Origin of the sequence: Psychroserpens sp. AS72 (genome assembly GCF_038900375.1) — a bacterium.
Classification (GTDB): Bacteria; Bacteroidota; Bacteroidia; order Flavobacteriales; family Flavobacteriaceae; genus Psychroserpens.
Genome location: NZ_JBBMRC010000003.1, coordinates 57672 through 173014, shown reverse-complemented (window position 1 = coordinate 173014; position 115343 = coordinate 57672). Strand labels below are relative to the sequence as shown.

General features: G+C 30.9%; 98 protein-coding genes (2 of these 98 cut by a window edge). 57 read left to right on the top strand and 41 right to left on the bottom strand.

Features of this window, described 5'->3' with window-relative positions; all coding sequences use genetic code 11:
• The 5 genes from WNY78_RS06965 to WNY78_RS06945 all read right to left on the bottom strand — a co-directional run.
• Nucleotides 1–1109, bottom strand: the 5' end (the start) of a protein-coding gene (locus tag WNY78_RS06965) for a polysaccharide biosynthesis tyrosine autokinase (protein WP_342872478.1). The gene continues 1240 nt to the left of window position 1, outside the view; only the first 1109 of its 2349 coding nucleotides appear in the window; the start codon lies at nucleotides 1107–1109; its stop codon lies off the left edge, out of view.
• Nucleotides 1110–1127: 18 nt separating this feature from the next.
• Nucleotides 1128–1934 carry a polysaccharide biosynthesis/export family protein gene (locus tag WNY78_RS06960; protein WP_342872477.1) on the bottom strand — a complete coding sequence of 269 codons (807 nt, stop codon included), beginning with the start codon at nucleotides 1932–1934 and terminating at the stop codon, nucleotides 1128–1130.
• Nucleotides 1935–1956: 22 nt separating this feature from the next.
• Entirely contained in the window at nucleotides 1957–3849 is a 1893-nt protein-coding gene (locus WNY78_RS06955) for a nucleoside-diphosphate sugar epimerase/dehydratase (RefSeq protein WP_342872476.1), read from the bottom strand.
• Nucleotides 3846–4970: a DegT/DnrJ/EryC1/StrS family aminotransferase gene (locus WNY78_RS06950; protein ID WP_342872475.1), complete on the bottom strand. Its 1125-nt coding sequence runs from the start codon at nucleotides 4968–4970 to the stop codon at nucleotides 3846–3848. Before WNY78_RS06950 ends, WNY78_RS06955 begins: the two co-directional genes overlap by 4 nt.
• A 213-nt stretch (nucleotides 4971–5183) precedes the next feature.
• Nucleotides 5184–6191: a polysaccharide deacetylase gene (locus tag WNY78_RS06945; RefSeq protein WP_342872474.1), complete on the bottom strand. Its 1008-nt coding sequence runs from the start codon at nucleotides 6189–6191 to the stop codon at nucleotides 5184–5186.
• A gap of 125 nt (nucleotides 6192–6316) precedes the next feature.
• Between WNY78_RS06945 and WNY78_RS06940 the strand changes: the two genes are divergently transcribed.
• Complete coding sequence (locus tag WNY78_RS06940) at nucleotides 6317–7567, top strand: GNAT family N-acetyltransferase (protein WP_342872473.1); 1251 nt, start codon at nucleotides 6317–6319, stop codon at nucleotides 7565–7567.
• Nucleotides 7568–7569: 2 nt separating this feature from the next.
• On the opposite strand, the gene WNY78_RS06935 is transcribed toward WNY78_RS06940, so the two are convergent.
• Genes WNY78_RS06935 through WNY78_RS06880 form a run of 12 tightly spaced genes read right to left on the bottom strand, consistent with a single transcriptional unit; the run spans nucleotide 7570 to nucleotide 20808 of the window.
• Nucleotides 7570–8586, bottom strand: a complete 1017-nt coding sequence (locus tag WNY78_RS06935; RefSeq protein WP_342872472.1) for an ATP-grasp domain-containing protein — start codon at nucleotides 8584–8586, stop codon at nucleotides 7570–7572.
• Nucleotides 8576–9214, bottom strand: a complete 639-nt coding sequence (locus tag WNY78_RS06930; protein ID WP_342872471.1) for a sugar transferase — start codon at nucleotides 9212–9214, stop codon at nucleotides 8576–8578. Before WNY78_RS06930 ends, WNY78_RS06935 begins: the two co-directional genes overlap by 11 nt.
• Nucleotides 9214–10359 carry a glycosyltransferase family 4 protein gene (locus tag WNY78_RS06925; RefSeq protein WP_342872470.1) on the bottom strand — a complete coding sequence of 382 codons (1146 nt, stop codon included), beginning with the start codon at nucleotides 10357–10359 and terminating at the stop codon, nucleotides 9214–9216. Before WNY78_RS06925 ends, WNY78_RS06930 begins: the two co-directional genes overlap by 1 nt.
• 17 nt (nucleotides 10360–10376) lie before the next feature.
• A complete protein-coding gene (gene asnB, locus WNY78_RS06920; RefSeq protein WP_342872469.1) occupies nucleotides 10377–12272 on the bottom strand; it encodes an asparagine synthase (glutamine-hydrolyzing) in 1896 nt (631 codons plus the stop codon).
• 1 nt (nucleotide 12273) lies between these two features.
• Nucleotides 12274–13434, bottom strand: coding sequence for a glycosyltransferase (locus tag WNY78_RS06915; protein WP_342872468.1), 1161 nt, complete (start codon nucleotides 13432–13434; stop codon nucleotides 12274–12276).
• 37 nt (nucleotides 13435–13471) lie between these two features.
• Nucleotides 13472–14686 carry a glycosyltransferase gene (locus tag WNY78_RS06910; protein ID WP_342872467.1) on the bottom strand — a complete coding sequence of 405 codons (1215 nt, stop codon included), beginning with the start codon at nucleotides 14684–14686 and terminating at the stop codon, nucleotides 13472–13474.
• Nucleotides 14687–14693: 7 nt separating this feature from the next.
• Nucleotides 14694–15827: a UDP-N-acetylglucosamine 2-epimerase (non-hydrolyzing) gene (gene wecB / locus WNY78_RS06905; RefSeq protein WP_342872466.1), complete on the bottom strand. Its 1134-nt coding sequence runs from the start codon at nucleotides 15825–15827 to the stop codon at nucleotides 14694–14696.
• A 3-nt stretch (nucleotides 15828–15830) separates the two neighbouring features.
• Nucleotides 15831–16964, bottom strand: a complete 1134-nt coding sequence (locus WNY78_RS06900) for an NAD-dependent epimerase/dehydratase family protein (protein ID WP_342872832.1) — start codon at nucleotides 16962–16964, stop codon at nucleotides 15831–15833.
• 4 nt (nucleotides 16965–16968) lie between these two features.
• The gene (locus tag WNY78_RS06895; protein WP_342872465.1) at nucleotides 16969–17397 is read right to left on the bottom strand and encodes a dTDP-4-dehydrorhamnose 3,5-epimerase family protein; all 429 of its coding nucleotides are present in this window, start codon (nucleotides 17395–17397) and stop codon (nucleotides 16969–16971) included.
• Nucleotides 17390–18400 carry a polysaccharide biosynthesis protein gene (locus WNY78_RS06890; RefSeq protein ID WP_342872464.1) on the bottom strand — a complete coding sequence of 337 codons (1011 nt, stop codon included), beginning with the start codon at nucleotides 18398–18400 and terminating at the stop codon, nucleotides 17390–17392. Before WNY78_RS06890 ends, WNY78_RS06895 begins: the two co-directional genes overlap by 8 nt.
• Entirely contained in the window at nucleotides 18393–19625 is a 1233-nt protein-coding gene (locus WNY78_RS06885; protein ID WP_342872463.1) for an oligosaccharide flippase family protein, read from the bottom strand. Before WNY78_RS06885 ends, WNY78_RS06890 begins: the two co-directional genes overlap by 8 nt.
• Nucleotides 19612–20808, bottom strand: coding sequence for a hypothetical protein (locus tag WNY78_RS06880; RefSeq protein ID WP_342872462.1), 1197 nt, complete (start codon nucleotides 20806–20808; stop codon nucleotides 19612–19614). The genes WNY78_RS06885 and WNY78_RS06880 overlap by 14 nt, the downstream gene beginning before the upstream one ends.
• 540 nt (nucleotides 20809–21348) lie before the next feature.
• Between WNY78_RS06880 and WNY78_RS06875 the strand changes: the two genes are divergently transcribed.
• On the top strand, nucleotides 21349–27174 hold the full coding sequence (locus WNY78_RS06875) for a T9SS type A sorting domain-containing protein (protein WP_342872461.1): 5826 nt from the start codon (nucleotides 21349–21351) through the stop codon (nucleotides 27172–27174).
• Nucleotides 27175–27311: 137 nt separating this feature from the next.
• On the opposite strand, the gene WNY78_RS06870 is transcribed toward WNY78_RS06875, so the two are convergent.
• Nucleotides 27312–27683, bottom strand: a complete 372-nt coding sequence (locus tag WNY78_RS06870) for a hypothetical protein (RefSeq protein WP_342872460.1) — start codon at nucleotides 27681–27683, stop codon at nucleotides 27312–27314.
• Nucleotides 27684–27786: 103 nt separating this feature from the next.
• Nucleotides 27787–28986, bottom strand: a complete 1200-nt coding sequence (locus WNY78_RS06865; RefSeq protein ID WP_342872459.1) for an alanine dehydrogenase — start codon at nucleotides 28984–28986, stop codon at nucleotides 27787–27789.
• A gap of 86 nt (nucleotides 28987–29072) precedes the next feature.
• Between WNY78_RS06865 and WNY78_RS06860 the strand changes: the two genes are divergently transcribed.
• Both WNY78_RS06860 and WNY78_RS06855 read left to right on the top strand, forming a co-directional pair.
• Entirely contained in the window at nucleotides 29073–29687 is a 615-nt protein-coding gene (locus WNY78_RS06860; RefSeq protein ID WP_342872458.1) for a hypothetical protein, read from the top strand.
• Nucleotide 29688: 1 nt separating this feature from the next.
• The gene (locus WNY78_RS06855) at nucleotides 29689–30309 is read left to right on the top strand and encodes a hypothetical protein (protein WP_342872457.1); all 621 of its coding nucleotides are present in this window, start codon (nucleotides 29689–29691) and stop codon (nucleotides 30307–30309) included.
• Here WNY78_RS06855 and WNY78_RS06850 read toward each other — a convergent pair.
• The 4 genes from WNY78_RS06850 to WNY78_RS06835 form a co-directional block, all read right to left on the bottom strand.
• The gene (locus WNY78_RS06850; protein WP_342872456.1) at nucleotides 30306–30668 is read right to left on the bottom strand and encodes a hypothetical protein; all 363 of its coding nucleotides are present in this window, start codon (nucleotides 30666–30668) and stop codon (nucleotides 30306–30308) included. The genes WNY78_RS06855 and WNY78_RS06850 overlap by 4 nt on opposite strands.
• A gap of 198 nt (nucleotides 30669–30866) precedes the next feature.
• A complete protein-coding gene (locus tag WNY78_RS06845; RefSeq protein WP_342872455.1) occupies nucleotides 30867–31421 on the bottom strand; it encodes a hypothetical protein in 555 nt (184 codons plus the stop codon).
• 246 nt (nucleotides 31422–31667) lie between these two features.
• Nucleotides 31668–32132: a tRNA (adenosine(37)-N6)-threonylcarbamoyltransferase complex ATPase subunit type 1 TsaE gene (tsaE, locus tag WNY78_RS06840; RefSeq protein WP_342872454.1), complete on the bottom strand. Its 465-nt coding sequence runs from the start codon at nucleotides 32130–32132 to the stop codon at nucleotides 31668–31670.
• A 245-nt stretch (nucleotides 32133–32377) separates the two neighbouring features.
• Entirely contained in the window at nucleotides 32378–33934 is a 1557-nt protein-coding gene (locus WNY78_RS06835) for a bifunctional response regulator/alkaline phosphatase family protein (protein ID WP_342872453.1), read from the bottom strand.
• 36 nt (nucleotides 33935–33970) lie between these two features.
• Between WNY78_RS06835 and WNY78_RS06830 the strand changes: the two genes are divergently transcribed.
• The 23 genes from WNY78_RS06830 (at nucleotide 33971) to WNY78_RS06720 (ending at nucleotide 60028) form a co-directional block, all read left to right on the top strand.
• Nucleotides 33971–35212: an HD domain-containing protein gene (locus WNY78_RS06830; protein WP_342872452.1), complete on the top strand. Its 1242-nt coding sequence runs from the start codon at nucleotides 33971–33973 to the stop codon at nucleotides 35210–35212.
• A 254-nt stretch (nucleotides 35213–35466) separates the two neighbouring features.
• Nucleotides 35467–36495, top strand: a complete 1029-nt coding sequence (gene lpxD / locus WNY78_RS06825; protein ID WP_342872451.1) for a UDP-3-O-(3-hydroxymyristoyl)glucosamine N-acyltransferase — start codon at nucleotides 35467–35469, stop codon at nucleotides 36493–36495.
• Complete coding sequence (locus WNY78_RS06820) at nucleotides 36482–37888, top strand: bifunctional UDP-3-O-[3-hydroxymyristoyl] N-acetylglucosamine deacetylase/3-hydroxyacyl-ACP dehydratase (protein ID WP_342872450.1); 1407 nt, start codon at nucleotides 36482–36484, stop codon at nucleotides 37886–37888. Before lpxD (WNY78_RS06825) ends, WNY78_RS06820 begins: the two co-directional genes overlap by 14 nt.
• 83 nt (nucleotides 37889–37971) lie before the next feature.
• Nucleotides 37972–38757 carry an acyl-ACP--UDP-N-acetylglucosamine O-acyltransferase gene (gene lpxA, locus WNY78_RS06815; protein WP_342872449.1) on the top strand — a complete coding sequence of 262 codons (786 nt, stop codon included), beginning with the start codon at nucleotides 37972–37974 and terminating at the stop codon, nucleotides 38755–38757.
• 159 nt (nucleotides 38758–38916) lie between these two features.
• Nucleotides 38917–39483 (top strand): elongation factor P, encoded by a 567-nt coding sequence (efp, locus tag WNY78_RS06810; RefSeq protein ID WP_342872448.1) that lies wholly within the window; start codon nucleotides 38917–38919, stop codon nucleotides 39481–39483.
• An 84-nt stretch (nucleotides 39484–39567) separates the two neighbouring features.
• Entirely contained in the window at nucleotides 39568–40503 is a 936-nt protein-coding gene (locus WNY78_RS06805) for a UDP-3-O-(3-hydroxymyristoyl)glucosamine N-acyltransferase (protein ID WP_342872447.1), read from the top strand.
• Nucleotides 40504–40908 carry a nuclear transport factor 2 family protein gene (locus WNY78_RS06800; protein WP_342872446.1) on the top strand — a complete coding sequence of 135 codons (405 nt, stop codon included), beginning with the start codon at nucleotides 40504–40506 and terminating at the stop codon, nucleotides 40906–40908.
• Between the two features lie 156 nt (nucleotides 40909–41064).
• Nucleotides 41065–41940, top strand: coding sequence for a succinate--CoA ligase subunit alpha (gene sucD / locus WNY78_RS06795; protein WP_342872445.1), 876 nt, complete (start codon nucleotides 41065–41067; stop codon nucleotides 41938–41940).
• Between the two features lie 188 nt (nucleotides 41941–42128).
• Nucleotides 42129–45101 carry an insulinase family protein gene (locus WNY78_RS06790; protein ID WP_342872444.1) on the top strand — a complete coding sequence of 991 codons (2973 nt, stop codon included), beginning with the start codon at nucleotides 42129–42131 and terminating at the stop codon, nucleotides 45099–45101.
• An 818-nt stretch (nucleotides 45102–45919) separates the two neighbouring features.
• On the top strand, nucleotides 45920–46666 hold the full coding sequence (gene fabG / locus WNY78_RS06785) for a 3-oxoacyl-[acyl-carrier-protein] reductase (RefSeq protein ID WP_342872443.1): 747 nt from the start codon (nucleotides 45920–45922) through the stop codon (nucleotides 46664–46666).
• A gap of 13 nt (nucleotides 46667–46679) precedes the next feature.
• The gene (locus WNY78_RS06780; RefSeq protein ID WP_342872442.1) at nucleotides 46680–47033 is read left to right on the top strand and encodes a VOC family protein; all 354 of its coding nucleotides are present in this window, start codon (nucleotides 46680–46682) and stop codon (nucleotides 47031–47033) included.
• Nucleotides 47034–47064: 31 nt separating this feature from the next.
• Nucleotides 47065–49098 (top strand): VWA domain-containing protein, encoded by a 2034-nt coding sequence (locus tag WNY78_RS06775; protein WP_342872441.1) that lies wholly within the window; start codon nucleotides 47065–47067, stop codon nucleotides 49096–49098.
• An 11-nt stretch (nucleotides 49099–49109) separates the two neighbouring features.
• The gene (locus WNY78_RS06770) at nucleotides 49110–49925 is read left to right on the top strand and encodes a prohibitin family protein (RefSeq protein WP_342872440.1); all 816 of its coding nucleotides are present in this window, start codon (nucleotides 49110–49112) and stop codon (nucleotides 49923–49925) included.
• Nucleotides 49926–49932: 7 nt separating this feature from the next.
• The gene (locus tag WNY78_RS06765; RefSeq protein WP_342872439.1) at nucleotides 49933–50475 is read left to right on the top strand and encodes a hypothetical protein; all 543 of its coding nucleotides are present in this window, start codon (nucleotides 49933–49935) and stop codon (nucleotides 50473–50475) included.
• A 286-nt stretch (nucleotides 50476–50761) separates the two neighbouring features.
• Nucleotides 50762–51619, top strand: coding sequence for an ATP phosphoribosyltransferase (gene hisG / locus WNY78_RS06760; RefSeq protein ID WP_342872438.1), 858 nt, complete (start codon nucleotides 50762–50764; stop codon nucleotides 51617–51619).
• The gene (hisD, locus tag WNY78_RS06755; protein ID WP_342872437.1) at nucleotides 51619–52902 is read left to right on the top strand and encodes a histidinol dehydrogenase; all 1284 of its coding nucleotides are present in this window, start codon (nucleotides 51619–51621) and stop codon (nucleotides 52900–52902) included. Before hisG ends, hisD begins: the two co-directional genes overlap by 1 nt.
• Nucleotides 52903–52980: 78 nt before the next feature.
• Nucleotides 52981–54027 (top strand): histidinol-phosphate transaminase, encoded by a 1047-nt coding sequence (gene hisC, locus WNY78_RS06750; RefSeq protein ID WP_342872436.1) that lies wholly within the window; start codon nucleotides 52981–52983, stop codon nucleotides 54025–54027.
• An 88-nt stretch (nucleotides 54028–54115) separates the two neighbouring features.
• Nucleotides 54116–55249, top strand: a complete 1134-nt coding sequence (hisB, locus tag WNY78_RS06745) for a bifunctional histidinol-phosphatase/imidazoleglycerol-phosphate dehydratase HisB (protein ID WP_342872435.1) — start codon at nucleotides 54116–54118, stop codon at nucleotides 55247–55249.
• A gap of 97 nt (nucleotides 55250–55346) precedes the next feature.
• A complete protein-coding gene (hisH, locus tag WNY78_RS06740; RefSeq protein WP_342872434.1) occupies nucleotides 55347–55928 on the top strand; it encodes an imidazole glycerol phosphate synthase subunit HisH in 582 nt (193 codons plus the stop codon).
• Nucleotides 55929–55936: 8 nt separating this feature from the next.
• On the top strand, nucleotides 55937–56653 hold the full coding sequence (hisA, locus tag WNY78_RS06735; RefSeq protein WP_342872433.1) for a 1-(5-phosphoribosyl)-5-[(5-phosphoribosylamino)methylideneamino]imidazole-4-carboxamide isomerase: 717 nt from the start codon (nucleotides 55937–55939) through the stop codon (nucleotides 56651–56653).
• 3 nt (nucleotides 56654–56656) lie between these two features.
• Nucleotides 56657–57412, top strand: a complete 756-nt coding sequence (gene hisF / locus WNY78_RS06730; RefSeq protein ID WP_342872432.1) for an imidazole glycerol phosphate synthase subunit HisF — start codon at nucleotides 56657–56659, stop codon at nucleotides 57410–57412.
• 78 nt (nucleotides 57413–57490) lie between these two features.
• Nucleotides 57491–58090 carry a bifunctional phosphoribosyl-AMP cyclohydrolase/phosphoribosyl-ATP diphosphatase HisIE gene (gene hisIE / locus WNY78_RS06725; protein WP_342872431.1) on the top strand — a complete coding sequence of 200 codons (600 nt, stop codon included), beginning with the start codon at nucleotides 57491–57493 and terminating at the stop codon, nucleotides 58088–58090.
• 150 nt (nucleotides 58091–58240) lie between these two features.
• Nucleotides 58241–60028: a T9SS type A sorting domain-containing protein gene (locus WNY78_RS06720; RefSeq protein ID WP_342872430.1), complete on the top strand. Its 1788-nt coding sequence runs from the start codon at nucleotides 58241–58243 to the stop codon at nucleotides 60026–60028.
• A 139-nt stretch (nucleotides 60029–60167) separates the two neighbouring features.
• On the opposite strand, the gene WNY78_RS06715 is transcribed toward WNY78_RS06720, so the two are convergent.
• Together WNY78_RS06715 and WNY78_RS06710 are read right to left on the bottom strand one after the other, a co-directional pair.
• Nucleotides 60168–61403 carry a hypothetical protein gene (locus WNY78_RS06715; RefSeq protein ID WP_342872429.1) on the bottom strand — a complete coding sequence of 412 codons (1236 nt, stop codon included), beginning with the start codon at nucleotides 61401–61403 and terminating at the stop codon, nucleotides 60168–60170.
• A gap of 96 nt (nucleotides 61404–61499) precedes the next feature.
• Nucleotides 61500–62297: a LytTR family transcriptional regulator DNA-binding domain-containing protein gene (locus WNY78_RS06710; RefSeq protein WP_342872428.1), complete on the bottom strand. Its 798-nt coding sequence runs from the start codon at nucleotides 62295–62297 to the stop codon at nucleotides 61500–61502.
• A gap of 100 nt (nucleotides 62298–62397) precedes the next feature.
• Here WNY78_RS06710 and WNY78_RS06705 point away from each other — a divergent pair, with 100 nt between their 5' ends.
• Complete coding sequence (locus WNY78_RS06705) at nucleotides 62398–63180, top strand: tRNA pseudouridine synthase A (RefSeq protein ID WP_342872427.1); 783 nt, start codon at nucleotides 62398–62400, stop codon at nucleotides 63178–63180.
• Between the two features lies 1 nt (nucleotide 63181).
• On the opposite strand, the gene WNY78_RS06700 is transcribed toward WNY78_RS06705, so the two are convergent.
• The 3 genes from WNY78_RS06700 to tsaD all read right to left on the bottom strand — a co-directional run bounded on the left by WNY78_RS06700 (nucleotide 63182) and on the right by tsaD (nucleotide 65236).
• Nucleotides 63182–63772, bottom strand: a complete 591-nt coding sequence (locus WNY78_RS06700; RefSeq protein WP_342872426.1) for a hypothetical protein — start codon at nucleotides 63770–63772, stop codon at nucleotides 63182–63184.
• Nucleotides 63773–64099 (bottom strand): TfoX/Sxy family protein, encoded by a 327-nt coding sequence (locus WNY78_RS06695; protein ID WP_342872425.1) that lies wholly within the window; start codon nucleotides 64097–64099, stop codon nucleotides 63773–63775. It abuts the gene before it with no gap.
• Between the two features lie 114 nt (nucleotides 64100–64213).
• The gene (gene tsaD, locus WNY78_RS06690) at nucleotides 64214–65236 is read right to left on the bottom strand and encodes a tRNA (adenosine(37)-N6)-threonylcarbamoyltransferase complex transferase subunit TsaD (protein WP_342872424.1); all 1023 of its coding nucleotides are present in this window, start codon (nucleotides 65234–65236) and stop codon (nucleotides 64214–64216) included.
• Nucleotides 65237–65342: 106 nt separating this feature from the next.
• Between tsaD and WNY78_RS06685 the strand changes: the two genes are divergently transcribed.
• The 4 genes from WNY78_RS06685 to WNY78_RS06670 all read left to right on the top strand — a co-directional run bounded on the left by WNY78_RS06685 (nucleotide 65343) and on the right by WNY78_RS06670 (nucleotide 72855).
• Nucleotides 65343–69749, top strand: a complete 4407-nt coding sequence (locus WNY78_RS06685; protein ID WP_342872423.1) for a translocation/assembly module TamB domain-containing protein — start codon at nucleotides 65343–65345, stop codon at nucleotides 69747–69749.
• Between the two features lie 137 nt (nucleotides 69750–69886).
• Nucleotides 69887–70873 carry a 6-phosphofructokinase gene (gene pfkA, locus WNY78_RS06680; protein WP_342872422.1) on the top strand — a complete coding sequence of 329 codons (987 nt, stop codon included), beginning with the start codon at nucleotides 69887–69889 and terminating at the stop codon, nucleotides 70871–70873.
• A 51-nt stretch (nucleotides 70874–70924) separates the two neighbouring features.
• On the top strand, nucleotides 70925–71926 hold the full coding sequence (gap, locus tag WNY78_RS06675) for a type I glyceraldehyde-3-phosphate dehydrogenase (protein WP_342872421.1): 1002 nt from the start codon (nucleotides 70925–70927) through the stop codon (nucleotides 71924–71926).
• A gap of 68 nt (nucleotides 71927–71994) precedes the next feature.
• Nucleotides 71995–72855, top strand: a complete 861-nt coding sequence (locus WNY78_RS06670) for a BadF/BadG/BcrA/BcrD ATPase family protein (protein ID WP_342872420.1) — start codon at nucleotides 71995–71997, stop codon at nucleotides 72853–72855.
• A gap of 86 nt (nucleotides 72856–72941) precedes the next feature.
• Here WNY78_RS06670 and WNY78_RS06665 read toward each other — a convergent pair whose 3' ends face one another.
• Nucleotides 72942–73364, bottom strand: a complete 423-nt coding sequence (locus WNY78_RS06665) for a hypothetical protein (protein WP_342872419.1) — start codon at nucleotides 73362–73364, stop codon at nucleotides 72942–72944.
• Between the two features lie 133 nt (nucleotides 73365–73497).
• Complete coding sequence (locus WNY78_RS06660) at nucleotides 73498–73722, bottom strand: hypothetical protein (RefSeq protein ID WP_342872418.1); 225 nt, start codon at nucleotides 73720–73722, stop codon at nucleotides 73498–73500.
• 196 nt (nucleotides 73723–73918) lie between these two features.
• On the opposite strand from WNY78_RS06660, the gene corA reads away from it, so the two are divergent.
• The 4 genes from corA (at nucleotide 73919) to WNY78_RS06640 (ending at nucleotide 77201) form a co-directional block, all read left to right on the top strand.
• Nucleotides 73919–74989 (top strand): magnesium/cobalt transporter CorA, encoded by a 1071-nt coding sequence (gene corA, locus WNY78_RS06655; RefSeq protein ID WP_342872417.1) that lies wholly within the window; start codon nucleotides 73919–73921, stop codon nucleotides 74987–74989.
• A 192-nt stretch (nucleotides 74990–75181) separates the two neighbouring features.
• Nucleotides 75182–76087 (top strand): mechanosensitive ion channel family protein, encoded by a 906-nt coding sequence (locus WNY78_RS06650; RefSeq protein ID WP_342872416.1) that lies wholly within the window; start codon nucleotides 75182–75184, stop codon nucleotides 76085–76087.
• Between the two features lie 124 nt (nucleotides 76088–76211).
• Nucleotides 76212–76427: a hypothetical protein gene (locus tag WNY78_RS06645; protein WP_342872415.1), complete on the top strand. Its 216-nt coding sequence runs from the start codon at nucleotides 76212–76214 to the stop codon at nucleotides 76425–76427.
• A 93-nt stretch (nucleotides 76428–76520) separates the two neighbouring features.
• Nucleotides 76521–77201 carry a DUF2461 domain-containing protein gene (locus WNY78_RS06640; RefSeq protein ID WP_342872414.1) on the top strand — a complete coding sequence of 227 codons (681 nt, stop codon included), beginning with the start codon at nucleotides 76521–76523 and terminating at the stop codon, nucleotides 77199–77201.
• Here the strand turns inward: WNY78_RS06640 and WNY78_RS06635 are convergent.
• Both WNY78_RS06635 and WNY78_RS06630 read right to left on the bottom strand, forming a co-directional pair.
• A complete protein-coding gene (locus WNY78_RS06635; protein ID WP_342872413.1) occupies nucleotides 77194–77640 on the bottom strand; it encodes a hypothetical protein in 447 nt (148 codons plus the stop codon). The two genes, WNY78_RS06640 and WNY78_RS06635, sit on opposite strands and share 8 nt — an antisense overlap.
• Nucleotides 77637–78050, bottom strand: a complete 414-nt coding sequence (locus WNY78_RS06630) for a glyoxalase (RefSeq protein ID WP_342872412.1) — start codon at nucleotides 78048–78050, stop codon at nucleotides 77637–77639. Before WNY78_RS06630 ends, WNY78_RS06635 begins: the two co-directional genes overlap by 4 nt.
• 296 nt (nucleotides 78051–78346) lie before the next feature.
• On the opposite strand from WNY78_RS06630, the gene WNY78_RS06625 reads away from it, so the two are divergent.
• Complete coding sequence (locus WNY78_RS06625) at nucleotides 78347–78739, top strand: hotdog domain-containing protein (RefSeq protein WP_342872411.1); 393 nt, start codon at nucleotides 78347–78349, stop codon at nucleotides 78737–78739.
• Here the strand turns inward: WNY78_RS06625 and WNY78_RS06620 are convergent, their stop codons facing one another.
• The 5 genes from WNY78_RS06620 to raiA all read right to left on the bottom strand — a co-directional run bounded on the left by WNY78_RS06620 (nucleotide 78740) and on the right by raiA (nucleotide 83891).
• Complete coding sequence (locus tag WNY78_RS06620) at nucleotides 78740–79978, bottom strand: mechanosensitive ion channel domain-containing protein (protein WP_342872410.1); 1239 nt, start codon at nucleotides 79976–79978, stop codon at nucleotides 78740–78742.
• On the bottom strand, nucleotides 79978–80268 hold the full coding sequence (locus WNY78_RS06615) for a DUF3817 domain-containing protein (protein WP_342872409.1): 291 nt from the start codon (nucleotides 80266–80268) through the stop codon (nucleotides 79978–79980). Before WNY78_RS06615 ends, WNY78_RS06620 begins: the two co-directional genes overlap by 1 nt.
• A gap of 46 nt (nucleotides 80269–80314) precedes the next feature.
• A complete protein-coding gene (locus tag WNY78_RS06610; RefSeq protein WP_342872408.1) occupies nucleotides 80315–82483 on the bottom strand; it encodes a T9SS type A sorting domain-containing protein in 2169 nt (722 codons plus the stop codon).
• A gap of 132 nt (nucleotides 82484–82615) precedes the next feature.
• Nucleotides 82616–83440 carry an OmpA family protein gene (locus tag WNY78_RS06605; RefSeq protein WP_342872407.1) on the bottom strand — a complete coding sequence of 275 codons (825 nt, stop codon included), beginning with the start codon at nucleotides 83438–83440 and terminating at the stop codon, nucleotides 82616–82618.
• 148 nt (nucleotides 83441–83588) lie between these two features.
• Nucleotides 83589–83891, bottom strand: a complete 303-nt coding sequence (raiA, locus tag WNY78_RS06600; protein WP_342872406.1) for a ribosome-associated translation inhibitor RaiA — start codon at nucleotides 83889–83891, stop codon at nucleotides 83589–83591.
• A gap of 181 nt (nucleotides 83892–84072) precedes the next feature.
• Between raiA and WNY78_RS06595 the strand changes: the two genes are divergently transcribed.
• The 14 genes from WNY78_RS06595 to WNY78_RS06530 all read left to right on the top strand — a co-directional run bounded on the left by WNY78_RS06595 (nucleotide 84073) and on the right by WNY78_RS06530 (nucleotide 98458).
• On the top strand, nucleotides 84073–86550 hold the full coding sequence (locus WNY78_RS06595) for a zinc-dependent metalloprotease (protein WP_342872405.1): 2478 nt from the start codon (nucleotides 84073–84075) through the stop codon (nucleotides 86548–86550).
• Between the two features lie 154 nt (nucleotides 86551–86704).
• The gene (locus WNY78_RS06590; protein ID WP_342872404.1) at nucleotides 86705–87424 is read left to right on the top strand and encodes a hypothetical protein; all 720 of its coding nucleotides are present in this window, start codon (nucleotides 86705–86707) and stop codon (nucleotides 87422–87424) included.
• A 235-nt stretch (nucleotides 87425–87659) separates the two neighbouring features.
• Nucleotides 87660–89129, top strand: coding sequence for a hypothetical protein (locus WNY78_RS06585; RefSeq protein WP_342872403.1), 1470 nt, complete (start codon nucleotides 87660–87662; stop codon nucleotides 89127–89129).
• Nucleotides 89130–89199: 70 nt separating this feature from the next.
• Nucleotides 89200–90306: a VCBS repeat-containing protein gene (locus tag WNY78_RS06580; RefSeq protein ID WP_342872402.1), complete on the top strand. Its 1107-nt coding sequence runs from the start codon at nucleotides 89200–89202 to the stop codon at nucleotides 90304–90306.
• 183 nt (nucleotides 90307–90489) lie between these two features.
• A complete protein-coding gene (locus tag WNY78_RS06575; RefSeq protein ID WP_342872401.1) occupies nucleotides 90490–91239 on the top strand; it encodes a DUF6090 family protein in 750 nt (249 codons plus the stop codon).
• A 41-nt stretch (nucleotides 91240–91280) separates the two neighbouring features.
• A complete protein-coding gene (locus tag WNY78_RS06570) occupies nucleotides 91281–91856 on the top strand; it encodes a hypothetical protein (RefSeq protein ID WP_342872400.1) in 576 nt (191 codons plus the stop codon).
• Nucleotides 91857–92102: 246 nt separating this feature from the next.
• Nucleotides 92103–92609: a hypothetical protein gene (locus WNY78_RS06565; protein WP_342872399.1), complete on the top strand. Its 507-nt coding sequence runs from the start codon at nucleotides 92103–92105 to the stop codon at nucleotides 92607–92609.
• A 118-nt stretch (nucleotides 92610–92727) separates the two neighbouring features.
• Complete coding sequence (locus WNY78_RS06560) at nucleotides 92728–93525, top strand: hypothetical protein (protein WP_342872398.1); 798 nt, start codon at nucleotides 92728–92730, stop codon at nucleotides 93523–93525.
• A 204-nt stretch (nucleotides 93526–93729) separates the two neighbouring features.
• Complete coding sequence (locus WNY78_RS06555; protein ID WP_342872397.1) at nucleotides 93730–94122, top strand: ACT domain-containing protein; 393 nt, start codon at nucleotides 93730–93732, stop codon at nucleotides 94120–94122.
• A gap of 32 nt (nucleotides 94123–94154) precedes the next feature.
• Complete coding sequence (locus tag WNY78_RS06550; protein ID WP_342872396.1) at nucleotides 94155–94490, top strand: multidrug efflux SMR transporter; 336 nt, start codon at nucleotides 94155–94157, stop codon at nucleotides 94488–94490.
• Between the two features lie 153 nt (nucleotides 94491–94643).
• Complete coding sequence (locus tag WNY78_RS06545; protein WP_342872395.1) at nucleotides 94644–95354, top strand: hypothetical protein; 711 nt, start codon at nucleotides 94644–94646, stop codon at nucleotides 95352–95354.
• Between the two features lie 192 nt (nucleotides 95355–95546).
• The gene (gene lpxD, locus WNY78_RS06540) at nucleotides 95547–96536 is read left to right on the top strand and encodes a UDP-3-O-(3-hydroxymyristoyl)glucosamine N-acyltransferase (protein WP_342872394.1); all 990 of its coding nucleotides are present in this window, start codon (nucleotides 95547–95549) and stop codon (nucleotides 96534–96536) included.
• 60 nt (nucleotides 96537–96596) lie between these two features.
• Nucleotides 96597–96788, top strand: coding sequence for a cold shock domain-containing protein (locus WNY78_RS06535; RefSeq protein ID WP_342872393.1), 192 nt, complete (start codon nucleotides 96597–96599; stop codon nucleotides 96786–96788).
• 146 nt (nucleotides 96789–96934) lie between these two features.
• Nucleotides 96935–98458 (top strand): phage tail sheath C-terminal domain-containing protein, encoded by a 1524-nt coding sequence (locus WNY78_RS06530; protein WP_342872392.1) that lies wholly within the window; start codon nucleotides 96935–96937, stop codon nucleotides 98456–98458.
• Between the two features lie 238 nt (nucleotides 98459–98696).
• Here WNY78_RS06530 and WNY78_RS06525 read toward each other — a convergent pair whose 3' ends face one another.
• From WNY78_RS06525 to pta, 3 genes are all read right to left on the bottom strand, one after another.
• Nucleotides 98697–99665 carry a TIM barrel protein gene (locus tag WNY78_RS06525; protein WP_342872391.1) on the bottom strand — a complete coding sequence of 323 codons (969 nt, stop codon included), beginning with the start codon at nucleotides 99663–99665 and terminating at the stop codon, nucleotides 98697–98699.
• Nucleotides 99666–100077: 412 nt separating this feature from the next.
• Nucleotides 100078–101262, bottom strand: coding sequence for an acetate kinase (locus tag WNY78_RS06520; RefSeq protein WP_342872390.1), 1185 nt, complete (start codon nucleotides 101260–101262; stop codon nucleotides 100078–100080).
• A gap of 10 nt (nucleotides 101263–101272) precedes the next feature.
• On the bottom strand, nucleotides 101273–103381 hold the full coding sequence (gene pta, locus WNY78_RS06515; RefSeq protein ID WP_342872389.1) for a phosphate acetyltransferase: 2109 nt from the start codon (nucleotides 103379–103381) through the stop codon (nucleotides 101273–101275).
• 246 nt (nucleotides 103382–103627) lie between these two features.
• On the opposite strand from pta, the gene WNY78_RS06510 reads away from it, so the two are divergent.
• The 6 genes from WNY78_RS06510 (at nucleotide 103628) to WNY78_RS06485 (ending at nucleotide 111723) form a co-directional block, all read left to right on the top strand.
• Nucleotides 103628–104683, top strand: coding sequence for a serine hydrolase domain-containing protein (locus WNY78_RS06510; protein ID WP_342872388.1), 1056 nt, complete (start codon nucleotides 103628–103630; stop codon nucleotides 104681–104683).
• 63 nt (nucleotides 104684–104746) lie between these two features.
• Nucleotides 104747–105601 carry a type II CAAX endopeptidase family protein gene (locus WNY78_RS06505; protein WP_342872387.1) on the top strand — a complete coding sequence of 285 codons (855 nt, stop codon included), beginning with the start codon at nucleotides 104747–104749 and terminating at the stop codon, nucleotides 105599–105601.
• A gap of 47 nt (nucleotides 105602–105648) precedes the next feature.
• Nucleotides 105649–106380 carry an NAD(P)-binding oxidoreductase gene (locus WNY78_RS06500; protein ID WP_342872386.1) on the top strand — a complete coding sequence of 244 codons (732 nt, stop codon included), beginning with the start codon at nucleotides 105649–105651 and terminating at the stop codon, nucleotides 106378–106380.
• Nucleotides 106381–106644: 264 nt separating this feature from the next.
• The gene (locus tag WNY78_RS06495; protein ID WP_342872385.1) at nucleotides 106645–107508 is read left to right on the top strand and encodes an alpha/beta hydrolase; all 864 of its coding nucleotides are present in this window, start codon (nucleotides 106645–106647) and stop codon (nucleotides 107506–107508) included.
• Nucleotides 107509–107613: 105 nt separating this feature from the next.
• Complete coding sequence (locus tag WNY78_RS06490; protein WP_342872384.1) at nucleotides 107614–110352, top strand: prolyl oligopeptidase family serine peptidase; 2739 nt, start codon at nucleotides 107614–107616, stop codon at nucleotides 110350–110352.
• A gap of 372 nt (nucleotides 110353–110724) precedes the next feature.
• On the top strand, nucleotides 110725–111723 hold the full coding sequence (locus WNY78_RS06485; protein WP_342872383.1) for a hypothetical protein: 999 nt from the start codon (nucleotides 110725–110727) through the stop codon (nucleotides 111721–111723).
• A gap of 9 nt (nucleotides 111724–111732) precedes the next feature.
• Here the strand turns inward: WNY78_RS06485 and WNY78_RS06480 are convergent, their stop codons facing one another.
• On the bottom strand, nucleotides 111733–115343 hold the 3' portion of the coding sequence (locus WNY78_RS06480; protein WP_342872382.1) for a hypothetical protein. 556 nt of this gene lie beyond the right edge of the window; 3611 of the gene's 4167 nt are visible here — the last part of the coding sequence; the start codon falls outside the window, past its right edge; it ends in the stop codon at nucleotides 111733–111735.

Here is a 115343-nt window from a genome sequence, read left to right as displayed (position 1 = left end):
TCGTTGTATTTATTTGTTATCTGTGCAACATTGTTATCTGTAATACCAATATCTGCAGGTAAAAAATCTGAGCCACTATTTTTGATTTCTTCACTCATAAATTCTGCCATCTGTAATTGATTACTAGTTTGGTTAATTCTAGATCCAATTTCACGCTCACTTTCTAAAAAGATATTTGATTGCGATCCTAAAGCAGTAAGTCTGTTATCTTGTTGAAGATTTTGTGCAGTAAAATCTACTTGTTCTAATTCATTAGATACGACGTTTAATCGGTTGGTGATGAAATCTGAAGTCACTTGAACAATCTTCTCTTTATCTTTAATAACGTCTTCGTTATATTTTTCAATGACTTTATTGAGAATAAGACGTGCTTTTTCTTTTATCGCTTGGTCAATTGATAACTTTATAACGTTTGATTTTTCTGTAGTATTTATTTTAATTTGTAAAAGATATGCTTCAACAACACTATGTACAGGACGAAGTTTGATTTCAATAAATGAGCCAGGACTTGAACCGTAAGCACCTATATTTGGAGTAATAACAAATTCGCCAATTGATGATTTTACTTTTTCACCAAAGTTGTATGTTTTTGTTTCTCCATCATTAAACTCAAACAAATCATTAGTATTCACATTTGAAAACTCATATTTTTGAGCTGATATAATTTTAATATATAAGGACTTATTGATGTTTTCAACAATAGAGTCTGACATAAAAAAGTCAATATTCACAGGTGGATTTAAATAGATTTCCTCCTTTTTTACTTTTCCAGTTAAATAAAAAGTTGTGTTTAGATTTAGATCTTTTACGACTTGTGTAATAATGGATCGAGATTTAATAACTTCTATTTCATCTATAACACTAGGTAATGTACTTCCTCCTAATCCACCACTTTGAAGCGCAGAGATTTCAGATAAACTTCTAGAATTCTCATCCTCCTTTAATTTAATAGTCGCGTTGGCTTGATACATAAACGTACTATATCTAATTTTAATGAATGCAATAGCTATGGCTATTAACATACAAACTAGAACAAGCTTCCACTTTGATAGGTATAACTCAATTAAATTAATAATAGATTCTTTATTTGTAACTTGATTTTGAGACATAATATGCTTTGAGCTTAATTAGTTTCTAAATATGAAGATAGCTGCAATTGTTGCTAAAGTTGATACTGCAGAAATTAATACACCTGTATTTGGGTTGTATGTAGACGTTCTAACCCTTGAGTTGTTTGGTTCAACATATATTATATCATTTTGTGAAAGATAATATACTGGTGAATTAACGACGTTTATAGACGTTAAATCATATTTAGCATATTTCTTTTTTCCATCGACTTCACGAATTAAGAATATATTATTTCGTCTTCCGTAGATTGTTAAATCTCCAGCTAATCCTAAGGCTTGGATAAGTGAAATACGTTCTCCTTGAACCGTAAAGTTCCCAGGATTATTAACTTCACCACTAACTGTAATTGTGAAATTAATAAGTCTTATATTAACGATGAATTCATTAGCATACTCACCAATTTTCTCTTTAAGCATAGCTGTTGCTTCTGTTCTTGTGAGTCCACCCATTTTGATGGTTCCAAGTGTAGGGAATTCAATATTGCCTTGAGGGTCTAATAAATAGGTTTGTCTTAAAACAGTAGTTTGTTCAGTAGCTCCTGCATTAGAATTGTTATAAGCTACAGCTGGTAAGTTGAAAGCTGAAACAGATTCTACGTTTTGTGAGGATACATCAATAGTTAAAATATCATTTGGTTTATAACGAATCTCATAATTATTATCTAATTCACTTAAGCTTTGATCTGTAATAGGTTCATCTTGAAAATAAATGATATCTTTTCTACTTCCACATGATGTCAATAATGCAATAAAGGATAGGATAAGAAGTGATTTTGATATAAGTTTTAAATGTTGACGCATCATATTTAATTTGATTTGGTTTTGCTTATTTTTTTGAGTCTAATACTTCATATTTTGAGTTATTAGAAATATATTCTGGAATGATTTCTTTGATTAATGCGACAATTTCTAAGTTTTGTGATTTTAAATTAACAGTACACAAATTTGAAATTTTATCATTAATACTAAGCGCATCAATTTCTTTTGTTCTAGCGATCATAATTTTTTCATGATATGTAGGTCTGGTATTTTCACCATCAGCTAGTAACTCTTCGTAAATTTTTTCTCCAGGTCTTAATCCCGTAATTTTAATATCAATATCTTCTGGATATCTAAGTCCAGAGAGTATAATCATGTTTTTTGCTAAGTCGTGTATTTTTACAGATTCTCCCATATCAAATACAAATATTTCTCCACCATTACCCATTGTAGCAGCTTCTAATACTAGTTGACATGCTTCGGAAATGGTCATAAAATAACGAGTAATGTCTTTATGAGTTACAGTTAAAGGGCCTCCTTGATCTATTTGCTTTTTAAATAATGGAATGACAGAACCATTTGAACCTAGCACATTTCCGAAGCGCGTAGTAATAAATTTCGTTTTGCCTTTTCCTTGTAAGCAATTTACATAAAGCTCTGCAATACGTTTTGTTGCACCCATCACATTGGTTGGATTCACCGCTTTATCTGTAGAAATAAGTACAAATTTGTTTACACCATGCTTAACCGATAAGCTTGCCATGTGACGTGTGCCTCCAATATTTACACTAACTGCTTCGTAAGGATTGTTCTCCATTAAAGGAACATGTTTATAAGCAGCTGCATGAAAAACCATATTTGGTTTGTACTGTTGAAAGAGTTTTTCCATACGTCTAAAATCTCTTACATCTGAGACTATAGCTATGAAATTTTTAATTCCATTTTGAACAAATTCTTGTTGTAATTCGTAAAGAGGAGACTCTGCAGTATCAATGAGAATTAATTTTTTATAATTATAATTTGTGGTTTTTCTTGCAATTTCACTACCAATAGAACCTGCAGCACCTGTAATTAGAATAATTTGATTATCATATTCATCTAATAGCGCAGGATTGGTAATAGAAATAGGATCTCTACCTAAAAGATCTTCAATATTTACTTCTTTAATTTGACCTACACTTAAATCACCATCAATCCAATGTTGAATAGGAGGAACAATCTTCACTTTTAAACCTAGCTCAAATAGTTGACCTGATATTTGTAAAAGTCTTGAAGACTCAATATTTTGAACAGAAATAATAACTTCTTCAATACCGTGTTTTTCAATAAAGGCAGACGTCATGTTTTCTAAACTATACACTTTTAGTGTATTTATCTTCTTACCAATTTTACGTTCGTTATCATCTATAAAACCGATAATCTCATGACTATTATTTGGATCATTAGAAATAGCATCGTACGTGATCATCCCAGCATTTCCCGCTCCAAATATTAAAACTCGTTTTTGAGTTTTAAAATCTTGCATCAATTTATTGTAAACAGATTTTATAAAAAGTTTTGAGCCAACAAGAAAAAGGATGTTAAGTAATAGATGAATATATATGATAGAACCCGAAATATTAAAAATACTCTCATAGTTCAATCTTCTGCTGAAAAAAGTAGATATAATTAAAATGGTCGCTAAAATATTAACACCAATAATAATGTTGATAACATCTTTGAAGCCTGTGAATCTAACCACACCTTTATAGGAACCAACAACAACAAAACTGATCAGTCCAGCCAAAAACACAAACGGAATTTGCTTTAACATCACCACCCAGTCAAAGTCAAAAATAAAATTAAAACGTATGACGTAAGCAACAATAAATGTAAACGCTACGATAACTAAATCGAAAAGCATTACCAGCCATTTTGAGGCATATTTATTTGATATGTCTTGTAGTAATTTTTTAATCATGCTCTAAAATACGTTTTTATTGCAGATGTTACTCTATTTAATTCATCCTCAGTTAAGTTAGAACCACTAGGCAAACATAAGCCTTTTTCAAATAAGTCATCAGAAATACCATTAAGATATTTAGGAGCATCTTTAAAAACAGGTTGCTGGTGCATTGGTTTCCAAAGAGGTCTAGTTTCAATATTTAATGCCTCTAAACTTGTTCTAATACCTTCTCTAATATCTGCGGAAGGCGTAAGCATACATGATAACCAACGGTTAGAGTGGTACCCTTCTGGTTCATCAATAAATTTTAATTCTTCTATGTTTTTAAAACTTTCTTTATAGTGTTCAAAGTTAGCTCTTCTAGCCGCTACACGATCATCAATAACTTCCATTTGGCCTCTGCCAATTCCAGCTAATACGTTTGACAGTCTGTAATTATAGCCTATAGAAGAATGTAAGTATTCTACAGCTTTGTCTCTTGATTGAGTGGCAAGAAAAACAGCTTTTTCTTTTAGTTTAATGTCTTTAGTAACTAAAGCACCACCTCCAGAAGTAGTAATAATTTTGTTGCCATTAAATGATAATACTGAGATGTCACCAAATGTACCACATTTAATAGATTTATAGGAACTTCCTAGAGCTTCAGCACTATCTTCTAAAACCGGAATATCATAAGCTTTAGCTATTTTATGAATCTCATCTACTTTATAAGGCATACCGTAGAGGTGAACAGAAATAATTGCTTTAGGTTTTTTACCTTTACTAATACGGTCTTTGATTGCTATTTCTAATTGTTCTGGACACATGTTCCAAGTTTCCTTTTCACTATCAATAAAAATAGGGGTAGCACCTTGATATACTATTGGGTTAGCAGATGCCGAAAATGTTTTACTTTGACAAATGACTTCGTCTCCCAATCCAACGTCCATCAATATAAGACCTAAATGAATTACAGCTGTACCAGAACTCAATGCAGCTACATGAATACCTTGTTTTAAGTAGTTTTGTATATCGCTTTCAAAACCATTAACATGAGGACCTAAAGGCGCAATCCAGTTTGTCTCAAAAGCATTATTTACATAAGATTGTTCTTTTCCACTCATATGCGGAGATGACAACCAAATTTTTGATTCCATAATCAATATGTTAAGTAAGTTATTAACTATTTAATAGTTATTGTCTAGCGAGGGATTTGGGTTTGAAAATTTCAAGATAAAACAGTAATTATAAGTTTTGACTTTCCAAATTCGGTTTAAAGATGCGTCATTACACTCTCATATACCAAATAAACACGATAAAAAACGCTTTTTTACGTTGATTTAATAAGGGGTTTTTACTTTAAAGTATAATTAAGCCTTGGTTGAGTCTATAATATGAGATAAACCAGTCATTGTTTCACTTTTAAATCCATACGTTTTATTCAATTCTTGGTAGGTTTTAAAAATTGCTTCAAGATTATTAAAGTTCTCATCAGTTTGAGCACCAAAATTATGAGGATGCCACCATAAATGGAACATTTCATTATGCTTAGCAGCATAAGTCATAGCTTTTTTAATTCGTCGTACTTTTAAAGGCTCTAAAAATTTTAATTTTGGTGTGTAAGTTCTCAATATTCTACTGGAAGGTAAGTTATTAACTGCTTTATTTTTATTAATCTGTTCCACTTTATAGGTGTTAGGTCCTGTTACACTAATGTAAGAGTCCAACAATCTTAACAGTTTGAAAAAATACCAGCTATGATAAAACTTGGTTGTGTGAATATTATAAATATAGGCTTTTTCTTTTCCTCTAAATGATGTTATACCATGTTTTTGACAAACTTCAAGATATGGTTGGTCTACTGCTTTATCAGCATCTATCATGTTTCTAGGAAATATAATACTTTTAAGGTCTATACCTAAAGGTGCTGCAATTTGCTTAGCTGCATTTATGTCTGCATCAAACTGCTCAACTGTTTGACCATCTTCATGGCAATAATAATGACAAAATGTATGAGTTCCTATTTCGTGATTTCTATTATCTCTTATCTCTTTTATTTTTGAAAGCGCATAATGATAAGGATCATCATGTTCATTATTACCAATATGCTCTAGAAGAGGGTATGGGTTAAATTCTTTGAGTTTATAGGTTGGTTGGTTTTTTGGGATGTGTTTAAGTAAATCTTCTTTATCTTTAGCAAATAAAAATCCAACAGTAGAAAAAGTAAGTTTTACATTATACTTATCACTCATTTCAATGAGTCTATCAACAACTTTACTTACATTAGTAAGGTTCTCTTTATAATCATCAACAGTTTTTTTATCAAAAACTCCCCAATGAATTTCATAATCTAAAGATATAACAAAGTGACCGTTCATAAGTATTATTGAAAATAGGGTCAAATGTAAATAAAAATGCAAGATTATTTAATAATTTAATTGATTAAAACGTATCAAAAATGTTACTTTTGTATTCCATTTTCAGAAGTAACTGACTATAATTAATGAAAACCAATCCTTTTACATCTTCAACATTTGAGACTATATGGTCTACCCATTTTAATCATGGAAAAAAACCATTGTCATTAGATTTTATTTGTGGAGTAAGATTTATAAAAAGATCAAGCCTAGGTGTTTATGAAAATGTTGGTGAGAATTTGACTAAAGGGATTTACTACGAGATAGATTATACCAAGGAAGATTACAAAGGAAAAACGTTTTTGATCTATGATGTTCCTTCTTATTATGAGATGGAAGCTTTTAAACCACCTTCTAACTCTTCATTACAATTAAAAACCATATTTCAGTACAACGGTTTTTTAATGGATATTTCATCTTATTCTAATCATGAAGATTATATCAATTCGCAATTTAGTTCTAAAAATAGACGAGAGTTTAGATCCAATCAAAGGCGACTTGAGCAGTGTTTTAATATTTCATACGATTTTATACATGGTGATGTAGAACAGGATGATTTTGATCTTCTTTTTCAACAATTTCATGATCTTTTAAGTAAACGCTTTGAAGATAAACAAACCAATTACCATCATCTTAGTCCAGATAAATGGAACTATTATAATGAATTGGTTATTGAAATGATCAAAGAAAAGAAAGCTTCACTGTTGGTGATTTATAATGATAAAACACCTATAGCGATTACATTGAATTTTCATGCAGATGATATTTTATATGAAGCCATCACTGTTTTTGATCCAGACTATTATAAATTTAGTATTGGTAAGACTTCAATTATTAAGTTACTCGAGTGGTGTTTTGAAAATGATTATCGTATTTCCGATTTTTCAAAAGGTGATTTTGATTATAAACATAAATGGGGAAATCTAAAATATGATTTCCATTATCATATTCTTTATGATTCTAAATCAATTAAATCTAGATTTAAAGCCTCTTATCTCGCTTTGTTTTATAAAACTAAGTTGTATTTACGAGAAAAAAATTATAATGAAGTGTACCGTAAATTAATGTTTAAAATTAAAGGCGGTAGTCAGGAACATATTGATTTATTTAAGAACATTAAATTTGAAAAATTAGACCATTTTGAGGTCAATGATTCTTATAAAGCTATAGGTTATACTGATAAAGAGTATAGTGATTATTTACCACAATGTGTTTACACATTTTTATTTGCAAATCCAGAACCTAATCAAAATATTAAGGTATATCAACATCAAGCAAATAAAAAAGAATTTGTAATTGTTGGAAGTAAAAAAGCGCAGAAAATTATTTTTGGTTAGACCTATTTTATTTCTAACATCCTATCGCATTTAGAAAACTTCTTTCCAGGCTTGTAGTTATTAAATTGATCTATCTTTGTATGACCTTTAAGCCATTCAATGTAGATGGCTGCAGTGTTAATTCCTGCTTCATGTGAGAAAGGGTAACCTCCTCCAAATCTTGGATTTAACTCAAGTAAATATAGTTCTCCATCTACATTAAACACATCGCAATCCATAGTGCCAATGTGCTTTAAATGTTCTGATATTATTTTTCCAATTTTATCAAAACGCTCATCAATTACAGAAACCGCTATATCCGTTTCTCCAGATCTCATTTTTAGTTTTTCTCGTACAAATGTTCCGTAATAATTACCTTCAAAATCATTGACGATATCCATACCATATTCTTTACCATCTAAACTTTCTTGAATAAGAATTGCATTATCAATATCATTTTCACTGGCAGTAGTTAGTATAGATTTTTTTAATTTAATATGTTGGAGTTGAAAAGTAAGTTTTAATTCTTCGGCCGATTCTGGAAAATCTATACCAATAGAAGCACTTCCCCAACGAGGTTTAACCACTAACGGATACTTCAAATTTCCGAGGTCAATAGCATTAAAAGCCGCTTCTAACGTTGTATAAGTCTTTGGCGTATTTAAGCCAATATTTTTCAGGAAATTAAATGTTTCCAATTTATCAAAAGCTATATTTATAACATGTTCACTAGATACAATTATTTTTGCTCCAGCAGCTTCTAATTCCTTTTTATGCTTTGCTAGTATAGGTAATTCTAGATCATTTAAAGACACAACAGCAGTTATATCTTGTTCTATAATCACTTTTTTTAGAGCTTCAATATAGTTGTCATCATAGATACTAGGAACCATTATAGCACGATCTGCATCAATCATAGCAGGAGCACTGAGGTTCATATCTACGGTTACTACGCAACCTTGACCTTTTAAAGCGTCTTTAAAATAATTAATCAAATAGTTGCGTCGTCCTGCACAAGTGAATAAAATATTAATTGCCATTCGTTGATTTTTGATTTGTTTCTGTTCCCATAAAATCTGGAGTTATATCATTTTCTACAGTATATATTCCTTCTTTTTTAAAAACCTTATAGACCGTTAGAAATAAAATTTTAATATCTAAAATAAATGACATGTTGTTGACATACCACACATCATATTCAAATTTTTGTTCCCAACTTATAGCATTTCTACCATTAACTTGAGCCCAACCTGTGATACCAGGTTTAATATTATGTCGTTGCTTTTGCACAGCATTATATCTTGGTAGATACTTAATAAGTAAAGGTCTAGGACCAATAATACTCATATCACCTTTAATAACGTTTAATAGTTGCGGAATTTCATCCAAAGAATATTTTCTAACAAATATTCCTGTTTTTGTTAAACGTTCTGATGGAGGAAGCAACTCACCATTGGCATCTTTTTTATCTGTCATCGTTTTAAATTTGATGATTTTAAAGATACGTTCGTTTTTTCCAGGACGTTCTTGATAAAAAAAGGCTGATCCACTATTTTTAAACATCAAAACCATCCAAGTGATGACAAAGAGTGGAAATAATAATAGAAATCCAATGCAGGCAGCAAAGGTATCAAAAAATGGTTTTATTATAGCTTTATAAACAGTCATTATTTTAAACTTTTATAATAGTTTAAAAGTTCGTTCCATACAAATTCTTGTTCGTAACGTTCTGTTATTCTTGATCTTGTATGTTTAACCATCGCTTTTCTTTTATCAGGATTATCAATCATAAACTGCATCGCTTTTTCTAAAGCGGTTTCATCTTTTACAGGTATTATGAGTCCGTTAACTTCATCCTCAACAACCTCATTACAACCATTAATATTAGAAACAATACATGGTAAACCCATACAACTACATTGTAAAACTACATTTGGAAAACCCTCTCTATAACTAGGGAAAGTTAACACCTGAGATACAGCAACATAGGGTCTAATATCTTTTTGTAAACCTACAGCTAAAATTTGTTTATTCTCTTTGATTATCGATTCAGTTTCAGGTAATAATGGATCCAAGTGATTTTCACTAGGACCAACTAATATTAGTTTACAATGAAGTGTTTTCTTTGAGAGTTTATGAAATGCATTAACTAATTCATTAACGCCTTTGTCTTTCACAATTCTACCAATAAAGATAAAGACAAGATCTTTTTCTTTTATACCTAGTTCTTGTTTGAGATCTTCTTTTTTTTCTTCGGAAACTAGACTCGTATCATAATGAGTCGTATCAATACCATTTGAGCTACCATTACCAATAACTAATAGTTTTTCTTGCTTCGTGTATTTATTATCGATGATGATTTGTTCTAAGCCAAATGAATTAGGCAAGATTTTAGTGGCACAAGCATAGGTGAATTTTTCAACTACATCAAGAAGTAAGCGTTTTTTACCTGTAGCTTCTAATAGAGGCAAACCTGCAATAGTGTGTAAACGATGAGGCACGCGAGCTAAACGAGCTGCTAACATGCCTAAAGTTCCTGCTTTTGGTGTATGCGTATGTACAATGAATGGTTTTTCGGATTTAAAAAACTTATAAAGTTTAAATGTTGCTTTTAAATCCTTGATAGGTGTTATAGTTCTTGTCATTTCAATGACATGAGTTTTAATACCTTCATTTTGCCTAACTTCTGTTAAAGGATCTCCATCACCAGAAACACCAATAACCTCGTAATGCGCACTCATAAAGCGCGATTGTCCTTTTAAGAGTGTTCTTAAAGAGGAAGGAACTGTCGTTATACGAATAAGTTTTTGCACGTAAATTATTTAGATACTTATTTTAAATAGATGTTTTTATACCATTTCTGAAAACAGAAAAACGCCCAAACCTTAAAAGTTTGATCTTGTTTACCTGTTAAATGATCATTAACGAGTTGCGTAATGTTTTTAACTTCAAAAATAGCTTGTTGTTGTAAAAACGACGTTTCAGCATAAGATAATAACTCAGCTTTTAAATTATTACGAAGCCAATCACCAACAGGAACTCCAAAACCTTGTTTTGATTTTTCAAGAAAACCTTCAGGAAATACATCTTTAAAAGCTTCTTTAAGAATATGCTTTTTACTCCATTTATGTAATAAATAATCCTCAGGTAAGGTCATTGTATATTCGTACAACTCACGATTTAAAAAAGGTGCTCTACATTCTAAAGAGTTTAACATGCTTGTTCTATCTACCTTTACAAGCATATCACCTTCTAAACTTACATGTTTGTCTATACGTCTAAAATCGTTAAGTGATTTAGGGTTGTCTATTCCTGATACATTTTTAAAATGATCAAACATTGATAGATCTTGATAATCACTATTTAATAATGTGTTGATGTCATCTGTACTAAATGCTAATGAAATAATATCCCAATAATAACCGTCTGAATAATCTATAGCTTTAATAAGTTTATTGAGTTTGTACTTAAAACCGCGACTATCATCTTTTCTACTTAATAATTTAGTACTTAAATTATTGATTGCTCCATGAATCCCTTTCGGAATTATATTTGTGTATTTGGAATTAATTTTTCCAATATAATACTTGTTATAACCACCAAATATTTCGTCTCCACCATCACCAGTTAATGCTACTTTTACACTAGATTTTGTGCGATTTGCAACTAAATAGGTTGGGAGTGAAGAGGAATCTGCAAAGGGTTCATCAAAATTATGAAGGATATCATCAATGTGATGTTTTAAATCATTTTCACTAATAATATACTCATGATGATTACTGTTTATGAGTTTTGCTACGACTTGAGATTTATCAGTCTCGTCATAAGATTTCTTTTCAAAACCAATTGAGAATGTATCAATTTTAGAATCTGTCATATCTGCTAAGCAGTAAGAAACGACAGAAGAATCTACACCTCCAGATAAAAATGTTCCTAAAGGTACATCAGATATTGATCTACTTTCTACACTTTTATAAACGCGCTCATTAACTTCCTTTTTTGCATCATCAAATGAGACATCAGTTTTTTTAGGGATTGGTAACTCATGCATGCTTTGTATCTCAAAACTGTTAGATTTTAAGTCAAAAGTCATGATGCTATTAGGTTCTAATTTATGAATCCCATCATAAATTGTATAAGGAGCAGGAATGTAGGTCAACCTAAAATAGAGATTTAATCCTTTAGTATTAATTTTTGGTTTATGATCAATACAATTAATTATAGATTTTAACTCAGAAGCCCAATAAAACGAGTCTCCTTGTTTTGTATAATATAATGGTTTTTCTCCAAAATAATCTCTTGCAATAAAGACCTTATCAATATTTTGATCATGAATACTGAGCGCAAACATACCATCAAGACGTTTAAAAGCAGCGACACCAATTTTTTCATAAAGTTTTAAAATAACTTCAGTATCACTAGTCGTTTTAAATTGTATGCCTTCGGAAATGAGCTCGTCCTTAAGTGTTTTAAAGTTGTAAATCTCACCGTTAAAAACGATGGTGATTTTTTTGTCTTCAGAAAACATTGGCTGATGTCCAGAACTTAAATCAATAATTGATAGTCGACGCATTCCCAAAGCAACAATAGATTCTTGTGAATTACTCACAGAAATACCATGGTCGTCTGGTCCACGATGAATAATCAAGTCATTCATTTTGGTTAGCGTTTCACTTATTTGCTGAACACCATTGTTTTTTGATATAATTCCGTTAATTCCGCACATACTAATTGTTCAATAATATATCTTTAACTTGATTATAGATTTTTGGCATACTATACATTTTTGCTCTTTCAAACGCCAACTCGCCATATTTTTGACGTTCTTCAGGATGGTCTAAATAATATTGAATGGCTTTAGACATTCCTAAAGCATCATTTACATTCACTAGAATCCCGTATTTAGCTTTAATAAATTCACCTTCACCGATATTGACAGGTACATTGTCATTTAGCATTTCTAAAGGACCCGAAAGGCAATTTGTTGAAATCACAGGTAAACCTACAGATAATGCTTCTAGTAATACGTTAGGAAAACCTTCAGTATCTGAAGACAAAATAAAGCAATCGTGCTCAATTAAATGCGCTTTTACATCAGTAACTTTTCCTAATTGATAAAAATTATCACTAAGACTCAATTCGTTGGCTTGGGTTCTTAACGTTTCGGTAAGTTGACCATTTCCTAAAATTGTAAAATCAAAATCTCCAATCTTAAGTAAACTCATAGCTTCTAAAATGAGTTTTTGATTTTTGGCACTATACATTGTACCAGCATTAATTAATTTAAGATGATTTGTTTCTTTAAAAGAACTCTCATCTAATCTTATAGAATCATTAGTTCCAATTGGATTATAAATGACTTCCATTGGGATTTTTACTCCAAAATTTTCTTTTAAATCTTCGTTGATATGTTCTGAGTTTGAAAACAGAGCATTGTTTCTATTATAAAATATTGGAAAAAATAACTTTGCCAATTTAAGTTGCATTTTCTGGTCTTTATACATTATTGAAGGGTAGCAACGCTCACTAATAACGGTTCTCACAGACTTGTTTGTCATGTGAATAAAACTATTTATGATATTAGGTATTGGTAGCAATGAGAATGAAATATCAATGCCTTCACTTTTAATAAATTTTTTATATTTTAAATATAAACTTGTGAAATTTCTAATTTTAAAAAGGTAAGATCGAGACTTCTTAGTATCAGGTTTTAAAATAATAAGATTGACCTCTTCAGGAATTTCATAATGAATATACTTGTAGAAAATCACTAAAGTCACTTCAAAATGGTTGATAAGTTCTGGAAGTAATAAGCTTATGAAACGTTCTGTTCCTCCCATACCATAATCTATGGTTAAAATACTAAGTTTTGGTTTAGACTGTTTCATTATTTAAGGCCCTTTTTTATAAGGTTTTGCAATTGATTTAGGATACTTTTTTTATTGATTTAAATAGGAAGCTAGTGAGCACATCATGAAAATTTCTATAATAGAAGCTTAGTTTTGAAGTTTCGTTTGCGTTTTCTTGAATGGTTTCATAAAAAGAATCATAGTTATTTATAATATATGATAGTTTATCATACATCTTTTTATTATCATCTGTTGGAACAATAAATCCATTTACACCATCTTTAATGTAAAGGTTATTATCACTCACATCTGTTACTAATACTGGTTTTCCATGATCTAAATAATCTGAAAGTTTAGTTGAAAAGCCATAATTATTTTGGAGTGTATATCCTCGTGGAATCACTAATAACTGTTGTTGGTTTAAAAAAGTTGATAATTCTAAAGCGTTTAAATTTCCGTAGAAATGGATATGTTCTTTAATATTTAAATCCTTTGCAGTTTTATCAAGTAATAGATCACGATGTTGATTCTCAATGTATCCACATAAATTGAGTGTAAAGTTGACATTGTTCTTTTTAAGCTCTCCAAGGACATTGAAAAAATTCAATAAATTTTCTTTAACAGGATGTATACTTCCAGAAAAACCTATGTTAAACGTTTCTTTTTGACTGTAAATTTCATCTGAAAATGTTTTATTTGAATTTGGGTTTGTAAGAATAGGGATTCTAATTGTAGAGGGATTAAATTTTTCGCCATATGTTTTTATAGCTGTAGAAATACAAATGAGTCCGTCGTAATAGCGAAGCAAAGACTCTAATGATGAAAATACAGTTTTATAGATGATCTTTTTAATGGCGTATTTTGGACGCTTTATGCTCGCTTTTTCATGAAATGTTGATGTGTATTTTCTAACTTCATTGAGTTCATAAAAGACATTGCATTTTTTTAAAAATTTTAAATAATAAATAGCAACAATTTCTAGATATAGTAGAGGTGAAGGGTAGAATAAAAAGGATTGTTCGTTTACCGTTTCTTTTGAAAACTTGTATAAATTTTTTACAAATTTGTAAGTTCCCATAAAGCTTTGGGTAATGGTATTATCTTTAAGTCTAAATACATTAGGATAAATCTCTATAAATGAATTTTCATGTATTGGAGAATTACTGCAAGTCATTAAATAAACAGACGTGTTTTCATTTGCAATAGCCTGCGCATAATAGCACATTCTCGTTACTCCAGCATTTTTTACTGAAAAATCAAAATTACTATATATAAAAACGCCCTTTTTCAAACTCTACTTATTTAGACCAAACAACTCTATTTACGTAATCTACATAAGAGATAATAATACGAACTACTTTCTCACTAACATTAGGCATAGAGTAGTCTGAAACCAATCTGAAATTTCTTTCAGGATTTCTTACTTGAACCTTTAAAGCAGCTAAACCTTGTAAAATACGTTCTGGTTTTAAACCCACCATCATAACTGAAGCTTCTTCCATTGCTTCAGGACGTTCATGCGCTTCTCTTATATTTAAAGCTGGGAAATTTAAGATTGATGATTCTTCTGAAATCGTTCCGCTGTCTGATAATACGGCAAAAGCATTTCTTTGTAATGCGTTATAGTCTGTAAATCCTAAAGGTTTCATAAACTTAACTTCATCTCTAACTTTTATATTTTTTGAATCAATCATTTTTCTAGTTCTAGGATGTGTAGAAACAATAATTGGAAATTTATAAGTGTCGGCAATTGTATTTAGACTTTCTATAAGAGAATTAAAGTTAACCTCACTGCTAATGTTTTCCTCTCTATGTGCAGAGACAACAAAATATTTACCATCTTCTAGACTTAGACGATCGAGTACATCTGATTTTTTAATTTTATCTAGATACTTATGTAAAACTTCAAACATTGGACTTCCTGTTTTAATAATTCTATCTGCTGGTAGTCCTTCTCTTAATAGATATTCTCTTGCAATATCACTGTATGTTAAATTAACATCTGATAAGTGATCTACAATTCTTCTATTCGTTTCTTCAGGAACACGTTGATCGAAACAACGATTTCCTGCTTCCATATGAAATACAGGTATTTTACGTTTTTTTGCTGTAATTGCTGCAAGACAACTATTAGTATCTCCTAATACTAGAAAGGCATCTGGTTGTTCTTGTTCAAGAATTGGATCTATATTAATTAAGATTTGACCAATAGTTTCGGTTGCTGAACCTTTTGCTGCATTAAGAAAATGATCTGGTTTTCTTAAACCAAGGTCATCAAAAAATATTTCATTAAGTTCATAATCATAGTTTTGACCAGTATGAACTAATTTATGATCTATGGCTTCATTTGCATCTAAGGCTAAAATCACACATGAAAGGCGAATGATTTCAGGTCGTGTACCTACTACAGTAACAATTTTTAATTTTTTCATGACTTATACGTTTTCAAAATAAGTATCTGCATCTTCTGCATTATAAGGTTCGTTTATCCAAAATAAGGTAACTAGTTCTGTATCACCTATATTTTTAATATTATGTGTATACCAAATAGGCATATCCACATAAGCTGGATGTTCACCATCCAAATAGTAATCTATAACTTCATCTGTTCCAATTTTTCTCAACTGGATTAAAGCTTTTCCGCTTATCACAGCAAATCGTTCAGCTTTTCTGGTGTGAAAATGATTTCCTCTTGTAATACCAGGAACTGTTGTTGAAAATGAAAACTGACCACTTGTATTTGTTCTAGCAATTTCTACAAAACTTCCTCGAGGATCAGTATGTTTTTGAAAAAGAACAGGGTAATGATCTTCAGGAACATAACATCTATAGGTATTAAACAATGCTTTCTCAAATGGATCTTCCAATGAAGGAAAAACACCATTCATTAAATAATTATCTTTAAATGATTTGAGCAAATTTAAGATGTGTGATACTTTGTTAGAACTTGTATGTGGAACTATGTATTCAAAACAAGAGTTGTTGAATTCATTAGTTTTAATATTATCTTTAATAACACCAATAAATGCAGAAACTAACTCATTTACATAAATTAGATTTACTTCGGAATCTACATGAACTTCAGGAACTTCATCATGAGTTAATTTATAGCAAAAGGTAGCAATAAAGGAGTTATAATTTGGTTTTCCGAACGGTCCAAATACATTCGGAATTGTTAATGATGTTATTTTTCCATTGGATTGTGAGGCCCATTTTTCTAGTAAAGCTTTACCTTCTTTTTTTGATTTGCCATAGAGGTTATCTTTTAACTCTTGAGTAGATGAAGAAAAGATGATGTGAGGTGTTGAATTTGTTTTTTCACAAGCATCTATAAGTTTTGTTACTAGTACAACATTAGTATCATAAATGACTTGTTGATCTTCATGTCTATTCATAGCAGCTAGATGAACAATAATATCACAACTTGAAACAAATGTTTGAAGTGCATTTTCTTCTTCAAAGAAATGTCTTTCAAAATTAACTAATTCAACGGTGTCGTCAAGACTCAATGTCGTATAGAGATGATTTCCTATAAAACCGTTTTGACCTGTAATTCCAATTTTCATTATGTTATTATTTTATTGTCCATTTATTAGAATCAAATCTAATATCGTCAAGTTTTGATGCTTCTAAATCAAAATTAGAAAAGACCATTAACTTAGATTTCTTGGCTAAAGATTTGAATCCGTTTGCATAACCACCTGGTACGAAAAGGACTTGAGGTGTTTCTGAATTTAATTCGAAAGTATGCACTCTTAAATTTTCCGAAGGATTTTTAAAAGAGTCTAACTTGACTAAATTAATTTTAAATGACCCTTTTGTACAGTAGAACCATTTACATTCTTCTTTATGTGCTTGCCAAGCTCTAATAATTGTAGTGTCTTTTGGTGAGATTTCATAAAAACGAACAATAGGTTTTAATGAAAAATTATTAACAAATGCCATAGAACCACGATCATCAGAAAATAGGTTGCCTTCTATTATTTGATGTTCATTACTCATTTAAACTATCTTTAATGAATTCTAGATTCATAAGCGTGTTTTTTAGAGCATCTTTAGTTAACTGAGTTGTATTATGAGAGTGATAATCCTCAATAGTACTAATATCTTTTTCACCTTCAGAAAAATAACGACTGTAGTTTAAATCTCTATTGTCGGCAGGTATTCTGTAAAAATCACCCATATCTTCAGCTTTTTGCATTTCTTCACGAGTACAAAGCGTTTCATATAATTTTTCTCCGTGTCTAGTTCCAATGATTTTAATATCATTTTGACCATTAAAAATATCGCGAATAGATGCTGCTAAATCTCCAATCGTACTTGCAGGTGCTTTATTAACAAATAAGTCTCCTTGATGTCCGTTTTTAAAAGCAAAAAGAACTAAATCAACAGCGTCTTCTAATGACATTAAAAATCGTGTCATGTTAGGATCAGTGATTGTTAATGGCGAATTTTCTTTTATTTGTTTGACAAAAAGAGGAATAACAGATCCTCGAGAGGCCATGACATTTCCATATCTTGTTAAACATACTGTAGTTCTATCTTGATTGATATTTCTAGAAGCTGCGATTGCAACTTTCTCCATTAAAGCTTTACTAATACCCATGGCATTGATAGGGTAAGCTGCTTTATCTGTACTTAAACAAATTATTTTTTCAACATTGTTTTTAATTGCTGCATCAATAGTATTCTGAGTTCCAAAAACATTTGTTTTAGTTGCTTCAATAGGAAAGAATTCACAAGAAGGAACTTGTTTTAAGGCAGCAGCATGGAAAACGTAATCTACACCATTCATAGCTCTATCTATACTGCTAAAATCTCTTACATCACCAATGTAAAACTTAACTTTGTCATTTTGAAGACGATTTCTCATATCATCTTGCTTTTTTTCGTCCCTACTAAATATTCGAATTTCTTTGATATCAGTATTCAAAAACCGGTTTAAAACGACATTACCAAACGATCCTGTTCCTCCAGTAATTAAAAGGGTTTTTCCTTTAAACATATTTATTTTTTTTTGTGAATTTGGTATAATAATAGTACATCATGAATAGATAAGTTCCGCTTGCTAATATTTTAGTGATTATTGCTCCATTAACACCAAAATATTTAACGAGCATTGTATATCCTAAAACATTTACAATTCCTACTACAAATGCAGAATTCCTTAATAATTTACCTTTGCCTTTGGCGCCTAAAAATCTGTTTATCAGATCTCCTAAGCCATGCAATAAAAAACTTAAAATAATTATTTTTGAAATTTCTATTGCAGGAGAAAAGTCATCAGAATAAAACAATAGAAATACTTTTTCTATAAAAAGATAAAATATTATCATAGCTAAAACTGTGGCTAAAATAGAAAAAATGAAAACCTTTTTAGGTATAAAATCGAAGTTTGTGAATTTTTTGAAAAAAACGGTTCCTAAAACAGATGGAACTATCATTATTGGTGAACAAATAGTCATTGCTAATGTAAAAAAGCCTACCTGTGTATTGTCAATATAATAAGATAAAGAAAATCCAACGATATGAGCAGTTGCAACTCCTGCTAAACTACCATAGTAAATAGGTCTTCCGTTTGTATTGTTTTCATGAATAACATCTTTAAAAAGACTCTTTGTAATATTAAACTTTGGCTTTAATTTATAGATAATTACAATCATGTAAAGCAACTGAAGCCCGTAAAAAAGTAATAGAATATCTTCTAAATAAAGAGCGTTATTTAAATTAAAAAAGTAGGCTAAAATCAAATACACAATAGCAGGAATAGTTGAAAGAAATGAAAGCGTATAAATTTTATTTAAACCTTTCAGTATTTCAGCTAAAGCTATAGTGCCAATTATAGCGAATATTAAAAACGAATATTTTCTAAAAATAAATCCTAAATTATTTGAAAACCAAATAGGTTCTAAATAAGAAAATATTATTAATAAAATGACACCAATAATACCTGCTACGGCTAATGATATCACAAAGAAGCCAATGAGATTTTGTTTGTAAGAATTATTTTTAGCTATGGCAAGCATTCTAGTAATTGAAATAAATACACCTATCGATACAAGTCCAGCTAAAAATCGAAAAACAGTTTCAATAAACTTGAAATCACCAAAAGCTTCTTTACCAAGAACACTAGTGTTAAAAACGCTTATGGCAAAACCTAAGCCCATACCAATAAAGGATGAACCATATAATGTTAAAGTTTTATTTATTGTGTCTCTATCTATATTCACTTCGTATACTGTATTTATATAAAAGGCGACCTTGAATAACGCATATAATAAAAAAGAAAAAATCTACTGACATTGTAGAATATATAGCTAAACCAGCACAAGCAAGCGTCCAAACAATTAATATAAAAGCTTCAACTCTAGTTTCATAATCTTGATCTTTTGCAATAAATAATTTAAAAGGAATAACAGCTGTCAAATAAAAATACATAATAGCTGGAATTAAACCAGCCCACCATATTAATAAAATCCATTGATTATCAAGATAAGAATAGGGTTGTCCATCAAAGCTCCAAGTTGCGTGAAAACCTGATCCAACAATTAGATCATAGAAATTTACTTGGCTCAAAAATTCAATTATTTGATTGGTTCGAGTATCATTTGTACCTCTTTTAAGTAATAATTCATAAGAAGCACTAAAGGCTTCTGTATTAAATAATATATATATAAAGAGTAATCCTATTATCGATCCGCCAATTATATAATAGGTCTTTTTTTTAGTATGGAGAAAATCAAATATAAGAACGAGAAAATAAATTAATAAAAAAGATCTTGTTTGAGTGATAAGTGCTGTGGATATTCCTATAAAGATGGCGTAAAATCTAAAGGCAGCTAGCTTTTTATCGTTTTTTAAAATTAAAAAAACAAATGGAGCTATCCATACTAAGCTAGTGGCATAAACTCGATATTTAGCTAATGCTTGTCCTCTAAATAAACCAATTCCGTATTCTTTTAAGTTATAAAAAACAAAAAGTGATATGACAACTACTGAAAGAATTAAGAACTTTTTAAATAGTTTATATCTATAATCATCAAAACTTAAAAAAATCAAACCCAATGCAAGCCAAGGGCCAATTCCTTTGGTATCCATTAGACCAGTAAAATCAGTTAATCCTGGACCAGTTAGTATATAATTGATGCTTATATACCCAACAATCAAAATGTAAGCTATGAAAATGTTAGGTAAGTAGTTCTCTTTATTGTCAACTATATTAAGAATAACCGCAATAAAAATAAAAATCACAGAAAATGATCTTAAATACTTTTCAGACCCTAATGAGAGTATACCGTAGGTCAATTCATTATATACACGTTCTTGTGCAAAATATATGAAAAACAGACTCAAACTTAATCCTATAATAAATATGTAAGTTATAGTCTTATTTATATTGAAAGTATTACCCAATTTGATTTAATAAGTTAGTACGTTGATTTCTGCTTATGTTAATTCAATATAAACACATCCTTAAGTTGAGTTCAAAGATGTAACATTGAAATGATATTAAGCAATAAATTTGTTGAAATTGTTGTTTTCTACGATTATCCATTAAGATTTTATACTTCAATATTCTTTTTTAAATACCCATTCTTTATAGTGTTTTTAAGTTTTAAGTTCTTGAAAATTAAAGTTCAATAATTTATTAAAGAATTCTCTTTCATAGAAATATTACTACAAATTAGTCTCATATGTATTAATTTATTGTAAGAATTTCGGAAGTTTCTGTTAAAGTTTAATCGATGTAATCCATTTTTCATCGAGCAACGTACCTATTGTATTGTTTTATTCTTGTAGTTAAATCATTACTATTTTAAGCGTATTTTTTGAATAAGTAGGAATTTTACTTCTTAATATTGCATGTTGTCGAATAATTAATACTTTTAGCGAATAAATCTAATATATTTTTATAGATTGGCTCCATATTAAAGTCCCAAAACTTAATAGCAGATGAATCCCCAAAATAATCAATTGCCTACCTACGGCATTACACTATTATTATGCAAGAAAATTATATGTTTACTCATTCTATTTTCAAGTACTGTAGTTTTTTCTCAAGATAATCAACAGTTAGCATTTCCTACAGCAACTGGAGCTGCAGCATATACCACAGGAGGTAGAGGTAGTACAGTATACAAGGTAACTAACTTAAATAATAGTGGTACAGGTAGTTTTAGAGACGCTGTTAGTGTTTCAAACAGAATTATAATATTTGAAGTAAGTGGAACTATAGAATTAACAAGTAATTTATCAATAACGAGAGATAATTTAACTATAGCTGGACAATCTGCACCAGAAGGAGGTATAACAATAACTGGTAAGCCAGTTTATTTTCAAAACACAAATAATATTATTTTAAGATATATAAGATTTAGGCCAGATTTTAATTCTAGTGGAAATGTTGATGCATTAAACGCTTACAATTGTTCTAATATTATTATAGATCATTGCTCAATTTCTTGGAGTGGAGATGAAGCTATTAGCTTAATTGGTAATTCCTCTAATGTTACACTTCAAAACTGTATAATGGGAGAAAGTTCAACTGGAATGTTAGCTGGAGATAGTAATAACCCAACGTCAAATAATTTTAGTATCGTTGGTAATTTATGGTATAACATAAGTCATAGATTTCCAAATGTTAATGCGCTTAGAACAGATGTTATTAATAATGTAGTTCATAATTGGTATACACGATTAATGGTTGTCTCTGCACATGATAACACATATTTAAATGAAATAAATAATTATTATCAAGCAGGTACTAAAACAGGAGAACCTAGAAGTCCTAATTGGTCAGTAAATTGGTTAGATGTAGGTAGTGCAAGTCAAAGAGACAATATAAGAATTTATACAAATGGTAATGTATATCCGTCTTTTTTAACTGAAGAAGAAGAAGATTGGAGTTTATATGTTCATAGGTTTAATATAAATAGTGGTCAGTATGCAGGAACTGATCAATGGGATGATGGTGATACAGATTTTAATTTACAAACCTCATTAGACCTTTTAGGTCAAGCACCTTCTATTACAACAGCAAATGAAGCACTTATAAACGTGCCTATAAATGCAGGAGCAAATAAATATTTAGATGGAAACGGTAATTCATTTACATATAGAGATGATATTGATGAAACATACGTTACTAATGTAGCAAACGGAACATCAGAGCCTTATTCATATCCACCAACAAATATTGTTAACAAAGAAAGTTATGTGAATTTTCATAACTCAGTGAGTAGTACACCTATGAATTCACATGCATCAGATTTTTATTCTAGTCTCGATGGAATTCCAAATTCTTGGAAAGAATTAAAAAACCTAGATTTAAATACAGATTATTCAACTTTTGAATGGCCAAGTGGATACATTGGTATTGAAGAATATTTAAATGAAGTTGATTCACCAGAAACAGCTGCAAATCAAGTTGCTTTAGTTTCAGATGTTACTAATAACACACTTTGTGAAGGTGAAAGCACAATTTTAACTGCTTCTGGAGCAGTTTCTTATGTTTGGAATACAGGAGAAACAGCTACTACATTAGAAGTTATGCCAGATGTTACTACAACATATACTGTTACAGGAACGCATTCAGACGGAAGTTCAACACAAGCTGAAATCACAATTACTGTAAATCAAACGCCTACAGCAAATGCAGGAGAAGATACAGAAACCTGCTTAGGAACACCAGTGACGCTAACAGCAACTGGAGGATCCTCTTATCAATGGAGTAATGGAGGAACATCTGCGTCAATTACAGTCAATCCAAATACAACAACAACATATACAGTTGAAGTTTTTGAAAACAATTGCTCAAGTACTGATGAAATTACAGTTACTGTAAATGAAATCCCAGATGTAGAAGCAGGAGATGATCAAACAATTTTTGAAGGAGAAAGTGCAACTTTAACAGCAACAGGAGCAGATTCTTATGTTTGGAGTACAGGAGAAACTACAGAAAGTATTACTGTAAACCCATTATTAGATACTTCATATTTTGTAACTGGTACAACTAACAATTGTGAAAACACAGATTCTGTTACCGTTTTTTTGCTAGATGACAGTGTCAATGCCAATGCTGGAGCAGACACTGAGATTTGTATAGGTGAATCTACAACATTAACAGCAACAGGAGGAACAACCTATGTATGGAATACAGGAGAAACAACAGCATCTATAGAAGTCTCTCCAACAGAAATTACTACATATACAGTAACAGCTTATAGTGCTTCTGGTGCTAACTTTGAAGACGATAGTGTCATCGTAACAGTTAACCAATTGCCAATTGCAGATGCAGGTGAAGATGTTGAAATTTGCTTCGGAAATGTAACTACTTTAACAGCTTCTGGCGGAACATCATACCTATGGAGCACAGGAGAAACAACAGATACTATTTCAGTAAATCCAGATACAACAACAACATATTCTGTAGAAGTAACTTCTAATAACTGTTCAAGTACAGATGAAGTTACTGTAATAGTAAACGATTTACCAGAAACTAATGCAGGAAATGATATCTCAATCTTTGATGGTGCTTCTACCACATTAACAGCATCTGGTGCAGATTCTTATGTTTGGAGTACAGGAGAAACTACAGAAAGTATCACAGTTAGTCCAACAAATACAACAATATATTCAGTTACAGGTACAAGTGTTCAAGGCTGTGAATTTGTAGATACTGTAATTGTCACAATACTCTCAGATGATGTTACAGCAAATGCTGGAGACGATACAATAATTTGTAATGGAGAAAGTACAACACTTACAGCTTCTGGAGGAACAACTTATTTATGGAGTACAGGAGAAACAACAGCTTCTATTGAAGTGTCACCAACTACAACAACAACGTATACGGTTACAGCGTATAGTATGTCTGGAAATAATTCTGATGAGGATAGTGCTATCGTAACAGTTAACCAATTACCAATTGCAGATGCAGGTGAAGATGTTGAAATTTGCTTCGGAAATGTAACTACTTTAACAGCTTCTGGCGGAACATCATACCTTTGGAGCACAGGAGAAACAACACAAACGATTTCAGTAAATCCAACTGAAAATACAATTTATACTGTAGAAGTTTTTGAAAACAATTGTTCAAGTATAGATCAAACTCAAGTTACTGTAAACGCATTACCAAACACTAATGCTGGAACTAATGTTACTATAACAGAAGGTGAGTCAACTACATTAACAGCATCTGGAGCAGATTCTTATGTATGGAGTACAGGAGAAACGACAACTAGTATCACAGTGAGTCCTGCAACGACAACAACATACTCTGTAGTTGGAACAGCTGCTAATGGATGTCAATCTAGTGATGACGTTATCGTTTCTGTAGGTGTAGAAGCAATTAATGCCAATGCAGGAGCAGATGTAACAATTTGTGATGGAGAAATGACAACACTTACGGCAACTGGAGGTTCAACTTATCTTTGGGATACTGGAGAAACTACAGCAAGTATTACTGTAAACCCTAATCAAACAACAGAGTATACTGTAACAGTTTTTAATGAAGCGCAAACGGCTTCAGACAATGATAGTGTTATTGTTTTAGTAAATCCATTACCAGAAACTAACGCAGGAAATGATGTTACAATTTTTGAAGGTGATGCTACAACATTAACAGCTTCTGGAGCAGATTCTTATGTTTGGAGTACAGGAGAAACAACAACTAGTATTTCTGTAAGTCCAACAAGTACAACAACATATACAGTAACAGGAATCTCTAATGGATGCGAATCTAGTGATGACGTTATCGTTTCCGTAGAAACAGAAAATATAAACGCAAATGCAGGAGCAGATGTAACAATTTGTGATGGAGAAATGACAACACTTACAGCAACTGGAGGTTCAACTTATCTTTGGGATACTGGAGAAACTACAGCAAGTATTACTGTAAACCCAAATCAAACAACAGAGTATACTGTAACAGTTTTTAATGAAGCGCAAACGGCTTCAGACAATGATAGTGTTACTGTTTTAGTAAACCCATTACCAGAAACTAACGCAGGAAATGATGTTACAATTTTTGAAGGTGATGCTACAACATTAACAGCTTCTGGAGCAGATTCTTATGTTTGGAGTACAGGAGAAACAACAACTAGTATTTCTGTAAGTCCAACAAGTACAACAACGTATTCAGTAATAGGAGTCTCTAATGGATGCGAATCTAGTGATGACGTTATCGTTTCCGTAGAAACAGAAAATATAAACGCAAATGCAGGAGCAGATGTTGCAATTTGTAATGGAGAAAGTACAATACTTACAGCTTCAGGAGGTGTAACATATCTATGGAATACTGGTGAAACTACAGCAACAATAGAAGTGTCACCAATAGCGACTACAACATATACCGTTACTGCATTTAGTGCAAATGGAAGTGAGTCTAATGATGATAGTGTTACCGTTACAGTTAATGATATTCCAGTAGCTGATGCAGGAAATGATGTTACAATTTGCTTCGGAAATGAAACAACATTAACAGCTTCGGGAGGTTCAACTTACCTTTGGAGTACAGGAGAAACAACTCAAAATATTACGGTAAATCCGAATAGTACAACAACGTATATTGTAGAAGTATTTACAAATAATTGTTCGAGTACAGACGACGTCATTATTACTGTAAATGATTTACCCCAAACTAATGCAGGAGCTGATATTACAATTGTAGAAGGTGATTCTACCACATTAACAGCAACAGGAGCAGAGTCTTATGTTTGGAGTACTGGAGAAACGACTTCGAGTATTTCTGTTAATCCTTTAATTACTACAACATATACTGTTTCTGGTATATCTAATGGATGTGAAACTATAGATGATGTCATTGTTATTGTAGAGCCTTTTGTGTTTACAGCGAGTGCTGGTGCAGATCAAACAATTTGTCAAGGTTACGAAACAACCCTTACAGCTAGTGAAGGTGATAGTTATTTATGGAGTACAGGTGAAACCACTCAAAGTATAACTGTTAATCCTTCAAATACACAAACGTATACGGTTACTGTTTTTGAAGGTGATTATCAAGCTGATGCTGAGGTTCAAGTTGGAGTGAATCCAAATCCAAATGTTGTTATCACAAATGGAAACGATGTAATGATTTTAGAAGGAGAGTTTATAACACTCTCTGCATCTGGTGCAAACACGTATGCTTGGAACAATGGAGCAACGCAACCAAACATTGCTGTGAGTCCGTCAATTACCACAACATATGAAGTCACTGGATTTATTAATAATTGTGAAGATACCACAGCTGTTCTTGTTAATGTTCTAGAAATAGTAGAAGCAGATGCAGGTGAGGATTTAATTATTTGTAATGAAGAAATAGTAACACTTACTGCAACTGGAGGCGATGAATATTTATGGAGTAACGGAGAAACTACACAAAGTATAGAAGTATCTCCAGATGTTGATACAGAATATTCTGTTTTGGTTTATAATGCTTTAGATAGTGATGAAGATACAGTTATGGTTTTCGTTGAAGAATGTAGTACTATAGAAAACCCGGTTGAAAGTGAAGAATTTGGCTTCTTGATTTACCAAGATCCAACAACAGATATATTAAAAGTTAGAATAGATGGTTTACAATCTGTAACTGCTACCGGATTCTCAATTTATAGTATAGGAGGAAAAATAATATATACAGAATCTTTTAATCAAAATGAGATGCAAGACTTGTCTCAAATGACAAGAGAATTAGATGTCTCAACCTATTCTAGAGGAATATATATTGTAAAATTAGATTATAATGACACAAGTGTATTAAAGAAAACAGCAATAAAATAAAATAGAGTTAGTTGAATTGAAGTTAAGACCATTGTTATCAATTAATATGATAGCAATGGTTTTTTATTATAAAATGCTTTGGTATTATAATAATCACAAAATTTATAGAACAATAACACTGGATTAAATAAGGTTTCCTATTTGATCAAAATAGATTGTATGGTTGCACTAGAATCACAATTCTTAACCCAAAGTTCAACGTCTTTATCATCAATTTCATTTTCTAATAGATAAATTTTACACGAATCGACTTTGGTATTACTTTTAGAAAAGTTGACACTACTTGTTTTTATTAAATTTGAAACAGCAAGCGAATCTAAACTATAATTTTGCATAGCAAGTTTAGTGTCTTCAGAATAAAACCGTTCTTTTATAGAAATATTCTTAATTGTTCTTGCATTAGGACCATAAGCGCAAGATGTTTTTTTTCCTCCTAAAAAAAAGGCTAATAGAACTAAGCCTATTGAGAATCCTCCCAAATAGTAACCTATTCGATGTAATAATTTCATGTGTATTCTTTATTAATTTTTAACAGTCACATGTTGTTCGGAATAAATTATTATCATAGATAACAACAATTTATTCATGCTCGTTTCACGTGTAAGTTTTTTTCTAGAAAATTAACAAGTTAAGGTCGCTACAGTCTAAATCAAACCAATTAGCTACAGATTTGTTTGTTAAAATTCCGTGGTAAAAATACAACCCATTTTTTAAACCACGATCAAAACGTATGGCATTTTCTATACCACCATCTTCGGCAATTTTTAAAAGGTAAGGTGTAAAAATATTACTCAGCGATACAGAAGCAGATCGTGAGTATCTTGCAGGAATATTTGGTACACAATAGTGTGTCACGCCATTATAATCAAAAGTTGGTTTATCATGATTGGTGACTTCACTAGTTTCAAAACAGCCACCCATATCTATACTGACATCAATAATTAATGATCCAGATTTCATCGTATTCACCATGGCTTCCGTAACAATGATAGGTGAGCGGTTATTTCCTCTAACTGCTCCAATAGCAACATCGCAACGTTTTAAAGCTTTTAATAAGTTTTTTGGTTGAATGGTTGAGGTATATAATGTACGACCTAAATTAGCTTGTACACAACGTAATTTAGTTATTGAATTGTCAAAAATTTTCACATTAGCACCAAGACCAATGGCAGAACGTGCAGCAAACTCACCAACTGTTCCTGCGCCAATAATAACGACTTCAGTTGGTGGCACACCACTAATGTTGCCTAACATGAGACCGTTACCACCATTGACGTTTGATAATAATTCTGATGCAATTAAAATGGAAGCAGTTCCAGCAATTTCACTTAAAGAGCGTACTGCAGGATAGGCACCATCTTCATCTTTTATAAATTCAAAAGCTAGTGCAGTAACGCGTTTTGAAGCCAATGCTTGAAAATAATTTTTGCTTTGTGTTTTAAGTTGTAATGCAGAGATTAGTAATGTTTGCGGATTAATTAATTTAATCTCATCAAGTGAAGGTGGTTCTACTTTTAAAAGAATAGGGCAGGAGAACACTTTTGCTGTATCTCTAGTGACTTCTGCACCAGCTTCACTATAGGCTTTGTCTTTAAAGTTTGCACCTTCTCCAGCACCAGATTCAACCATCACACGATGACCATTTGATACTAAAGCATGAACAGCATCTGGAGTTAAACAGACACGTTTTTCTTGAAAATGAGTTTCTTTTGGGATGCCTATAAATAAATCACCTTTCTTTTTGTAGACTTCAAGTGTCTCTTCTTGTGGTAATAATTGTGCTTTTGTAAAGGGTGATAATGATTCGCTCATTTAATTTTTAATTGGTAACTCAAATTACAAATAAAAATCTATTATTTACCAATTTAGTTTTATATATTAGTTGGAGATTATTTTCTATGGAAAAGTTTGGTTTACAAAATATTACGATTAAAGATGTATTAATTTCACTATTAATATTGGTTGTGACTTTTGGTTATTTTTTTGATAGTTATGTTCCAAAAGGTATTACTGAAGTAAATATTCTAGGAATTACAGTTGGAAGTTTAGGTTTTGAAGATATAGCTAGTACTATATACTTTGTTAAAATGAAACTTATTATTATTGTTTTTTCAATCATTTGGTTTTTTACATGTAAACATTGGTGGAAATCTGCTATTATTGTAATTACTACAATTGAAATGTTAAAGCTAATTAGTGTCTTCAGTTTTAAACAAACTTATGTAGATGAAATTGAATATTATACAAGCTTACCAATTACAATTCCTATCATACTGTTAATAATCTTTATATCAAAAAAAATTAATTCATATGAGACAGCAAAGAACTTACGCTCAGATCTTGATAATAAAATAAATGAAATATTTTTTGAAATCAATAGTGAAGATAAACAGCGTGTTGAAAAGTTGAAAGATGATTTTATTAAATTAAAAATGAAAGTAAATATAGTGGATCATGAATTTAATTATTTAAAAGAATTGATTGAGATAAGAAATAATTTTTATAAAAAATAGTATGAAGTTTTTTATTAAATATATATATAAAATTAACAAAGACTTTATTATAATTGCGTGTATTTTATTATTACCATTTGCTTTTTACCTCTACAACATAGCACCAAAAACTAAGACTTGGAGAAATTCACTATTTGAAATTAACTCAGGTGATTTTGACGATGTAAATTATTATTTATGGTTTTTATGTGTAAAGGTTTTAACATTGATGCTTCTTACACTCTGGTACTTAACTTGTACGCAAAAATGGAGAGTTTTATTACTTGTTTCTATAATCTTAGAGATATTCAAGTTTTTCTCATTGGTTAAAATTGCAAAGTTAGGATATGAACATGAAGTCATTAATATTCTTGATACTTTATGTTACTCAATACCGTATGTAATAGTTTTGATTTTAATTTCCAGAAAACTAAATTATTACGAATCATATAAGAATGAAATTGCTCCATTAAACGACGAAATTAGTCGTCAACTTATTAAGTTAACTAACTTAAATAGAAAACAGTATAAGTCAATGGGAAAAGAGTTAAGAAAATTAGAAACTCAAAAACTAAATATGAATAAAAAAGAGTATCTAACGAAACTTATAGAACTAAGAGATCAATTAACTATTAGTAATTAATTATTTGTATTAGCCTTTTCAATCTCTGTTAAAATCTCTTCTAGTAGCGCTTTTTTCTCATCAGACCATTGTTGTTTAAGTCTATCGTCTATATAAGATTCTATTTCAGCTTTAGATCTTACTTTTGGTTTTGGGTTGTCTTTTATAAACATATCACCTTGACCAGTAATTAACCAAACCAGATTGATTTGCGGATACTCTTTAATAATACGTTCAATGACGTCACTCCCAACAGAGGCGTTATTTTTTTGCATACGTAAGGTATAGCCGTTAGCACTACCAATGGATATGTCAAACTGTCTTGCACTTAAGTTAAGAGCAGATAATAATTGAATGATTCTATTAATTGTTTTACTCATTATAAATTAGGGTTATGTTAGAGTAAGAAGGATTTATATTCTACAAATGTAATTTTTTTCGTTTAATAATGATTAAATGAAGATTGAAAAATAAATTCGTAAATCTAAAAGCCCACAATTATTGAAATAATTGTGGGCTTTTATTTGGAAAAGTTTTGTAATTATAATTTGTTATATATTTTAATATTTGTTGTTTAATTAAAAATACTGCTTAATTGTACTCCAAACACCTTTGGGTTTCATCATGAATTCTTCTTCTAATTCTTGCATTGATTTTCCAGCATCATTTATTTTATTAAACATTTTTGCTCTTATCAAGTAAATAGATGGAATGATTATAGCCATTATTGGTAGCATATACATTAGATCAAAGTTATCAAAGAATATAACATCTTCATTGATGGTTCCAATTAATTGGTATGTAAACATTGCAATTGGTACTAAAATAGAATGATACCACCAATGCCTGCATGTAAAAAACCAAATAAATAAAAGGAACAATGGGATGAGTTTACTCATTATCATCCAGAAACTTGTTCTTACATCCTCATAAAACCCACTATCATAAGTAAATAGTAGGTTTTCCCAAACTTTGGTATCTGGAACATAAATATAAGAATAGAAAAAAATGGGAGTTATAGATATTAAAACACCTACTATACTCCCATTAATAATAATTCTAGAATTCCTTTTCCTATCCGTGTGTTGGAATTTTAACTTTTCTTTTGTCGATTTCTGTTTTAACTTGTCCATCTAAGTTGATTAAATCAGTTGCATGAGCAGTAAATAACATTCCACCGAAAATAGCAATAGCTAGTACGTACTTTTTAGTCTTCATAATTATAAGGGATTAAATTAATTAATTATTCAAATATATGAATGCTCTATATTTAAAAGTGTTAAAATGAGTGTTAAAAAACACTCTAAAATCGCCTTGTGATTACGGTTTTTCCGTAGTCTATAACTATATCGTGGTGTGAGATTGCTAATTTATTTTCACTAATTCACTGCTTTATGCTTGTTTTCTAGGTTAATATTATGTTTTTGGATCAACTTGAGTGATCTTGAGGTCTTATTTTTGTAAGAAATTTCTATAACATTTATGTCTTCAGGCATCAAATTTTGAGCGTTTTGAGGCCATTCTATAAACACCCAATTTGAGGTATATAGATAATCTTCAAAACCAAAATTTAACGCTTCTTCCTCATCGTTAATTCTGTACAAATCAAAATGATAAATAGAGCAATCTTTTGCTCTATAATCATTAACTATAGAAAATGTCGGACTACTAACATCGTCATCACTACCCAAAACTTTTACTAAAGATTTTATGAGTGTTGTTTTACCAGCACCCATATTTCCGTAGAAAAGTAAGTTTTTAGAAGAAACATGATCTAAAATCTGTTTTGCAACAGCATCTATATCTTCTAGATGATAATCTAATTCTAGTAATTGTGACATCATTAAATTGTAAACGAGTTTTATAGCTTAATTTGAAATGCAATTATAAGAATAATTTTTGGTAAAAACTAGGAAAAAGTGTATTTCGTCGAAGAAATTTGCATTACGTAGGATTTTTAAAATGAAATTTGTATAGCCGAATATTTAAATATTATGAAAAAACAACACAAATTAAAAAATGAGAAAGCCATTTTAAATAGTTCTATTTAAAATGGCTTTCTTAAGCGTGTATAATAGACTATAGACCTTTAACTTTTAGGATTCATAACCACAAAAGGTATGATCATTTCTTCTAAAGATACACCTCCATGTTGATACGTATTTCTATAATAACTCACGTAATGATTGTAGTTGTTTGGATAGGCTAAGAAATAATCACTTTTAGCAAAAATAAATGAGTTACTCATGTTTATAGAAGGCAAGTGAATTGCTTTTGGGTCTTTAGCTACCATAACTTCACGATCTTCATAGGTTAAACTACGACCCGTTTTATAACGTAAATTAGAACTTGTCTCACGATCACCAATCACTTTTGATGGGTTCTTCACATTTATAGTTCCGTGGTCTGTGGTAAGGATTAGTTTAAAACCTAAATTTTGAGCCTGTTGGATCATTTCTAATAAAGGTGAATTTTTAAACCAACTCACAGTTAATGATCGGTACGATTTATCATTAGATGCTAATTCTTTTACAACATCCATTTCAGTTTTAGAGTGTGATAGCATATCCACAAAATTGTAAACGATAACAGATAAATCATCATCTTTAAGTGCTTTAAAGTTTTCTACTAACTTCTTCCCAGCTTTTAAATTTGTGATTTTATGATAAGATGTTTTTAAATTTTGCAAGCCTAATCGTTTGAGTTGACCTTGAAGAAATTCATTTTCAAATAGATTTTTTCCACCTTCATCTGTATCATTTTTCCATAAATCTGGATGTAAACGTTCCATATCTAAAGGCGTTAATCCAGAAAATATAGCATTTCTAGCGTATTGCGTTGCTGTTGGCAAAATACTGTAAAACGGCTCTTCGCTAACTTTTTTATAGTAATTATTGACAATAGGTTCAAAAGCTTTCCATTGGTCGTAACGTAAATTATCAATCACAATAAAAAGCGTAGGTTGCTCTGTACTCAACTCAGGAACTACTTTTTCTTTAAATAAGTTATGAGATAATACTGGAGCATCAGAATTATGATCAAACCAATCCTCATAATTTTTTTCAATAAATTTTCCGAATTGAAGATTCGCTTCATTTTTTTGAGATTCTAAAATCTCTGTCATTCCAACATCTTCAATATCTTCTAGTTGCAATTCCCAATACACTAATTTTTGATACAAATCGCTCCATTCTTCAAAGCTATTAACCATAGACATATCCATCGCAATCTTTCTAAACTCTTGCTGATAGTTGGATGTTGTTTTTTCTGAAACGAGCCTAGAGTGATCTAAGTTCTTTTTTAAACTCAGTAAAATCTGATTTGGGTTTACAGGCTTTATTAAATAATCGGCTATTTTATTACCAATAGCTTCTTCCATGATGTATTCTTCTTCACTTTTGGTAATCATAACAACTGGAAGGTTAGCACGTCGTTCTTTAATTTCATGCAATGTCTCTAAACCTGTAAGTCCAGGCATATTCTCATCTAGAAATACAATATCAAAATTAGCATCATCAATGATTTCGATAGCTTCTGTACCACTTTGACAGGTTGTTACCTTGTATTGTTTTTGTTCTAAAAAGATAATATGTGGTTTTAAAAGATCAATTTCATCGTCAACCCAAAGAATATTTATAGTGTTCATGTATATTTGTTTAAAATTAATGTAAAAGCATAACGTTTGAAGACAAGTAACAAACTTAAAATCTTTAACGACCCAATTTACGGATTTATTACTATTCCCAATTCGGATATTTTTGATTTAATTGAACATAAATACTTCCAAAGGCTGAGAAGAATCTCCCAAATGGGATTATCTTATCTTGTATATCCTGGAGCTAATCACACACGTTTTCATCATGCAATTGGTTGTATGTATTTAATGCAAAAGGCTGTGAATGTGCTTCGTTTTAAGGAGGTTACAATTTCCGAAGAAGAAGAAAGAGCACTTTATATCGCCATTTTATTGCATGATATTGGTCATGGTCCATTCTCTCATGCGATGGAACATAGCATAGTAAATGGAGTTTCACACGAAGAAATCTCTATGCGTTTTATGCAAAAACTCAATGAAGAATTTAACGGAAGTTTAACGCTAGCCATCCAAATTTTTGAAGGTAAACATGAGAGACCGTTTTTATGCGAACTAATTTCTAGCCAATTTGATATGGATAGAGCAGATTATCTCAAACGCGATAGTTTTTATACTGGAGTTGCAGAAGGTAATGTAAATAGTGAACGCTTGATAACAATGCTAAACGTTGTAGATGATCGTTTAGTTGTTGAACAAAAAGGAATTTATAGTGTTGAAAAATTCTTAGTTGCAAGACGGTTTATGTATTGGCAAGTGTATCTTCATAAAACAAGTGTTGTTGCAGAGCAACTATTAACGCGTGTTTTAAAAAGAGCAAAAGAATTATCTAGTCAAGGCATCGAATTACGAGCAAGTGACGCCTTATCTTTTTTTCTACGGAATGAAATAACAAGAAACAATTTTGACGATGATACCTTAGAAATATTTTCTAGACTAGACGATACAGATATTGTTTCTGCCATGAAAGATTGGCAATACCACGATGATTTTATTTTAAGCGAGCTTAGTAGTATGATTATCAATAGAGATTTATTAAAAATTAAATTAAAAAATAAACCCATAAAACGGTCTACTCTAGATAAGCATATTTCTAAACTTGTAAAAAAGTATAATATCTCAAAAAAAGATGCAGAGTACTTTGTGTTTATTGATGAGATTTCAAATTTAGCGTATCAATCTAAAACGCAGAAAATAAAAATATTGCAAAAATCTGGAAAAGTAGTTGATATCACTAAAGCATCAGATCAATTTAATATCAAGGCTTTATCTAAAGCAGTGACGAAGTATTATATCTGTTATCCTAAGGAGGAATTTGTTAGAGATGAATGATATCATTCTTGTTTCAGTGAACATTTGTAAACTCAAAGCCTATTTAGTATAAAAAAAATAATGTTTAAGTTACTATTGTTTAAGTTTTAAAATTTCCGAAGCCTCAAAAGTGCTGTATATAAAATGATTAATATCAAGTATACTCTACAATTGAGATTAGCAAATACGCTACTTAACAACAAACAACTAAGCAACCTACCTTTTAAACGTAAACAACTGTTAATAATTTATACATTTTTCCTATTTTTGCGAGGATGAACTTTACAGCACAACAAATAGCTGGAATTTTAGAAGGTGATATCGTGGGTAATCCTGAGGTAGAAGTTTCTAAACTTTCTAAAATTGAAGAAGGAATAGAAGGCTCTTTAACCTTTTTAGCAAATCCTAAGTATAATTCATACATATATTCTACCAAAGCATCAATTACTATAGTTAATAAAACTTTTGAACCAGAAAATGATATCTCAACAACGCTTATAAAGGTTGATGATGCTTATCAATCGTTTTCAAAACTTTTAGAATATTATAATCAAGTGAAGTTAAATAAGCAAGGTATTGAACAACCGTCGTTTATTTCGGAAACTGCAAAATTAGGAAGTGATATTTATATAGGCGCTTTTAGTTACATTAGTGATAATGTGACTATAGGTAACAATGTTAAGGTGTTTCCTAATGCATATATTGGTGAAAATGTTACGATTGGTGATAACTCGATTATATTTTCGGGAGCTAAGATTTATTCTGAAACCGTTATTGGCAACAACTGTGTGATTAACTCAGGTGTTATTATTGGAGCCGATGGTTTTGGTTTTGTACCAGATAAAAAAGGAGAATATAGCAAGATGCCACAAATAGGTAATGTGATTATTGAAGATTTTGTAGATGTTGGAGCTGCAACAACAATTGACAGAGCTACTTTAGGTTCTACAATAATTAGACGTGGTGTGAAATTGGATAATCAAATCCAAATAGCACATAATGTTGAGATAGGAAAAAATACAGTAATAGCTGCTCAAACAGGAATTGCTGGATCTGCAAAAATTGGCGAAAATTGCCTAATTGGTGGTCAAGTAGGAATAGCTGGCCACATAACTATAGGAAATAATGTACGTGTACAAGCTCAATCTGGTATTGGTAGGCATGTAAAAGATAATGAAATATTGCAAGGATCTCCATCATTTACATTTGGAGATTGGAACAAGTCTTATGTGCATTTTAAAAATCTACCTAAGATTGTTAAATCTATTAATGATTTAGAAAAGAAAGTAAATGGGAATAATTAAAACAGACATTAAGCAAAAAACGATAGAGAAAGAAGTATCTCTTAAAGGTGTTGGATTACATACAGGAAAAGATGTAACTATCACATTTTGTCCTGCACCAGTTAATAATGGATTTTCTTTTAAAAGAGTAGATCTTGAGGGATCTCCTGTGATTGCAGCAGATGCAAATTATGTAACTAATACCCAAAGAGGAACTTGCATTGAACGAAATGGTGTGACGATTCAGACCTCAGAGCACGTATTAGCAGCTTTGGTAGGTATGGATATTGATAATGCTATTATAGAACTCAATGCAGCAGAACCACCAATTATGGATGGTTCATCTAAGTTTTTTGTTGAAGCTATTGAGAAAGCTGGTATTGTAGAGCAAGATGATTTCAGAGAAGAATATGTGGTGACAGATGTTGTGTCATATTCTGACGAAGAATCTGGAAGCGAGATTATCGTTATGCCTGCAAAAGAATATCAAGTAACAACAATGGTTGATTTTGGAACAAAAGTTCTAGGAACCCAAAATGCAACTTTGAATCGTATGTCTGATTTTAAAGATGATATATCAGATTCTAGAACCTTTAGTTTTTTACACGAATTAGAAATGTTATTAGAACATGGCCTTATTAAAGGTGGTGATTTAAATAATGCTATTGTTTATGTAGATAAAGAATTATCTCCAGAAACCATGGAGAAACTTAAAGTAGCATTTAAAAAAGATTCTATTGCTATTAAGCAAAATGGAATTTTAGATAATTTAACGCTTCACCATCCCAATGAAGCTGCAAGACATAAACTTTTAGATGTTGTTGGCGATTTAACTTTAGTAGGCACACGTATTAGAGGAAAAGTAATTGCTAATAAACCAGGACACTATATAAATACACAGTTTGCTAAGAAACTTTCTAAAATTATAAAAAATGAACGTCGTAATAATGTGCCTCAAATTGATTTAAATCAAGAGCCATTAATGGATGTGATGCAAATCATGGAGATGCTTCCACATAGACAACCGTTTTTATTATTAGATAAGGTTTTTGAATTATCAGATTCTCACGTTATTGGTATGAAAAACGTGACCATGAACGAAGAGTTTTTTAAAGGTCATTTCCCTGGAGCACCAGTGATGCCTGGCGTTCTAATTGTAGAAGCAATGGCGCAAACAGGAGGAATACTAGTATTGAGTACGGTTCCAGATCCTGAAAATTATTTAACCTTTTTTATGAAGATTGATAAAGTAAAATTCAAGAAAAAAGTGGTACCTGGTGATACACTCATATTTAAGTGTGATTTAATTACACCAATTCGAAGAGGTATTTGTCATATGCAAGGCTATGCTTATGCTAACGGACAATTATGTGCTGAAGCAGAATTAATGGCACAGATTTCTAAGGTTAAATAAATAATATTTGACGTATTTTTAACAAATCAATCAAATGTATTAAGTTTAAAAAACAACTTAATATTATCAATAAACACTAAAAAATGAACCAACCTTTAGCATATGTACATCCTGGAGCAAAAATTGCTAAGAATGTAGTGATAGAGCCTTTTACAACTATTTACAGTAATGTAACAATTGGAGAAGGAACTTGGATAGGTAGTAATGTGACCATAATGGAAGGTGCAAGAATTGGTAAAAATTGTAATATTTTTCCAGGTTCTGTCATTTCAGCAGTACCACAAGATTTAAAATATAATGATGAAGATACACTTACAGTAATAGGAGATAATGTTACTATAAGAGAGTGTGTTACGATTAATAGAGGAACCACAGATAAAATGAAAACAGTTATAGGAAATAACTGTCTAATTATGGCATATTGCCACGTTGCTCATGATTGTGTCGTGGGTAATAATTGTATTTTTTCTAATAATAGCACTCTTGCAGGACATATAACTGTAGGTGATTTTGTAGTTTTAGCTGGTATGACTGCTGTTCATCAATTTGTATCTATTGGAAATCATGCCTTTGTAACTGGTGGATCTTTAGTGAGAAAAGATGTTCCTCCTTATGTAAAAGCTGGTCGAGAACCATTATCTTATGTAGGGATTAACTCTGTAGGATTGCGTCGTAGAGGATATACAACAGAGAAAATTAGAGAAATTCAAGATATATATAGAATGCTATATCAAAAGAATTATAACAATACACAAGCTTCAGATTTAATTGAGGCAGAAATGGAGGCAACTCCAGAGCGTGATGAAATTCTTCAATTTATTAAGAACTCACATCGCGGAATTATGAAAGGATATTTCAAATCAAATTAATTTTCCCAGTCTGCCGATTGGTAGATTCGGAAAAGATAAACATCAAATAATTGCGTTTAGGTAAACAGCTTAAAAACGTAAGTCCACTTAAGCCTTAGCAAAAGAGGACGAATTTAAAATATTAACAGTTAAAAGATACCCACTTTTGTGGGCAATATTATGGCAAGTACTTCAGATATTAGAAACGGATTATGCATTAGATATAACAATGATATTTATAAAATCATTGAATTTTTACACGTAAAACCTGGTAAAGGTCCTGCATTTGTGAGAACTAAAATGAAAAGTGTGACCAACGGAAAAGTGTTAGATAATACATTTTCTGCAGGACATAAAATTGAAGATGTACGTGTTGAGACTCACAAATTTCAGTTTTTGTATCATGATGGTGAATTTTATCATTTTATGAATGAAGCCGATTATACACAAATCCGTTTATTAGAATCTGCTTTAGATAGAGCAGATTTGATGAAAGAAGGAGAAATTGTAACGATTCAAATTAACACAGAAGACAATATGCCTTTGTCTGTAGATATGCCAGCGACAGTTGTTTTAGAAGTAACTGCAACTGAACCAGGAATTAAAGGTAATACAGCAACAAACGCAACGAAACCAGCAACTGTAGAAACAGGAGCAGAGGTTAATGTGCCTTTATTTATTAATGAAGGAGACAAAATAAAAATTGAAACCGATAAGGGAACTTATAAAGAACGCGTTAAAGAGTAAAAACTAGTTAGCAGTGTAGATTCAGTAAGTAGTTTTTGCTAGAGCGACTGATAACTGAATACTGCATACAGAAGACTTTAAAAAATGAAATTCCCAAAATCGCATACACTCAAGGAAATCGCTAATCTTATTTCTACGGAATATATAGGAGCAGATGATTTTCCAGTTTTAGGAATGAACGAAATACATGTTGTAGAATCTGGAGATATTGTATTTGTAGATCATCCCAAATATTATGATAAAGCACTAGAAAGTGCTGCTACCATTGTCTTAATCAATAAAAAAGTAGATTGTCCAGATGGGAAAGCGCTTTTAATTAGTGATGATCCATTTAGGGATTTCAATAAATTAACGCTTCATTTTAAACCGTTTCAATCGTCTAATTCTGCAATGTCGCCAACTGCTAAAATTGGCACAAACACAATAATACAGCCTAATTGTTTTATAGGTAATAATGTTACCATTGGTGATAATTGTACCATTCATTCAAATGTTAGTATTTATGATGATACAGTAATTGGAAACAATGTGACTATACATGCTGGCGCTATATTAGGTGCTAGCGCTTTTTATTATAAAAACAGACCAGAAGGTTATGATCAATTAAAGTCTGGTGGACGTGTTATCATTGAAGACAATGTAGATATTGGAGCATTATGTACAATTGATAAAGGTGTTACTGGAGATACAACTATTGGAGAAGGCTCAAAATTAGATAATCAAATTCAAATTGGACATGATACTTTAATAGGTAAAAAGTGTTTAATAGCCTCGCAAACTGGTATTGCAGGATGTGTAGTAGTTGAAGATGAAGTCACAATTTGGGGTCAAGTAGGAGTAAAGAGTGGTATCACGATTGCAAAAGGCACAGTATTATACGCACAATCTGGATTAGGTCATTCTACAAAGCCAAATGGAACTTATTTTGGATCACCTGCAATTGAAGCACGTGAAAAATTTAAGGAAATGGCTTACCTTAGACAAATCCCAGAAATATTAAAGAAATTAAAAACTAAATAAATGTCTGCAAAACAAATTGTCAAAGCATTTTACGATTTAGATTTAATAAAAGATGAAGGTGTCTTAAATCATTATCATAAAGATTGTAAATTAGAATGGAACAGTAGTAAAGGCTTTAAAACATTAGATTTTAAAGGCTTGGAAAATATGCTTAAAGACTTAAAAGATTCTTTTATTTCTTTTAAACCTAGATTAAGTCATCTTTTAGAAGATGGTAATATGGTGACTGCAAGATATACGATTTATGTAACCGCTATTGAACGACCAGAAAAAGAAGATCCTTTGGCACATTTCATTACAATTTGGGAAGTTAAAGACGGCAAATTGTACAAAGGTTATGAGATAAGTCAATTGGCAGATGATAGTTCTGAGAGCTTAAATTCTTATGCTGAAATTAAAGTTTAAAAAAGGTTTAAAAATCATAAGCAATATCTTATTTTTGTCAATATATTCGGAAATATCAACTGAATACACAAAAACTTAAAATCAAAATCATAAATAGCCTATAATTTCTTAGAATAGTACATTTCCGAAGAAAAAAAGGCAATAAAACAAACACAAATGAGCGTTTTAGTTAATAAAGATTCAAAAATAATTGTTCAAGGTTTTACTGGAAGTGAAGGTACTTTTCACGCTGGTCAAATGATTGAATATGGTACAAATGTCGTTGGTGGTGTGACTCCAGGAAAAGGAGGGCAAACACACTTAGACAGACCTGTTTTTAATACAGTTGCTGAAGCTGTAAAAGAAGTTGGTGCAGATACAACCATTATTTTTGTGCCACCTGCATTTGCTGCAGATGCAATTATGGAAGCTGCAGAAGCTGGAATAAAAGTAATTATTACAATTACTGAAGGAATTCCTGTAGCAGATATGATTAAAGCCTCAACATACATTAAAGATAGAGATTGTAGATTAATTGGTCCTAACTGTCCAGGAGTTATTACTCCAGGTGAAGCTAAAGTTGGTATTATGCCAGGTTTTGTTTTCAAAAAAGGTAATGTTGGTATCGTATCAAAATCTGGTACTTTAACCTATGAAGCTGCAGATCAAGTTGTAAAACAAGGTTTAGGAATCACAACTGCAATTGGTATTGGAGGAGATCCTATTATTGGTACAACTACTAAAGAAGCTGTTGAGTTATTAATTAATGATCCAGAAACTGAAGCTGTAGTTATGATTGGAGAAATTGGTGGTCAGTTAGAAGCAGATGCTGCAAACTGGTATAAAGCTAGTGGAAGTAAAAAACCAGTTATTGGTTTTATTGCTGGAGAAACTGCACCTGCAGGACGTACAATGGGTCATGCTGGAGCAATTGTTGGAGGTAGTGATGATACTGCTCAAGCAAAAAAGAAAATTATGAGAGCTTGTGGTATTCATGTTGTTGATTCTCCTGCGGAAATAGGAAAGAAAGTAGCAGAAGTAATGAATAAATAAGACCAAATGAGCTGTGAAATGATAGACTAATAATTTGAATTATGTTTATTATTTTATAACTAGATGGTATGACACATTTCTTGTTAAAATAAATATAAAACATATTCGTTATAAATCCGTTGACAGTAACTTGTCAACGGATTTTTTTTATAAAAAAATCAATTAACAATCAATCTAATTTAATCTAAATGAAACATTTTAAACTAATCATGATGTTTTGTATTGTTGCCTTGGCATACAATTGCAAAACTGAAAACAAAAACAAAGATTTAGCTTACACAGTTGAATCCAACACAGATGCTAATGGTATTTCTTACGAAACTGTTAACAATGATCCAACAGGTTTACGTTTGTATACCTTAGACAACGGACTAAAAGTCTACCTAAGTAAAAACGTAGATGAGCCAAAAATTCAAACATACATTGCAGTAAGAGCAGGTTCTAACTATGATCCTAAAGAATCTACAGGCTTAGCACATTACCTAGAACACATGGTTTTTAAAGGCACTAGTAAAGTAGGTACTATTGACTGGGAAAAAGAAAAAGAGTATCTGGATCAAATTTCTGAATTGTATGAACAACACAGAGATGAGTCTGATCCTGATAAGAAATTAGCTATTTATAAAAAAATTGATGAAGTGTCATTAGAGGCTTCAAACTATAGTGTTGCTAATGAATATGATAAAATGACGAGTTCTCTTGGAGCAACTGGTACCAATGCACATACTTGGTTTGAAGAAACTATATACAAAAATAAAATACCTGCTAATGAATTAGACAAGTGGCTAGCTTTAGAAAACGAGCGTTTTAGTGAACTTGTTTTACGTTTATTTCATACAGAATTAGAAGCTGTTTTTGAAGAATTCAATCGAGGTCAGGATAATGATGGTAGAAAAAGTTATGCAGCAATGTTAGAAGGACTTTTTCCAAAGCATCCTTATGGTCAACAATCAACAATTGGAATTGCAGAACATTTAAAAAACCCATCTTTAGTAGATATCAATAATTATTTTGATAAATATTATGTGCCTAATAATATGGCAATGGTATTAGTTGGAGATTTAGATTTTGATGCTACAATAAAAAAAGTAAATGAAACTTTTGGTAAGCTAGAAAAGAAAGAAGTTGTACATCCTACACTTCCTAAAGAAGATCCAATAACATCTCCAATCGTGAAAGAAGTATTTGGTCCTACTGCAGAAAGTATTTCTATTGCATTTAGATCTAAAGGTGTAAATACCGAAGAAGAAAAATTAATGACGGTTGCTGATATGATATTAGCCAACGGAAACGCTGGTTTAATTGATTTAAACTTAAATCAAAAACAAGCAGTTCAATATGCTGGATGTTCTCCAACATTTTTAAATGATTATGGATATCATTCATTTAATGGTTCTCCAAAAGAAGGTCAAACTCTTGATGAAGTTAAAGATTTATTATTAGCGCAAATTGATAAACTTAAAAAAGGTGAGTTTGAAGATTGGATGATTGAAGCTGTTGTAAACGATTTAAAATTAAGTCAAACACAACAATATGAAAATAGTACAGCATTAGCATCTATGTATTATAATGCATTTATTCATCATGAGGATTGGGCTAATAAAGTGAAGTTTTTAGACGATTTAAAAAAGGTGACAAAACAAGAGGTTGTAGATTTTGCAAACAGATTCTATAAAGATAATTACGTGGTGACTTATAAACGTCAAGGCGAAGATACATCTATAGTTAAAGTTGCTAATCCTGGAATTACACCTGTTAACTTAAACAGAGATAAAACGTCTCAGTTCATGCAAGATTTTAATAAAATAGAATCTAAATCTTTACAACCTAAGTATGTTGATTACAAAAAAGCAATCAAAGAAACAGACTTAGATAATGGAATTAAAGTCTCTTATATTGATAATGAAATGAATGATTTATTCGATATGAATATTATTTTTGATATGGGAAGTGATAACGATAAAAAGTTAGGACTTGCTGCTGGTTATATGGAGTATTTAGGTACAGATAAATATTCAGCCGAAGAATTGAAAAAAGAATTCTACAAATTAGGTGTTAAATATTATGTGAGTGCAGGAGCAGAAACAACGTATGTTGGATTAAACGGTTTAAAAGAAAACTTACCAAAAGGATTAGAACTTTTAGAACACTTATGGAACAATGCTGTACCAGATCAAGATGCTTATAACAAATACGTCGAGTCAATTACAAAAGGTAGAGTAGATGGTAAATCACAAAAAGGAAATATCCTTTGGAATGGTTTAATGAACTACGGTAAATATGGAGATAATTCTCGTTTAAGAAACATCTACCAAACCAAAGAGCTTAACGATATGGATCCTGCTCAATTAGTAGAAATTGTAAAAGGAATGAAAGATTTTGAGCAACGTATTTTTTACTACGGAAAAGATATCGATGCAGCTGTAGCAGCTTTAAATACGAGTCATAAAGTTTCCGAAGAATTAAAATCATATCCAGAAGCAATGGCCTATTTAGAAAAAGAAACTGGAGGAAATGTATACTTCGTAGATTTTGATATGGTACAATCCGAAATGCTATTCTTAGCAAAAGGAGATCCATTTAAAGCAGATAATATGGCAGCTTCAACGTTATTTAACACATATTTTGGTAGCGGATTATCATCAATTGTATTCCAAGAAATTAGAGAATCAAAATCATTAGCATACTCTGCGTTTTCTAGTTATAGTACTGCGAGCAAAAAAGATGATAACAACTATGTGATGGCTTATATGGGAACGCAAGCCAATAAAATGCCTCAAGCAGTTGATGCAATGATGGAGTTGATGACCAATATGCCAGAAGCTGAAGAGCAATTTAATGCAGCAAAAGAAGCCACATTAAAAAAGCTAGCAGCACAACGTATCACAAAATCAAGTATTTTTTGGAGTTACGAGCGACTTAAAAAATTAGGCATCGATAATGATAATAGAGAAGCCATGTATAACACCATAAAAGACATGACTATGGATGATTTACGTAATTTCTTCAATACAAATATCAAAGGTGAAAATTATAATGTGATGGTGATTGGTAACAAAAAAGATATCGATTTCAAAGCATTAGAAAAGTTAGGTAAGCTTCAAGAAATGGATATCGATTATCTATTTAACTACGAGCAACCAGAAGATGTAAAGATGTAATTTTTAAATCTTTTCTTCGGAAATATTAAAATTAATAAGCAGTTACATTTATATGTAACTGCTTTTTTTTTTGTGAAATTTTGAACAGTTCTGTATTTTACTTTTTTATTCCATTAGTTAAATTTTTATAAGCAAAATCCTACACATTTGAGTAAACCATCCGAGTAAGGTTCTTCCTTTTATTAAAAGGGAAGACAGATTATACAAAGTATAATCAGAAGGGTTAAAAATCCAATAGTGAGTGAAATATAATTAGCGAACGATACATTGAATAATTTTCAGTAATTTTTAGATCTTTTCTTCGGAAATATAAATATTCATAAGCAGTTGCATTTATTTGTAACAGTTTTTTTATCTAACAAATCAGATACAAAACAACTTTAGGCAAGTAGTTAGAGTGTCGTAATTCAAGCCCTCATTCAATTCAGAGAATTGATCGCCAAGGCGAAGAATAGTTGAAGAAAAGCTTCGAGAACAGGAAAACGAAGTTTGACGCGGAGTTTTCAAGACGGTTTTTAGTTTTTTTAAACTAAAAAATTCCTTGGCTTGGTAATGTCTTTTTTGGTTCGTTTTTTTGACAAGAAAAAAATGAATGCATAACTACGAACAGATTAACAATTACATTTGAATTAGTCATCGAATTAATTTCACTGATTTTAAGACGAATTTATACATTCTAAAACTTGTATTTCCTATATTTGAATACCAACTATTAAAAATTAAACAATGAAACATTCTACTATTAATCTCTATTAAACCTAGAGATTTTTAATGATAGAATGTTCCATGAGACATTAACATAAAATAACAACCAACTCATGAAATTACTAGAAGGAAAAACAGCAATCATAACAGGCGCAAGTCGAGGCATAGGAAAAGGAATTGCAGAAGTTTTTGCACAACATGGAGCCAATGTGGCTTTTACATATAGCGCTTCGGTAGAAGCAGCAAACGAATTAGAAAAAGAACTCAATGCTCTTGGTGTTAAAGCAAAAGGATATCAAAGTAATGCAGCTAATTTTGACGAATCTCAAAAACTTTCAGAAGACGTTTTAGCAGAGTTTGGAAGCATTGATATTCTAGTCAATAACGCAGGAATCACAAAAGATAACTTGTTGATGAGAATGGGAGAAGCTGATTTTGATAAAGTAATTGAAGTCAACTTAAAATCGGTTTTTAATATGACTAAAGCGGTGCAACGTACCATGTTGAAACAACGTAAAGGCTCTATTATTAATATGAGTTCTGTTGTTGGAGTCAAAGGTAATGCAGGACAAACAAATTACGCAGCATCAAAAGCAGGTATTATTGGTTTTTCTAAGTCTGTAGCTTTAGAGTTAGGGTCAAGAAATATTAGAAGCAACGTGATTGCTCCAGGTTTTATTGAAACCGAAATGACAGCTAAATTAGATGAAGAAACCGTTAAAGGGTGGAGAAACGCAATTCCATTAAAACGTGGCGGAACTCCAGAAGATATCGCAAACGCGTGTGTGTTTTTAGCAAGTGATATGAGTGCTTATATCACAGGACAAACATTGAATGTTGATGGTGGAATGTTAACATAAATTTCTTTAAGCAATGCTCACATCAATAAACCCAAAACTCCCAATGCGTAATAAGGCAATTACTAAAGCCTATTATTACAATTTAGGATTTGAACAATTAGGAAGTAAGGATTATGATGGTTATTTAATGCTCATTAAAGATAAAATCGAAATTCACTTTTTTGAATTTAAGGAGCTGGATCCAAAAGAAAATTATGGTCAGGTCTATATTAGAACAAATGCTATTGAAGAAGAATATAAATTTTGTTTAGATCATAATATTAAGATTCATCCAAATGGTGCGTTAGAAATTAAACCATGGGAAGTAAAAGAGTTTGCTTTATTAGATCCAGATAATAATTTGTTAACTTTTGGGCAAACGATATAAATCATAAAGATTAAAGAAAATTAAAAATTAATTGCAAAATCAAACCATAACATTCATAATATTAGCTGGAATCGTAGCGCTATTACTAGCGCTTTTTCAATATGCTTATAAATCAAAGCTAAAAGGAAAGCGTGCTTGGATTTTGACAGCCTTACGTTTTGTAACCTATTTTTCAATCTTTGTGTTGCTCATCAACCCTAAGTTTGATAGTGTTACGTATTACAACGAAAAACCAAATCTAGTGGTTGCTGTAGATAATTCAGAATCTATAAATTATCTCAACCAGTCGCAAAATACGTCAGAGTTTATCAAGTCTTTAAAAGCTAATGAAACGTTGAACGAGAATTTTAATTTGGAGTTTTATCGCTTCGGAAAAGAGCTAACTCAAACAGATTCGTTATCATTTGATGAAAAACAGTCAAATCTCGCTTTAGTATTTGAGCGTTTATCTGAAGTGTATAACAACTCAATAGCTCCAACACTTATCATTTCCGATGGAAATCAAACCTACGGAAACGATTACGCATACATGACCAAACGCTATAAGCAATCTATTTTCCCGGTTATTTTAGGAGATACAACAACGTATACAGATCTCAAGATTCAGCAATTAAATGTAAATCGCTATGCGTATTTAAAAAACAAGTTCCCAGTAGAAGTTATTGCAACTTATAATGGAAATACGACGGTTAATACACAGTTGAAAGTTTCCGCAGGAAATTCAACCGTATTTTCAAAACCTCTAACCTTTAGTAAAACGCAAACGTCTCAAATCGTCAACTTTACATTACCAGCAAGTAGAGTAGGTGTGACAAGTTATAAAGCACAAGTAGTGCCTTTGGACAACGAAAAAAATACGATTAATAATGTCAAAAACTTTGCTGTAGAAGTTATTGATCAAAAAACGAATGTAGCCATTGTATCTGATATCTTGCATCCAGATTTAGGAACCCTAAAAAAATCGATTGAAAGTAATGAACAACGTAATGCAGATATTTTATCAACGCTTGAATTTTTAAATAAATCTAATGATTATCAATTGGTGATAGTCTATCAGCCTACAAATAATTTTAGAGCTTTATTTAGAGAAATTGATAGATTAAAGCTAAATAAAATTGTAATTGCTGGCACTAAAACTAATTGGTCGTTACTCAATCAATTACAAAGTAATTACAAACAGGAATTAACAAATCAAACTGAAGAATTCCAGCCTAGCTTAAATCAAAATTATGGGACTTTTATAGTTGATGATTTGAATTTTGGCGAATTTCCGCCTTTAAAAGGAGAGTTTGGTACAACCTCATTTACAGTTCCTTTTGAAACCATACTCTATAAAACTATCAACGGAACACAAATTGAAGAACCGCTTTTCGCAACGTTTGAAATCAACGAAAAACGAGAAGCTTTAATTTTAGGCGAAGGGTTGTGGAGATGGAGAGCGCAGGCTTATCTAAATGAAAACTCGTTTAATACATTTGATAATTTCATAGGTAAATTGGTGCAATATTTAAGCACTAATAAACGTAGAACACGCTTAAACGTCAATTATGAATCATTTTATAATGGCAACGATAATGTTAGAATTACCTCGCAATTTTTTAATAAAAATTATGAGTTTGAGGATAATGTAAATTTGAATATTACTTTAAAAAATAAAGATACAGATGCTGTTACAACTTTTCCGTTTGTGCTTAAAAATTCAAGTTACGAAGTCGATTTAAGTGGTTTGGAAGCTGGAGATTATGCATTTACAGTAAAAGTAAATAATGAGAATATCTCAAAATCTGGCGAACTCAAAATACTAGATTATAATGTGGAGCAACAATTCTTAAATGCTAATGTTACTAAACTTCAAAGCTTAGCCACAAATAGTGAAGGAACCTCATATTTTATTGATAATACAGACGCACTTGCAAAAGATTTAATTAACGATACTAGGTTCGCTACAATACAGAAAAGCACTAAAAAAGTCGTACCTTTGATTGACTGGAAATATCTTCTAGGACTCATCGCGTTAAGTCTAGCTGCTGAGTGGTTCATAAGAAAATATAACGGACTTATTTAAAACTAAAAACTATGGAAAAATTACCAAAAGGTGGTGTCATAACACTTATCGTTATTGTAGCAGTATTAATATTGTTATTTAAATCTGCAGTGACAATTGATTCTGGTCATGCTGGAGTAGTTCACGAAACACTTGGTGAAGGAGTAGATCCAGAAAAAGAAGCACTTGGACCAGGTTTTCATATCATTGCACCTTGGAATCGTGTGATTGATTACGAAACACGTCAACAAGAAATGCCTGAAAAAATGTCTGTTTTATCATCTAATGGATTGGATATAAAACTGGACGCTTCGGTATTGTATGAGCCTGATTTCAGTAACTTGGGTAGATTACATAATCAAAAAGGAGTTGAATATACAAGTAGAGTTTTGCAACCAGCTATTAGAAGTGCTGCGCGTAGTGTTGTAGGACGTTATACTCCAGAACAATTATATTCAAGTAAGCGTGATGCTATTCAAGATGAAATTTTGGAAGAAACAAAAAAGATTGTAGAGCCTCAGTTTATTCAAATTAATGATATCTTAATTAGAGATGTGACTTTGCCTTCAACAATTAAGGAAGCAATTGAACGTAAATTAAAGCAAGAGCAAGAATCTTTAGAGTATGAATTTAGATTAGTAACTGCGGCAAAAGAAGCTGAAAAAGTAATTATTGAAGCAGAAGGTAAAGCAGAATCTAACAGAATATTAAGTGCCTCATTAACAGATAAAATTTTACAAGACAAAGGGATTGACGCAACTATGAAACTTGCAGAATCTCCTAATAGTAAAGTGATTGTTATTGGTTCTGGAGATTCTGGACTACCAATAATTTTAGGTAACCAATAAAAGAAAAGTGAGATTTTTTATAGTCTTCATATTAATTAGTTTCAATCTTGCTGCTCAAGAAAGTAGTAAATATCACTATAGTGATTTTGTAGAAGCATATTATGATAAGGCGAGTGAAAAACCTATCTATATTTATGATCGTGTTAATGGTAATATTATTGACACAATAAGTATTATCAAAAATGAAAATGCTTATTATAAAATAGCAATTTCAGATAGTGAATTTGGTTGGTTTAAACTAAAAAATATTCAAAGACTGCCTGAAGAACGACAAGACTATGGTCATGAAAATCGTTGGGTTAAATCAAAAAACTTCATTATTCATGTAGATAATTATGATGAAAATCATCAAATCTATTTATATGATTTGCCTTCAAAAAAATCTAACAGAATTCATAAACTTGAGGACTTTCAAATTACCTCTGTTGTGGAAATCAGTGATCTCTGGGCAAAAGTAAAATTTAAAGTAGGAAAAAAAGCAATTGAAGGATGGCTAGATTTCAAAGACCAATGTGCTTATCCTTGGACAACATGTCCAAAATATGATTAATCAATATTTTATAACTTAAATATTAATAATATCATAAATCATGTTTCAAGATTTGGAATTACGAATTTAAATTTGCAATCTTTGTTAAAACAACAAAACATATGAACTTTATTTCTTTACATCATCATTTTCATTTTATCGCTCAAGCGAGGTGAAAGTGTATTGAATAAATTCTAAATATATTTTAAAAACCCGTTTGATATTTCAGATGGGTTTTTTGTTTTCAAAAAGGTCATTCTTTGTATCAAGCACAAAACAAAAGATTCCCGCTTTCTCGGGAAATACTATGAATAAATTAAAAATTGCAGTACAAAAATCAGGACGACTTAATGAAGACTCCATGAAAATCCTAAAAGACATTGGGATTTCAATTGATAACGGCAAAGACCAACTTAAAGCGTCTGCCAAGAATTTTCCTTTAGAAGTATTTTATCTTAGAAATGGTGACATTCCTCAATATTTAAAAGATGGAGTTGTAGATGCAGCAATCATTGGAGAGAATGTTTTAGTAGAAAAAGGCAATGGTATTTCAGTAATTGAAAAGTTAGGTTTTTCATCTTGTAAGGTTTCTATAGCAGTACCTAAATCCGTAAAATATAACAGTATTAAAGACTTAGAAGGCAAAAGAATTGCAACCTCGTATCCAAATACAGTCAACCAATTCTTAGAGAAAAATAAGGTCAGTGCTAATTTACACATCATTAACGGATCAGTAGAAATTGCGCCCAATATTGGATTAGCAGATGCTATTGTTGATATCGTATCTAGTGGAAGTACACTCTTCAAAAACGGATTAAAAGAAGTTGAAGTACTGTTGAAATCGGAAGCAGTATTAGCAGTATCTCCTTTGATTTCTTCGGAAAATCAACAAACATTAAACAGATTGCAGTTTAGATTACAATCTGTATTACGAGGAAGACAAAGCAAATATGTGTTACTAAATGCACCAAATGATAAATTAGAAACTATCATAAATATTTTACCAGGAATGAACAGTCCAACAATATTGCCACTGGCAAAAGAAGGTTGGAGTTCGTTACACTCAGTGATTAATAAAAATGATTTTTGGGAAGTTATTGATGAACTTAAGCAAAATGGAGCAGAAGGTATTTTAGTTTGTCCAATTGAAAACATGGTATTATAATGATAACGATAATAAACCCAAACAAAAAAGATTGGTCAGAACTCCTCAAACGACCAACGCAAACCGTTGAAAATATTGAAAACACGGTTACCGAAATTTTTAACGATATTCAACGACAAGGCGATAAGGCAGTTTCAAAATACACCGAATTATTTGATGGAGCTCAATTAGAATCAATGATTGTTTCTTCAGCAGAAATTGAAAAGGCATCAAGTTTAGTGTCTTCAGAATTAAAACAAGCCATACAAACGGCAAAGCAAAATATTGAAATCTTTCATGCAGCTCAAAAAACAGAACGTGTTTCTGTTCAAACATCAAAAGGTATTGATTGTTGGCAAGAAAAACGTCCGATTCAAAAAGTAGGATTATATATTCCTGGCGGAACAGCACCATTATTCTCAACAGTTTTAATGTTGACAGTACCAGCAAATATTACAGGATGCAAAGAAATTGTATTATGCTCACCACCAAATGCAAAAGGTGAAATAGCTAATGAAATTTTATATACAGCACAATTGTGTGGTGTAACTAAAATCATAAAAGTTGGAGGCATTCAAGCTATAGCAGGATTAACGTTTGGCACAGAATCTATTCCGCAAGTTTATAAAATTTTCGGACCAGGAAATCAATACGTAACTGTTGCAAAACAATTAGCTACAAAATATGGAGTTGCTATAGATATACCAGCTGGTCCAAGTGAGCTTTTAGTTGTTGCAGACGATACCGCAATTGCGAGTTATGTTGCTTCAGATTTGTTAAGCCAGGCAGAACATGGTGCAGATAGCCAAGTGATTCTAGTGTCTACATCAAAAAATTTAATTGATAATGTTTCTTCGGAAATTGAACAGCAAATAAAACTATTGCCAAGAATGCAAATGGCTCAAAAAGCAATTGACAATTCTAAATTGATTTATGTTGAGAACGATGAAATCGCATTAGAGATGATAAATGAATATGCACCAGAGCATTTTATTATTTGCACAAAAAACGAAGATTTCTACGTCGATAATATTGCAAATGCAGGATCTGTATTTATTGGTAATTACACACCAGAAAGTGCTGGAGATTATGCTTCTGGAACCAATCATACGTTGCCTACCAACGGATTTAGTAAAGCGTATTCTGGAGTTAACTTAGACAGTTTTACTAAGAGTATTACATTTCAGAAAATAACAAAAGAAGGGATTCTAAATATTGGAAACACCATTGAATTAATGGCAGAAGCTGAAGGTTTACAAGCGCATAAAAATGCTGTGACTTTGAGGCTGAACGATTTGAAATAGAAACGTCATGCTGAACTTGTTTCAGCATCACACACGAATAACTTAATGAGACACTGAAATAAATTCAGTGTGACGACAATGAAAACAAAATTCAACATAAACAATCTCATTCGAGAAAACATCAAAACCCTAAAACCATATTCATCTGCAAGAGATGAATACAAAGAAGTTACAGATGATATGGTGTTTTTAGATGCGAATGAAAACCCGTTTCAAAATGGTGTGAATCGTTATCCTGATCCGCAACAGAATAAAGTAAAATCTCAGTTATCAAAACTAAAAGGTATTCCTACAGAAAATATCTTACTAGGAAACGGAAGCGATGAAGTATTAGATTTAATTTTTAGAGCATTTTGCGAACCAAATCAAGATAAGATTATCACATTGCCACCAACGTATGGGATGTATGGTGTTTTAGCAAATATTAATGCGGTAGAAAATATTGAAATAGAATTGAAATATGATTTTCAACCTAATATTGATGAAATTTTAAGAGTAGCACACACACATACTAAATTGTTGTTTTTATGCTCACCAAACAATCCTACAGCTAATAGTTTTGAGGCGTATAATATTGAGAAGCTAATTAAAAATTTCAACGGACTAGTAATAATTGACGAAGCTTATATTGATTTTTCAAAAGAAGATTCTTGGATCACTAGATTAGAGGAATTTCCTAATCTAATAGTGATACAAACTTTGTCAAAAGCGTATGGTATGGCGGGAATTCGTTTAGGCGTTTGTTATGCTTCCGCAGAAATAATTTCAGTTTTAAATAGAATTAAACCACCTTATAATGTTAATGAGTTAACGCAATTGAAAGCTTTGGAGCGATTATTTAAATCAAAAGAAGTTTCCGAAGAAATTCAAAAGATTATAGAACAACGTGATTGGCTCATTTCAGAATTAAAAAATATTGAGTTTGTTACTATAGTCCATCCGTCTGATGCTAACTTTATTTTGGCTGAAGTGGATGATGCTAACAAACGATATTCAGAATTGATTGACAAAGGCATTGTTGTACGAAATAGAACCAATCAACCACTTTGTAAAAACTGTTTACGATTTACAGTGGGTTCACAAATAGAAAACATAAAACTAGTTACTGCTTTAAAAGCGCTATAAAAGACTACGTCATTCTGAACTTGTTTCAGAATCACACAAATAATGAGATGCTGAAATAAATTCAGCATGACAATAAACCTAAATAACCATGAAAAGAGTACTATTCATAGATAGAGACGGAACCATCATCAAAGAACCAGCAGATGAACAAATCGATTCGTTTGAAAAGCTGGATTTCTATCCAAAAGTATTTACGTACTTAAGCAAAATAGCAAAAGAATTAGATTTTGAAATTGTCATGATTACAAATCAAGATGGTTTAGGTACAGATGTTTATCCAGAAAATACGTTCTGGCCAGTGCATAATTTTGTGCTAAAAACATTTGAAGCAGAAGGTGTAGTTTTTAAAGAACAGTTTATTGATAGAACCTTTGCAAAAGACAATGCACCAACTCGAAAACCGAATACAGGATTATTAACAAAGTATTTTTCTTCGGAATATGATTTGGTAAATTCCTTTGTTATTGGAGATCGATTAACAGATATTGAACTGGCAAAAAACTTAGGCGCAAAAGGGATTTTTATAAACGATAACACCAATTTAGGAACTGATGAAATTACAGTAAAACGTGAAGCACTAGATGATTTTATAGCATTAGAAAGCAACGATTGGGAAACGATTTACAAGTTTTTAAAAACAGATGCTAGAACAGGAACTATTGAAAGAAATACTAATGAAACAAAAATCAAAATAGATTTAAACCTCGACGGAACTGGTAAAAGCAACATTGATACTGGAATTGCTTTTTTTGATCATATGTTAGATCAAATTGCGCGTCATGGGCAATTAGATTTAAATCTCAAAGTAGATGGTGATTTAGAAGTAGATGAGCATCACACCATAGAAGATACAGCAATTGCTTTGGGAGAATTATTCGCAACCACATTAGGTAATAAATTAGGGATAGAACGTTACGGATTCTCATTGCCAATGGATGATTGCTTTGCGCAAGCTGCAATTGATTTTGGTGGAAGGAACTGGTTGGTGTGGGAAGCAGATTTTAAACGCGAAATGATTGGTAAAATGCCAACCGAAATGTTTTATCACTTTTTTAGATCATTTACAGATGGTGCAAAATGTAATTTGAATATAAAAGCAGAAGGCACCAATGAGCATCACAAAATAGAAGCCATTTTTAAAGCCTTTGCAAAAGCAATTAAAATGGCTGTAAAACGGGATGTTGAGAAAATGATTTTACCATCAACAAAAGGCATGTTATAATTTTTTGTCATTCAAAAGGAGGTACGACTGAAGAATCTATATTACAAGATGAGATTCTTCGCTTTGCTCTGAATGACAAAATCTAAAAAAAACTTTAATGAAACTAGTAATTATCGATTATGGAGCAGGTAACATAAAAAGTATTCAATTTGCTTTTAAAAGACTAGGTATTGATGCCATTTTATCAAATAATCCTGAGATCATTACATCTGCAGATCGTATCATTTTTCCTGGAGTTGGAGAAGCAAGTTCTGCAATGAAAATGCTTAGAAAAAGTAGATTAGATGAACTTATTCCGAAGTTAAAACAACCTGTTTTAGGGATATGCTTAGGAATGCAATTGATGTGTAATTCTAGTGAAGAAGGTAATACAACTGGTTTAGGGATTTTTAATGTTGATGTGAAGCGATTTTCAAATGCTGTTAAAGTGCCACATATGGGATGGAATACTGTAAATGGGTTAAAATCTAATTTATTTAAAAACATAAAGGAAGATGCTTTCATGTACCTTGTGCATAGTTTTTATGCGGAAATGTGCCAAGAAGCAATAGCATCAACTCATTATGAATTAGACTATGCTTCAGCATTACAAAAGGATAATTTTTATGGTGTGCAGTTTCACCCTGAAAAAAGTGGAGAAATAGGAGAGCAGCTTTTGAAGAACTTTATTAATATTTAAAATACAAAATGAGAATAATACCAGCAATAGATATCATTGACGGAAAATGTGTAAGACTCACAAAAGGAGATTATAGCACTAAAAAAGTATATAACGAAAATCCAATTGAAGTCGCTAAGGAGTTTGAAGGTGCAGGAATTCAATATTTACATGTAGTGGATTTGGATGGAGCTAAAGCAAAGCATATTGTCAATTATAAGGTTTTAGAACAAATAACCTCTAAAACGAATTTAAAGATTGATTTTGGAGGAGGTTTAAAATCTGATGAAGACTTACATATCGCTTTTAATTCTGGAGCAAAGCAAATTACAGGAGGAAGTATAGCTGTTAAAGATGCTGAACGTTTTGAAAGTTGGATTAATAAATATGGAGGCACTAAAATTATTTTAGGTGCAGATTGTAATAATGAAAAAATTGCTGTGAGTGGATGGCAAGAGGAGAGTAATTTGGAGGTTATTCCTTTTATTAAAAGTTATGAAAACAAAGGAATTAAATATGTGATTTGTACAGATATTGCTAAAGACGGTATGTTAGAAGGTCCATCATTTGATTTGTATAAACGCATTTTGAGTGCAACCAAAGACATCAAACTTATAGCTTCTGGAGGAGTGACGTCAATTGATGACCTTAATAAACTTGAAGACTTAGGTTGTGAAGCTGCTATTATTGGAAAAGCACTTTATGAAGGCCACATTAAATTAAGCGATTTAGGAACACGACTTTAAGGTATGCTGACAAAAAGAATTATTCCTTGTTTAGACATCAAAAACGGAAGAACCGTTAAAGGTGTTAATTTTGTTGATTTGCGTGATGCAGGTGATCCCGTAGAACTTGCAAAGCAATATGCAAAGTTAGGAGCAGATGAACTCGTGTTTTTAGATATTTCTGCAACATTAGAAGGTCGTAAAACCATGCATGATATGGTTTTAAAAGTGGCCGAACATGTTAATATTCCGTTTACTGTTGGTGGAGGAATTTCATCTATAGAAGATGTTGACGATTTATTAAAATGTGGAGCAGATAAGATTTCAATCAATTCAAGTGCTGTAAAGCGACCAGATTTAGTTAACGAATTGTCTAATAAATTTGGAAGTCAGTGTGTAGTTGTTGCCATAGATGCTAAGCAAATAAACAATGTATGGATGGTTCATTTGGCTGGAGGAACAATACCAACTAAGCTTAATTTGTTTGATTGGGCTAAAGAAGTTGAGCAAAGAGGCGCTGGAGAAATATTATTTACATCTATGAATAACGACGGAACAAAAGCTGGTTTTGCAAATGAAGCTTTAGCTAAACTTTCAGAAAGTGTAAATATTCCAATAATAGCTTCTGGAGGAGCAGGAACCGTTCAACATTTTGTGGATACATTTAAAGATGGAAAAGCAGATGCTGCTTTGGCTGCTAGTGTGTTTCATTTTGGAGAAATAGAAATTTTAGATTTAAAAAAAGAATTAAAAGAGAATAATATAGAGGTTAGATTATAAATAATGTCATTCAGAACAAAGTGAAAAATCTTTAAATAAGATTCTTAGTTTCATTCGGAATGACAATACTAAATGATTATGAATATAGATTACGCAAAAAATAACGGACTCGTACCAGCAATCATTCAAGACGCAACAACCAGTAAAGTGTTGATGTTAGGTTATATGAATGAAGAGGCTGTAAAGCAAACAGTAGAAACAAACTTAGTGACGTTTTTTAGTAGAACAAAACAACGCTTGTGGACCAAAGGTGAAGAAAGTGGAAATGTACTTAATCTTGTTGGAATCAAATTAGATTGTGATAGCGATACCCTTTTAATTCAAGTAAATCCTAAAGGTCCAACTTGCCATAAAGGTTCTGATACATGCTGGAATGAAGATAATGTTCAGAGCTTCGGATTTCTTTCAGAATTAGAAGCTGTAATAGAAGATAGAAAAAATAATGCTACTGAAGACACCTCTTATGTGGCTTCATTATTTACAAAAGGCATCAATAAAATAGCTCAAAAAGTAGGAGAGGAAGCTGTTGAAGTTGTCATCGAAGCTAAAGATAATGATGACAAATTATTTTTAGATGAAAGTGCAGATTTACTTTTTCACTACATGATTTTATTACAAGCCAAAGGTTTTAAACTTAATGATGTCGTAAATATTTTAAAAAAAAGAAATCATAAATAAAACCAAAACATGTATTTTGACGAATAAATATGCTTTTAAACGAATATATTTTTTTTTAATCGAATAAATAAAATTTTCTTTTGATTATTTCAGTGTTTTTCTAAGTTTGTTATAATTAACCGTTTAACTAAATTTTATAACCTCAAACTTATGAAAAATACAAAACCTACTTTGTTTTTCTTAGTTGCTTTTTTTATTTTAAATTTTTCTAAAGCACAAGAGAAATTTGGATTAGATATCCAAAAAAAGAACCAAACTGATGTCTCAGATTTTGTACCATTAAATCAAGACACAAAAAGAACATTTCAAAATTCTTCGAAAGAAAATCAAGAAAATGAAGAAGAGCTATCTAGAAGATTATTTCCAATTACCTTTAGTTTTGATGGTAGTTGGTCACCTTACAGTCCAATTGGTTTAGCAACTTCAATTGATTCAATAATTTTAGAATCTGGAAGTATCAATATTACTAGTAATACAATTTGTAACAATTTAGTTGTAAATCCTGGTGCTTCTGTAACAATTGATGCAGGTGTAACCTTAACTTCTGATGTTATAGATTTAAAGTCTACATCTCAACTTTACTCTAGTTTAATTTTAAATGGAACAGCTATAGGTGTTGTAAATTATCATAGATTTACATCTCAAATTGGTACAAATGATTTAATCTCATCTCCCGTTTCAACTCAATTGTTTGAATCATTTGCTCTACTAAATGATAGTAATTTAGCTGCTTCTGGATTTATAAGAGCTTTTGCTCCTTACAATACTACAACAGGAGCTTATGAAAACTACAATACTCAAACAAATGCATTAACTTTAATCGAATCAGGAATGGGATACAGAGCTGCAACCACTGATGGTAGTCCTTTGGTATTTACAGGTCTTGTAAGAACTGATGATGTATTAGATATACCAATTTCTGATGCTGCAGCTGGTGATGGATGGAATTTAATTGGTAATCCATATCCATCTTATATTGATTTTAATTCATTTTTTACACTAAACAAAATGCAATTAGATAACGAGTCAACTCAAGCTATTTATGGATATGATGGTGATGCTTCTGATGGATGGACTGTTTGGAATCAAGCTACAATAGATTCACCAGCTCAGACTGAATTACTAGCTCCAGGTCAAGCGTTTTTTGTAAAAGCAAAATCTGGTGGTGGACTTATAGACTTTACTACTGCTATGCGTTGTGCTGGTTCATCTGACGATTTTATTGCAGGAAGAAGGACAGATTCGCCACATTTTGGACATTTGAAAATAGGTTTAACCTCTAGTAATTCAAATTCTAGTACAGATATTTATTTCAATACTAATGCAAGTGGTGATTTTGATTCTGGTTATGATGCAGGTATTTTTGGTGAACCATCTTCGTTTTCAATATATTCTCAATTGATTAATAATGGTACAACAATTCCATTAGCTATTCAATCATTGAATCCTGAAACTATGTTCAACATAATCGTACCTTTAGGAGTTAATGCTTCACAAGGACAAGAAATAACATTTAGTATTCTTGAAAATGATATGCTAGATGATATAAAAGTATATTTAGCAGACACGTATAATAATACTGTTACGTTGTTAACAGATAGTGATTATATTTTAACACCTACTATCAATTTATCTGGTGTAGGGCGTTTTTATCTTAGCTTTAGTTCTGATACGCTTAATGTAACAGAGTCTAGTTTAGAAACCTTAGATATTTTTACAAACGATAATGAAAATACGATTGTAATTTCTGGTCAATTACAAAATGGTTCTGAAGTTGAATTATTTGATACTAATGGTCGTGTAGTACTTTCAAACAGTTTAAAAACTAATTCTATGGTACACACAATCGATGTTAGTATGTTAAGTGCTGGTATTTATATTATAGAATTAAATAATAATTTAAACGAAAGACGCGTACAAAAGCTAGTAATAAAGTGATAATACATTAATTAAATCACCAAACAAATAAATTATAAAGTCAAAAAATAAGCCATCACAATATATGTGATGGCTTTTTCTAATGATGAATAAATAGAAAGCTTAATCGTGCATAAGAACCACTTAAAACATAATTATTTTATTGAGCATCATTTGCAATAATTTCTAAAGTTTGTTCCATCCAGTCTTTATTAAAATCTAATGGTATTTCTGGTGCAATACCTTTTCCTTCGTATTCAATAAATTTGTGAAAATTCATATCTGTAGGAGTCATATTAAAATAACCTGAAGGTGTATCATAATTATAACCATAATTCATTCCGTAGGCAATAATACCTCTTGTTGTTTGCCCTAAATGTTTTGAATTTTTAATTTGACGCAATTTTAAGGTAAATTGTTCTCCGTTACTTCCTGCAAAACAATTGGTTAAAATATAAACGTTTTTATTTTTTAATAGTTTTACGTAAGAATCTGAAAATTTTTCGTTGCCACCACTGTTGCTTCTAAGGTCTACAATTACATTTTCGGTAGTGAGTTTATTTTCAACTTCTTTATAAAATGATTGATGTTTTTTCTTATTACTATTACTAAAAGTTCCCAAATAAATATACTGAGTATTGTCATTTATGGTTTTAAATTCCCAATTAGATTGCTCTTTAATTGGCAGCTCATAATTAAACGAATTACCTTCTTTTTTATAAGACCAAAGTCGGCCGTTTTCTAAAGAGATACTTTTTACAAAGCCAGGTTTTCTGGTGTCTGTATCATAATAATAGAGATTATATTTTTGATTACTTGTATGTGTAGCCATAAATTTAATCTGTCCAACTTCCCAATGTTTTAATGAGTTTTCTAATAAAACACCAATGAGCATTGTTTTATCTTCGGAATAGTAAACTCCTACTTTCTGAAATTCGCCATACCTGTATATTCCTTCTATGGCATCAATAGGCTCAGCTTCTAATCTTTGTTTTAGCACATCAAGATTAAGATTAACTTTTGGATGATTTTTAAACTCTTCAGTAAGTTTAAATGCTTTTAATTTTAAGCTATCTTTTAATATCTCATTTGATAGAATAGCATTTTTATAACCCAAACTAAAATGGACATCATTAACCAAAAGTGTTTGTTCTAATAATAATTTATAACAGTCTTCAAAAGGTAAGGGTTGTTTCATTTGTGACACTAAATTTTGATAAGTGTTTTCAAAATCATCTTTTTTATCACCTTTTATTTGTTTTTTAAAGGATGGCATTTTTCTCATTTTCTCGACTATAAAGTCTAAATCTGTTTTACAATCACAAGTTTTAGATTGTGAAAAAACGGATGTAATAGTGAATAAAATTACGAGGCTAATTGTGATTAAATTTCTCATGATAATTGATTTTAATATGATTAAACTTTCTGAAACAAAGATATTTCAGAAATCACATGTAATTCAATTATAATGGTTGTTTGGGGTGAAATGTATCTATTCTGTGGTAGAATGAAGTTGTGCTTTTACGTCTTCTAAGTATGTTTTTGAAATTGGTATTTCAATGTTTTGAGCAAGTGATAAAAAATGTTTTCCTTTTTCAGTATTCCAGGATTGAAAATGAAACGGATTGATAATAAAACTACGATGCGTTCTCAGTAATTCTGGGAATGCGTTTGCTACTTTTGATAATGTATTTCTAATCAAACTTTTTTTAAGCATAGTTCCGTCGAGATAAAAAACTTCCACATAATTATCAGATGATTGAATACAAATCAAATCATTCAGTAATAAGCGCAAACTTTCATAATTACCTTCACCTTGAATTTCAATTTTTTGTTCCTCTAGTTTCTTGTTCTTATATTTTCCGAAGCCATAACGACCAACAATCAAAATAGGCAAAATGGTCAACAATGCTGGTAATATAATGGATGTTAAATGATACCATAAGTCATAACGATTGGGATGCCAATCAACAATAATTTGCAGATAGTAGAGACGAATGACGAGAATAGAAATGATGCAAAAAACTAATAAAAGTGTTATTTCACTCAAAAGTGTCCATTGCGACGAATTTCTTTTCAATAACCATTTCTGAAATGGTAAAACTACAATGTATAAGAGTGCTCCTAGAATTCCGTAGCCAGGTAAAAAGCTGAGTTTCTCTGTTGTGTTTAAATCACTAACATCAAGTGGCTCTGTGAAATATAAAAATACAAAAATCCAGATGGCTAAACCCAAAGCAATGAGCAAGTGATGTTTTAAAGAAGGATCAAAAGGGTATTTTTTTAGCACAAGCAAATTTTATGCTTAAAAATAGAACTTCAATTAGAATTACCAATAACAATGCGTTTAAATATTTTGTAAAAACTCATAAAATAGCGTTCTTGCTTCCATGTTTAATAAGCGCTATTATTATTTAATAAAAATTCAGTATTTGGGATATCGTTTTCATGGTTGGCAAAAGCAGCCAAAGTTAAAAACGGTTCATTTAATGATTGATAGAACATTTAATTTTATTTTAGACGGAAAGCCATTTAAGACTCTTGGATCTGGTCGTACAGATGCCATGGTGTCTGCAAACGAAACTGCTTTTGAGTTGTTTGTTTACGAAAAAATTGAAGATGAAACTGCTTTTTTAGCGTTGTTTAATCATAATCTTCCACAAGATTTACGCGCTTTAGCAATTGAAGAAGTTGATGCAGAGTTTAACATCATTCAGCATTCCAAAATTAAAGAGTATGTGTATTTATTTACCTTCGGAAATAAATGCCATCCCTTCTGTGCGCCTTTAATGACAACCATTCTTGATGATTTAGATATTGAGATTATGAAACAAGGTGCGCAATTATTTGAAGGTACTCATAATTTTAAACCCTATTGTTTTAGAGCTACAGATCAAGGTTTGTATAGAAGAACAATTGAAAGTTGCGTACTTACCGAAAACACATTATTTACAGCAAATTTTTTTCCGAAGAATACATACACACTTATTATAAAGGGAAAAGGTTTTGGTCGTAATCAAATACGACTCATGATGGGAACACTTATAAAATTGGGTAGAGGAGACGTAGACTTAGCTTATATTGAAAACTCATTAAAACCAGAAAGCACAGAGGTTATGGATTTTGTGGCTCCAGCTTCTGGGTTGATTTTGAATTCGGTGGAGTTTGAGTAAACTATTTAAATTTTGGTTCTTTTCTAATTACCCAACTAATAAAAACTAGAGCGTTAAATAAAATTCCAAATTTAAAAACGTATAAAATTAAACTCAGAATTATATTACTATTAAAGCTATAATCACTTGGTAAATAATCTCTGTGATATGATGTAGTAATTATTATAAATTTTTCTAAAATTGCTCCAGAACACAGTAACATAATTAATGCAAAAAAAATAATTAGTGCAACATAGCGCATTTTGGAAACCATTTTTTTGATCCAAAATAATTGAAGTAATCCACAAAAAACAATTGGTCTTAAAAGCTTCATCCAATATGCCCAAGCATAAGGTCCTGTTGCTCTTTCTGAAAAGATTTCAAATTCTTTTGAAGAATAATAGATGCTTAATGAAATAGTATAAATTACAAAATAAAAGATTGCTAAATTTTTAGCTACTAGAACTGAGTATTTAATAAATGTTTGTAGTTCGTTCTTTTTATAGAAAATATAGACGATTAATGCTAATAAAGTGATAATGCAAAACCCAAAAAACAATCCTTCTAAAAATTGGCTTATTGCAGTAATAATTCTGTAAAATTCAGTTTCCATTTACAATTTGCTTTTAGCATGTTGGAGACCTAGCTCGATGTAGTGGAGCAATTCAGTTTTAGTTTTTATACCATTTTGAGAGACATAAACAAACTCTTTCATTGGTCGTTTAGTAAAATCCATTGGTCTGACGTTGTCTTTTTCTAATTCGGTTTCTATGGTTTCTGATAGGATTCTCACCATCAAATCTTCTTTTACAATACCAACAGTCATTTTTCCTTTGTACAGAAAACAGATACCTCCAAACATTTTCTTTTCAGTAAAATCATCTGGAAAGAACTTGAGTTGTTCTCTTATTCTATTTGCGAGCTGTTCGTTGAATGCCATTTTTAATAAATTAGTATGAATTGTATACGAGTAAGCCTTGTGACTCTGCGTCTTTGCGAAAATAAAAGACCACAAGTAAGAACTTTAAACTGCGTCTGCGACTGCAAACTAACCTTAAATTTTCAACCTACTCGAAGCCATCACATTATGCGCTGCATAATTGCCTTCTAAAAACTTCAAATGTCCAACAATAGCAATCATAGCTGCATTATCTGTTGTGTATTCAAATTTTGGTACATAAGTTGTCCAACCAAATTTTTGTTCACCATCTTTTAAAGCTTGTCTAATTCCTGAGTTTGCCGAAACTCCTCCGCCAATCGCAATATGTTTGATGCCAGTTTGTTTTGTGGCTAATTTCAGCTTGTCAATTAAAATACCAATAATTGTATATTGAATAGAAGCACAGATGTCATTAAGATGTTCTTCAATGAAATTCGGATTCAGTTTCACTTGTTTCTGAACAAAGTATAGTATCGCAGTTTTTAATCCGGAGAAACTAAAATTGAGTCCAGTAACTTTCGGCTTCGTAAAAGCAAACGCTTTTGGGTTACCTAATTTTGCACGTCTATCAATTTCTGGACCAGCAGGATAACCTAAGCCTAAAAGTTTTCCACTTTTATCAAAAGCTTCACCAACAGCATCATCAATGGTTTCACCAATAACATCCATGTCGAAATAGGATTCTACTTTTACTATTTGCGTATGTCCACCAGAAATCGTCATTGCTAAAAATGGAAAAGGCGGTTTTTTAAAATCATCTTCTTCAATAAAATGTGCCAAAATATGCGCTTGCATATGATTGACATCTATTAAAGGAATATCTAGCCCAAATGCTAATGATTTTGCAAATGAAGTACCAACCAATAGTGAACCCATCAAACCTGGACCACGAGTAAAAGCAATAGCACTCAATTGTGATTTACTAATATTTGCTTTTTTAAGTGCCTGATCTACAACAGGTACAATATTTTGTTGATGCGCTCTAGAAGCTAGTTCTGGTACGACTCCACCATACTCTTCATGGATTTTTTGACTAGCAACAATGTTACTTAAAATTTTACCGTTAAGCATTACAGCAGCAGCAGTATCATCACAGGATGACTCAATAGCAAGAATATATATATTTTGTGAAGTCATTAATACAAATTAGGCACAATAATTGTTAATTTTGAGGTCAAAGTTATAACTTTCAAAGCGTATCAAAAAATTCCTGAAAATAGTATCAAAGATTTTAGCAATTATTTTGCTATTATTCATCATTTTGGTGTTGGTGCTTTCTATACCTGCAGTTCAAACTAGTTTGGGGAAATATGTGACCAAACGTATTAATGGTGACTATGGTACTAATATAAATATTGGAAAAGTCGGACTTCAATTTAATGGTGATGTAGAACTTAAAGAAGTTTATGTTGAAGATTACAAAAAAGATACGCTAATCGCGATTGACGAGTTGAATACTTCAATTCTTAACTACGGAAACATTATTGATGGCACTTTAAACTTTGGTGATATTGATATTATGAATTTAACTTTCAATGTCAAAACCTATAAAGGCGAATCAGATACCAATCTCGATATTTTTGTTGCCAAATTTGATGAAGATAATCCAAGGCCAGAGAAGAGTACATTTTTATTATCCTCAAGTGATGTATCAATTTATGATGGTACATTTAGACTTATTGATGAAAACAAAGAAACACAAAAAGTACTCGAGTTTTACGACTTAAATATTAACGCTACAAACTTCGTTATTGCAGGCAGTGATGTTGATGCTCGTATCAATACACTAAACTTTAAAGATAGTCGTGGTGCTTATGTAAAGAATCTAGTCACCAATTTTGAGTACACTCCAGAGCATATGATTTTTAATGATTTGAGTATTAAAACTGAAAAATCTAATCTCCTCGGAAATTTGCGTTTTGATTACAATCGTGAGGATTTTGGTGATTTTGAAAACAAAGTAAAAGTCACAGCTAAATTTAGAAACTCTGAAGTATATCTTAACGATTTAAATACGTTTTATAATGAATTTGGTGAAAATCAAATGGCAACATTAGATGTAGATCTTTCAGGAACATTAAATGATTTAACTGCCAATAATTTAAAACTTAATGCTAGTGGAAGAAGTAAAATCTATGGAGATATTACTTTTAAAAACTTATTGAGTACAGAAGAAGGTGATTTTTCAATGAATGGTCGTTTTGATAACCTGTCTTCTAATTATTATGATTTAAGAGCCTTGTTGCCAAATATTCTTGGCGAATCAATACCATCAGTATTTTCAAAGCTTGGTGATTTTAGAATTACGGGAACTTCATATATCACTGATACAACTATAGATGCAGATTTAAAAATTAATACCAATTTGGGATTGATTGTGTCTGATATGAAGATGACTCATGTGGATGATATTGACAACGCAAGTTATGTTGGTAATGTTGTTTTTGATGAGTTTGATTTAGGAGAATTACTTAATGATCCAAATGTTAAAACAACATCTTTTAATCTAGATGTAGATGGTAAGGGGTTTACTTTAGATAATTTGAGCACTCAAGTTAAAGGTCAAATTTTTCATATAGAATATAACAATTACAATTATCAAGATGTTGAAGTGTCTGGGAAATTAGGAAATCAAATTTTTAACGGTCTTTTAGAATCAAAGGATGAAAACTTCAAGTTTAAGTTTGATGGTTTAGCCGATTTATCAAAAGATATCAAAGCATTTGATTTTAATGCTAATGTAGAATATGCCAATTTAAGAGCGCTTAATTTTATTACAAAAGATAGTATTTCGATATTTAGAGGAAAAGTAACCACTTCAATGAAAGGCTCAACTATTGATGATGCTTTTGGAACATTGAATTTTGAAAACACAACCTACATCAATGAAAATGATGAGTACTTTTTTAAGGATTTTAAAATAGAATCTAAATTTGATAATGACAAACGAATTCTAACCATCAATTCTCCAGATATTATTGAAGGTACAATGAGTGGTAATTTCATGTTTGCAGATATTGGTAAACTTGTTGAGAATTCTGTAGGTAGTATTTATACAAATTTTATTCCGAATAAAATTGAGACCGATCAATACCTAGAGTTTGATTTTAAAATCTACAATAAAATTGTAGAAGTCTTTTATCACGAATTAGAATTAGGTCCTAACACTAGAGTAAAAGGAAGAATCGAAACCGATGAGAAACAATTTAACCTCACGTTTAATTCACCACAAATAAAGCTTCTAGATTATTTTGCGAATGACATTTCAATATTAATAGATAATAGCAACCCACTATTTAACACCTATGTTGAGATTGATACGCTGAGTACAAAGTATTATGATGTATCAAAATTTAGTTTAATTAATGTCACACAACGTGATACTTTATTCATTAAATCTGAATTTAAAGGAGGTCAACAAAATGTTGATGATTTCAACCTTAATATGTTTTATACTATTGATGAAAGTAATAAGTCTGTAATTGGCTTTAGAAAATCTGAAGTGGTTTTTAAGGAGAATAAATGGGTCATTAACGAAGACAAAAACAAACTCAATAAAATCACTTTTACTCGAGACTTCAAAAACTTTGATATTAGTGAAATGGTGATGAATCATTTTAATGAACGCATAGAATTATCAGGACAAATTGCTGGTGATGATTTCAAAGATTTAAAACTAGATTTTACCGATGTTGATTTAACTAAAATAACACCTAGAATTGATAGCTTATCATTATCTGGTCGTGTCAATGGAAAGTTAGATGTCCTACAAAAAGATGGTGTGTACTTACCAAACTCTAATGTTATTATTAGTGATTTAAAAGCTAATGATTATGAGTTAGGAGAGCTTACAGCACTTGTAAAAGGGAACAATTCTCTTACCAATTATACAGTTGATGTTACTCTTAAAAATGATAACCTCAAATCTTTAGATGCTAAAGGTGTAATAGATGTTGATGCAAATCTCATTAATTTGGATGTGAAGTTTGAAGAGTTTTTATTAGATCCTCTTGATCCATTTGGTGAAGGTGTCATTACCAATATAAGAGGTTTAGTTACTGGATCAGCAAAAGTAACAGGGAAATTAGATGACCCTCAATTTAATGGTGATTTATTATTAGATAACGCAGGATTAACAATACCATATCTAAATGTAGATTATAGTTTTGATTTTGATTCTCAAGTAAAGTTAGAATCGCAACGTTTTATATTTCAAGAGGTAGAAATCACAGATTCAGAATATTTTTCTAAAGCAATTTTGAATGGTTATATCGCTCATCAAAACTTCTCAGATTGGCAGTTAGGTTTAGAAATCGACACAGAACGATTATTAGTATTAAATACAGATTCTACAGGTGAAGAAGAAGAATTATATTACGGAACAGCTTTCGTAAACGGTAAAGCAGAAATCTCTGGACCAACAGATAACCTTAAAATAGAGTTTAACGGAAGTACAGCTCAAGGCACGATATTTAAAATACCTTTAAGTGATTTAGAGAGCTATGGTGATAATTCATACATACATTTTTTAAGTCCAGAAGAAAAAGATGCGCGTTTAAGAGGAGAAGTTGTCAATAATACGGAAGTTAAAGGATTAGAATTAGAGTTTAACCTTTTCGTAAATCCTTATGCAGATATCGAAATTGTAATAGATAAAAGCTCAGGGAGTACCATTCAAGGTAAAGGAAATGGAAACTTACTGTTTGATATCAATACCAACGGAAAATTTCAAATGTTTGGAGATTTTCAAATTGTAGAAGGAACTTATAATTTTGCTTATGGTGGCTTAATACAGAAGAAATTGACAGTTAAGCCAAATGGTTATATTCGTTGGGAAGGTGACCCTTTAAAAGCATTAGTTGGTTTAACAGCGGTTTATGAAACGCGAGCAAACCCATCAGTATTATTAGATGCACCAATAAATAGAAGTATAGATGTAGAAGTAGAAATTAACCTCTCTGGACAATTAGAGCAACCAGATCCCGATTTTACATTTAATTTCCCAAATGTAGAATCTAATATTAAATCTGAGTTAGAATACAGATTAGAAACTAAGGAAAGTAGAGAAAATCAAGCCTTGTTTTTATTGTCAACAGGAGCATTTGCTAGTGAAGTAAGTTTAGGTCAACAAGCTTATGGAACAATTTCTGATCGTGTTAATTCTTTGTTTAATAGTTTTTTAGGTGATGATGATGGTAAACTTCAAGTTAACTTTAACTATGAAGCTGGACAAGTTACCACAGACTACCAAACTAATGACCAGATAGGTTTAACTTTAAGTACAAAAATTAGTGATCGTGTCCTTATTAATGGTAAAGTTGGTGTACCAATTGGAGGTGTTAATCAAACCGTCATTGCTGGTGATGTTCAAATTGATGTACTATTAAATGATGATGGAACTTTGAAAGCAACATTTTTTAATAGAGAAAATAGTATTAGAAACTTTGGAGAAGAAATCGGTTATACTCAAGGTGCTGGTTTAACTTACAATGTAGAGTTTGATACGTTCAAAGAATTGTTGCAAATTATCTTTTCAGGAAAAAATAAAAAAGAAGAAAAGCCAAAAGAAGAAGAAAAGAAAGATGACGACGATAAAATGACTCCAGATTTCATAAATCTCAACACAAAAAAAGGCTCAAAAGGCAATTAAATATCTCGTTTTTTAACAATTTTAATAATACTTATTAACGAAAACGTTTGAATTATTATAGTCCTGTTAAATAAAGTCCAATTCCATTTTTATTATAGTTATTGTTTACTAGCTTTACTTTTTGAAACATAAAATACATGTCAAAAAAGATAAAAAAAATTGGTGTTTTTACCTCTGGAGGAGATTCTCCAGGGATGAATGCTGCGATTAGATCTGTAGTTAGAACTTGTGCATTTCATAATATTGAATGCGTTGGGATTTACAGAGGCTATGAAGGTATGATAGAAGGCGACTTCAAAGAAATGGATGCTCGTAGTGTAAAAGGCATCATCAATAAAGGAGGAACAGTATTAAAATCTGCGCGCTCTTTAGAATTTATAACTCCCGAAGGTAGAAAAAAAGCACATAAACATTTAACCGAAGCTAATATTGACGCACTTGTGGCAATTGGTGGTGACGGTACGTTTAATGGTGCAATGGTTTTCAATAAGGAATTTGATTTTCCAGTAATGGGAATTCCAGGTACTATTGATAATGATATTTTCGGTACTTCACATACATTAGGTTATGATACTGCTTTAAATACAGTTGTAGAAGTTGTTGATAAAATTAGAGATACTGCAAGTTCGCATAACAGATTGTTTTTTGTTGAAGTTATGGGACGAGATGCTGGTCATATTGCTTTAAACGTCGGAATAGGAGCTGGTGCCGAAGAAATTTTAATTCCTGAAGAAGATTTAGGATTAGATCGTTTATTAGAATCTTTACGTCGTAGTAAAAAATCTGGTAAATCGTCTAGTATCGTTATCGTTGCTGAAGGTGATAAAATAGGTAAAAATGTTTTTGAACTCAAAGATTACGTTGAAGAAAACATGATAGAATACGATGTACGTGTTTCTGTTTTAGGGCACATGCAACGTGGAGGTTCACCTTCTTGTTTTGATCGTGTTTTAGCAAGTAGAATGGGAGTGAAAGCAGTAGAAAGTTTACTGGAAGGTGAAACGAATCTAATGGTCGGCTTATTAAATGATAAAATTGCGTTGACACCTTTAGATCAAGCTGTAAAAGGGAAATCTGAAATTAACATGGAACTCTTAAGAGTCTCAGATATTATGTCTACATAATATTTCCGAAGAAAAAATAGAAAAAAATAATAGTAATAAATAATAAATAAAATGTCAAATTTAAAATTAGGAATTAACGGTTTTGGTAGAATAGGTAGAATCGTATTTAGAGCAACAGTAAAACGTGATGATGTAGATGTAGTTGCAATTAACGATTTGTTAGATGTAGAGCATTTAGCATACTTATTAAAATATGATTCTGTACATGGAAACTTTGACGGAACAGTAGAAGTAAAAGATGGTCATTTAGTAGTTGACGGTAAAACGGTAAGAGTAACTGCTGAGAGAGATCCTAAAAATTTAAAATGGGATGAAGCAGGAGCAGAGGTTGTAGCTGAGTGTACAGGTATATTCACATCATTAGAAACTGCAAATTACCATATCATTGCAGGCGCTAAAAAAGTAGTAATTTCTGCACCTAGTAAAGATGTCCCAATGTTTGTAATGGGTGTAAATGATAATGAATTAACAGGTGATCACAACATTGTATCTAATGCATCTTGTACTACAAACTGTTTAGCACCAATAGCAAAAGTAGTTAATGATAACTTCGGAATTGAAGAAGCATTAATGACTACCATTCATGCAAGTACTGCAACACAATTAACTGTTGATGGACCATCAAAAAAGAATTATAGAATGGGACGTTCAGCTTTATTGAACATCATACCATCTTCAACAGGAGCAGCTGTAGCTGTAGGTAAAGTAATTCCAGAATTAGACGGAAAATTAACAGGTATGGCATTTCGTGTACCAACTGCAGATGTATCTGTTGTTGATTTAACAGTTAGAACAAAATCTGAAACATCATTAGAAGATATCAAAGCTGCATTCAAAAAAGCTTCTGAAGGTTCTATGAAAGGTGTTTTAGGATATACAGAAGATGCTGTTGTTTCTCAAGATTTTGTAAGTGATGATCGCACAAGTATTTTTGATGCAGACGCTTGTATTGAATTAAATTCTAAGTTTTTTAAACTTGTATCTTGGTATGATAATGAGTTTGGATATTCTAACAAATTAGTAGATTTAGCTCAAAAGGTTAATTCTTTATAATATAACATTCATATTAAATCTGTAGTTATATGTATGTATAGCTACAGATTTATTTTTATACATAGCTCATGATTTTAATTACAGATGGTGGTTCTACAAAATGCGATTGGATTGTTGTAGATAATAACGGGAAGCAACTACACGAAAAAATTCGTACAAAAGGGCTTAATCCAGCTATTTTAAAAGAAAAGAAATTAAAAAAGATCATTAGAAAAAGTGATGAACTCATGAGGTTTAGTGATAAAGTCACACACATTTTTTTCTATGGAGCTGGTTGTGGTACTACAAATCCAAAGGTTATACTTACTGAAATTTTAGAATCTATTTTTATAAATGCCGAAATAGATGTACAAGAAGATACCATGGCTGCAGTTAGAGCAACAATTAATGATGATGATGAAGCAGCAGTAGTTTGTATAATGGGTACAGGATCTAATTGTAGTTATTTTGATGGTAAGCGATTACATCAGCGCGTAATTTCATTAGGCTATACACTTATGGATGATGCTTCTGGTAATTACTACGGAAAAGAGCTCATAAGAGATTATTATTTTAATAAAATGCCAGAAGATATTAAAGTGGCATTTGAGCACAAACATAATTTAGATGCAGATTATATTAAGTATAATTTATACAAGCAACCCAATCCAAATGCTTATCTCGCTAATTTTGCTGAGTTTATGTTTTTAAATAAAGATTCTAAATATGTAAAGGAACTTATTAAAAAAGGAATTAGACGATTTGCTGAAAATATGATATTTCAGTATAAAGAAGAACTTAAAGTTGTACCTGTACATTTTGCTGGTTCAATTGCGTTTTTTGCTGAAACCGAAATTAGAGAAGTTGCAGATGAGTTAGGATTCACAGTTGGTAATTTTGAAAGACGACCAATTGAAGGTCTTGTAGAATACCACACTAAAAGTTTATAATTTTATTATACACTGAAAAATTAATATTAAAAAGGCATTAGAATTTTCTAATGCCTTTTTTTAGATAAAATTGATTGGTTAGAAAATTATTTTATCCAAGTTTTTGATATTGAATGTTTAGAAAACCACACTAAAAAAGCACAAACTATAATTATCATAATTGGCATAATCTTGCTCACATTTTCTATTTCTATCATTAAATATACTTGTTGAATTGTGGCACAAATAAATGAAACAATAAATAAGTAGTAAGCCCATTTTTTTCTAATTAAGAGTGCAATACAAGCTAATGCACCACAAAATACTGCTAGAGCAAACAAAGCAGTATACCAAGCAGGATGTTCATATAACATTTCGGCTTGTTGTTCTTGTGGCATTTGAGCAATCAATTCATCGGTTATGAAAGCTTGACCAATGTATGCCATTACTCCCATGATATTCCAGAGAAGCGCGATTACTGCAATAATCCAAAACCACACAGGTGGTTTGTTAGTTAAAGAATTTGTCATTGTAAGTTAGTTTTAGTTAAAAATTATTCAACAATTTATTAAATAATTTAATATAAAATCAAAAAACTCAACCTAATTTTACGCATACTGCATAAAACTAAGTTGAGTTTCAACACTTAAATTTGTATAAACTTTAATCTTCTACAACATGATGAATAGGTGTTTTATTAACCCATTTACCATTTTTAGATTCACCTAAAATATAAACATCTTTGCTATGCTCATATTCTTTAATAGTACGCATCATTTGTTCTTTGGTGTCTCTGTGTAATTTGATTCCAGTATTTTTACCTTTATTTCGAATTTCTAAATAAAATCCATCTCTAAATTTTATTGGTCTTGTTGGAGGTCTTCCCATGTATATGTATTTGTAATAATAATCTGCATATTAGTAAAAATATGTGCAATATGCAAGTTGTTTAATAATAATTCAAAAGTAATCGTTTTGTAGTCTGTATTACAGTGATTTATATAACAATTAGTAATTAAGGTATTGATGTCTGCAATACCAAAAAGTTTTTATACTTTTAACTATATTCCATTTTGTAGTATTTATGAAAGTAAAAAAGAAAAAAAAGTCTTACAAAGCGTCTAATCTTCCACCAGGAACTATAGCATATAAAGGTAAAAAGCAATCTACCAAAACTAACATTGAGATCGTAAATTACTCTAAAGAAAAGTATACAGTTTTAAACACTGGTGCTGTTGAAGAGGCTTTTAATTTTAAAGGTAATGCTCATGTTACCTGGATTAATATCAACGGATTAAATAATGTAGTAGATATAGAAACTTTAGGTTTACATTATAATCTGCATCCCTTAACGTTAGAAGATATTGTAAATACAGGTCAAAGACCAAAACTAGAAGAGTTTGAAAATTATATGTTTGTTGTTTTTAAAATGTTGTTTATAAAAAATGATGATGAGATCCATTATGAACATTTAAGCTTGATTATAGGTGAAGATTATGTATTAACATTTCAAGAAGCCGATGGAGATGTTTTTGATGACTTACGTGAACGATTAAAATCTGCAAAAGGACGTATTCGTTCACAAGGCTCAGACTATTTAATGTATACCATTTTAGATGCAATTGTAGATAATTATTTTACAGTCATAGAAGTTCTTGGTGATAAAGTTGAAGATCTTGAAGGTTTACTATTTCAGTCAAATGATGCAGATGATCGTACTCCAGGTCAAATTCAACTTTTAAAGCAAGAAATTCTAAAAATGCGTCGATCAATTTATCCATTGCGAGAAGTTATTAGTCGTATGGAAAAAACAGACTGCGCTTTTATTGAAGAAAAGACACATAGTTATTTACGTGATTTATACGATCATATTATACAAGTAAGTGAAACTGTTGATCTATATCGTGAGATGATTTGGAGTTTAATGGATATGTATATGACAATCATAAGTAATAAGATGAATGAAATTATGAAGGTGCTTACCATCATAGCAACAATTTTTATTCCTCTTACTTTTATTGCTGGTATCTACGGAATGAATTTCAAGAATATGCCAGAACTTGATTCAGAAAATGGGTACTATATTTTAATAGGAACCATGTTTATTATATTCATTTTTATGATCATTTATTTTAGAAGAAAACGTTGGCTTTAAAATTTTACTTTATAATCTCACCTTATCAGTAAACTTAAACGAATTTGGTATTTGAGTGATATGAAACAATCACAAATGAATTAAAAGGTTTATCGTATCAGCAAAGCTTATTTTATAAATTATTGAATATTTGTAGTGTACTCAATTCTGTACATTAACAACGTATAATTTAATAAATAAGAGATAAATCATATGAATGATCAATTAAATACTGCATTAGGAAACTTAAAAGAAAAACTTTTTGGATGGTTCAATGCCATCATAGAAAGCTTGCCAAATTTAGTTCTAGCCATTATAGTTTTTGTGGCTGCGTTTTATGTTGCAAGATATGTTAGCAAAATTGTAGATAGACTTGTAAGTAAACGAGTTGAGCAGAAATCTATTAGTTTAGTTGTTTCTAGAATAGCATCTGTGGTCACTGTGTGTATTGGTTTATTTATAGCATTAGGTGTATTAAACTTAAGTCAGGCACTGACGTCTCTGCTTGCTGGAGCAGGTGTTATAGGATTAGCAATAGGTCTTGCATTACAAGGCACATTATCTAATACGGTTTCTGGTATCGTATTATCGTTTAGAAATCGAATAGGAATAGGTAATTGGGTAGAAACTAATGGGTACTCTGGTGAGGTATTAGATATAAATTTGAACACTTTTATTCTCAAAGAAGCCGATAATAACATCGTAATCATCCCAAACAAGATGATTTTAGAAAATCCTATAAAGAACTATTCTTTAACAACGAGAATGAGAGTCACTCTAGAGTGTGGAGTGGGATATGAGTCTGATTTAGTGAAGGTCGAAAAACTAACTAAAGACACAATTGCAGATACTTTTAATCAAGTAGAATCATCTGATGATGTAGAATTTTATTATACAGAATTTGGTGATAGCTCAATTAATTATATGTGTAGATTTTGGATAGATGCCGAAAGTATGTTGGAGAAACTAAGAGCCAAGACAAAAGCAATTATTGAAATTAAAAAAGCATACGATAAAAACAGTATTAATATTCCGTTTCCTATTAGAACCTTACAATTTGATAACAAATTATCAATAGATAAATCGGAAGTTTCTGAAAGCACATTTTCAGAAAATTAAAATAATCTATCATGAAATAAGCAAATATGTTAATTATATGAGCAAATTAAACTGCACTAATACCATCATATTTGTAATATTAATTTGATAACCGAATTAATACATAACCATAAAACTAAATAACATGAAAAAAGTAATTTTAACATTCGCATTCATATTTACACTAGCAACAGTATTTACAAGTTGTAGAGAAGAAAAATCACCAGATGAAAAGGTTGAAGCAGCAATGGATAACGTTAAAGAAGACTTAGAAGATGCATCTGATGACGTACAAGACGCAGCAGAAGATTTACAAAACGAAATAGAAGAAGCTGCTGAAGAAGTAGGAGATGATAATTAAATTGCAATTATTATAAAATAATATAACACGTAAAGAAGTCACGATTAATCTCGTGACTTTTTTTTGTACTTTTATTCAGTAAAATAATCACAGATGGCATCACCAAAATTCTCAAAAGAGATTCTAGACTTCTTTAAAAAATTAGAAAAAAACAATGATAGAGATTGGTTTAACGAACATAAACCTGAATTTAAGAAGCTAGAAGCAAATGCTAAAGAGGCTTATAAATATATTTATGAAAACTTAAATAAGCATGATGTTGTTGATGGTTTTAAACTCTTTAGGATTTATAGAGATGTAAGATTTTCAAAAAACAAATTGCCATATAAAACTCATTTTGGAGGATCTTTCAGTAGAAAAAAACCAGAATTAAGAGGTGGTTATTATGTGCATATTCAACCTAATAATGAATCCTTTATAGCAACTGGATTTTGGGAACCTAATAAAGACGATTTGCTTCGAATTCGTAGAGAATTTGAACAAGACGATAGTGAGATTAGAAGTATCGTTTCAAATAAAAAATTTAAAGCAGTTTGGGGAGATTTTGTTGGTGATGAATTAAAAACAGCTCCTCGTGATTTTGATAAAGAGCATCCTGCTATTGATCTTATTAGAAAGAAACAATTCATTTTTACCAAAAAGTATACGGATAAAGAAGTAACAAGCGACCAATTTATTGATGATGTTAATGCGTCATTTAAAGCGATTAAACCGTTTTTTGATTATATGAGTGATGTTTTAACAACTAATCTAAATGGTGAGTCAATTATCTAATTTCTTTGATGTTGTAAGTTGTATTATTAAATGTTATACGATCACCTGCAGTTTTATTAATTAATAATTCGCCAATAGGAGATGACTTAGATATTATGAAATACGTTTCATTATCAATCTCAACTTTACCAATACTTAAAGCCAAATAAAAGTTCGAACTATCAGTTTTTACTAAACTACCTAAAACTGCATTTTGATGAATTGTGTTAGACGTAATGAGATTAAGTGTATCCAACATTTTTCTTGCATCACTCAAATGTTGTGAATTTTTTTCTAGGTCATTATAGAGTTTTCCATTGCCAGAATCATCCTCTTCATCACCTTTATCGTTATTTTCTATAGAATCTTTTATCGTTTCTATTTCATCTTTATAATTAGCAATACGTTTATTAACGTAAGCGAAACAAACTTCTAGAAGTTGTGACTTAATTTGGCTCATATAGCTGTTGCTAATGGTTGACTAAATAATTGAATATTATTGACCAATCGCTCTTTAACGATATTCATCATACGTTTGTTTAATGCCGAAGAATTTTTAATATAAATGGCATATTCCTCCACAGTAAATTGACCAATAATCATCCCTTTTAAAGAATTTCTAAATTTCATATCCTTATTAATCGTATGATCAATATAATCCAATTGCTTCGGTAATGATAAATCATAAAATACATTCTTACGTTTAAAAATATAGTTTTTAAAAACCATAATTAATAAATGATTTTGCATTTTAATAATAGGTCGCAATGTGGTGTTTTGAAAGCATTCATCAAGGCTCATACTATCATTTACCTGAGCAGTTGCAATGATTGGACGTATAGATTTTAAATTGGTAGATCGATCATTCATGGCTTTATTTTTTATTAAATATAGAGATAATGGATTGGTGATTTTAAAGGACGCATATATGTTTTCAACGTTGTTATTAACAAATTATAAATAGCTATATATTGATAACTTTTTCTAATTGGCAAATGTTAACTATACCATAAGAAACCATTACTTTTGAAATGTGCTAGTTATCATTTTATGAATTTAATTTTTACTTCGGAAATTTTATAAATCCAAAATGGTTAAGAAGTAAAATATCTATAGCTAGCAACACGCTAACTCAAGAAAAGGAAAAATAAATAACAGAAACACTTATGAGATTTCATACAAGAAAATGGGTAAAACCCGAAGATTTAAATCCTAACCAAACATTATTTGGAGGTCAACTTTTAGCTTGGATTGATGAAGAAGCAGCTTTATACACTATAATTCAGCTGGAGAATTCTAAGATTGTAACTAAATATATGTCCGAAATTAATTTTATGGCCTCAGCAAAGCAAGGTGATATTATTGAAATAGGAATTGAAGTTCTCAAATTTGGAAAGTCTTCATTAACATTAAAATGTGAAGTTCGCAATAAGATGACACGAGAAACTATAATTACCGTAGACAATATAATCATGGTAAATTTAGGCGAAAATGGAAAACCATGTCCTCATGGCAAAACACAAATCGAATTTGTTAAAGATAGGCTAGAGGATAAGTAATTATTCTCCTATCCCAGCATTCAATTCATAGATCTCTAAATCAAAATAAGGAACTGCAGCAAGTGTATGATCAAATAAATCACTCATGATATACTCGTAATTTTCCCAACGTTTATCACTACTAAAGCAATAAATCTCTAAAGGCAAACCTTGAGGTGTTGGAGCCAATTGTCTCACCATAATAAACATGTCTTTGTTCACTGCGCTATGTTGCTCAATATAGGTCTGTAAGTACTTTCTAAACACACCTAAATTGGTCATGTTACGTCCATTTATCATTACAGATTTATCAACATTTTTACCTTCATTAAAAGCATTAATATCTTTTTGACGCTGATTAAGATATGTGGTGATTAACTCTATTTTTTTTAGCTTTTCAATATCCTTATCATTAAGGTACTTAATACTTTTAGCTTTTAAAATGATAGATCTTTTTATACGTCTACCACCAGAAGCTTGCATTCCTCGCCAATTTTTAAAAGAATCTGAAATTAGTGCATAAGTTGGAATGTTGGTAATAGTCATGTCAAAATTTTGAACTTGGACGGTTGACAAATTAATTTCAATAACATCACCATCTGCTCCATATTTTTCCATGGTAATCCAATCACCAATACGAACGCTATCATTAATAGCAACTTGAATACTCGCTACAAATCCTAAAATGGTGTCCTTAAAAATTAATAATAAAACAGCAGATGCAGCACCTAACGTAGTAAAGAATTTTAAGAAAGATAAATCTATTAATATGGCCAAAATAGAAGCAACACCTATGATCCAAAGAAATAGCATCACAACCTGTATATAACTATCTATGGGTTTGTCCTTTAATCTAGGTAAGGTTTTAAAATAAGCTTCAAATGTTTTTAGAACACTTCGTATAATCCACAATGTGAGAACAATAGTCGCTACTTTTAAAACAATTAGTATATATATTTCGAACTGCGGAAAATCCTTAAAAACGACAGGAAATAGTTTAATTGTAATAATTAATGGAACAAGATGGGCAATATTTCGAGGCGCACGATTATTAACTAATAAATCATCAAAGTTTGTTTTAGTACGCTCTGAGAATTTTCCGAAGAAAGAAATTAGGATACGTCTAGTAATTTTATCTGCAATGTATGTAATCACTAATAATATAACCAACAAACTGAGCATGTTGAAATATTTTGCAGATATTTCAGAAACTCCGATAGATACAAAGTAATCATAAAAAAAACATTGTAATTTGTCCATTACTTAGTTGGTTTTAAATATTTTTTTTCAATATAAAATGTACCAAATGGTATGATAGAAGCTAGTAGTACAATTAATAAGGTTTTTGTTTTCCATTTTAATTCTAATCCAACCATAATGGCTAAAACAATATATGCTAAAAACAAAACACCATGAGGCATTCCTAATAATTTAACAAACATTGGATTATCTGCCAAGTACTTTATTGGTGTTGCAATAAACAATAATAGTATGTAAGATACACCTTCTAAAATGGCTACAATTCTAAAGCTATTTAATAATGATAACATAGGTAAAATATTTTGTGCAAAATTACCTTATGTAGAATAGAAAGTACTAGTATTTTATGATTTTTTTAATAAATGAAGCCTCATTATTTTTAGAGCTGAATTTTGCAAAATATAATCCAGAATCTAGATTAGTTGTGTTTATAGTATTCTGGCCATTTTGAAGTTGGGTTGCCAACACTAATTTTCCATCTAAGGCATAAATTCCAACACTATACTCTTGAGTTGAAGTCATATGAACCATATCATTAAATGGTATTGGATACATAGTAACAGGATGTTCTGTATCAAATTCAGGACTATTTAAAGTCCCATCAAAATATGTTATAGCTAAGTTAAATGCGTCTTTTCCAATTTTATCACCTATAATTCTTCCTTTGATATCATCTTCTGGTGGATGTATTCCTCCCCAAATTCTAGACAAACTGGTTTGGTCAGATGCATCTTGATATGTAGCCCATTGTAAAGTAAAACTTTGAGTAGGACCAACTTCAAATACTAGAAAGTCATTTTGAGTGATATCAAAAGTTCCCATTCCGTCAGGAAAAAAGGCATCACCAGTAAACTGTGTTAAAACTTCTGCTGCAGCACGAGAAAATGTTGAGTGTCCAGATAAATAGCCAGCAAATGGAGGCGTTACAAAAGTGCCTCGTTGGTAAGGCCACCAATGTGTACCAATAATCCAATCTACACCAGCTGTATCAGTAGAAGGGTCTGCAATAAAATCTGGACCTTTCCAAGATTTAATTTTTATTCGGTTCAAATTTTCATTGTTTTCACCATTTAATGGATCACTAGAATCTATTAGTTCAATAAGTCCGTCAATTAAAGGCAAACCATGTACATCATAACTCGGTAAACTAGCATCTGTACTTTGTCCTTTACCTGCCATATATCTAATTGCCGAAATCGGTCTTACATAGTCATAATATCCTTTAATTCCCCAAGTATTAATTGCAACATCATGCATAGCACCACCAAGCGTTAAATATGATTTGACATCCCATTCTAAATCAGGAACAACAGCACCAATACCTGCTATTTTTTTTACTACGGAAGGATGATCACTCACATAATTCAAAATAGTAAACCAATGTCCTGGAGGTGTTTCAGAGTCTGGTCCATCTGCCCAAAATTCTGCAAGCACTCTTGCATAGTCAGAGCGTTTAACCATTTGAGGAGTGTAAGCTAAACCGGTTTTAGGATTTATAGTATGTCCAGTACTTGCGTCTCCACCATTTGTGAAATCATAGAAAGATTGATACTCTGCAAACGTCTGAGGTAGGTTGTTTAAATCAAAATTTCCTATTGCACCAGGTGAGATATCTATCATCGTTGGATCGTTGGGATCTAAATGTGAAGCCCAAGATGCGACTAATGCAAAATTCCATTTGTAAGGATCACTAATGCCATCTTCATTTGAATTTTGAATATAAACTGGAGCACCAGGATCATTATAGACGTAACTATCAAAACCGTTGTTTAAAATTTGTAAATCAGAAGGAGATAATGAAAAAGGTGTTACTTCTCCCCATTCTGGACTTAAAAAAGGAGGTGTATCTAATGGATATTCATTACCACTTTGATCTACAAATACATCAAAAGCTAATGGTTGCCAACGATTAGGGTCAATATCATTAGTTTCATAGTAGTTTTCTAAAATTAATGGCGAATTTATTGGTCCATATAATTGGTTAGCATAATCATTCTGTTCATTAGAGTGATCTTGTAAACCAAAAGCAATCATTTCATTAGCCATATAATTACCTAAAGCTGCATACGAATTTGTACTATAATCAACAGATGTGAAATTAGGATCATAACCATAGGAAGTGAAAAGCGTTTCAAATTCGTCTAATAACGCTGTGCCACCAGGTGAATTAGAAAAACGATGATTGAGTAATCTATACATTGCAAAACTAATAATTTCATGTCTTGCAGTATCAATGTTTGCAGGTGTTGCAATACCATTGAATACACAATTATAATCTCCAAAAGTTTTACCTAGAAATACCGTTTTTGCTTGAGAATCAAATAGTGCCCAAGCATCATACATCAATACAGACGTGTGAAATAAATTTCTGGCATGTACTGTAGGTCTTGCAAAATCTGCTCTAATTGCAGTTAAAGTCATTTCATTCCATTCTCTTGCTACACTAGGTTGTGCTTGAGATAAAGTTGTGAAATAGAATAAAATTATAAACGTAATTTTTTTCATAGGTTAAGTATTTCAATTACCTCAAATTTAAAAAAGATTTTGACACTTAACACTTAAACATAAAAAAGACCGTTGAAACAACGGCCTTTTTCAGGATTAATTAACCACAAATTACTATAGGTTAAGTAAGTTTTATTTTGATGACATCATCGCAAAAAATTTGTCAATATTTGGTAAAATCACAATACGTGTTCTACGGTTTATCGCTCTATTTTCATTGGTGTCATTTGTTGTTAATGGCTTATAAAAGCTACGACCTGCAGCAATTAATTGCTCTGGTGCAACATTATAATCATCTTGTAATTTTCTAACAACAGAAGTTGCTCTTAAAACACTTAGATCCCAGTTATCTTTAACTGCAGCAGTGTTTTTCATTAATTTATTATCTGTATGACCTTCTACCATAACATCTAAACTTTCTTCAGAATTAATAACATTAGCGATTTTTTGTAGAATTTCATTCGCTTTGTTGCTAATCTTGTAGCTTCCAGAATTGAATAACATTTTATCTGAAATTGAAATCATTACAACTGTTTCTTCGATATTGATCGCAATATCTTCATCTTCATCAATATTTTCTAATGATGACTTTAAGTTGAATTGCATTGCTAAATTCATAGAATCTTTTAATGTTTTTGCAGTTGCCATATAAGCAGGAGGAACATTTTTAAGAGATTCTCGCATTGCTGCTTTTTGATTTTCTGAAATTACTACACCATCAACAGATACTAACTTTGCATTATTGTCATTGGTAAGTTCATTTATTTTAGAATTATAGCTGTCAACACGTTGCTGTATTTTAGCAAACTTAGATTCTAGTTCTTCATTTGCAACCTTAGTTTTAGTCAGTTCACTCTTTAATTCTCCGTTATCTTGTTCTAGAGCCAAATATTTCTTTTTAGAAACACATGCTGTGAAAAATAAAGCTGATAATACTATTACTGAAATTCGTCTCATACTGTTTAATTAGTTTTAAATTGGTTTACGTTTATATTTACGATGTTAAAGTCCATACGGACTATCAAAAATTAAAATTGTGAATATTTTAAGAGAATTACATGTTTATAAATTCGTTTAAATATCACCTAAACAAATGATTACATATTTAATATGTTTTCATTTTTTCTTTTCTTTTTTTTAGTTGTTTGGTGAGTTCATTTACAGTTTCTGAAATAGCATCCCTAAAATTATCATGAGAAGCTTCTGCAAATAATCGAGGACCAGGAGCACTTAATCTAATACCACAAATCATTCCTGTTTGATCACTAGAAGTGTTCTCAGTTTTGAAAAATACATCTGCTCTAATGACAAAGTCAAAACGTGTAAAAATTGATTCTAATTTTTGTTCTGTAAATGTTTCTAAGCTTTCGCTTGCTGTAACATCATTATATTCATAATTGATTTTCATACTTATTATTTTTAGTTTAATCAAACTTACAAACTAAGCGAAAATCTTAGTAACGCTATCCTAATCATTATTGTCTCATTTGCTAAAAGCTATACGAAGACATTAAAGTTTTGTGAAATTCATAATTTCTTTAGTTCGATTTATTAATTTTAGGAACTATACAAATTAAACCAACTCAAAAATGAAAAAAACGTTTCTGTATGCATTGGCATTACTAATCTCTTTAATGCCTTTAACTCAACAAGCGCAATCCAAAAAAAATAAGCGTAATAAAAAGAATAAAACCGAAGCTGTACAACCTGCACCTAAAAAAAATCAAGGTAAAATTAAACCTTATGATAAAGTCATCACCAAAGAAGCTATTACAGATGACGGATTATTTAAAGTTCATAAAGTAGGAGAGAAGTACTATTTCGAAATTCCTAATGAGCATTTGGGTAAAGACATGTTACTTGTTAGTAGAATTGCAAAAATACCAGCAAATTTAGGAGGTGGTTATATCAATGCAGGATCTAAAACAGGTGAGCGACTTGTTGCTTGGGAGCGTTTTGATACAAAAGTTTTGATTAAAGAACGATCTTATAATTCGGTAGCAGATGAAGAGTTGCCAATTAGTATTTCAGTAAAATCAAATAATTATGAACCAACATTATTCGGTTTTGATATTGTTGCATTCAGTAAAGATTCTACAGCTATAGTAGTTGATGTGACTAAATTTTATAGTAGTGATGTCAAAGCTATAAGTGGTTTGCCAAGCTATTTAAGAACAACTTATAAAGTTAGAAACTTGGATGCTTCTCGAAGTTTTATTAATGGGATGAAAAGTTTTCCGCAGAATATAGAAGTCGTACAAGACATGACATATAATGCATCGCAACCACCTTCATCAAGATCAGCAGAGACGATAAGTTTACAAATGAATCAATCTATGATTTTATTACCTGAAGAGCCAATGCAACCTCGTTTTGCAGATGATCGTGTAGGTTGGTTTACATTTAGCCAAGTGGATTATGGTAGTGAAAAATTAAAAGCAGATCGTAAAACTTACATTCAAAGATGGCGATTAGAACCAAAAGATCCTGAGGCTTATGCCAGAGGCGAATTGGTAGAGCCTATAAAACCAATCGTGTATTATCTAGATCCTGCAACACCAGAAAGTTTACGTAAATACATAAAAGAAGGCATTGAGCTTTGGCAAGGTCCTTTTGAAAGTGCGGGTTTTAAAAATGCAATTATTGCTAAATATCCACCAACAAAAGAAGAAGATCCAGATTTTAGTCCAGAAGACATAAGATATTCTGTGATAAGATATGTAGCTAGTGAAACTAGAAATGCAATGGGTCCAAGTGTTTCTGATCCTCGTAGTGGTGAAATTATTGAAAGCGATATTATATGGTACCATAATCATTTACGTTCTTATAGAAATCGGTATTTATTAGAAACTGGAGCAGCAAACCCAAGTGCAAGAACTTTAGATACTCCTGCAGAAGATATTGGTGAAATGATGAAAATGGTTATTGCTCATGAGGTTGGTCATGCGCTAGGTTTACCACATAATATGAGTGCAAGTAAAGCGTATGATGTAGAGAGTTATAGAAATGGAACTTTTACCCAAGAGTTCGGTATCGCATCTACAATTATGGATTATGCACGTTACAATTATATTGCGCAACCAGGTGATGAAAATATTAGATTTGTTCGTCAAATTGGACCTTATGATCATTATGCTATAAATTGGGGTTATCGTAATATTCCTGGAACTTTTTCTGCGGAAGCTGAGAAAACCACACTTGATAAATGGATTATGGACAAAGCAGGAGATGCTAAATATGTCTTTGGAAAGCAACGGTCTAGATTTGATCCTACGTCTCAAACAGAAGATATTGGTAACGATGCCATTAAAGCATCTGATTATGCGCTTAAAAATCTGAAATATGTGGCTCAAAACCTTCCGCAATGGACGAGTACTCAAACTAACAATTATGATGATTTAGAGGAATTGTATGGCGAATTATTAGGTTGCTATAATAGATATATTGGTCACGTTTTAGGAAATGTTGGAGGTGTAGAAGAGCATTTAATTACACCAAGCCAAGGCGGAATAGCCTATCAAGCTGTTCCGAAGTTAAAACAACAGCAATCTATGCAATGGTTACATGATAACGCGTTTGAAACACCACAATGGTTGGTTGATAAAACGATACTTCAAAACATTAATTATAATGGATATACTGAACGTTTAAGACGTTTACAAAGCAGGTATTTAGATGGTTTATTGAGTTTTGATAAATTAGGACGTTTAATAGATCACGAAAGTATTGATGCTTCAAATTACAGTGCGTTATCTATGATGCAAGATTTGAGAAAAGGTGTCTTCTCTGAAACTAATGTCACTAAAAATGTAGATGTATATCGTAGAAACTTACAGCGTGCTTATGTTGATCGTATGGAATTTCTCATGACCGAAGATTTAGAATCGAGACGAAATGATGATTATTTTAATGTGTCGCAAAGTGATATTAGAGCTTTAGTTCGTGGAGAACTTAATACTTTAAAGCGCCAAGTAGCTGCAGCTGGAAATAGACAAGTAAATACAGTGACTAAATATCATTATAGGGATTTAGTAAAACGTATTGAAGAGATTCTAGATCCTAAATGATTTAAAAATTTTCAAAATAAATAGATTTAAAACACCTTCTTGCTTATGTTGAGAAGGTGTTTTTTTATTTATGTTTTAGGGTAATTGGTTATATTTGTGTGTTGTGCTTCATTACCATAAACCAATAAGATTCCCGCTTTCTCGGGAAATAAATATGATAAAATTCTTTAAAAAAATTAGACAAAATTTACTGATGGAAAATAAAACTGGAAAGTATTTTAAATATGCTATTGGAGAAATTATACTAGTTGTAATTGGAATTTTGATAGCACTTCAACTTAATAATTGGAATGAATCACGCAAAGATTCTATTTTTGAAAGAAAGGTCATTTCAGAATTGTCTGTTGATGTAAGCCAAGATATTGAAGAGATGAATAATGCCTTAGATTCTATTAACGTAAGCCAAAGGTCATCTTATCTCATAATACAGCATATAGAAAATAAAGCAGAATATCATGATTCTTTAAATAAACATTTTATGCAATCATTAAGGCTTTGGTCTTTATCACCAAATAAAATGGCATTCGAAATGGCTAAGGAAGAGGGAATGTATTTTATATCAAATGATTCGATTCGATTCTATGCCTCAAAAGTAAACGGTTATACATACGATTATATACAAGTTATAGAAAATAGATTTCAGGATTATAAGTCAAATATAGTTTTACCACATATTCAGTCCCTTTTTAATTCTTATAATTTTATTTCAATGAAACCTAATAACTATGAAGAATTAAAACAAGACAAAACTTACTTGAGTATTATAAAATCCATTATTGCAATGAGAACAAGGTATAAAAGCGCTTTAGAATATAGATATAATGAACTTAATAAGTTGAATAGTATAATTCAAAAAGAAATTGAACAGCAATAAAAATAACGAAAGCACAACAACGTATAAAAATAAATGCTTGGTTCTTACCTACTTGGAAAATCCTACGGATTTCTCAAAGGTTCACGCTTTTTTAATAAGTTAGTTGCTGAAACAACGCAACTAGCCATACACAACACGTTGTGTGCAATTTGAGAAACGAATACCTATTATTGGGTATTTATGTTAATAATAATTCCCTTACTTTTAACAAGCTATTAATCAATAACTTATTATTATGAAAAAATCATTTACTTTACTGATAATTATCTTATTAGCTTTTACGTTTTCTTGTTCAGAAGACGATAACAAGCCAATTACAAATTTCGAAGCCCGAATTATTAGACTTGACAATTCTATTAATGCTATTGCCCCAAAATCTATATATATGCCAAGTGAAGATTTTCAAGTTACCTCTTATTTTAAATTTGATAATCAAGGTAATATAGAAAGACTTTCTCATTTAGTAGGTGATGATGGTTCAGATACATCTACTATAATTTCTTTTAATGAAAATGGAAATATTAATTCTATATACCAACAAAACACAACAAGTGGAAGCCTATCAAATATAGCCTACTTGATATACGAAAATGGAACATTATATTATGGTACGGAAGCTGAAACATCACAAAACGACAATACGAGTGAATTAGATAGTTATGCATTTATAGAAGATTCTGCTGATGATATTATTCTATCAAATACTTTAAACCAAAATATAGATGTTCTTGAGCATATCAAATTTCTTTCAGAAAATTCAAATAGAAACTCTCAAGCCTCTCAATCGTCATGGCTTGCTGCCGCAGTAACAATTGCTATAATTGCTGGAATAATCTATTGGATAGACAATAACCCAGAAGATTTCCCAGTTTATAACTGTGTCTTTAATGATGTTTGCAACTTTAGCAGAAGTTCATCATTTTCACAAAATAATGCATGTAGTCCTAATTATTCTCAATTCATATGTAGCAATGAAGATTTAATTTTGGATATGCTTGAGGATACTTCAGAATTAGAGATAGATTTATGCGACGGTCAAATCTGTTTGATCAATAATTTTCAAGGCAATTGGGTAGGTACTTATTCAGGAAATGATAATGGAACTTGGAATATTGATGTAAGTCAATATGGTATAGTATCAGGAACTGCAACATCTACAATTTTCAATCAATCATTTAATATCTCTGGCAATATTAGCTTAAATGGAATTTTAACAGCAACGCTAGGTAATGTTTCTTCTGGTAGCACTTTTATTGGAGAGATGGTTGAAAATAATGCTTCAGGTACATGGAATAACAATGAATTAAATATGAATGGAAACTGGTCAGGCAGTAAAAATCAAGTTAGTCTTAATTTTAGTACTTTTATTAGTAACGGTAATCTAAATTGTGATGGTGGTGGTGTTATAGGCGGTAGTAATATAACTTTTTTTCTAGATGGAAGTGTAAATTATGGAATTTATGGTACTGGTAATTACACTTTTGATGGTACTAATCTAACATTTATTGTTGAAAAAATTGGAACTACAAGTCAAGTTTGTAATTCTGTTCAAGAAGAGTTAGAAAATACTCAAGTATATGAGTTTAACGGAGTATATGATGGCACAAATTATGTTGGCACGTCTATGTACACTTCACAAACTGAAAATCATAGTCAGGGCTGCAATTACGAAACACTTGCCTGTTCAGGTAATATAATATTCTAACTATTAATACTAGATTCAGATAATAATAAAGTAAAAACTGCACACAACAACTTGCACAATTAAGACTGAAATGCAAAAAAACATATTCATTATTATAATTATTGGAATTTCGTTAAATGGATTTTCTCAAAATATCTCGTTTGTTAATAGAGATGGATTTTTTTCCATTGGCACTCAATCCAACCGAACTGCTTCAATAACATTATCAGATGTTGACCAAGATGGAGATTTAGATGCACTTGTAGCTAATGGAAGACATTGGGCAGAACAGAATTATATTTACTACAATGACGGAAAAGGAGGTTTCAAATTAGCCCAACCTATTGGAATTTTTCTTGACGCTTCTTATTCTGTGAAAAGTGCCGATTTAAACAATGATGGGTTTATGGATATTGCTGTAGCTAATGACAACATTAATAATAAAATTTATTTTGGTTCAGCCAATCAAAATTTCGATAAAGAAATTTCTTTTGGCTCAATATCACCTACACGACATCTTGAAATTGTGGATATTGACAATGATGGAGATTTTGACCTAGTACTTTCAAATAGAAAAGCCGAAAACGAAATTTGCCTTAACGATACAAAAGGCAACTTTGAAAATATCATCACTTATGGTAACCAATCTGACCAAACAATTCAAACGAAAATCGTTGATATAAACAAAGACGGATTTTTGGATTTAATTACAGCAGAACGACAGAGTAAAAATAAAATTTTTATAAATGATGGAAAACAGAATTTTTTAAAAGTAATAGAATTTGGGAATGAAGAAGATGAATCGCGTTCTATTGACATTGCAGATTTTGACAAAGACGGATTTTTAGATGTCGTAGTAGGAAATTTAGGTTCAAAAAACAGTATTTATTTTGGAGACAAAAATTTGAATTTTAAAAGAGTTTATGATTTCAAAACAGAACGCTCAACGTTATCGATTAAAGTAGCAGATTTGAACAAGGATGGATATTTAGACATTATCGAGGGAAACTCGGAGGAACGAAACTATGTTTATTTAGGTCAAGAAAATGGCGAATTTATAGAAATTGGTTTACGAGATGACTTAAAAGACGATACTTATAATATAGAAATTGGAGATATAAATAACGATGGATTTCCTGACATTATAGAATCTAATTCAGGAACTTGGAATTTATATTATATAACTCGAAAGAAATAACTGTGGGTAAAACCGTGAATAATTAATGACTCGTTTTGTGCATACTCTGAAAACCCTACGGATTCCTCTTAGGTTCGTTTTCTTTTGCTAATTTAGTCTTAGCCAACGAAGTAACCATATACTAACACGTTGTGACTTTATAATGACCAACCAATAAGATTCCCGCTTTCTCGGGAAATAAATATGATAAAATTCTTTAGAAAAATTAGACAAAAAATGCTGACTGAAAATAAGTTTGGAAAATATCTAACATATGCAATTGGCGAAATAATACTTGTGGTTATTGGGATTTTAATTGCATTATCTATTAATAATTGGAATGAGGATAGGCAAGCCACACATTTAGCGAAAGAAATCTATCTCAATTTGCTTACATCGCTAGAGCAAGACTCAATTACAGTTCAAAAAACTATTGAAAGGAATATGATAGGATTAGAAGTACTACGTAAAATCATTCCATTAGAAAAGAACACAGAGCTTTTAGAACTTAATGAAGAAAATCTTAACAATTATTTAATGGTTTTTGGGAATACAGGCAGAAGTTTTATTCCAAAATCTGGAGTTTATAACTTACTTACTTCAAACAATGGTTTTGATTTAATAAAATCCGATAAAATAAAGTCGTTACTTATTAATCTTTACGATTATCAATATAAAGCTTATGAAGATTTAGATTCCCAAATTGACAACAAATATCATAATGAATTGGGTTCTGTAATAAGAGAAAAAATCGGACAAGTTGTGGAATTTGCACCAGAACTAACTATTGCTCAAAGTACAACACCAGAACTTTTTGAAAAGCACTACTTTGAACTAGCTTCGGAAGCTAGAGACATCTATGGAATGTTATCGTTTAATAAAAACAATCTTATTCATATAGAGCAATCAATTAATGAACTAATTTCATTGATTAGAGATGAAATTAAAAAATAATAAAAACACAAACACGTTTTCGGTATATTGAACTAAATGCTATGAGGATAATTTTAATCTGCCTTATTTTTATAAATTTAAGTTGCACAATAGATAGAGCAATACCATTGATTAATTCAGATGAAGAAAAAATTCTTACTGAATTCAAGAAACTGAATAATGATAATATTGCTACAATAGCTAATGAAAATGAGAATGGTAAGCAACTAGTGCTTTGTTTAACTTATATAACTAAAGAAACAAAAGAAATAATAAATAATCAAAAAGTATTTTTTTATCAAGCTACAGCTCAAGGTGAATATGAACAAATAGATCCTAATAATGAATCAACAGCAAGACTAAATGCATTTGCAATAACAGACAAAAAAGGTAGGATTTTTGTAAAAACTGTTTTACCTGGTGATTATGGCAACACTGATGATAATCGTCACATACACTCAACTGTTTCTGGAGCTAAACCAGAAGCTTATGATATCCATTTTCGTCAATATGCAAATAATAATCTTCAAAATTTTATTAAAAATAGTGATCAGCATTTTTTAGCAAATTTAAAGTATACTAAAGATAGTATCTTAGTTGCTTTTATGACTATTGAACCAAAAAACATAAAAGAATAAAACTATATACAACAACTTGTATATCTAATTGCTTGGTATGTATGTCATTTGAAAACATCATTATAATATAAAACCGGAACACCAAAATACATCTTCACTTTTTGAATAAATAAAAAGGCTTTTTGTGTATTCATAACAACAATAAAATTTAACTAAAGTACTGGCTGTTAATTAGATGTTAAAAGGTTAAAACAATAAAATCTTTTTAATAGTTTAGTTATGTTTCTATCATTAAAGCCAATTAAAATGAATAAATCACTCTACTTAGCATTAATACTACTTATTGTAACCTCAGTAAATACTTTTGCTCAAACTATTGAATTAAAAACAATACTGGATGCCACTAAAACATGTGATACGCCTTCAAAGTTTTCTGAATTTATTACACCTTATGGATTTTGTTTCAATGAAAAAAAGGTAATGCCAACATTCACTTATTATACTCATTTTAAATGTGGATTGACTGATATTGGACAGAAGGAAATAAGGGTAAACTTTTCTTTATCAAATGATGGTTCATTAAATTCATCTTTCTTAACAAGAAATAATGATATGGTTTCTAGTTTTGAAAAAGAACTAACAAAATATCATTTTAAAGAAACTCAGCAAAATGTTGACTTGTCTAGGAAAAATGCTAAATGGTTCATTTCTGAAAACTATCCTGAAATATTAATATTATGGGAGTATAACATGGATGAAAACAACAAGAAAGTTTGGCATATTGGATTTATTTGGAACACTCCTGAAAATTAAAAACTGAAGTGTAACTGTAAAATCCTAAAGATTTCCGTCTGGCTCGCTTTCTTTTATTATTTTAGACCTATCCAAAATAACTAATCATAAACGAACGTGTTACCTACAAGCTAAAATAATGACAGAAACTGAAACGATAATTAATAATAAGACTAAAGACATCAAACTTCATTCAACTAGAGCAATAGGAGGAGCAACCTTTTTGGGTGGCCCTTTAGCTGCTGGATATATGATTAATGAAAATTTCAATGCTTTAAATAAACCAGATGAAGGACGAAAATCTTTAATAATCGGTATTATAGCTACTATAGTACTTTTTGTAGGAATATTTCTGGTTCCCGAAGACATAATTGACAAAATTCCAAGTATGATAATTCCCTTAATTTATACAGGAATTATATTATGGATTGTAGAACGTAAACAAGGTGTTATTTTAAAGAATCATAAAGAAAATGGTAACTCATTCTTTTCTGGATGGAGAGCCGCAGGAATAGGATTTGTCTCACTTTTAATAATAGGAATTGGTTTATTCGGATATGCTTATTTTTCAACAGACAATGAACTTTATGAAAAGTATGATACCCAAATATCAAAATTCTCAAAAAACGAAAATGAATCATTAATTTTTTATGACCATATAAATACAGAAACTTCACATTCCCTTATTCAAGAGTTAGATGAAAAGACTATTCCTAAATGGATAGAAAATATTGAAATCATTAATAATACTAATAATTTAGGGGATTTACCATCTGATTTAATAGAACAAAATGAAATACTTTTAAAATACTCAGAACTAAGGATTCAGGCTTTTGAGTTATTCCGAAAAACAATTAAAGAAGACACAGACAAATATTCCCAACAGTTAGATCAGATACACTTAGAAATAGAGAATGAATTAAATAAGTTAAATTAAAAAGTTAACAGGTATCATCGTATATAGCTAGTTGATTATTTCTATTTACTAGATAAAATCTTAAATGTAGGTTAGCAGTAATTAAATCTAAGATTTCAAAATTATGAACTACTTTTAAGGTTGATGGTACACCGTAATAGTCAAATTGATTTCTAATACAAATAAGGAAATTGACCAAATTATTGATAATATCATATAATATAAATGAACGGAGAAAAAAAATTAGATGTCCTTTTAAAATCAATGAAACCTAAACACAATGTAGGCGAATTTGTATTTTGTAAAACAGAACATTTGGATCACATTAACTTGAGCCAAGTTATTATGACTTTTAAAGAAGAAGAAAGTATTACCATTATTGCTAAAAAGGAAGTCGCAGACCAACTAAATTTAGAGTATTCTTATGTCGCATCCTGGATTACACTTACAGTTCATTCTTCTTTAGAAGCAGTTGGATTAACAGCTGCATTTTCAAAAGCATTATCAGATAATGGAATTAGTTGCAATGTGGTAGCTGCGTATTATCACGATCATATTTTTGTTGATATAAAAGACACAGACAAAGCAATGGCTGTTTTAAATGAATTTTCGAAATAAAAAATCACTGTATTAACACAGAAAAAACATAAATGAACTGGATATTATTAATAATTGCTGGACTTTTTGAAGTTGCTTTTGCAGCTTGCTTAGGAAAAGCAAAAGAAGCAACAGGAAATGAATCAACGTATTGGTACATGGGTTTCTTGGTGTGTTTAGTAATAAGTATGCTACTTCTTATAAAAGTAACGCAACAATTACCAATTGGTACAGCATATGCAGTTTGGACAGGTATTGGTGCTGTAGGAACAGTTTTGGTTGGAATATTCATCTTTAAAGAACCTGCAACATTTTGGCGTCTATTTTTCATTTCAACATTAATTATCTCAGTTGTCGGACTTAAAGTAGTGTCTCATCAAACCGATTAGAAAAATTAAAAATTAAAGCTAAAACTCTTTATATTTATTAGTTTGCTGTTATCTAATTAAGAAAATCTACTCTGATTTTCTATTCGGTTTTTATTTACTAAATTAGTTGTTTAACCACACAACATACAAGCAAACCAAACACGATCATATTATATGAAGCTATTCCATAAAAAACGATTTCAAGTATTAAGAGGCTCAAGATTAAGCAAATATTTAACCTATGCTTTTGGTGAAATTCTACTTGTAATTATTGGGATTCTCATTGCTTTGGGTATTAATAACTGGAATAATAACAGGCAATTAGCCAACATCAATAGTGAGCTTACCAAAAAAGTTATTTTACAAATTAAAAAAGATATTCAAAAAACTAAGGCATTTCAAAACGATTTAGATACCATTCAAAACATTTATTTAAAAGCTTTAGATCGCGATTATGATAGGTCAAAAGTTAAAAGTAATTCTATGGTTAGTACATTATTATATGATGTCTATGATTTGCCTTTAGATCAAACTGCTATTAATTTAATAGATAATGCAACTCTAGATAATAGTGCACGGTCTAAAGAACTTATTGCAGTGAGCAGTATGTATAAATTGTATGCTAAGAATATAAATGATATTGAAAATATAATCTATGAGAAATTAACTGCTAATTTATCTGAAATTGAAAAAACCGAAGATTGGTATGTTGAATTAATCACAGACTATAAATGTAAAGACGATTGTATTCGGTATTTGAGTAGTGATAAATTTAAATCTAAAATAGCTTCATTACGGTTTTTGTATGTGAATCTCTACGGAAATATTGTTTATGGATTTGAAAACGACTTAGCAGGTTACAAATCTCGATTAGAACGTTTGTAATATAGGGTTTCAATTTCTTGTTTTTAGATCATTTTAAAATTAGAGGCCTAAATATAGAATGTATTTACGTCCTTAAACTCAACTTTACTTTTTCTATTATCTGAAGAATTTCCGAAGAAAAGATTTTTAAAATATGTCTAACGATTTACTATCTTGTGGGTCATTAACAATTCAAAATTTAAAATCATACCAATGAAGTCATTGACTATACAAGAGATAAACACCTTATTAAACGGAGAAGTTTTAGGTGAAACCTCACATAAAATTTCAGGATTAGAGCAAATCAAAAAAGCAAATAATACACAAGCAACGTTTATAGGAAACCGAAAATATGCAGCTATGTGGCCAGATTCTAAAGCCTCTTTAGCAATTGCCAATGATAATATTGATTTAGAACCTGGAGAAAACAGAGTCATTATCAAAGTTAAAAATGCCGATTTAGCGATGGCTAAATTATTAGAAGAATTCACGCCAACTGCACCACATTTTGAAACAGATATTCATCCAACAGCAGTTATTGATGCTTCGGCAACAATTGGAGAAGGCTGTAAAGTAGGAGCAGGTAGTTATATTGGTAAAGATGTTGTGATTGGTAAAGGTGTAATCATATATCCAAATGTGACTATTTTGGATGAAACCACTATTGGTGATCAAACCACCATTTGGTCTGGTACAGTGATTAGAGAACGTTCTGTGATTGGAAGCCATTGTATTTTTCATACTAATGTGAGTATTGGAGCAGATGGTTTTGGATATCGTCCTAGTGATGATGGCAGAGGATTGGTTAAAATTCCACATATAGGAAACGTTGTCATAGGAAATGCTGTTGAAATTGGTGCTAATTCTTGTGTTGACCGCGGAAAATTTAGTTCTACAATACTTGGCGATGGATGTAAGATTGATAACCTAGTTCAAATTGCGCATAATTGTGTATTAGGTCGTTCTTGTATTATGGCAGGAAGTAGTGGTTTAGCAGGTTCTGTGACGCTTGGAGATGGTGTAATCATTGGAGGAAGTGCTTCAATAAAAGATCACACAACTATACATTCTGGAGCTACAGTTGGCGCAGGTTCTGGTGTTATGAATGATGTACAAGCAGGCAAAACAGTTTTAGGATATCCAGCAGTAGACTCAAGAGAAATGCTTAAACAATGGGTTGCCCTTCGGAAATTGGCACGTTAATAATATGTGGCACAGTAATTGAACTACAGTTAGTATTAATAAATAAATTATATTACAATTATGAGTAAAGGAACAGTAAAATTCTTCAACGATGCTAAAGGCTTCGGATTTATAACAGAAGAAGGTTCAGACAAAGATCACTTTGTACACATTTCAGGATTAATCGATGAAGTTCGCGAAGGCGACGAAGTTGAATTTGATCTTACAGAAGGAAAAAAAGGATTAAACGCAATTAACGTAAAAGTTATTTAATATACGCTTAACCAAAAATTGGAAAGTCCATCACAATGTGATGGGCTTTTTTTGTTAAATAACATGTACAAATCTAATTATGAATGAGTTGAAATCTATTTTTAAATGTATAATTGCTTATTTTTATAGAAATCAACTTAAAAATTATGGCTGCAACATATAAAGCTCCTGGAGTTTATATAGAAGAAGTTAATGCGCATTCTGCATCAATCACACAAGGAGCAACTGCAATACCTGCGTTTATTGGTTATACAGAAAAAGCATTTCATAATGGTTTGTCTGTACTCAATAAGCCTGTCAGAATTAGCTCGATGTTCGAATTTATCCAAATTTTTGGAGAGGACTTTAAATCTACGTTTGATATTTTAAATCCAGAACCTAATGAAACTAGACCAATTATAAATATCAGCGGAACTGACAAAGTCATAGATTACGCAAATAATAACAAAGCTTTTATGTACAAAAGTTTAAAGTTCTTTTATGCAAATGGAGGTGATGATTGTTACATTGTATCTGTTGGAACTTATGAAAATCAATCATCAATAGATATCGATGTCGATGAGTTACTTGGTACGTCACCTAACTCGAATCCTTTTGAAGGATTAAATGCATTAAAAAATGAGGAAGAACCTACTATTATTGTCGTTCCTGATGCTGTGAATCTCAGTGCCAACAATTGCTATAGTTTATATCAAAAAGTTCTTGAGCATTGTGCCGAAATGAAAAACAGAATAACAATTTTGGATATTCACAACGGTTTTAAAGCTAGAACAGGAATTGGAGATCCTGATGATGTGATCACAAATTTTAGAACATATATCGGAACAGAATATTTAAGTTATGGTGCAGCATATTATCCTTGGCTTCATACAATTACGACACCAAGGAGTAGCATTACTTTTGAAAACATTAATTTAGGTTTAAACACATTAGCAGAACTATTACCAGAAACAAATGTTGCCAATTTAATAGAACATTATTTAGAACTCAATGATCCTACAGAAGTTGAAAAAAAAGACCTCAATTCTGGACTTCAACTACTCAGTCCAAACTATGTTGCAATCATAGATGGCATACTAGAAGTTTCAAATGTACTGCCACCTTCAGCAGCTATGGCAGGAATATATACAAGAGTTGATGCAGATAGAGGTGTTTGGAATGCTCCAGCAAACATTAGTGTATCTAATGTTAGTAGTCCGTCAGTTGAAATTCCCTCTCACGATCAACAAGATTTAAATGTAGATTCTATCTCTGGAAAATCAATTAATGCCATACGTTCTTTTATTGGTAGAGGTATCATTGTTTGGGGAGCACGAACTTTAGATGGCAATAGTAATGAATGGAGATATATTAATGTGAAACGTACAGTCCTCACAATTGAAGAATCTATAAAATTAGCCATTCGTCAATTTATTTTCGAGCCTAATACTTCTAATACTTGGGTTGCTGTTCAAAGCATGATTGAAAACTATTTAAATGCATATTGGCGAGAAGGTGCTTTAGCAGGTGCGACACCACGTCAAGCTTATGGAGTTAGAGTTGGATTGGGTAGTACAATGACTAGTTTAGATATTCAAGAAGGTAATATGATTGTTGAAATATTTGTTGCTATGATTAGACCTGCGGAATTTATCGTTGTTAGATTTGAGCAAAAGATGCAAACGTCTTAAAACGGACGGTAATTGCAACATTTAATATTTCCGAAGAAAATAATGAATTTGAATGCTAATTTAGCATCATATTTAGATAATATTGATGTTTTAAATTTGACTTTATGTACTTATATTTAAGCAAGCACAATTGGATGAAACATAAAGTAATTGATTTATAAAATCGCTAAAAAGAAACATTCAATATTTGAATAATGTATATAAAGCTCCAGTTAATTCTGGAGCTTTTATTTTAATGTTATTCTGCTCGTTTCCAAATCTCTTTAATAAATTCTAAATCCTTTTTTATAAACCCAAAAACAGTTTCTTCTTTCATGTTTATTTTACTATGACCTTTTTCAGCACCTCCTAATTCATACTCAGTGTGTAAAGACACAGGAACGTTAATTTTATATTTTTTAAGTAATGAAAAATACCGATTAAAGTCAACCATACCTTCACCTAATGGAACATTGATTAGTTTCCATTTTCCATCTACAATTCCCCATTTAAAATCCTTAATTACTATAGAATTAATAAAAGGTTTTATGCGTCTTAATCCAAGTTCCCAACTTTCACCACCTTCAACAACAGCATGTCTAATATCATATTGACAACCTATATGTTTACCTTTTGTTACTTCTAAAATTGGGAGAAGATCCCAAATTGGAGCACCAACATGCTTTCCTGCATGATTTTGATAACCACCAATAAGTCCAAGTTTTTTATTTAGAATTTCTAAATCCTTTGCTTGTTTCCCAAATAAGACCTGACTTTCAGTAATTGATTTATCTTCTGGATATGTCAACCAATCTGTACGATAATGAGTAAAACCCAATTGACTTGCTGTTTCTAAAACAGTTATATTCACACTATTGCTAGCATCCCAAACATTAGTACTCATCATTTTTGGATTAAGACCATGAGATGTCATCGCTTCGACAGCTTTTGGTAAATCATCTACCACATGTTCTGGTAATACATGGCCTTTTCGTCGTACTGTTAAATCTAAACCGTCAAAACCCATTTCTGCAGCAGCTGCAGACATATCATTATAATCAAGAAATTGTAAATGTTTAGAAAACAAATGAATATTAAGCTTTTCCGAAGCTATAGAACTTTTTTTATTCCATACATTTTGGAAAGACAGAAGTGGTAAACTGGCTAAACCCATTGTTGATAGCTTAGCAAATTCCCGTCTAGAATAGTTCGTATGGCGTTTACTCATGTCATTATGCGATTTGTAATTAATTTATAAGATATATAAGTTAATTCTTTTTCATGTAATTTATTTACAACTTCTCTTGAAAAGTATTACATTTTACCAAAGAAACTCAACAGTTTCATATCACTTGTTAAAATAGAATACATATGTGATAAAAATGTGTAGTTAATATGATATTTTTCTTCGGAAATTTGCACCAGAGATAGTTAGTTCTCATTAAACATTAAAATAAAACCCAAATGAAAAATACAACAGTTAAAACAACAAAAAGAAAAGTTTTTAATTTTTTGAAAAGTATGATGAGTGGACCTCAAAATTTTTCAAATACATTTCACATATAAATTGAAATTAATTTAATGTAATTACTAAAGGTGTTCTGATGAGCACCTTTTCTTTATTTTAGTAAACTCCAAAATTAATGCACCAACTCATATGCCTGTTTTGCAATTTCTAATTCTTCATTTGTAGGTATTACCAGTACTTTAGTTTTAGAATCTGTAGTATTAATTTCTCTGATGTTTGACGATCTGAGGTTATTTTTAACCGCATCTAAATGAATTCCGAAGACATCCATATCCTCACAAACCAATTGTCTAATCACACTGGAGTTTTCGCCAATTCCTGCTGTAAAAACAATAGCATCTATACCATTCATTGCTGCAACATAAGCTCCAATATATTTTTTAATTCTGTACGCATTCATTGCTAGAGCAAGTTTACAGTCTTTATTTCCTTTTTCGGCTTGTGCTTGGATATCTCTTAAATCGTTATAACCTGTTAAACCTAACATACCACTTTCTTTAGTTAATAATGTATTGACTTTATCTAAATCAAAACCTAAAACAGTAACTAAGTAAAATACAATGGCATGATCTATATCACCACTTCTTGTTCCCATAATTAAACCGTTTGAAGGTGTAAAACCTAAACTATGATCAACACTCTTTCCGTTTACAACAGCAGTCATACTGCAACCATTCCCTAAGTGAATGGTAATAATTTTAGATGTTTTTAATTTTAAATACTGCAGTGCTTTTTCTGTGACATATTTATGACTTGTGCCATGAAATCCATAAACCTGAATGTTATGATCTGTATATAACGAATTAGGGATGGCATACCTTTTTGCTTTTTCTGGTAAGGTTTGAAAAAACGCAGTATCAAAAATTGCGGCTTGTTTTGCATTAGGAAAAAGCGCTTCTGCAACCACAATTCCTTCTAAATTATTCGGATTATGTAAAGGTGCTAAAGCAGAAATCTCTTTTATTTTTTGTTTCACGTCTTCGGAAATGAGCGTTGTATTAGAAAAAGAGTTTCCACCATGAACCACACGATGACCTACAATACCTATATCGTCGGTGTTTTCAATAACGCCTTTTTCAGGATCTAATAATAATTCTACAATTCGTTTTAAACCTACATTATGATTTTTAATAGGACAGGTTAGTTTTATGTTATTACTATCCGTTATATAATTTATGATGCCATCCTTTTCTCCAATACGTTCTACCAATCCACTGCAAACTAAAGTTTCCGAAGGCATTTGAATTAATTGAAATTTTATGGAAGAGCTACCAGAATTAATGACTAAAATATTCATCTTTTTTATTTTATAAGTCTTGTGCTTGAATAGCCGTTACAATTACTGTATTAAAAATGTCATCTGTTGTACAACCTCTACTCAAATCGTTAACGGGTTTGTTAAGACCTTGTATAATTGGTCCAATAGCTAGTGCTTTCGTTTCTCTTTGTACAGCTTTATATGTGTTGTTTCCAGTGTTTAAATCTGGAAAAATAAACACATTGGCCTGACCTGCAACTTCAGATTGTGGTAATTTAGTTTTACCAACATTGATATCAACAGCAGCATCATATTGTATAGGACCTTCTACTTTTAAATCTGGACGTTTTATTTTAATTAGTGCTGTAGCAGCTCTTACTTTTTCTACATCTTCACCAACTCCAGACGTACCAGAAGAGTAGGAGAGCATTGCTATTTTAGGTTCTATGCCAAAGGCAATACTTGTTTTTGCAGAAGAAATTGCAATTTCAGATAATTGCTCTGCAGTAGGATTTGGATTAATTGCACAATCTCCATATACCGAAACACGATCTTCTAAGCACATAAAAAAGACAGAAGATACAATAGACGTCTCTGGTTTTGTTTTGATAAATTGAAGCGCAGGTCTAATTGTATGTTGTGTGGTATGAACAGCACCAGAAACCATACCATCTGCATCGCCTTTATGCACCATCATGGTTCCGTAGTAAGACACATCTTCCATTAAATCTTTTGCCATTGCTAAATTGACGTTTTTATGTTTACGCAATTCATATAAAGTTTCTGCATACGCATTAAACTGAGGCGATTCAATTGGATTAATCACTGTAATTTGGTTGATATCTAAAGCCAAATCTAAAGCTATAATTTTCTCTTCAATTTGTTTTTTGTCGCCTAATAAAGTGATGTTCACTGCGTCTAAATCTATCAATTGTTTTGTAGCTTTCAATACACGTTCATCTAAACCTTCTGGTAACACAATATGTTTTTTGTTTGATTTTGCTTCTTTCAATAGGTTATACTGAAACATTCTAGGTGTTACACCTTTAGTTTTAAAAGTAATCAGTCGTTCTACAAGTGTATCTACTTCTACATATTGTTCAAAATCGTTAATAGACATTCGAATCTTATCTGTGTTTTCAGCATAAATTTTTGATTTAATAGTACCAATATGATTTGCTACGGAAAATGTTCCGCCTTCCGTAGAAATAATCGGTACAATATCTGAAAGTCCTTCAATTAGTTTAATAATAGTATCTTCTGGAATAAGTCCACCAGTGAGCACAATACCGGAAACCATAGGATAATTATCAGAAACATTAGCTTGTAAAGCTCCTAAAATAATATCGGCTCTGTCACCAGGAGTAATAACCAATCCATCATCTTTTATATGGGTTAAATAATTACGTAGTTGCATAGCACCAACACTAAAACTACCTGCTTGATTGTTGATATGACTGTCTCCAAAAAGTACTTTAGCACCTAAAGCATCAACAATTTCTTTAATTGACGGATTAGATAATTTTGGATTTAATGGTATAGCATTAGCTATGATACTAGGAGGTAACACTTTTTTTAATTCGTTGACAACTAGATCTATATTTTGTGGATCTACTTTATTAGCCATTACAGATAGCACTTCAACGCCTTTATCTTTAAAAGAGTCATAAGCCATGTATAAATTATTGACGAGTTCGTCTAATGTTTTACCTTTTCCTGAAGCTAAAATAATAGCAGGTACTCCTAAATTTTTGGCAATTAAAACATTGATATCAAATTCTATAATTGCACCTTCACCAACAAAGCTACTGCCTTCTACTAACACAAAATCAAAACGTTCTTCAATAGCTTTAAATTTATCTATTATCTTACCAATAATCTCATCATCCTTATTCTCGTTTTTCTTTTTAATGACTTCACTTCTGGTATAGCCATAAGCGTCTTCAAACTTTAAATCGAGATTAAAATAACTAATCACTGTATGGATATGATTATCTATCTCACCAGATTTTAAATCGTCAATAATAGGTCTAAAATAACCTACTTTTGCTGCTTTTCCCAATAACAATTGCATGAGACCTAATGAGATTAAAGACTTACCACTGTTGGGTTCTGTAGTCGCTATGTAGATGGCTTTGTTAGTTGTTTTACTGTTCATTTTATATTAAAAATAAATTATAATAATTGGTCTCGGTATGAAGTAACAAATTTAACCATTTTGTAATGGTTTGTCGATTGAATTTGTTGTGAATTTAGAGAAAAATAGCCTTTATGATAAAGGGATAAAATAAGCCTACAAAAACCAATTCATCTTCAATTTTTAACAGTTCAGTAATTCACAATTTATTCTTATTTTAATCTGAAATATATTTGTACCATAAATTAAATACAACAGTATAGATTAATGGAAAATACTAAACGAAAAACCAGTACAGGCAAACAAATTTTTAGAATAGTTTTACTTGTTGGGACTGTCATTTCCTTATGGTTTGTACCTTGGATATTAGTAAAGGCTTGGATAGTGCCTTTGCCAGATACGGTTCAGGAGCAAGTAGACCAAACCTTGAGTTATGGTTTTGATGGCGTTATTGTATACGTAGATGAAGCTGGAAAACCACCAGCATTTTATACAGCAGGCTATCATAACCGAGAACTTGAAATACCAGCCAAACCTGATGCATTATTCAAAATTGCAAGTATTAGCAAGCTATATGTCGCAGTTGCTATCACTAAATTAGCTACAGACAATCGTTTGTCTTTAGATAAAACGCTAGCTGATTACTTTCCGGAACTCGTGGGAAGAATTGAAAATGCAGATAACATCACATTACGAATGATGGTACAACATAGAAGTGGTATCCCTAATTTCACAGACAATACTGATTTTTGGAAAAACCAACCCAACACTAATACAGACGTGCTTCAATATGCACTTGATTTACCAGCAGACTTTGAACCAAACAAAGATTATGGATATTCAAATACGAATTATTTACTGCTATCTAGGATCATTGAGAACGTAACAGGAGGTAGCCGTCAAGACTATTTTAAAAAGGAAATTTTAAATCCATTTGGGTTGACAAATACATTTGGTTCACTTGATGACGTAAATCTAGACGATGTTATGAGTGGTTATTATGTTGGAGATGAAAAGGACTTCAAAAACGAGAATCAAGGAATGATGATCGCTACAGCAGAAGATGTTGGGATCTTTTTAAGAGCTTTAAATGATGGGTCATTACTTAATGAAAAAGAAATGGAACTCTATGCGTCAATTTATGAATTTAATCATGGAGGATTGGCTCCAGGTTACCAATGTATGGCAGAATATCATGAGGATATTGATGCTGTTGTAATTCAATTTATGAATACCACCGATTTTGAAGGCTACCAATGGAATTTATTACAAATAACACATTCGCGTGTTGTTAAAATTATACGTGAAGCAAAGGGTTTGTAAAACATTAAAAATTGTAACGTAACAAATTTCACACAATCTCGTCGATAAATAAAACAACTAATTATGGCAAAATCAATAGAAAGTAAAAATCAAACCTGGAAAACAATCTTCATATTTCTCGGACTTGTAATTGCGCTTACTTCACCCTTTCATTATGCCATAGTAAATTTATATCCATCAAGAATCTATGTTGGAGCTATCATGTGGTGTCCTGCCGTAGCTGCAATTATTACCTTAAAAATAAAAGGACGTAAAATGTCTTCTCTATATTGGAATTGGGGAAGTTGGAGATATATCCGATTGTCATATTTTATTCCTGCCTTATATGGTATAATCACTTATATGTTAATCTGGATTTTTGGATTCGGAAGCTTAGCTAATGAAGAAACAATTACAGAATGGGGAAAAGAACTTGGTTTGATTGGAATAGGAACTTTAAACCCGACAGCGATAACAATCATCGCTATTATTTTATTAGGTACTGTTGAAGTGATAAGAGCTTCGGCAACAACTTTAGGAGAAGAAATAGGATGGAGGGGATTTTTTATCTATGAGTTGAGAAAAGTACTGTCCTTTACTGGTGTATCTATTTTTAGTGGAATTATATGGGCTGCTTGGCATTGGCCACTGCTTGTTTATTATAGTAATAATATGCTATTAGAATTTATAACATTCTTTACCGTAATCATTTCAATGTCATTTATTATGACTTACTACACTTTTAAATCTAAAAGCCTGTGGCCAGCAGTAATTTTTCACGCAGTAAGTAATGTGTTTATTCAAAAAATAATGCCTCCTCTAACAATAAAAGTGGAAGAAACTGAATATTGGCTTGGTGAAAACGGAATTATGTTTGCCATAGTAACATTTGTTTTTGGATTATACTTTTGGAGAAAGGCAGTAAAGGAGAATTTATAGAAATAAAAATATATTATCAATCAATCAATCAATCAATCAAAATCAATATGACAGTTTTAGTAGTAGGTGCAAGTGGTGCCACAGGAAGTCAATTAGTAGAGCAACTTTTAATTCAAAAACACAAGGTAAAAGTCATTGTTAGATCACCAGAAAAGTTACCAGAAGCCTGGAAAACCAATAGCAATCTTCAAATCATTTCAGCAAGTGTTTTAGAATTAAGTGATAGCGAAATGCGTGAAATTGTAAGCGATTGCAATGCAGTTGCGTCTTGTCTTGGACATAATATGTCTTGGAAAGGTATTTACGGACAACCAAGAAGACTGGTAACAAATGCAACACGACGACTTTGTAATGCGATAACATCTAATAATTTTGATAGTCCAACAAAGTTTGTTTTAATGAACACAACAGGAAATCGTAATCGCGATTTAAACGAGTCGATTTCTTTTGCTCAAAAATGTGTGATTGGGTTGCTTCGTTTAGTATTGCCACCTCATGTAGATAATGAAAAAGCAGCCGATTATTTACGAACTCAAATTGGTCAAAATAATATCGCTATAGAATGGGTTACAGTGCGACCAGACGGATTAATTAATGAAGAAAACGTTTCCGATTATGAAATTCATCAGTCACCAACTAGAAGTGCCATTTTTAATGCTGGTAAAGTAAGTCGTATAAATGTTGGTCATTTTATGGCTAGTTTGATTAATGACAGTAACTTATGGGCAAAATGGAAAGGGCAAATGCCAGTAATTTATTCGGTGACTTTTCCGAAGTAAAAAAAATCAAGAACTAGATTACGTCTAGAAAGATCAACTTATTTATAGATGGTCAGCTAAAAACAAGTCTAAAGCCATGGTCACGTTACTTTTTACAATACAATCCAGCTGACGAAATCGAAAAATTACAAATCCCAGTCTTGTCATTAAATGGAAGCAAAGACACACAAGTCAATACCAAAATAAATCAAAAAGGTATTCGTAACACATTAATTAAAGGTGTAAATAAAGATTATAAATCACTAATTAGTTCATTGATCAAGAATGGAATCACAATATAAATCTGAAACAGGAAAAGCTGACATTTTAAATCTTTATAATCAAAAATTAGAGGATCTAAATATCAATTATCAGTATCAAGAGGTCGAATCGTCTTTTGGCAAAACCAATGTGATTATAACAGGAGATGCCACAAAACCACCAATACTGCTTGTTCATGGCTCTAATGGTTGTGCACCAATTGCCTTAGAAACGTACAAAGGATTAGAAACGCATTTTCAGATTTTTGCAGTTGATGTGTTGGCACAACCCAATAAAAGTGCTGAAACACGATTATCAATGAAAAATGATGACTACGGAAAGTGGCTACACGAAGTTATCGATAATTTAAAATTAAATAATGTAACGCTTGCAGGATTTTCGTTTGGCGGACTAGTTATTCTAAAGGCTTTAGAATTTAAAGATACCAATATCAAAGACGTATTTTTAACTGCTCCTGCATACATTGTAAACGGAAATCCACTAAAGGCATTGTTTAAAGTATTTATACCAATGAAACGTTATATAAAAACTAAAAACACAAAGTATGTAGAGCGTTTTTTAAATGAACTGTTTACAGAAAAAGACGAGTTTGCAATACAATTTCTCTCTAAAGTATTTTTGCATTTTAAAATGGATTTCACACCAGTTCCAGTAATAAATAGGAGAGACGCTAATTCAATAAAAACACCAATAACACTAATAGCAGCAAAACATGATCTAATGTTTCCTGGTGAAAAAATGATAAAACGAGCTCATAAAATATTTCCATCCTTAAAAACAGTTGTTTTATTAGAGCAATCAAAACATGTTCAAAATAATAGAGATAATGAACGGATTGTAAAACGTATACAAGGTAGTTTAGAATAGCACAGAATTGATTGTTAATTACTTGTTATATGTTTCTAGCAATAAGAGTTTTAACTCATTTTAAATAAAGCTATATTTGGATAGAATTCATCTAACCAATTAATTATGAAAACCCTCTTAGATTACCGCATTTCTATTTCCGTTGTTATCATTCTTATTAGTAGTCAGTTTAGTTTTGGCCAAACGCAAAAACCGCTTACTTTAGAGGATTACGCACAGTGGAACAGCATTAGACAAACAAGTATTTCACCCAACGGAAATTTCATGACCTATGCGTATGAACCAAATGAAGGTGATGCGACATTGCACATTCGCAACATTGATGGTGATACGCTTCGCACAATAATAAACGGGAAAAGTGTTTCTTTTTCTGAGGATAGTAAATGGTTAGGATATTTAGTGGATCCAACAAAAGACGTCGCTGATAAACTTAAGAAATCCAAAAAGCCAGTCTTAAGTGATTTACAAATTCTAAACGTTGAAACTAATAACATTTCCGAAGTAAAAAGTGTTAGAGCATTCAGTTTTTCAAAAACGTCCCAGTTTATTGCTATTCATAAAAATCGCACTGATAAAAAGGCAGATCATAAAGGAAGTGATTTGTTGCTTAAGGACTTGCAAGGTGATAAAACACTCAATATTGGTAACGTTTCAAGCTACGCGTTTAATAAAGAAGGCACTCTATTTTCTTATATAGTTGATGCAGATGGAGACAATGGAAATGGTTTGTACGTCATTGATTTAAGTAACTTTCGAACATGGCCATTGCACACAGGACCTTTTACGTATTCTCAAATGACTTGGAACAAAGAAAACAATCAAATTGCTGTGCTATTTGGTGCAAAAGAAGATGATAATATAGAACGTGACAATACAATGTATTGGACGTCTAATTTGGTTTCTGGAATGACAACACTTGGAATACAATCTACGTATGTACCAAAAGATGATGCTAAATTTCCTAAAAATATGGTTATTAGTGAGTATGGTAACTTAACATGGAACGCAACTGGCACAAAACTATTCCATGGAGTTAAAGAACAACAAACCAAATTAAAAGAAGAAGATTCTCTAAAAGCTAATGTAGATGTATGGCACTGGAAAGATGAGCGCCTACAATCTCATCAAATGGTTCAAGCTAAGCGTGATCGTAAGGCAACGTTTGCTTCCGTATTGAATCTTGCAAACAAAGGCTTTATGCAATTGGAAAATGACGATATGCCTTCAGTAGAAATTAGTGAAAAGAATGATTGGGCTGTTGGAAGTGTAGATACCTTATATCGCAAAAATGTTAACATTCCTGGAGGTTATGAAGATTTATACAGCATCAATACAAATACAGGAGCTAAGACCTTAATTGCAGAAGGAGTTTTTAGAAATATGGGAATGTCTCCAGATGGTAAATGGGAATTGTTCTCTAGAGATGGTGTTGTTATGGCTTATAATTTTATGACTGGAACACTTACTAATCTAACAGACAGAACAGGAATCAGTTTTATAGATGAAGATGATGATAAACCTGTAGAAAAACGTACTTATGGTGTCGCTGGATGGTCTAAAGATGGAGAAACGTTGATCCTTAACCACAAATATGATTTATGGACTATTGGTCTCAACTCTAATGTTTCAGCAAATCTAACTCAAGGCATCGGAAATAAAGAAAGCATCCGTTTTAGGTTAGTACAATTGGATCCTGAAGCTAAGACCTTTGATTTAACAAAACCGTTATTGCTTTACGCTTATGGAGATAAAACAAAAAAATCTGGCTACTATGAAGTTGTGGTAGGCGAGAAGCCAAGCGTATTGCGTTATGAAGATAAAATGATTGGGAGAGCAACCAAGGCAAAGCACGCAAATAAAATTATGTATACCCAACAAACTTTTGTTGACTTCCCAGATTATTGGGTATCAGATTTGACCTTTTCAAAAGCTAAAAAAATTACAAATGCCAATCCGCAGCAATCCAATTATAAATGGGGAAAAAGAGTATTAGTAGATTATACAGATGAACGAGGACATAAGTTACAAGCCACGTTAGCTTTACCTGCAGATTATGATTCTAAGAAGACCTATCCGATGATTGTGTACTTCTATGAGAAAATGTCTCAGCGACACCACTTATATTCAATGCCAACCTATGATGATAGACCACACATGTCTACCTATGCAAGTAATGGCTATTTGGTATTGATGCCAGACATCGTTTATGATGTAGGTTTACCAGGATCGTCAGCTTTAGATGATGTGACGAGTGCAGTTAAAGAAGTGATTAAACTAGGTTATGCTGATCCAGCTAGAATTGGCATACAAGGACATAGTTGGGGAGGTTACGAATCTTCTTTTATAGTAACACAAACAGATATGTTTGCTGCTGTAGTTACAGGTGCACCATTAACCAACTTGATTAGTATGTACAATACCAATTACAGTCGCGCAGGATTTTCAAATGGTCCACTTCTAGAATGGTCACAAGGACGAATGGGAGTAAGTCCATGGGAAAACATGGAACTCTATCGCAGTCAATCGCCTTTACATCATGCAGAGAAGATTACAACACCTTTTCTTATTCTTCATGGCACTAGTGATGGTGCAGTAGATTGGAATCAAGGATTAGAATATTATTCGGCAGCAAGACGATTGGGTAAAGAAGTGATTCTATTGTCTTATCCAGGAGAACCACATCATTTAAAGGTTGAGGCTAACCAAAAGGATTTTCAGATTCGTATGAAGCAGTATTTTGATTATTATCTCAAAGGTGATGTTGCACCACTTTGGATAAAAGAAGGCATACCGCATTTGAGTAAAAATCGTTTGGGACCTGAGGAAATAGAGACTGGGAATTAGAATTTATTGAGTATTCACTTTTCAAATCCACTTTTGTATTATACTGTTATTGCGTGTTGCCTTTATTGAGCGTAGTCAAAGTGTAACTTGAGGTTTATTTACGAGATTTATATTTCAAATTTTTGAGGTTCACGAACACCTATTTAATAAAATAGAGTGTGTGAGTAAACACGTTTTTTACGTAATCGAAGTACGAAGATTCATGAATTCCTATTAATGAAATATAAATGAAATGAATAAACGACGAAAGGAGAGAAGTGGCAACCGAATATATGAGGTTCACGATTTCTGATTTAATAAAATAGGCATCCATGAGTAATGTGTGTGGAATGGGATTAAATAACTTTATATTTATATTAAAATTACAATTCTATGACTCTAATTATTGGATTAAAATCTAAGAATATTGCAATATTAGGTGCAGATACGCAAGTATCTAGCAAAATTAAACGAACAAAAGAAATAGTAGAAAGAAGCTTATTACATAAGCTAGACATATACCCTAATAGTATATTTTCTTATTTAGGAACCTGGGATTTTGATAAAGAAAATACGTTAGATCATTTTAGAGGAGAATTAAAAAATAAATTTTTCAAATGTTTTTATGCTAAATCATTTGTAAAAAAATTAGATAGAGATGCAGTTTTAATTGGTTTTACTAAAGTATTTAGGATATATCAATTTATATTTTTAGGTAAAAAAGCCAATAATATTCAAACTCTTAAATTAAAAAATCGTTTTTTTCTTTTTAATGACCCATATTCTGATTATGAGAATTATGAAACAGTAAAGATGAAAATTATTAGAGAATCTAAAATCTCGGATAACACTTTATTCGACAACCTATTTTTAATTAATAACCTAATTCTAGGTGAAATTATAAAAGGTAAAGATTTGGATTTGCCAATGATAAATAATAATCTAAATGTTATTGGAGGTTATGTTACTATTTCGATATTAACAACTAAATATTGGTGTAATCTTTTACCTTTTAAATGTTCAAAAAGCTACAACCTTTTTGAAGGCTATAATGCTAAAACTTTATTAGATGGAAATACTAGTCCTTTTGGGAATTCAATAAATTTTAAAGAAATAAAATATATCGATAATTTAGCTATGATATTTTATGCTTTAAAAAATCCTCAAAATATAGGCATAAAGCAGGATTTATTTAATTGGCTAGAATTACAAATAAATCATATTAAAGATAAAAACCTAATAAGCTGTTATTTGCTACGTCTAATAGTGATACACATAAATACTCTTATTGAAAATAAAATACCAGAAATTGATTGTGCAAATCCTGATGAACTAATTTTTGATGATGGAAATGAATTAGATATTGATTATTGCTATTCTTTTTTCAATTAAGTATAAATATTATTGTAAACCATTAACAGTTGATAATGCCTTTTTTAATGTATATATCGCTGATTTTGAATTAATGTAGCTATCCAGTGAATCATCAATTAATCTATTGATATAAAATAAATCTGAACCTAATCTTGCTAAATTTTCTTTTATATCCATTAAAATTGACTGAATTGATTCAAAAATATCTTCCTTAATAGAAAAGGTAATTATTAAATAATTAAAGAAATTCCTGTAAGTATGTGACTCAAATCTGTCGAATTCTGATTTGTAAATTAAATTAAAAAAGGTCTTTAATTGATTTAAATCTTTAATGTTATTAAAATTATTAAATTTCATATAGCCGAGCGTTGGAACAATACCTTTCTTTAATAATTTCATTAAATTAGGTAAAGCTTCAGGATTATTCAACATAAATAATGTTTGAAGAGCGTCTACGCGATATCTATCTTCTTCTAAATCTAGATATTCTATTGCTTTGTTTGCGCAAAACTCTGATTCCCGCTTTAATTCTAAAAGAATTCGAATAGCGGTCCAAGTCAAATGTTCATTAATATTTAATGTGCATTCTTTTAGCAAATCAAAATCGTTGGTAAGGGACACATACTTTTCAAGTATTTTACTTTGATTATATAAAGAACTATTATCCCTAAAATATTTTCTAACCTCATTAAAAACACCCGTAAGATTATTGCTTACAGCATATTCAATATGCTTTGATTTTGAAAAACCTATTAGAGAATCACTTTTTATATTTGAAACAATTCTTTGATTAAAAACATTATCATCATTGATTAGTCTTTTTAGTTTTGCATACTCTTCATCCGAATCATCAGATTTTGTGAATTCATAATATCTAATACAGTTTAGTAAGAAGTCCTTAGGTAACTCAATATCTAATAGATTTTGAAAGAAAAAGATAGTTTCTATTTTTTGATAATCATTTAAGAAATAAAATGAATTTGGTCCAGACGCTCTAGCAACATTATTAAAATCAATCAGATTAGCTTGGTCAATAGACCAATCAATTATGGCCTTTTTTTGAGATTCTAATATTTTATAATCTCGATTAGAGCTTTTATAACTTTCAATAGTTGATTTTATTTTTTTAAATAATACAAATTCATCCTTTAAGAAGCTATTAACTAATGCCATATTAGTTGAATTCTTACCACGTGAAAAAATAATATGATCTAAAATGGCAATTTGTGCATCAATAATATTCCAGTGACCATTTTTATCCCACCATTCGCTTCTAATTTTTCTAATTCTATCACCATCAATTTCCTTACCATATTTGGTGAAAAGATATCTAATTCTAGACTTAAGTTTTTTCTTGTCAAAAAGAATATCAAAATTCTCTTGAATATGAATTTTGAATTTTTCTCTCTGTTTAGTTGCTTTTTTTTCTGTAAAAGTAGGTTCTTTAAATACTACTCCTTTGCTTTCCATTAATTGGTGAAACTTTTCAGATAATTGTCTAGAACTAGAATTTCCTATGTTATTTCTCCAATATTCAATTTCCTTATCCGCAGTTTTTAATTCAGTTAGCCTATTGCACAAAAGATTTAATGATTCTTGATTTATTATTTCGGATATGAAATACCTTACCTTACTTTGCTCAAAAGAATTCAATAAAAACTCTATAGATCTTTGTATTGTATTACTTTCAATTATAATCTTTTTAAGTAAGTTTTCATGTGTGTGAAATCTATAATCTTCTTTTATTTCAGATAATAATTGTTCAATATATTTTTCGTCATTAGCTATATAAAATTTGATTTTTTCTAATATTATTTTCAGTTCGTCTTCTTCTCTGTATCTATTAATTCTGATATCGTCAATGAAATGATATTTAATAATCTTTAAAAAATTATTAGGATCTTTTATTTTAAATATTAACTCATTTATCGAGTATTCATTACCTCTTCCGACTTTATCTTCAACTTCTCTTTCTTTAATTTTATATATTAGCAAAAATTCACGTTGAATAAATTCGAAAAAATCCTCAACATCATCAAGTTCTAATAATAAATTCATTAAACTTCTATTCAGTTCTTTATGTGTCGATTTCTTAAAACAGTTAAATATTTCTTTTAAATATTGCTTATCATTAATAGTGAATTTTTGTGCATAAATTACTCTGACCATTTCAGACTTGAGACTTAAATCAAATTCTTTTTGTTTCATTTTTTTTATTAAGAAAAGTTTTAATTCCTCAATTTTATTAAAAGAAATTTTAAAGTATCTCAGTATTTCTAATGCTGAATAAACAGTTCTAAAATGCTGATTCTTGTGGTCTTCAATTATTGAAATTAGATATTCATAATTCTGTTGACATGAAGCAAATAATGAAATTTCATTTGGTTGAAAAGTTCCATTATTATTTATCCATAATGTTTGTTGAATACATACTTTATCAAAATAAGCTTGGAAAACTTTTATTTTCAAATCTTCAGAAATCCTATTTGTGTCTGCTTTAAATAAGATTTCAGGTTCATTATCGACAAGCCAATTAACCAACTTATTATATTTTTCAGAATTTTCATCCAATAAGTTTATTAAAAAAGTAATTGAGTTGAATAAAGATGGATGCGTTCTTTTTTTATCTAATATCTGAATAAACTTTAGTATATCATTAATTGGTTGGTCAGAGATTAATTTCGATGCAAAATACTCTTGTAAATTCCTATGTTCATAATACCAATCTGACGTACCTGAAATTATATCAATCAAAGGATTTTTTTTAAATTCTTTTAAATGTTCTGGGTTATCATTAAATACTTTTAAAAGTAAATCTTCATTAATTGTACTAGTTTTCATTAATTCATTAATTAAAGACACTCTTTGTGATTGAGACTTTATTAAAGAAGAATTAAATTTTTTCCTTTTTTGTTTTTCAACAGCATCATTTTTGAGTCTTTCATTAATATAACTTTCCCATAAGGTTGCTGAATTAATCGGTAGACTATTAAATGCATTTAAGTAATTCGCTAATATTTTAATTTGAAAAGGATTTTTCAAAAAAGACCTTGATATTTGGTTAAACTCTATATGATCAATTGTAGCATTGCAAAGTTTTTTTAAAAAGTCAATAGATTCGGTATACTCTAATTCTTTCATAAAAAATGTAGAAAATCCAGTTATATCTTTTATTACACTTTCATAAATATTGGTTCTACAGCTTATTATACATTTAACTTTAATATTTAATACAAAATCTGTATTTAGGAAATCTTCTAGTTTTGAAATAAAATTCTCTACATCAGCTATTTCATCAATGCCATCTAATATTATACATGCATTTTTTAAATCACGAAAATTATTTGGTAGCTTACTTTCAATAGTATCAGATACAGTAAAATTTTTTAAATTCCTATAGATAGGAGTAGAGCTATTTTGTTCTCCAACATTCCAATATTTAAAAGCAAATTGTTCAAGAGATGTTGTTTTCCCTGCTCCAGGATTACCTAGAATAAAAATCTTATCATTCTCACTTACTATTTCATTAAATTTGTAACCTGTATCTCTTTTGAAATCATATTCTAAAATATTCCTACTCTTCGTGAAGGTTCTATCAATAAAATGTTTTTGAGGCACGATATTACCTAGAAATTTCA

What these genes read in the sequence shown, in the direction of transcription:
- tsaE (WP_342872454.1), bottom strand. Translation starts at nt 32,132, where the DNA reads ATGATGTCACAATTACTAGAATTAGATTATCATCTAGAAGATATAGAT.
- hisA (WP_342872433.1), top strand. Translation starts at nt 55,937, where the DNA reads ATGAGAATAATACCAGCAATAGATATCATTGACGGAAAATGTGTAAGA.
- hisC (WP_342872436.1), top strand. Translation starts at nt 52,981, where the DNA reads ATGAAAACAAAATTCAACATAAACAATCTCATTCGAGAAAACATCAAA.
- WNY78_RS06520 (WP_342872390.1), bottom strand. Translation starts at nt 101,262, where the DNA reads ATGAATATTTTAGTCATTAATTCTGGTAGCTCTTCCATAAAATTTCAA.
- asnB (WP_342872469.1), bottom strand. Translation starts at nt 12,272, where the DNA reads ATGTGCGGAATTAACGGAATTATATCAAAAAACAATGGTGTTCAGCAA.
- WNY78_RS06525 (WP_342872391.1), bottom strand. Translation starts at nt 99,665, where the DNA reads ATGAGTAAACGCCATACGAACTATTCTAGACGGGAATTTGCTAAGCTA.
- WNY78_RS06605 (WP_342872407.1), bottom strand. Translation starts at nt 83,440, where the DNA reads ATGAGACGAATTTCAGTAATAGTATTATCAGCTTTATTTTTCACAGCA.
- WNY78_RS06875 (WP_342872461.1), top strand. Translation starts at nt 21,349, where the DNA reads ATGAATCCCCAAAATAATCAATTGCCTACCTACGGCATTACACTATTA.
- WNY78_RS06550 (WP_342872396.1), top strand. Translation starts at nt 94,155, where the DNA reads ATGAACTGGATATTATTAATAATTGCTGGACTTTTTGAAGTTGCTTTT.
- WNY78_RS06960 (WP_342872477.1), bottom strand. Translation starts at nt 1,934, where the DNA reads ATGATGCGTCAACATTTAAAACTTATATCAAAATCACTTCTTATCCTA.
- WNY78_RS06955 (WP_342872476.1), bottom strand. Translation starts at nt 3,849, where the DNA reads ATGATTAAAAAATTACTACAAGACATATCAAATAAATATGCCTCAAAA.
- WNY78_RS06565 (WP_342872399.1), top strand. Translation starts at nt 92,103, where the DNA reads ATGAATAAATCACTCTACTTAGCATTAATACTACTTATTGTAACCTCA.
- WNY78_RS06695 (WP_342872425.1), bottom strand. Translation starts at nt 64,099, where the DNA reads ATGGCATTCAACGAACAGCTCGCAAATAGAATAAGAGAACAACTCAAG.
- wecB (WP_342872466.1), bottom strand. Translation starts at nt 15,827, where the DNA reads ATGAAAAAATTAAAAATTGTTACTGTAGTAGGTACACGACCTGAAATC.
- pfkA (WP_342872422.1), top strand. Translation starts at nt 69,887, where the DNA reads ATGTCAAAAAAGATAAAAAAAATTGGTGTTTTTACCTCTGGAGGAGAT.
- WNY78_RS06850 (WP_342872456.1), bottom strand. Translation starts at nt 30,668, where the DNA reads ATGAGTAAAACAATTAATAGAATCATTCAATTATTATCTGCTCTTAAC.
- WNY78_RS06665 (WP_342872419.1), bottom strand. Translation starts at nt 73,364, where the DNA reads ATGACAAATTCTTTAACTAACAAACCACCTGTGTGGTTTTGGATTATT.
- tsaD (WP_342872424.1), bottom strand. Translation starts at nt 65,236, where the DNA reads ATGACTTCACAAAATATATATATTCTTGCTATTGAGTCATCCTGTGAT.
- WNY78_RS06555 (WP_342872397.1), top strand. Translation starts at nt 93,730, where the DNA reads ATGAACGGAGAAAAAAAATTAGATGTCCTTTTAAAATCAATGAAACCT.
- WNY78_RS06890 (WP_342872464.1), bottom strand. Translation starts at nt 18,400, where the DNA reads ATGTTTAAAGGAAAAACCCTTTTAATTACTGGAGGAACAGGATCGTTT.
- gap (WP_342872421.1), top strand. Translation starts at nt 70,925, where the DNA reads ATGTCAAATTTAAAATTAGGAATTAACGGTTTTGGTAGAATAGGTAGA.
- WNY78_RS06505 (WP_342872387.1), top strand. Translation starts at nt 104,747, where the DNA reads ATGGCAAAATCAATAGAAAGTAAAAATCAAACCTGGAAAACAATCTTC.
- WNY78_RS06915 (WP_342872468.1), bottom strand. Translation starts at nt 13,434, where the DNA reads ATGAAACAGTCTAAACCAAAACTTAGTATTTTAACCATAGATTATGGT.
- WNY78_RS06575 (WP_342872401.1), top strand. Translation starts at nt 90,490, where the DNA reads ATGATAAAATTCTTTAGAAAAATTAGACAAAAAATGCTGACTGAAAAT.
- raiA (WP_342872406.1), bottom strand. Translation starts at nt 83,891, where the DNA reads ATGAAAATCAATTATGAATATAATGATGTTACAGCAAGCGAAAGCTTA.
- fabG (WP_342872443.1), top strand. Translation starts at nt 45,920, where the DNA reads ATGAAATTACTAGAAGGAAAAACAGCAATCATAACAGGCGCAAGTCGA.
- WNY78_RS06530 (WP_342872392.1), top strand. Translation starts at nt 96,935, where the DNA reads ATGGCTGCAACATATAAAGCTCCTGGAGTTTATATAGAAGAAGTTAAT.
- WNY78_RS06495 (WP_342872385.1), top strand. Translation starts at nt 106,645, where the DNA reads ATGGAATCACAATATAAATCTGAAACAGGAAAAGCTGACATTTTAAAT.
- WNY78_RS06545 (WP_342872395.1), top strand. Translation starts at nt 94,644, where the DNA reads ATGAAGCTATTCCATAAAAAACGATTTCAAGTATTAAGAGGCTCAAGA.
- WNY78_RS06930 (WP_342872471.1), bottom strand. Translation starts at nt 9,214, where the DNA reads ATGACTGTTTATAAAGCTATAATAAAACCATTTTTTGATACCTTTGCT.
- WNY78_RS06485 (WP_342872383.1), top strand. Translation starts at nt 110,725, where the DNA reads ATGACTCTAATTATTGGATTAAAATCTAAGAATATTGCAATATTAGGT.
- WNY78_RS06935 (WP_342872472.1), bottom strand. Translation starts at nt 8,586, where the DNA reads ATGGCAATTAATATTTTATTCACTTGTGCAGGACGACGCAACTATTTG.
- WNY78_RS06855 (WP_342872457.1), top strand. Translation starts at nt 29,689, where the DNA reads ATGAAGTTTTTTATTAAATATATATATAAAATTAACAAAGACTTTATT.
- WNY78_RS06720 (WP_342872430.1), top strand. Translation starts at nt 58,241, where the DNA reads ATGAAAAATACAAAACCTACTTTGTTTTTCTTAGTTGCTTTTTTTATT.
- WNY78_RS06800 (WP_342872446.1), top strand. Translation starts at nt 40,504, where the DNA reads ATGTCTGCAAAACAAATTGTCAAAGCATTTTACGATTTAGATTTAATA.
- WNY78_RS06615 (WP_342872409.1), bottom strand. Translation starts at nt 80,268, where the DNA reads ATGTTATCATTATTAAATAGCTTTAGAATTGTAGCCATTTTAGAAGGT.
- WNY78_RS06700 (WP_342872426.1), bottom strand. Translation starts at nt 63,772, where the DNA reads ATGGAAACTGAATTTTACAGAATTATTACTGCAATAAGCCAATTTTTA.
- efp (WP_342872448.1), top strand. Translation starts at nt 38,917, where the DNA reads ATGGCAAGTACTTCAGATATTAGAAACGGATTATGCATTAGATATAAC.
- WNY78_RS06845 (WP_342872455.1), bottom strand. Translation starts at nt 31,421, where the DNA reads ATGGACAAGTTAAAACAGAAATCGACAAAAGAAAAGTTAAAATTCCAA.
- hisG (WP_342872438.1), top strand. Translation starts at nt 50,762, where the DNA reads ATGAATAAATTAAAAATTGCAGTACAAAAATCAGGACGACTTAATGAA.
- WNY78_RS06635 (WP_342872413.1), bottom strand. Translation starts at nt 77,640, where the DNA reads ATGAGCCAAATTAAGTCACAACTTCTAGAAGTTTGTTTCGCTTACGTT.
- WNY78_RS06865 (WP_342872459.1), bottom strand. Translation starts at nt 28,986, where the DNA reads ATGAGCGAATCATTATCACCCTTTACAAAAGCACAATTATTACCACAA.
- sucD (WP_342872445.1), top strand. Translation starts at nt 41,065, where the DNA reads ATGAGCGTTTTAGTTAATAAAGATTCAAAAATAATTGTTCAAGGTTTT.
- WNY78_RS06500 (WP_342872386.1), top strand. Translation starts at nt 105,649, where the DNA reads ATGACAGTTTTAGTAGTAGGTGCAAGTGGTGCCACAGGAAGTCAATTA.
- WNY78_RS06950 (WP_342872475.1), bottom strand. Translation starts at nt 4,970, where the DNA reads ATGGAATCAAAAATTTGGTTGTCATCTCCGCATATGAGTGGAAAAGAA.
- hisB (WP_342872435.1), top strand. Translation starts at nt 54,116, where the DNA reads ATGAAAAGAGTACTATTCATAGATAGAGACGGAACCATCATCAAAGAA.
- WNY78_RS06660 (WP_342872418.1), bottom strand. Translation starts at nt 73,722, where the DNA reads ATGGGAAGACCTCCAACAAGACCAATAAAATTTAGAGATGGATTTTAT.
- lpxD (WP_342872451.1), top strand. Translation starts at nt 35,467, where the DNA reads ATGAACTTTACAGCACAACAAATAGCTGGAATTTTAGAAGGTGATATC.
- WNY78_RS06620 (WP_342872410.1), bottom strand. Translation starts at nt 79,978, where the DNA reads ATGGACAAATTACAATGTTTTTTTTATGATTACTTTGTATCTATCGGA.
- hisIE (WP_342872431.1), top strand. Translation starts at nt 57,491, where the DNA reads ATGAATATAGATTACGCAAAAAATAACGGACTCGTACCAGCAATCATT.
- WNY78_RS06835 (WP_342872453.1), bottom strand. Translation starts at nt 33,934, where the DNA reads ATGAACACTATAAATATTCTTTGGGTTGACGATGAAATTGATCTTTTA.
- WNY78_RS06510 (WP_342872388.1), top strand. Translation starts at nt 103,628, where the DNA reads ATGGAAAATACTAAACGAAAAACCAGTACAGGCAAACAAATTTTTAGA.
- WNY78_RS06625 (WP_342872411.1), top strand. Translation starts at nt 78,347, where the DNA reads ATGAGATTTCATACAAGAAAATGGGTAAAACCCGAAGATTTAAATCCT.
- WNY78_RS06580 (WP_342872402.1), top strand. Translation starts at nt 89,200, where the DNA reads ATGCAAAAAAACATATTCATTATTATAATTATTGGAATTTCGTTAAAT.
- WNY78_RS06715 (WP_342872429.1), bottom strand. Translation starts at nt 61,403, where the DNA reads ATGAGAAATTTAATCACAATTAGCCTCGTAATTTTATTCACTATTACA.
- WNY78_RS06860 (WP_342872458.1), top strand. Translation starts at nt 29,073, where the DNA reads ATGGAAAAGTTTGGTTTACAAAATATTACGATTAAAGATGTATTAATT.
- WNY78_RS06590 (WP_342872404.1), top strand. Translation starts at nt 86,705, where the DNA reads ATGATAAAATTCTTTAAAAAAATTAGACAAAATTTACTGATGGAAAAT.
- corA (WP_342872417.1), top strand. Translation starts at nt 73,919, where the DNA reads ATGAAAGTAAAAAAGAAAAAAAAGTCTTACAAAGCGTCTAATCTTCCA.
- WNY78_RS06670 (WP_342872420.1), top strand. Translation starts at nt 71,995, where the DNA reads ATGATTTTAATTACAGATGGTGGTTCTACAAAATGCGATTGGATTGTT.
- WNY78_RS06940 (WP_342872473.1), top strand. Translation starts at nt 6,317, where the DNA reads ATGAAAACCAATCCTTTTACATCTTCAACATTTGAGACTATATGGTCT.
- WNY78_RS06535 (WP_342872393.1), top strand. Translation starts at nt 96,597, where the DNA reads ATGAGTAAAGGAACAGTAAAATTCTTCAACGATGCTAAAGGCTTCGGA.
- WNY78_RS06595 (WP_342872405.1), top strand. Translation starts at nt 84,073, where the DNA reads ATGAAAAAAACGTTTCTGTATGCATTGGCATTACTAATCTCTTTAATG.
- WNY78_RS06645 (WP_342872415.1), top strand. Translation starts at nt 76,212, where the DNA reads ATGAAAAAAGTAATTTTAACATTCGCATTCATATTTACACTAGCAACA.
- WNY78_RS06585 (WP_342872403.1), top strand. Translation starts at nt 87,660, where the DNA reads ATGAAAAAATCATTTACTTTACTGATAATTATCTTATTAGCTTTTACG.
- WNY78_RS06630 (WP_342872412.1), bottom strand. Translation starts at nt 78,050, where the DNA reads ATGAATGATCGATCTACCAATTTAAAATCTATACGTCCAATCATTGCA.
- WNY78_RS06610 (WP_342872408.1), bottom strand. Translation starts at nt 82,483, where the DNA reads ATGAAAAAAATTACGTTTATAATTTTATTCTATTTCACAACTTTATCT.
- WNY78_RS06570 (WP_342872400.1), top strand. Translation starts at nt 91,281, where the DNA reads ATGAGGATAATTTTAATCTGCCTTATTTTTATAAATTTAAGTTGCACA.
- hisD (WP_342872437.1), top strand. Translation starts at nt 51,619, where the DNA reads ATGATAACGATAATAAACCCAAACAAAAAAGATTGGTCAGAACTCCTC.
- WNY78_RS06770 (WP_342872440.1), top strand. Translation starts at nt 49,110, where the DNA reads ATGGAAAAATTACCAAAAGGTGGTGTCATAACACTTATCGTTATTGTA.
- WNY78_RS06790 (WP_342872444.1), top strand. Translation starts at nt 42,129, where the DNA reads ATGAAACATTTTAAACTAATCATGATGTTTTGTATTGTTGCCTTGGCA.
- WNY78_RS06945 (WP_342872474.1), bottom strand. Translation starts at nt 6,191, where the DNA reads ATGAACGGTCACTTTGTTATATCTTTAGATTATGAAATTCATTGGGGA.
- WNY78_RS06560 (WP_342872398.1), top strand. Translation starts at nt 92,728, where the DNA reads ATGACAGAAACTGAAACGATAATTAATAATAAGACTAAAGACATCAAA.
- hisH (WP_342872434.1), top strand. Translation starts at nt 55,347, where the DNA reads ATGAAACTAGTAATTATCGATTATGGAGCAGGTAACATAAAAAGTATT.
- WNY78_RS06650 (WP_342872416.1), top strand. Translation starts at nt 75,182, where the DNA reads ATGAATGATCAATTAAATACTGCATTAGGAAACTTAAAAGAAAAACTT.
- WNY78_RS06820 (WP_342872450.1), top strand. Translation starts at nt 36,482, where the DNA reads ATGGGAATAATTAAAACAGACATTAAGCAAAAAACGATAGAGAAAGAA.
- pta (WP_342872389.1), bottom strand. Translation starts at nt 103,381, where the DNA reads ATGAACAGTAAAACAACTAACAAAGCCATCTACATAGCGACTACAGAA.
- WNY78_RS06640 (WP_342872414.1), top strand. Translation starts at nt 76,521, where the DNA reads ATGGCATCACCAAAATTCTCAAAAGAGATTCTAGACTTCTTTAAAAAA.
- WNY78_RS06490 (WP_342872384.1), top strand. Translation starts at nt 107,614, where the DNA reads ATGAAAACCCTCTTAGATTACCGCATTTCTATTTCCGTTGTTATCATT.
- WNY78_RS06805 (WP_342872447.1), top strand. Translation starts at nt 39,568, where the DNA reads ATGAAATTCCCAAAATCGCATACACTCAAGGAAATCGCTAATCTTATT.
- WNY78_RS06705 (WP_342872427.1), top strand. Translation starts at nt 62,398, where the DNA reads ATGTTTAATAAGCGCTATTATTATTTAATAAAAATTCAGTATTTGGGA.
- WNY78_RS06870 (WP_342872460.1), bottom strand. Translation starts at nt 27,683, where the DNA reads ATGAAATTATTACATCGAATAGGTTACTATTTGGGAGGATTCTCAATA.
- lpxA (WP_342872449.1), top strand. Translation starts at nt 37,972, where the DNA reads ATGAACCAACCTTTAGCATATGTACATCCTGGAGCAAAAATTGCTAAG.
- hisF (WP_342872432.1), top strand. Translation starts at nt 56,657, where the DNA reads ATGCTGACAAAAAGAATTATTCCTTGTTTAGACATCAAAAACGGAAGA.
- lpxD (WP_342872394.1), top strand. Translation starts at nt 95,547, where the DNA reads ATGAAGTCATTGACTATACAAGAGATAAACACCTTATTAAACGGAGAA.
- WNY78_RS06895 (WP_342872465.1), bottom strand. Translation starts at nt 17,397, where the DNA reads ATGAGTAATGAACATCAAATAATAGAAGGCAACCTATTTTCTGATGAT.
- WNY78_RS06780 (WP_342872442.1), top strand. Translation starts at nt 46,680, where the DNA reads ATGCTCACATCAATAAACCCAAAACTCCCAATGCGTAATAAGGCAATT.